Source organism: Dictyoglomus sp., from assembly GCF_049968615.1.
In the GTDB taxonomy this organism is placed as follows: domain Bacteria; phylum Dictyoglomota; class Dictyoglomia; order Dictyoglomales; family Dictyoglomaceae; genus Dictyoglomus; species Dictyoglomus turgidum.
The window spans coordinates 57,672-173,014 of the sequence record NZ_JBMFQK010000002.1 but is presented as its reverse complement, the minus strand read 5'-3'; the positions used below and the strand labels follow the sequence as shown (position 1 = coordinate 173,014).

The 115,343-nt window shown below is 34.2% G+C and carries 114 protein-coding genes and 13 tRNA genes (2 of these 127 cut by a window edge); 115 read left to right on the top strand and 12 right to left on the bottom strand.

The features are described from left to right. Positions 1-599: the 5' portion of an Hsp33 family molecular chaperone HslO gene (gene hslO, locus ACP5QL_RS03050; protein WP_272994934.1), read on the bottom strand. Its footprint begins 289 nt before the window's first position; only the first 599 of its 888 coding nucleotides appear in the window; the start codon lies at positions 597-599; its stop codon lies off the left edge, out of view. 88 nt (positions 600-687) lie between these two features. On the opposite strand from hslO, the gene ACP5QL_RS03045 reads away from it, so the two are divergent. The 10 genes from ACP5QL_RS03045 (at position 688) to ACP5QL_RS03000 (ending at position 9,515) form a co-directional block, all read left to right on the top strand. Then, the gene (locus ACP5QL_RS03045) at positions 688-1,461 is read left to right on the top strand and encodes a basic amino acid ABC transporter substrate-binding protein (protein ID WP_428125326.1); all 774 of its coding nucleotides are present in this window, start codon (positions 688-690) and stop codon (positions 1,459-1,461) included. Positions 1,462-1,475: 14 nt separating this feature from the next. Then, positions 1,476-2,132, top strand: coding sequence for an amino acid ABC transporter permease (locus ACP5QL_RS03040; RefSeq protein WP_012583415.1), 657 nt, complete (start codon positions 1,476-1,478; stop codon positions 2,130-2,132). Next, positions 2,125-2,853, top strand: coding sequence for an amino acid ABC transporter ATP-binding protein (locus ACP5QL_RS03035; RefSeq protein ID WP_012583416.1), 729 nt, complete (start codon positions 2,125-2,127; stop codon positions 2,851-2,853). Before ACP5QL_RS03040 ends, ACP5QL_RS03035 begins: the two co-directional genes overlap by 8 nt. An 84-nt stretch (positions 2,854-2,937) precedes the next feature. Beyond that, on the top strand, positions 2,938-3,765 hold the full coding sequence (aroE, locus tag ACP5QL_RS03030) for a shikimate dehydrogenase (protein ID WP_273333458.1): 828 nt from the start codon (positions 2,938-2,940) through the stop codon (positions 3,763-3,765). After that, positions 3,762-4,928: a chorismate synthase gene (gene aroC / locus ACP5QL_RS03025; RefSeq protein ID WP_012583418.1), complete on the top strand. Its 1,167-nt coding sequence runs from the start codon at positions 3,762-3,764 to the stop codon at positions 4,926-4,928. The genes aroE and aroC overlap by 4 nt, the downstream gene beginning before the upstream one ends. After that, positions 4,916-5,983, top strand: coding sequence for a 3-dehydroquinate synthase (gene aroB, locus ACP5QL_RS03020; protein WP_272994940.1), 1,068 nt, complete (start codon positions 4,916-4,918; stop codon positions 5,981-5,983). The genes aroC and aroB overlap by 13 nt, the downstream gene beginning before the upstream one ends. A gap of 72 nt (positions 5,984-6,055) precedes the next feature. After that, a complete protein-coding gene (aroF, locus tag ACP5QL_RS03015) occupies positions 6,056-7,081 on the top strand; it encodes a 3-deoxy-7-phosphoheptulonate synthase (protein ID WP_272994941.1) in 1,026 nt (341 codons plus the stop codon). Beyond that, positions 7,078-7,923 (top strand): prephenate dehydrogenase, encoded by an 846-nt coding sequence (locus tag ACP5QL_RS03010; RefSeq protein ID WP_012583421.1) that lies wholly within the window; start codon positions 7,078-7,080, stop codon positions 7,921-7,923. Before aroF ends, ACP5QL_RS03010 begins: the two co-directional genes overlap by 4 nt. Before the next feature lies 1 nt (position 7,924). Continuing rightward, the gene (aroA, locus tag ACP5QL_RS03005) at positions 7,925-9,232 is read left to right on the top strand and encodes a 3-phosphoshikimate 1-carboxyvinyltransferase (RefSeq protein ID WP_272994943.1); all 1,308 of its coding nucleotides are present in this window, start codon (positions 7,925-7,927) and stop codon (positions 9,230-9,232) included. Then, positions 9,216-9,515, top strand: coding sequence for a YerC/YecD family TrpR-related protein (locus ACP5QL_RS03000; RefSeq protein WP_012583423.1), 300 nt, complete (start codon positions 9,216-9,218; stop codon positions 9,513-9,515). The genes aroA and ACP5QL_RS03000 overlap by 17 nt, the downstream gene beginning before the upstream one ends. A 10-nt stretch (positions 9,516-9,525) precedes the next feature. Here the strand turns inward: ACP5QL_RS03000 and ACP5QL_RS02995 are convergent, their stop codons facing one another. From ACP5QL_RS02995 to ACP5QL_RS02975, 5 genes are all read right to left on the bottom strand, one after another. Beyond that, the gene (locus ACP5QL_RS02995) at positions 9,526-10,515 is read right to left on the bottom strand and encodes an ABC transporter ATP-binding protein (RefSeq protein ID WP_012583424.1); all 990 of its coding nucleotides are present in this window, start codon (positions 10,513-10,515) and stop codon (positions 9,526-9,528) included. Then, the gene (locus ACP5QL_RS02990) at positions 10,508-11,476 is read right to left on the bottom strand and encodes an ABC transporter ATP-binding protein (protein WP_012583425.1); all 969 of its coding nucleotides are present in this window, start codon (positions 11,474-11,476) and stop codon (positions 10,508-10,510) included. The genes ACP5QL_RS02995 and ACP5QL_RS02990 overlap by 8 nt, the downstream gene beginning before the upstream one ends. 10 nt (positions 11,477-11,486) lie before the next feature. After that, positions 11,487-12,869 (bottom strand): ABC transporter permease, encoded by a 1,383-nt coding sequence (locus ACP5QL_RS02985; RefSeq protein WP_272994946.1) that lies wholly within the window; start codon positions 12,867-12,869, stop codon positions 11,487-11,489. A gap of 10 nt (positions 12,870-12,879) precedes the next feature. Next, positions 12,880-13,944, bottom strand: a complete 1,065-nt coding sequence (locus ACP5QL_RS02980) for an ABC transporter permease (protein ID WP_272994947.1) — start codon at positions 13,942-13,944, stop codon at positions 12,880-12,882. Positions 13,945-14,015: 71 nt separating this feature from the next. Next, entirely contained in the window at positions 14,016-16,121 is a 2,106-nt protein-coding gene (locus tag ACP5QL_RS02975; protein ID WP_428125316.1) for an ABC transporter substrate-binding protein, read from the bottom strand. Positions 16,122-16,267: 146 nt separating this feature from the next. On the opposite strand from ACP5QL_RS02975, the gene ACP5QL_RS02970 reads away from it, so the two are divergent. From ACP5QL_RS02970 to ACP5QL_RS02925, 10 genes are all read left to right on the top strand, one after another. Next, a tRNA-Gly gene (locus ACP5QL_RS02970) sits at positions 16,268-16,342 on the top strand. A 12-nt stretch (positions 16,343-16,354) separates the two neighbouring features. After that, a tRNA-Cys gene (locus ACP5QL_RS02965) sits at positions 16,355-16,430 on the top strand. Positions 16,431-16,449: 19 nt separating this feature from the next. Next, positions 16,450-16,524: transfer RNA gene (locus tag ACP5QL_RS02960), tRNA-Ala, on the top strand. A gap of 21 nt (positions 16,525-16,545) precedes the next feature. Then, positions 16,546-17,244 (top strand): hypothetical protein, encoded by a 699-nt coding sequence (locus tag ACP5QL_RS02955; protein WP_428125314.1) that lies wholly within the window; start codon positions 16,546-16,548, stop codon positions 17,242-17,244. Positions 17,245-17,308: 64 nt separating this feature from the next. Next, positions 17,309-18,160 (top strand): sulfide/dihydroorotate dehydrogenase-like FAD/NAD-binding protein, encoded by an 852-nt coding sequence (locus tag ACP5QL_RS02950; protein ID WP_012583429.1) that lies wholly within the window; start codon positions 17,309-17,311, stop codon positions 18,158-18,160. Beyond that, entirely contained in the window at positions 18,141-19,526 is a 1,386-nt protein-coding gene (gene gltA / locus ACP5QL_RS02945; protein WP_012583430.1) for an NADPH-dependent glutamate synthase, read from the top strand. The genes ACP5QL_RS02950 and gltA overlap by 20 nt, the downstream gene beginning before the upstream one ends. Before the next feature lie 6 nt (positions 19,527-19,532). Beyond that, complete coding sequence (locus ACP5QL_RS02940; protein WP_012583431.1) at positions 19,533-19,778, top strand: metal-sensitive transcriptional regulator; 246 nt, start codon at positions 19,533-19,535, stop codon at positions 19,776-19,778. A 64-nt stretch (positions 19,779-19,842) separates the two neighbouring features. Beyond that, positions 19,843-19,919, top strand: a tRNA-Arg gene (locus ACP5QL_RS02935). Positions 19,920-19,942: 23 nt separating this feature from the next. Further along, positions 19,943-20,767, top strand: coding sequence for a DUF4388 domain-containing protein (locus tag ACP5QL_RS02930; RefSeq protein WP_272994864.1), 825 nt, complete (start codon positions 19,943-19,945; stop codon positions 20,765-20,767). Further along, entirely contained in the window at positions 20,764-22,173 is a 1,410-nt protein-coding gene (locus ACP5QL_RS02925; protein WP_428125309.1) for an NAD(P)/FAD-dependent oxidoreductase, read from the top strand. The genes ACP5QL_RS02930 and ACP5QL_RS02925 overlap by 4 nt, the downstream gene beginning before the upstream one ends. Here the strand turns inward: ACP5QL_RS02925 and ACP5QL_RS02920 are convergent. Next, positions 22,156-23,673, bottom strand: a complete 1,518-nt coding sequence (locus ACP5QL_RS02920; RefSeq protein ID WP_272994868.1) for an amidohydrolase — start codon at positions 23,671-23,673, stop codon at positions 22,156-22,158. The genes ACP5QL_RS02925 and ACP5QL_RS02920 overlap by 18 nt on opposite strands. Positions 23,674-23,794: 121 nt before the next feature. On the opposite strand from ACP5QL_RS02920, the gene ACP5QL_RS02915 reads away from it, so the two are divergent. Genes ACP5QL_RS02915 through hflX form a run of 9 tightly spaced genes read left to right on the top strand, consistent with a single transcriptional unit; the run spans position 23,795 to position 35,037 of the window. Continuing rightward, positions 23,795-24,196 carry a Fur family transcriptional regulator gene (locus ACP5QL_RS02915; protein ID WP_012583435.1) on the top strand — a complete coding sequence of 134 codons (402 nt, stop codon included), beginning with the start codon at positions 23,795-23,797 and terminating at the stop codon, positions 24,194-24,196. After that, on the top strand, positions 24,193-24,642 hold the full coding sequence (gene argR, locus ACP5QL_RS02910) for an arginine repressor (protein WP_272994870.1): 450 nt from the start codon (positions 24,193-24,195) through the stop codon (positions 24,640-24,642). Before ACP5QL_RS02915 ends, argR begins: the two co-directional genes overlap by 4 nt. Beyond that, entirely contained in the window at positions 24,642-26,078 is a 1,437-nt protein-coding gene (locus tag ACP5QL_RS02905) for a histidine kinase N-terminal domain-containing protein (protein WP_012583437.1), read from the top strand. The genes argR and ACP5QL_RS02905 overlap by 1 nt, the downstream gene beginning before the upstream one ends. After that, positions 26,071-27,396, top strand: a complete 1,326-nt coding sequence (gene miaB, locus ACP5QL_RS02900; protein WP_272994872.1) for a tRNA (N6-isopentenyl adenosine(37)-C2)-methylthiotransferase MiaB — start codon at positions 26,071-26,073, stop codon at positions 27,394-27,396. Before ACP5QL_RS02905 ends, miaB begins: the two co-directional genes overlap by 8 nt. A gap of 1 nt (position 27,397) precedes the next feature. Further along, positions 27,398-29,959 carry a DNA mismatch repair protein MutS gene (mutS, locus tag ACP5QL_RS02895; protein ID WP_272994874.1) on the top strand — a complete coding sequence of 854 codons (2,562 nt, stop codon included), beginning with the start codon at positions 27,398-27,400 and terminating at the stop codon, positions 29,957-29,959. Between the two features lie 3 nt (positions 29,960-29,962). After that, positions 29,963-31,681 (top strand): DNA mismatch repair endonuclease MutL, encoded by a 1,719-nt coding sequence (gene mutL, locus ACP5QL_RS02890; protein WP_273333473.1) that lies wholly within the window; start codon positions 29,963-29,965, stop codon positions 31,679-31,681. Beyond that, complete coding sequence (miaA, locus tag ACP5QL_RS02885; RefSeq protein ID WP_012583441.1) at positions 31,678-32,658, top strand: tRNA (adenosine(37)-N6)-dimethylallyltransferase MiaA; 981 nt, start codon at positions 31,678-31,680, stop codon at positions 32,656-32,658. Before mutL ends, miaA begins: the two co-directional genes overlap by 4 nt. Then, positions 32,651-33,856 carry an LL-diaminopimelate aminotransferase gene (locus tag ACP5QL_RS02880; protein ID WP_272994880.1) on the top strand — a complete coding sequence of 402 codons (1,206 nt, stop codon included), beginning with the start codon at positions 32,651-32,653 and terminating at the stop codon, positions 33,854-33,856. Before miaA ends, ACP5QL_RS02880 begins: the two co-directional genes overlap by 8 nt. Next, complete coding sequence (gene hflX, locus ACP5QL_RS02875) at positions 33,820-35,037, top strand: GTPase HflX (RefSeq protein WP_272994882.1); 1,218 nt, start codon at positions 33,820-33,822, stop codon at positions 35,035-35,037. The genes ACP5QL_RS02880 and hflX overlap by 37 nt, the downstream gene beginning before the upstream one ends. On the opposite strand, the gene ACP5QL_RS02870 is transcribed toward hflX, so the two are convergent. Further along, positions 35,029-35,715, bottom strand: a complete 687-nt coding sequence (locus tag ACP5QL_RS02870; RefSeq protein WP_428125301.1) for a DUF72 domain-containing protein — start codon at positions 35,713-35,715, stop codon at positions 35,029-35,031. The genes hflX and ACP5QL_RS02870 overlap by 9 nt on opposite strands. A gap of 167 nt (positions 35,716-35,882) precedes the next feature. On the opposite strand from ACP5QL_RS02870, the gene rho reads away from it, so the two are divergent. From rho to holA, 31 genes are all read left to right on the top strand, one after another. Next, on the top strand, positions 35,883-37,307 hold the full coding sequence (gene rho, locus ACP5QL_RS02865; RefSeq protein ID WP_273333476.1) for a transcription termination factor Rho: 1,425 nt from the start codon (positions 35,883-35,885) through the stop codon (positions 37,305-37,307). A gap of 33 nt (positions 37,308-37,340) precedes the next feature. After that, on the top strand, positions 37,341-37,850 hold the full coding sequence (locus ACP5QL_RS02860) for a GerMN domain-containing protein (RefSeq protein ID WP_012583446.1): 510 nt from the start codon (positions 37,341-37,343) through the stop codon (positions 37,848-37,850). A gap of 2 nt (positions 37,851-37,852) precedes the next feature. Then, complete coding sequence (locus ACP5QL_RS02855; protein ID WP_272994885.1) at positions 37,853-38,584, top strand: metallophosphoesterase family protein; 732 nt, start codon at positions 37,853-37,855, stop codon at positions 38,582-38,584. A 4-nt stretch (positions 38,585-38,588) separates the two neighbouring features. After that, positions 38,589-39,131, top strand: a complete 543-nt coding sequence (yfcE, locus tag ACP5QL_RS02850) for a phosphodiesterase (protein WP_012583448.1) — start codon at positions 38,589-38,591, stop codon at positions 39,129-39,131. 59 nt (positions 39,132-39,190) lie between these two features. Beyond that, positions 39,191-39,268: transfer RNA gene (locus ACP5QL_RS02845), tRNA-Pro, on the top strand. A 15-nt stretch (positions 39,269-39,283) separates the two neighbouring features. Beyond that, positions 39,284-39,358, top strand: a tRNA-Gly gene (locus tag ACP5QL_RS02840). Between the two features lie 33 nt (positions 39,359-39,391). Further along, positions 39,392-39,468 (top strand) — tRNA-Arg (locus tag ACP5QL_RS02835). A 25-nt stretch (positions 39,469-39,493) separates the two neighbouring features. Continuing rightward, positions 39,494-39,570: transfer RNA gene (locus ACP5QL_RS02830), tRNA-His, on the top strand. Positions 39,571-39,583: 13 nt separating this feature from the next. Further along, a tRNA-Arg gene (locus ACP5QL_RS02825) sits at positions 39,584-39,660 on the top strand. A gap of 5 nt (positions 39,661-39,665) precedes the next feature. Next, positions 39,666-39,741, top strand: a tRNA-Lys gene (locus ACP5QL_RS02820). A gap of 5 nt (positions 39,742-39,746) precedes the next feature. After that, positions 39,747-39,830 (top strand) — tRNA-Leu (locus ACP5QL_RS02815). 21 nt (positions 39,831-39,851) lie between these two features. Next, positions 39,852-39,926 (top strand) — tRNA-Gly (locus ACP5QL_RS02810). 73 nt (positions 39,927-39,999) lie between these two features. Next, positions 40,000-41,295 carry a trigger factor gene (tig, locus tag ACP5QL_RS02805; RefSeq protein ID WP_012583449.1) on the top strand — a complete coding sequence of 432 codons (1,296 nt, stop codon included), beginning with the start codon at positions 40,000-40,002 and terminating at the stop codon, positions 41,293-41,295. Positions 41,296-41,299: 4 nt separating this feature from the next. After that, a complete protein-coding gene (gene clpP / locus ACP5QL_RS02800) occupies positions 41,300-41,884 on the top strand; it encodes an ATP-dependent Clp endopeptidase proteolytic subunit ClpP (protein WP_012583450.1) in 585 nt (194 codons plus the stop codon). Between the two features lie 10 nt (positions 41,885-41,894). Beyond that, positions 41,895-43,130 carry an ATP-dependent Clp protease ATP-binding subunit ClpX gene (gene clpX / locus ACP5QL_RS02795; protein WP_272995217.1) on the top strand — a complete coding sequence of 412 codons (1,236 nt, stop codon included), beginning with the start codon at positions 41,895-41,897 and terminating at the stop codon, positions 43,128-43,130. A 14-nt stretch (positions 43,131-43,144) separates the two neighbouring features. Next, complete coding sequence (locus ACP5QL_RS02790) at positions 43,145-45,790, top strand: valine--tRNA ligase (protein WP_428125294.1); 2,646 nt, start codon at positions 43,145-43,147, stop codon at positions 45,788-45,790. A 19-nt stretch (positions 45,791-45,809) separates the two neighbouring features. Beyond that, on the top strand, positions 45,810-47,123 hold the full coding sequence (gene rsxC / locus ACP5QL_RS02785; RefSeq protein ID WP_428125291.1) for an electron transport complex subunit RsxC: 1,314 nt from the start codon (positions 45,810-45,812) through the stop codon (positions 47,121-47,123). Positions 47,124-47,140: 17 nt separating this feature from the next. Beyond that, a complete protein-coding gene (locus ACP5QL_RS02780) occupies positions 47,141-48,097 on the top strand; it encodes an RnfABCDGE type electron transport complex subunit D (protein WP_272995222.1) in 957 nt (318 codons plus the stop codon). After that, positions 48,094-48,630, top strand: a complete 537-nt coding sequence (locus tag ACP5QL_RS02775) for an RnfABCDGE type electron transport complex subunit G (protein WP_012583455.1) — start codon at positions 48,094-48,096, stop codon at positions 48,628-48,630. The genes ACP5QL_RS02780 and ACP5QL_RS02775 overlap by 4 nt, the downstream gene beginning before the upstream one ends. Before the next feature lie 12 nt (positions 48,631-48,642). Then, positions 48,643-49,242 carry an electron transport complex subunit RsxE gene (rsxE, locus tag ACP5QL_RS02770; RefSeq protein ID WP_012583456.1) on the top strand — a complete coding sequence of 200 codons (600 nt, stop codon included), beginning with the start codon at positions 48,643-48,645 and terminating at the stop codon, positions 49,240-49,242. Positions 49,243-49,250: 8 nt separating this feature from the next. Continuing rightward, entirely contained in the window at positions 49,251-49,838 is a 588-nt protein-coding gene (locus tag ACP5QL_RS02765) for an electron transport complex protein RnfA (protein ID WP_012583457.1), read from the top strand. A gap of 14 nt (positions 49,839-49,852) precedes the next feature. Continuing rightward, a complete protein-coding gene (locus ACP5QL_RS02760) occupies positions 49,853-50,653 on the top strand; it encodes an RnfABCDGE type electron transport complex subunit B (protein WP_012583458.1) in 801 nt (266 codons plus the stop codon). Continuing rightward, positions 50,617-51,636, top strand: coding sequence for an FAD:protein FMN transferase (locus ACP5QL_RS02755; RefSeq protein WP_012583459.1), 1,020 nt, complete (start codon positions 50,617-50,619; stop codon positions 51,634-51,636). Before ACP5QL_RS02760 ends, ACP5QL_RS02755 begins: the two co-directional genes overlap by 37 nt. Beyond that, the gene (locus tag ACP5QL_RS02750; RefSeq protein ID WP_012583460.1) at positions 51,617-52,150 is read left to right on the top strand and encodes a Gx transporter family protein; all 534 of its coding nucleotides are present in this window, start codon (positions 51,617-51,619) and stop codon (positions 52,148-52,150) included. The genes ACP5QL_RS02755 and ACP5QL_RS02750 overlap by 20 nt, the downstream gene beginning before the upstream one ends. Continuing rightward, a complete protein-coding gene (locus tag ACP5QL_RS02745) occupies positions 52,147-52,392 on the top strand; it encodes a DUF4321 domain-containing protein (protein WP_012583461.1) in 246 nt (81 codons plus the stop codon). The genes ACP5QL_RS02750 and ACP5QL_RS02745 overlap by 4 nt, the downstream gene beginning before the upstream one ends. A 15-nt stretch (positions 52,393-52,407) precedes the next feature. Next, on the top strand, positions 52,408-53,220 hold the full coding sequence (locus ACP5QL_RS02740) for a cell division protein FtsX (RefSeq protein ID WP_428125282.1): 813 nt from the start codon (positions 52,408-52,410) through the stop codon (positions 53,218-53,220). Continuing rightward, positions 53,217-54,344: a murein hydrolase activator EnvC family protein gene (locus ACP5QL_RS02735; protein ID WP_273333486.1), complete on the top strand. Its 1,128-nt coding sequence runs from the start codon at positions 53,217-53,219 to the stop codon at positions 54,342-54,344. Before ACP5QL_RS02740 ends, ACP5QL_RS02735 begins: the two co-directional genes overlap by 4 nt. A 12-nt stretch (positions 54,345-54,356) precedes the next feature. After that, entirely contained in the window at positions 54,357-55,613 is a 1,257-nt protein-coding gene (locus tag ACP5QL_RS02730) for a S41 family peptidase (RefSeq protein WP_428125279.1), read from the top strand. A gap of 69 nt (positions 55,614-55,682) precedes the next feature. Beyond that, positions 55,683-56,177 carry a helix-hairpin-helix domain-containing protein gene (locus ACP5QL_RS02725; protein ID WP_242603682.1) on the top strand — a complete coding sequence of 165 codons (495 nt, stop codon included), beginning with the start codon at positions 55,683-55,685 and terminating at the stop codon, positions 56,175-56,177. A gap of 4 nt (positions 56,178-56,181) precedes the next feature. Next, positions 56,182-57,528: a ComEC/Rec2 family competence protein gene (locus ACP5QL_RS02720; protein WP_428125274.1), complete on the top strand. Its 1,347-nt coding sequence runs from the start codon at positions 56,182-56,184 to the stop codon at positions 57,526-57,528. Beyond that, positions 57,509-58,495 carry a DNA polymerase III subunit delta gene (gene holA / locus ACP5QL_RS02715; protein ID WP_428125270.1) on the top strand — a complete coding sequence of 329 codons (987 nt, stop codon included), beginning with the start codon at positions 57,509-57,511 and terminating at the stop codon, positions 58,493-58,495. The genes ACP5QL_RS02720 and holA overlap by 20 nt, the downstream gene beginning before the upstream one ends. Here the strand turns inward: holA and rpsT are convergent. Then, positions 58,475-58,756, bottom strand: coding sequence for a 30S ribosomal protein S20 (gene rpsT, locus ACP5QL_RS02710; RefSeq protein WP_012583468.1), 282 nt, complete (start codon positions 58,754-58,756; stop codon positions 58,475-58,477). The two genes, holA and rpsT, sit on opposite strands and share 21 nt — an antisense overlap. Positions 58,757-58,901: 145 nt before the next feature. On the opposite strand from rpsT, the gene lepA reads away from it, so the two are divergent. From lepA to ACP5QL_RS02675, 7 genes are read left to right on the top strand one after another with little or no spacing between them, the layout of a single operon-like run. Beyond that, positions 58,902-60,704 (top strand): translation elongation factor 4, encoded by a 1,803-nt coding sequence (gene lepA, locus ACP5QL_RS02705; protein WP_012583469.1) that lies wholly within the window; start codon positions 58,902-58,904, stop codon positions 60,702-60,704. A gap of 4 nt (positions 60,705-60,708) precedes the next feature. After that, positions 60,709-61,467 carry a 5'/3'-nucleotidase SurE gene (gene surE / locus ACP5QL_RS02700; protein WP_012583470.1) on the top strand — a complete coding sequence of 253 codons (759 nt, stop codon included), beginning with the start codon at positions 60,709-60,711 and terminating at the stop codon, positions 61,465-61,467. Beyond that, positions 61,454-62,587 carry a radical SAM family heme chaperone HemW gene (gene hemW / locus ACP5QL_RS02695; RefSeq protein WP_012583471.1) on the top strand — a complete coding sequence of 378 codons (1,134 nt, stop codon included), beginning with the start codon at positions 61,454-61,456 and terminating at the stop codon, positions 62,585-62,587. Before surE ends, hemW begins: the two co-directional genes overlap by 14 nt. A 15-nt stretch (positions 62,588-62,602) precedes the next feature. Continuing rightward, entirely contained in the window at positions 62,603-63,196 is a 594-nt protein-coding gene (locus tag ACP5QL_RS02690) for an ANTAR domain-containing response regulator (RefSeq protein ID WP_272995699.1), read from the top strand. Next, on the top strand, positions 63,193-64,215 hold the full coding sequence (locus ACP5QL_RS02685) for an MraY family glycosyltransferase (RefSeq protein WP_012583473.1): 1,023 nt from the start codon (positions 63,193-63,195) through the stop codon (positions 64,213-64,215). Before ACP5QL_RS02690 ends, ACP5QL_RS02685 begins: the two co-directional genes overlap by 4 nt. Then, complete coding sequence (gene mnmG, locus ACP5QL_RS02680) at positions 64,202-66,061, top strand: tRNA uridine-5-carboxymethylaminomethyl(34) synthesis enzyme MnmG (RefSeq protein ID WP_428125260.1); 1,860 nt, start codon at positions 64,202-64,204, stop codon at positions 66,059-66,061. Before ACP5QL_RS02685 ends, mnmG begins: the two co-directional genes overlap by 14 nt. Beyond that, complete coding sequence (locus ACP5QL_RS02675) at positions 66,048-66,806, top strand: class I SAM-dependent methyltransferase (RefSeq protein WP_012583475.1); 759 nt, start codon at positions 66,048-66,050, stop codon at positions 66,804-66,806. Before mnmG ends, ACP5QL_RS02675 begins: the two co-directional genes overlap by 14 nt. A 9-nt stretch (positions 66,807-66,815) precedes the next feature. Here ACP5QL_RS02675 and ACP5QL_RS02670 read toward each other — a convergent pair whose 3' ends face one another. Further along, positions 66,816-67,040, bottom strand: a complete 225-nt coding sequence (locus tag ACP5QL_RS02670) for an FmdB family zinc ribbon protein (RefSeq protein ID WP_012583476.1) — start codon at positions 67,038-67,040, stop codon at positions 66,816-66,818. Positions 67,041-67,168: 128 nt separating this feature from the next. Here ACP5QL_RS02670 and ACP5QL_RS02665 point away from each other — a divergent pair, with 128 nt between their 5' ends. The 3 genes from ACP5QL_RS02665 to ACP5QL_RS02655 are packed head-to-tail and all read left to right on the top strand — an operon-like array spanning position 67,169 to position 69,261. Continuing rightward, on the top strand, positions 67,169-67,762 hold the full coding sequence (locus ACP5QL_RS02665) for a hypothetical protein (protein WP_428125257.1): 594 nt from the start codon (positions 67,169-67,171) through the stop codon (positions 67,760-67,762). Positions 67,763-67,772: 10 nt separating this feature from the next. After that, positions 67,773-68,735, top strand: a complete 963-nt coding sequence (locus tag ACP5QL_RS02660; protein WP_273333500.1) for an ROK family protein — start codon at positions 67,773-67,775, stop codon at positions 68,733-68,735. Between the two features lie 10 nt (positions 68,736-68,745). Next, complete coding sequence (locus ACP5QL_RS02655) at positions 68,746-69,261, top strand: CDP-alcohol phosphatidyltransferase family protein (RefSeq protein ID WP_428125254.1); 516 nt, start codon at positions 68,746-68,748, stop codon at positions 69,259-69,261. On the opposite strand, the gene ACP5QL_RS02650 is transcribed toward ACP5QL_RS02655, so the two are convergent. Continuing rightward, the gene (locus ACP5QL_RS02650) at positions 69,248-71,308 is read right to left on the bottom strand and encodes a phosphodiester glycosidase family protein (protein WP_428125250.1); all 2,061 of its coding nucleotides are present in this window, start codon (positions 71,306-71,308) and stop codon (positions 69,248-69,250) included. The two genes, ACP5QL_RS02655 and ACP5QL_RS02650, sit on opposite strands and share 14 nt — an antisense overlap. A 105-nt stretch (positions 71,309-71,413) precedes the next feature. Here ACP5QL_RS02650 and ACP5QL_RS02645 point away from each other — a divergent pair, with 105 nt between their 5' ends. From ACP5QL_RS02645 to hisIE, 9 genes are read left to right on the top strand one after another with little or no spacing between them, the layout of a single operon-like run. Beyond that, complete coding sequence (locus ACP5QL_RS02645) at positions 71,414-72,397, top strand: ATP phosphoribosyltransferase regulatory subunit (protein ID WP_272994984.1); 984 nt, start codon at positions 71,414-71,416, stop codon at positions 72,395-72,397. Next, positions 72,394-73,017, top strand: a complete 624-nt coding sequence (hisG, locus tag ACP5QL_RS02640) for an ATP phosphoribosyltransferase (protein ID WP_012583482.1) — start codon at positions 72,394-72,396, stop codon at positions 73,015-73,017. Before ACP5QL_RS02645 ends, hisG begins: the two co-directional genes overlap by 4 nt. Further along, positions 73,001-74,254: a histidinol dehydrogenase gene (gene hisD / locus ACP5QL_RS02635; RefSeq protein ID WP_273333505.1), complete on the top strand. Its 1,254-nt coding sequence runs from the start codon at positions 73,001-73,003 to the stop codon at positions 74,252-74,254. Before hisG ends, hisD begins: the two co-directional genes overlap by 17 nt. After that, a complete protein-coding gene (hisC, locus tag ACP5QL_RS02630; RefSeq protein WP_272994979.1) occupies positions 74,251-75,312 on the top strand; it encodes a histidinol-phosphate transaminase in 1,062 nt (353 codons plus the stop codon). Before hisD ends, hisC begins: the two co-directional genes overlap by 4 nt. Further along, entirely contained in the window at positions 75,309-75,869 is a 561-nt protein-coding gene (locus ACP5QL_RS02625; RefSeq protein WP_012583485.1) for an imidazoleglycerol-phosphate dehydratase, read from the top strand. The genes hisC and ACP5QL_RS02625 overlap by 4 nt, the downstream gene beginning before the upstream one ends. After that, on the top strand, positions 75,863-76,471 hold the full coding sequence (gene hisH, locus ACP5QL_RS02620) for an imidazole glycerol phosphate synthase subunit HisH (protein WP_012583486.1): 609 nt from the start codon (positions 75,863-75,865) through the stop codon (positions 76,469-76,471). Before ACP5QL_RS02625 ends, hisH begins: the two co-directional genes overlap by 7 nt. Next, entirely contained in the window at positions 76,465-77,193 is a 729-nt protein-coding gene (locus ACP5QL_RS02615; RefSeq protein WP_012583487.1) for a HisA/HisF-related TIM barrel protein, read from the top strand. Before hisH ends, ACP5QL_RS02615 begins: the two co-directional genes overlap by 7 nt. Next, on the top strand, positions 77,183-77,941 hold the full coding sequence (hisF, locus tag ACP5QL_RS02610) for an imidazole glycerol phosphate synthase subunit HisF (protein ID WP_012583488.1): 759 nt from the start codon (positions 77,183-77,185) through the stop codon (positions 77,939-77,941). Before ACP5QL_RS02615 ends, hisF begins: the two co-directional genes overlap by 11 nt. Next, positions 77,923-78,549 (top strand): bifunctional phosphoribosyl-AMP cyclohydrolase/phosphoribosyl-ATP diphosphatase HisIE, encoded by a 627-nt coding sequence (gene hisIE / locus ACP5QL_RS02605; protein WP_012583489.1) that lies wholly within the window; start codon positions 77,923-77,925, stop codon positions 78,547-78,549. The genes hisF and hisIE overlap by 19 nt, the downstream gene beginning before the upstream one ends. A 3-nt stretch (positions 78,550-78,552) precedes the next feature. Here the strand turns inward: hisIE and ACP5QL_RS02600 are convergent, their stop codons facing one another. Then, complete coding sequence (locus tag ACP5QL_RS02600; RefSeq protein WP_428125242.1) at positions 78,553-80,499, bottom strand: transglycosylase domain-containing protein; 1,947 nt, start codon at positions 80,497-80,499, stop codon at positions 78,553-78,555. A gap of 82 nt (positions 80,500-80,581) precedes the next feature. On the opposite strand from ACP5QL_RS02600, the gene rapZ reads away from it, so the two are divergent. The 36 genes from rapZ to ACP5QL_RS02420 all read left to right on the top strand — a co-directional run. Beyond that, positions 80,582-81,466: an RNase adapter RapZ gene (gene rapZ / locus ACP5QL_RS02595; RefSeq protein ID WP_012583491.1), complete on the top strand. Its 885-nt coding sequence runs from the start codon at positions 80,582-80,584 to the stop codon at positions 81,464-81,466. 4 nt (positions 81,467-81,470) lie between these two features. Continuing rightward, positions 81,471-82,448: a gluconeogenesis factor YvcK family protein gene (locus ACP5QL_RS02590; RefSeq protein ID WP_012583492.1), complete on the top strand. Its 978-nt coding sequence runs from the start codon at positions 81,471-81,473 to the stop codon at positions 82,446-82,448. Positions 82,449-82,511: 63 nt separating this feature from the next. Next, positions 82,512-83,702, top strand: coding sequence for a phosphoglycerate kinase (locus ACP5QL_RS02585; protein ID WP_272994972.1), 1,191 nt, complete (start codon positions 82,512-82,514; stop codon positions 83,700-83,702). A gap of 22 nt (positions 83,703-83,724) precedes the next feature. Continuing rightward, on the top strand, positions 83,725-84,081 hold the full coding sequence (locus tag ACP5QL_RS02580) for a roadblock/LC7 domain-containing protein (protein ID WP_012583494.1): 357 nt from the start codon (positions 83,725-83,727) through the stop codon (positions 84,079-84,081). Positions 84,082-84,105: 24 nt separating this feature from the next. Further along, entirely contained in the window at positions 84,106-84,855 is a 750-nt protein-coding gene (gene tpiA / locus ACP5QL_RS02575) for a triose-phosphate isomerase (protein ID WP_012583495.1), read from the top strand. Between the two features lie 21 nt (positions 84,856-84,876). Next, positions 84,877-85,098, top strand: coding sequence for a preprotein translocase subunit SecG (gene secG, locus ACP5QL_RS02570; RefSeq protein ID WP_012548001.1), 222 nt, complete (start codon positions 84,877-84,879; stop codon positions 85,096-85,098). Positions 85,099-85,126: 28 nt separating this feature from the next. Continuing rightward, positions 85,127-86,689 carry an ABC transporter substrate-binding protein gene (locus tag ACP5QL_RS02565; protein ID WP_428125236.1) on the top strand — a complete coding sequence of 521 codons (1,563 nt, stop codon included), beginning with the start codon at positions 85,127-85,129 and terminating at the stop codon, positions 86,687-86,689. Between the two features lie 66 nt (positions 86,690-86,755). Continuing rightward, positions 86,756-87,685 carry an ABC transporter permease gene (locus ACP5QL_RS02560; protein WP_012583497.1) on the top strand — a complete coding sequence of 310 codons (930 nt, stop codon included), beginning with the start codon at positions 86,756-86,758 and terminating at the stop codon, positions 87,683-87,685. Between the two features lie 17 nt (positions 87,686-87,702). Continuing rightward, entirely contained in the window at positions 87,703-88,584 is an 882-nt protein-coding gene (locus tag ACP5QL_RS02555) for an ABC transporter permease (RefSeq protein ID WP_272994970.1), read from the top strand. After that, a complete protein-coding gene (locus ACP5QL_RS02550) occupies positions 88,556-88,984 on the top strand; it encodes an Asp23/Gls24 family envelope stress response protein (RefSeq protein WP_012583499.1) in 429 nt (142 codons plus the stop codon). Before ACP5QL_RS02555 ends, ACP5QL_RS02550 begins: the two co-directional genes overlap by 29 nt. Further along, a complete protein-coding gene (locus ACP5QL_RS02545; RefSeq protein ID WP_428125231.1) occupies positions 88,981-90,615 on the top strand; it encodes a DAK2 domain-containing protein in 1,635 nt (544 codons plus the stop codon). The genes ACP5QL_RS02550 and ACP5QL_RS02545 overlap by 4 nt, the downstream gene beginning before the upstream one ends. A gap of 10 nt (positions 90,616-90,625) precedes the next feature. Next, entirely contained in the window at positions 90,626-92,965 is a 2,340-nt protein-coding gene (gene recG / locus ACP5QL_RS02540; RefSeq protein ID WP_428125228.1) for an ATP-dependent DNA helicase RecG, read from the top strand. Beyond that, entirely contained in the window at positions 92,955-93,512 is a 558-nt protein-coding gene (gene rsmD / locus ACP5QL_RS02535; RefSeq protein ID WP_012583502.1) for a 16S rRNA (guanine(966)-N(2))-methyltransferase RsmD, read from the top strand. Before recG ends, rsmD begins: the two co-directional genes overlap by 11 nt. A 12-nt stretch (positions 93,513-93,524) precedes the next feature. Further along, entirely contained in the window at positions 93,525-94,007 is a 483-nt protein-coding gene (gene coaD, locus ACP5QL_RS02530) for a pantetheine-phosphate adenylyltransferase (protein WP_012583503.1), read from the top strand. 16 nt (positions 94,008-94,023) lie between these two features. Beyond that, complete coding sequence (locus tag ACP5QL_RS02525; protein ID WP_012583504.1) at positions 94,024-94,461, top strand: ATPase; 438 nt, start codon at positions 94,024-94,026, stop codon at positions 94,459-94,461. After that, positions 94,443-95,057: a hypothetical protein gene (locus ACP5QL_RS02520; RefSeq protein WP_272994964.1), complete on the top strand. Its 615-nt coding sequence runs from the start codon at positions 94,443-94,445 to the stop codon at positions 95,055-95,057. The genes ACP5QL_RS02525 and ACP5QL_RS02520 overlap by 19 nt, the downstream gene beginning before the upstream one ends. An 82-nt stretch (positions 95,058-95,139) precedes the next feature. Then, the gene (gene rpsO / locus ACP5QL_RS02515) at positions 95,140-95,409 is read left to right on the top strand and encodes a 30S ribosomal protein S15 (RefSeq protein WP_012583506.1); all 270 of its coding nucleotides are present in this window, start codon (positions 95,140-95,142) and stop codon (positions 95,407-95,409) included. Positions 95,410-95,415: 6 nt separating this feature from the next. Next, positions 95,416-97,497: a polyribonucleotide nucleotidyltransferase gene (locus tag ACP5QL_RS02510; RefSeq protein WP_012583507.1), complete on the top strand. Its 2,082-nt coding sequence runs from the start codon at positions 95,416-95,418 to the stop codon at positions 97,495-97,497. Between the two features lie 8 nt (positions 97,498-97,505). Beyond that, entirely contained in the window at positions 97,506-98,768 is a 1,263-nt protein-coding gene (locus tag ACP5QL_RS02505; RefSeq protein WP_272994961.1) for a M16 family metallopeptidase, read from the top strand. 1 nt (position 98,769) lies between these two features. Continuing rightward, complete coding sequence (gene dapB / locus ACP5QL_RS02500) at positions 98,770-99,576, top strand: 4-hydroxy-tetrahydrodipicolinate reductase (RefSeq protein WP_012583509.1); 807 nt, start codon at positions 98,770-98,772, stop codon at positions 99,574-99,576. A gap of 3 nt (positions 99,577-99,579) precedes the next feature. Further along, the gene (dapA, locus tag ACP5QL_RS02495) at positions 99,580-100,476 is read left to right on the top strand and encodes a 4-hydroxy-tetrahydrodipicolinate synthase (protein WP_012583510.1); all 897 of its coding nucleotides are present in this window, start codon (positions 99,580-99,582) and stop codon (positions 100,474-100,476) included. Beyond that, on the top strand, positions 100,466-102,112 hold the full coding sequence (locus tag ACP5QL_RS02490) for a ribonuclease J (protein WP_012583511.1): 1,647 nt from the start codon (positions 100,466-100,468) through the stop codon (positions 102,110-102,112). Before dapA ends, ACP5QL_RS02490 begins: the two co-directional genes overlap by 11 nt. 2 nt (positions 102,113-102,114) lie before the next feature. After that, a complete protein-coding gene (locus tag ACP5QL_RS02485) occupies positions 102,115-104,055 on the top strand; it encodes a DNA translocase FtsK (RefSeq protein WP_273333522.1) in 1,941 nt (646 codons plus the stop codon). A gap of 59 nt (positions 104,056-104,114) precedes the next feature. Beyond that, complete coding sequence (locus ACP5QL_RS02480) at positions 104,115-105,128, top strand: BMP family lipoprotein (protein ID WP_012583513.1); 1,014 nt, start codon at positions 104,115-104,117, stop codon at positions 105,126-105,128. Between the two features lie 65 nt (positions 105,129-105,193). Continuing rightward, on the top strand, positions 105,194-106,726 hold the full coding sequence (locus tag ACP5QL_RS02475; RefSeq protein WP_012583514.1) for an ABC transporter ATP-binding protein: 1,533 nt from the start codon (positions 105,194-105,196) through the stop codon (positions 106,724-106,726). Then, a complete protein-coding gene (locus ACP5QL_RS02470; RefSeq protein ID WP_272995562.1) occupies positions 106,723-107,826 on the top strand; it encodes an ABC transporter permease in 1,104 nt (367 codons plus the stop codon). Before ACP5QL_RS02475 ends, ACP5QL_RS02470 begins: the two co-directional genes overlap by 4 nt. Continuing rightward, positions 107,819-108,745 (top strand): ABC transporter permease, encoded by a 927-nt coding sequence (locus tag ACP5QL_RS02465; RefSeq protein WP_012583516.1) that lies wholly within the window; start codon positions 107,819-107,821, stop codon positions 108,743-108,745. Before ACP5QL_RS02470 ends, ACP5QL_RS02465 begins: the two co-directional genes overlap by 8 nt. Next, on the top strand, positions 108,726-109,388 hold the full coding sequence (locus tag ACP5QL_RS02460) for a lysophospholipid acyltransferase family protein (RefSeq protein ID WP_272995558.1): 663 nt from the start codon (positions 108,726-108,728) through the stop codon (positions 109,386-109,388). The genes ACP5QL_RS02465 and ACP5QL_RS02460 overlap by 20 nt, the downstream gene beginning before the upstream one ends. Continuing rightward, on the top strand, positions 109,375-110,010 hold the full coding sequence (locus ACP5QL_RS02455; protein WP_012583518.1) for a lysophospholipid acyltransferase family protein: 636 nt from the start codon (positions 109,375-109,377) through the stop codon (positions 110,008-110,010). Before ACP5QL_RS02460 ends, ACP5QL_RS02455 begins: the two co-directional genes overlap by 14 nt. Further along, positions 110,007-110,858, top strand: a complete 852-nt coding sequence (gene ispH / locus ACP5QL_RS02450) for a 4-hydroxy-3-methylbut-2-enyl diphosphate reductase (RefSeq protein ID WP_272995556.1) — start codon at positions 110,007-110,009, stop codon at positions 110,856-110,858. Before ACP5QL_RS02455 ends, ispH begins: the two co-directional genes overlap by 4 nt. Beyond that, entirely contained in the window at positions 110,810-112,165 is a 1,356-nt protein-coding gene (gene der, locus ACP5QL_RS02445) for a ribosome biogenesis GTPase Der (protein ID WP_353745327.1), read from the top strand. The genes ispH and der overlap by 49 nt, the downstream gene beginning before the upstream one ends. Position 112,166: 1 nt before the next feature. Further along, a complete protein-coding gene (gene plsY, locus ACP5QL_RS02440) occupies positions 112,167-112,772 on the top strand; it encodes a glycerol-3-phosphate 1-O-acyltransferase PlsY (protein ID WP_012583521.1) in 606 nt (201 codons plus the stop codon). Next, entirely contained in the window at positions 112,754-113,794 is a 1,041-nt protein-coding gene (locus ACP5QL_RS02435) for an NAD(P)H-dependent glycerol-3-phosphate dehydrogenase (protein ID WP_012583522.1), read from the top strand. Before plsY ends, ACP5QL_RS02435 begins: the two co-directional genes overlap by 19 nt. A gap of 58 nt (positions 113,795-113,852) precedes the next feature. Further along, a complete protein-coding gene (gene recA, locus ACP5QL_RS02430; protein WP_012583523.1) occupies positions 113,853-114,923 on the top strand; it encodes a recombinase RecA in 1,071 nt (356 codons plus the stop codon). 43 nt (positions 114,924-114,966) lie between these two features. Beyond that, a tRNA-Leu gene (locus ACP5QL_RS02425) sits at positions 114,967-115,054 on the top strand. 63 nt (positions 115,055-115,117) lie between these two features. After that, positions 115,118-115,343: the beginning of an ABC transporter ATP-binding protein gene (locus tag ACP5QL_RS02420; protein ID WP_012583524.1), read on the top strand. Its footprint extends 764 nt past the window's final position; the window shows 226 of its 990 coding nt (coding positions 1-226); it begins with the start codon at positions 115,118-115,120; the stop codon falls past the right edge of the window.

Below are 115,343 nucleotides of genomic sequence, written 5' to 3'. Positions count from 1 at the left end.
TCAAGATTTTTAATATTACTTTCCAGAATATCAACCGTATCATTATCAGCATTTTCTATTATTTGAACAATATATCCTCCTGCAGAAATTACTCTGCCATCTTTGTTTACGTATACTCCAGCAGCTACTGCCGAAGGCAATTGCTCTGAATAGGTAAAATAATAAGCTAAATCCTTGGCTATACCCCCAGAAATAAGAGGTACAACTCCTCTATAAGGCTCTTTTAAACCTAAATCTCTTATTACACTAAGAGTTCCATCTTTACCAATAGCTGATGGCACATCTAATTTTCCATCAGGAGTTGGCGGTAAATCAATATATGCTCTTTTGATAAACCCTCTTACGTTTCCTTTAGGATCTGCTTCTGCAAAAATATTTCCCAAAGGACCATTTCCAGTTATCTGTAAACTTATTCTTTCCTCGTCTTTTTTAAGCATTTTTCCCATGATTGCAGCAAGGGTAAGGGTTCTGCCAAGGGCTGCAATAGCTGTAGGAGAAGCTTTATGGATTTTTCTTGCTTGTTCCACAAGATCAGTTGTTCTTGCTACATATGCTACAATTCTTTTGTCCATTGAGATTCCTCTTATTAAATAATCCATTTTTTCACCTCCATTTAGATATTATACTTGACTTTTTAAAAGTTTTGTTCTTATACTTTTAAAAATTATGCAGTCAGGAGGCAAAAATATGCGTAAAGGTATAATTATAAGTTTTTTGTTTTTTCTTTTGGTGCTATATCCTGTTTTAGGGGCTGGTGCTGTTGAGAGGATTAAAAAAGTAGGAGTATTAAAGGTAGGAAGCGATGTGGCATATGCTCCCTTTGAATTTATGGAGGGTGATAAACCTGTAGGTTTTGATATTGATATTGCTCAGGAAATTGCAAAAGCTCTTGGGGTTAAATTACAGGTTATAAATACATCTTTTGATGGTATAATTGCAGCTCTAAAGGCTAAAAAGTTTGACATCATAATTTCTGCCATGACTATAACCGAAGAAAGAAAAAAAGAAATTGATTTTTCCGTTCCTTATTATGATTCGGGACAGATTATTGTGGTGAGAAGTGAAAATAAAGATATTAAGTCGGAAAAAGATTTAAAGGATAAAGTAGTTGGGGTACAACTTGGAACAACCGGAGAACTTACTGCAAAGAAATTAAAAGATCAGGTAGGGATAAAAGAGATTAGAAGTTATGAAACTATTCCTGAAGCCTTTATGGATCTTGAGTTAGGAAGATTGGATGCGGTTATTAACGATCTGCCAGTTTCTCTTTATTATTCTAAGAATAATCCAAAACTAAAATGTGTTGGAAAGCCTTTTACTATAGAGCAATATGGGATAGCAGTGAGAAAGGAAGATAAAGATCTTTTAAAGAAAATAAATGAGATATTGATTAATCTAAAGAAAACTGGTAAATATAATCAGATATACAAAAAGTGGTTTGGTGTAGAACCACCTAAGTAATAAGAGGTGAGAAGTTGGATTTTAATATAAATATATTTATCGAAAGTATACCTTATTTACTGAAAGGCGCAGTGGTTACATTGCGCCTTTCAGTAATTTCGGTAGCTTTTGGGATAATTCTTGGCTTATTTTTAGGACTTGCTCGTATATCCAAAAACTACCTATTAAGAATTCCCTCTACCATATATGTAGAAGTAATAAGAGGCACTCCTCTCTTAATGCAACTTCTGATCATCTATTATGCTCTGCCTTCTTTTGGAATAAATTTAGGGGCTATAACTGCTGCAATTGTAGGTTTATCTTTAAATAGTGCTGCATACACTGGAGAAATATTTAGGAGTGGAATACAGTCTATTGATAAAGGGCAAATGGAAGCTGCAAGATCTCTTGGCATGACCTATTTTCAAGCTATGAGATATATAATTCTTCCTCAAGCCTTTAGAAGGATTCTTCCACCTTTAACTAACGAGTTTGTCTCTATGTTAAAGGAAAGCTCTTTAGCCTCTACTCTTGCAGTTACAGAGCTTCTTAGAGCAGGAAGGGAGATCGTGGCTTGGAAGGCAAATGTATTTAGTCCATTTTTAGGAGTAACGTTAATATATTTATTAATGACCTTACCTTTAACAAGACTTTCAGTATGGTTAGAAAAGAGGTTGAAGACAGGTGATTAAAGTAGTTAATTTACACAAGAAATTTAAACATCTTCATGTTTTAAAAGGAATAAATTTAGAGGTTAAAAAAGGTGAAGTACTTGTGATCATAGGTCCCAGTGGAGGAGGAAAAAGTACTCTTCTTCGGTGTATAAATAGACTGGAAGAGCCTACCGAAGGAGAGATTTACATTGATGGGATAAAAATAACTGATTCTTCCGTAGATATAAATAAGGTTAGGCAAAAAGTTGGTATGGTTTTTCAACTTTTTTATCTTTTCCCACATCTTACGGTACTTGACAATATAACTCTTGCTCCTATAAAGGTTAAGAAAATGGATCCTAAAATTGCTACAGAAAAAGCATATGAACTTTTAAAAAGAGTTGGTCTTGTAGACAAAGCAAAGAGTTATCCATCTCAACTTTCAGGGGGACAACAACAGAGAATTGCTATAGCAAGAGCTCTTGCCATGGAACCAGAAGTAATGCTGTTTGATGAGCCTACCTCCTCTATAGATCCCGAAATGACAAAAGAGGTTTTAGATGTTATGAGAGAACTTGCCCACGAAGGTATGACCATGATAATTGCAACTCATGAGATGGGGTTTGCTAAAGAGGTAGCAAATAGGGTGATCTTTTTGGATCAAGGGAGAATTGTTGAAGAAGGTACTCCTAAGGAGATTTTTGAACACCCAAAAGAGGAAAGAACCATTGAGTTTTTAAGTAAGATACTTTCGGTTTGACAAGATAAATCTTTTTTGATAAATTAACCTTTAAATTTACCTCAATGGGGAGAGGATTAAAAGAAAGAGAGGTGATTAATTTCTTTGATTTCTCCATCGACAAAGTTATATGGACTTATAGGTTACCCATTAGGGCATTCCATATCTTTTTACATTCACAATGCCGCTTTTAGGGCATTATCTATTGATGCTTTATACTTAAACATCCCTATTGAACCAGAATTTTTCTCCAAAGCAATTTTAGGAATTAAATACCTTCCTATTTATGGCTTAAATGTTACTATACCTCATAAAGAAAGTATAATAGAGTTTTTGGATGAAATATCAGAGATTTCTAATATTCTTGGAGCAGTAAACACAGTTTATAGGGAAAACCATAAATGGAAAGGGGACAATACTGATTTTGGCGGATTTTTAAAGACTCTTGAGAATTTAAATCTAAGTAGGGATTTTTCTTGTTTAATTTTAGGAGCAGGAGGCGCAGCAAGGGCAGTAATTTATGCTGTACTTGAATATGGATTTAAAGAGGTTTATTTAACTAACAGAACTTACGAAAGAGCAGAAAAAATTGCTGTCGAGGTAAAGAAAAACAAGAATTTTGAAATAAAAGTTATACCTTGGGAGGATAGGGAAAAAATTAGTGAAAAAGTAATTTTGATAAATACCACTTCTATTGGTCTTGATGGAAAAGAAACTCCATGGAATGGAGACTTTAAAAAATTAGTTTTTGTATATGACATCATATACAATCCCAAAGAGACTCCTTTATTAAAACTCGCAAAAGAAAATAATGTGCCTTACAAAAATGGACTTGATATGCTCATATATCAAGCATGTCTTTCTTGGGAAAAATGGTTTGGTTTTGTGGGACCCTTTGAGGTAATGAAAAGGGAGGCTGAAAAGTTATTATGAGATTTTTGACCTCTGGAGAATCCCATGGAAAGGCTCTTATGGCGATTTTAGAGGGGGTACCTGCAGGTCTTCATATAACATCGGAGTATATAAATAAAGAGTTGAGAAGAAGGCAGATAGGATATGGACGTGGTAAGAGAATGGAAATAGAAAGAGACGAAGTAGAAATAATTTCTGGAGTAAGGGGAGGATACACTCTTGGAACTCCCATTGGAATTGTTATAAAAAATAGGGATTGGGAGAATTGGAAGAATGTAATGGACCCTGAAGAAATTTTGGAAGAAAAAATGGTTACAAAGCCAAGGTCTGGTCATGCGGATTTTGCTGGAGCAATTAAGTATCACTTTGAAGACATAAGAAATGTTCTTGAGAGAGCCAGTGCAAGAGAAACAGCGGCAAGAGTTGCAGTAGGCGCTATTGCTAAGGCTTTTCTTTCCGAGTTTGGTATTGAGATTATAAGCTTCGTAGAAGCCATAGATAGTATTGAAAACAGATTTGATATTAACAATTTTGAATGGGATGTTCTAAAGAGGAAAGCAGAAAAATCAGATTTGAGGATGATTGATGAAGAAAAGGAAAGACAGGCAAAAGAATTAATAGATAAAGCTAAGGAAGAAGGAGATACCCTTGGGGGAAGGTTTGTTCTTCTTGCAAGAGGAGTACCTATTGGGCTTGGAAGTCATGTTCATTGGGACAAAAGACTTGATGCTCTTATCTCTCATGCCATTATGAGTATACCCTCGGTTAAGGGGGTGGAGATTGGAGAAGCCCTTTATGCGAGCTTAAATAAGGGTTCAAAAGTTCATGACGAGTTTTATTTTGGAGAAAATAGACTTAGAAAGACAAATTATGCTGGTGGGATTGAGGGTGGAATTTCGAACGGTGAGATTATTATGGTTAGGGCCTTTGTTAAACCTATACCTACTTTGAGAAGACCTCTTAAAACTTTTGATATCAAAGAAAAGAAGATTACTGATGGATATTATGAGAGAAGTGATGTTTGTGTAGTGCCTGCTGCTGGGGTAGTAGGAGAGTCAATGTTGGCTTTTGTTCTGGCAAAAGAGTTTTTGAATAAATTTTCAGGGGATCATATAAGTGAAATAAAAGAAAGTTTTGAAAAATACAAAAAGTATGTTTATGAGAGGTTAGGATGGAAGAGTTAACTATTGATTTGAAGGATAAAAAATACTCCATATATATTGGTTATAACATATTGAGAAGGCTTATAAGGGAATATTGGGATAAATATTCTTCATCTTTTCTTATAACTCATCCTTTTCTACGGGAGATTTATAAGGAGGATTTATCTATTCCTGAGGAAAATGTTATTTACGTTCCTGTAGGAGAAAAAAGTAAATCTTTTCAAGAGGTAATAAAAATCTCCAAAGAGCTTGCGAAGAGAATGGCTGATAGGAGAAGTGCTCTTTTTGCTTTTGGTGGTGGTGTTGTGGGAGATCTTACTGGTTTTATAGCCTCCATTTATATGAGAGGTATAAAATATATTCAAATTCCTACAACTTTACTTTCTCAGGTGGATAGTTCCATAGGTGGAAAGACAGGAATAAACATAAGGGAAGGGAAAAACTTGATAGGAACTTTTTATCATCCTGATGCAGTAATCATAGATATAAAGACTCTGGATACTCTTTCTGAGAGAGAGTATAAAAGTGGCATCGCAGAAGTTATAAAGTATGGAATGATCATGAATTATGAATTCTTTAAGTTTCTTGAAAAGAACGTTGATTCTATATTGAGCAAGGATGTTGATAAACTTCTGTATGTTATAAAGGAAAGCCTTCTTTGTAAGAAGTATGTGGTTGAGAAAGATGAAAAAGAATCGTCTTTGAGAATGATTTTAAACTTTGGTCATACTTTTGGACATGCTATAGAGGCGAAAGGAGGATATAGGAGGTTTCTACATGGTGAAGCTGTAGCAATTGGTATGCTTTTGGCTACTTATTTAGGATATAAGCTTGGATTTTGCAATTATGAGGTTTTAGAAAGATTAAAAGAATTACTAATGCTTTTTGGATTTAAAATTAAAAGTCCATATAGAATTGAGGATTTAATGGAGTATATAAAAAGGGACAAAAAAGCATATGGAGGAAAACTTAGACTTATTCTACCAAGAGAAATAGGAAGGGTAGAGATTGTAGAAGATATAGAGGAAAAGGATATAATAAAGATCTTAAAGGAAGGTGATGATTATGGAAAGTGATTTTTATGAGTTTAGGATTCATATTTTACTGGTAAATCATTTAAATTTTACGCTTAGGGAGGAAAGAAAAGTATGATTATTGTGCTTAAGTCTGGTGCTACTGAGGAGGATATACAAAAAGTAGTAGATAAATTAAAGGAATATAATTATGGGGCTCATATATCAAGAGGGGAAAATAAAGTTGTCATAGGGGCGATTGGTGAGAAAAGAATGGAAGAAAAGATTCTTATAATGGAGCAGATAAGCTCTTTTCCTTTTGTAGAGCAAGTTATTCCTATTTTAACACCTTATAAATTAGTTAAAAAGGAATTTAACCCTCAGGGGACTAGGATAAAAGTAAACCAAGTAGAAATTGGAAATGAAGAGATAGTTGTCATGGCCGGACCTTGTGCCGTAGAAAGCAGAGAACAACTTCGTGAGATTGCAGGATTTGTTAAAGAAGTAGGAGCTAAGGTTTTAAGAGGAGGGGTATTTAAGCCTCGTACATCTCCTTATAGTTTCCAAGGATTAGGAATAGAAGGGTTAAAGCTCCTTTATGAAGTAAAAAATGAGTTTGATATACCTGTAATAACAGAGGTTATGGATCCAAGAGATTTGGACATAGTTGCAGAATATGTAGACATTATCCAAATAGGGGCAAGAAATATGCAGAACTTTACTTTATTAAAGGAGGTTGGAAAATTAAGAAAACCAGTTCTTCTTAAGAGAGGGCTTTCGGCAACTTTAGAGGAATTCTTATTTGCAGCAGAGTATATTTTGCTCGGAGGAAATTCTGAAGTTATCCTTTGTGAAAGAGGAATAAGAACTTTTTCTGATTTTTCTAGAAATACTTTAGATCTTTCTATTATTCCTGCCTTAAAGGAGAAGACGCACCTTCCAGTATTTGTAGATCCGAGTCATGGTACTGGAAATTATAGGTATGTACCCAGTATGGCAAAGGCTGCTATTGCTGCAGGGGCAGATGGATTAATAATAGAAGTACACCCACATCCTGAGAGAGCTCTTTCTGATGGACCTCAATCTCTTACCTTTTCTGATTTTAGAAGGTTAATGAATGAATTGAAAGCTATAGCGAGTGCTGTAGGGAGAAGGTTATGATAATAGGTATTGTAGGACTCGGATTAATAGGTACTTCCTTAGCCCTTTCCCTTAAAAAAGGATTTGGCGATCTTTATCTTTGGGGGGTGGATAATGATTGTGAAGTTTTAGGGTATCTCTCAGAAAAAAAGATCTTTGATGTCTTAGAAAAAAGATTAGATCGTTTTAAAGATCTAATTAGGGAGACAGATTGTGTATTTATATCTGTACATCCTTCGTCAGTTATGGATGTGGTTAAGAATATTGAAAGCTATGTAAAGGAAGGAGTCATTATAACTGATACGGCAAGTACAAAATCTAAAATTATGAGTTATGTAAATAATGATGAATTTTTAAGAAAGATTTTTATAGGGGGGCATCCCCTTGCAGGAAGAGAGATATCGGGCCCTTTAGGGGCTGTGGATAATCTTTTCGACGGAAAGATTTATTTCTTATGTCCTGCTATAGAAGTTTCTAAGGAGAAAATTGGGAGTTTAGAAAAGCTACTAAAGAAAATAAATGCAACTCCTCTTATTATTGATCCTGAGGTGCATGATGAAATTCTTGCTTTTACAAGTCATCTTCCTCAAATTATTGCTTATTTGTTATCTTATGTAGCTATAAATGAAAATAACATAGACTTTTTTGGAAGTGGGTTTAAAGATATAACAAGAATAGCCAAAAGTGATTATAATTTATGGGTTGATATTGTGAAAGAGAATAATATAAAAATAAAGAAAGCTTTAGGCGAATTTGAGAAGACTTTAAGAGATCTAGTTGAAAAATTAGAAAAGGAGGATTTTGTAAGTATAGAAAAATTATTCAAAGAATCTAAAGAAAAAAGGTTAAAGTTGAGGGATTAAAATGGGAAAATTGATGATTAAGAAAAGTAGGAGTTTAATGGGAGAGATAAAGATTCCTGGAGACAAATCTATCTCTCATAGAGCTTTAATATTTTCCTCTATGGGTGAAGGGGAAAGTATTATAAAGAATTTTCTTTTCTCTCAGGATTGTATTTCTACAATGAACTGTTTAAGAGCTCTTGGAACAAGTATTGAAATCTGTGAGAATGTGATCAAAGTGAAAGGAAATGGCATAAATGGATTTAGAGAGCCTGAAAATGTTCTGGATGCTGGAAATTCAGGGACTACTATTAGACTATTTACTGGCCTTTTAAGTGGCCTTCCGGGAATATTCTCGGTAATCACGGGAGATGATTCTTTAAGAAGAAGACCAATGAAGAGGGTTGTGGAACCTCTTTTAGGGATGGGAGCAAAGATATGGGGAAGAAACGGTGGTAATAATCCTCCTCTTGCTATAAAAGGAGAAAAACTCAAAGGAAGAGATCATACATTGAGTGTAGCAAGCGCTCAAGTAAAATCTGCACTGCTTATTGCGGGTCTTCTTGCTGATGGGGAAACTTCTGTTACAGAACCATCTTTATCAAGGGATCATACCGAGCGAATATTTCAATATTTGGGATTACCTCTTATAAGAAATGGTTTGACATTAAAGACTCATGGTATAGAAGGCTTTAAAAATAAAGATTTTAACATTCCTGGAGATTTCTCTTCGGCAGCTTTTATTATTGCTGCAGGACTATTAGTAGAAGGATCTAAGATTGTTATTAAAAATGTTGGGATTAATCCGACAAGAATAGGCATGTTAAGTGTACTTAAAGAAGCTGGTGCCAAAATTCAGATTCTTAATCAGTGGGAAGAAGGGGGAGAGCCTATTGGGGATTTAATAGTAGAATTCTCAATATTAGAATCTTTTGAGGTAAGGGGAGAGATTGTACCAAAGCTTATTGACGAAGTTCCTATTTTGGCAATAATAGCAACTCAAGCAAAAGGAAAGAGTGTTTTTAAAGACGTAGGAGAATTGAAAGTGAAGGAGTCTGATAGAATTAAGGCAGTGGTTGATGGAATAAATAAAATGGGGGGAAAGGCAGAGATAATTGATGAGGGATTTGTAGTATATGGTCCTACAAAATTAAATGGAAATGAAATAGAAACCTATAATGATCATAGAATTGCTATGTCTTTTGCTATTGCAGGACTTCTTGCTGACGGAGAAACGATAGTAGAGAGTAATAGTATAAGTATATCTTTTCCAAATTTTGGTGAGACTATCAAAAAATTAGGGGGGAATATTATTGAGTTACAATCCTAAGTGGATAGATGATGATATTTACTTTCTCGTAAAGGCTTTACTTACTCTCAAAAATGAGGAAGAAGTTTTGAGGTTTCTTGAAGACATCTGTACTATCACAGAAATAAAAGAATTATCTCAGAGATTAAAGGTTGCTAAAATGCTATATGAAGGAAAATCTTATGAGGAGATTGAGAGAGAAACAGGAACAAGTTCTGCCACTATAAGCAGAGTCAAAAAGTTTTTGCTTTATGGTGCTGAAGGATATAAAACTGTTTTAGATAGATTAATAAAAAAGGGGTAAGCTTAAACGCTTACCCCTTTTTATATAACCAACATTTAACCCAGTGTTCTTTTGATACTTCAATCTCTTCTGGTTCTTTCTCTTTACATATATCCATAACATATTGACAACGAGGATGAAATCTGCACCCTGATGGTGGATTAATTAGGTTTGGTGGCTCTCCTGGTGGAACTTCCCTTAGTTTGAAGCGGTTTTGAGGATCAGGATCTGGTATTGCAGAAAGAAGGGCTTTTGTATAAGGATGCAATGGATTATTTAATAATTCTTCTGTTCTTGCTCTTTCTACTAAATTTCCTGCATACATTATGAAGATCCAGTTTGAGAAAGCTCTTACTGTAGCAAGGTCATGGGTGATATATATCATACTCATATGGTGGCTTTCTTGAAGATCTCTTAGGAGTTCAAGGATCTCTATCCTTACCGAGGCATCAAGCATGGATACTGGTTCATCTGCTATTACAAGTTTTGGTTTCATAATTAATGCTCTTGCTATGACCACCCTTTGCATTTGCCCCCCTGATATCATGTGAGGATATTTTCCAATAAAATCGGTTACTGGTGTAAGCTTAACTTCCTCTAAAGCTTTGAAGATCATTTCTCTTCTTTCTCCGGGAGTTCCAATTTTGTTTATTAAAAGAGGTTCTTCTAAAATTCTATATATGGTAAAATGGGGAACTAAAGCACCAAAAGGATCTTGCTGAACAAATCCAGTTTCCTTTCGATACCAATTTAGCTCTTTGTAATCAGCTTTTGTTATATCTTTGTCTTCAAAGACAATTTTTCCATCTGTGGGTTCATATAGTCTTAATATAGTTCTTCCTAAGGTGGTTTTTCCTGAGCCACTTTCTCCAACTAAGGATATGGATTCTCCCTTTTTAAGCTCAAAATTTACCCCATCTACAGCTTTTACATACATGGGCTTTGCTAAAATGTTTTTTCTTATTTCAAACCAAACTTTTAAGTTCTCAACCCTTAATAAAATATTATTATTGTTACTCATGGCTCTCACCTATATAACATTTTGCATAATGTTCTTCGTCTTTTTTAAACATGGGAGGTTCTTTTTCTCTACATATATCCATAACATATTGACAACGAGGATGAAATCTGCATCCTGATGGTGGATTAATTAGGCTTGGTGGAGATCCTGGAATGGATTTTAGCTTTTTTGTAGTCTTAAGAGTGGGAACGCTATTTAAAAGCATCATAGTATAGCCATGGGCTGGTGAATTGTAGAATTTTTCCGATGGACTTATTTCTACAATTTCTCCCGCATACATAACTGCAACCCTATCTGCAAGTTCACTAGCTGTAGCTATATCATGAGTAATGAAAATGTAACTTAGATTGAGTTCCTTCTTTAAAACTTTTAAAAGATTCATTATATTTGCTTGGGTGATCACATCGAGAGCTGATGTAGGTTCATCTAATATTACAATATTAGGGCGGGTTACAAGGGCCATAGCTATCACTACCCGTTGTTTCATACCTCCCGAAAGCTCAAAAGGATATCTTTCTGCGAAAGACTCGGAAATACCCACTAAATTCAGTATTTCTTTTGCTCTTTTGTAGGCAGATGTCTTTTCCATTCCAAAGTGTACTATCAATGGTTCTGCTACTTGATGGACTATCTTTAATATGGGATTTAGTGAATTCATTGCTCCTTGAAATACCATAGATATTTTGCTCCATCTTATATTCTTTCGGAAGTCTTCCTCTTTTAAAGAAAGTACCTCCGTTTCATTGATATATATTTCTCCACTTGCTTTTTCTAAATTTCTTGGGAATAGTCTTAATATTCCCCTTGCAAGGGAGCTTTTTCCACAACCTGACTCTCCTACGATGGCAAGAGTTTCTCCCTCTTTGAGCTCAAAACTTACATTTCTTACTGCCTCTAAAGGCCCCTGTTGGGTCTTATAAACTACCGTGAAATTATTTAACTTAAGAACTGTGTTTGCCATGTTACCACTCCTATACTTCTTTAAGTCTTGGATTAACTATTCTATCTATGACAAAGCCTAAAAGTGCAAAAGATATAGCTAATAATACAATGATTAATGAAGGTTCAATTACCCAGTAATAAAAGCCTTTATACAAAGCACCATTTTGAAAGGCTTCTTCAATTATCCTTCCGAGAGTTGGCTCTGTGGGGTCAAGTACGCCAAAAAGGGATAAAATTGCTTCTAAAAATATATAAGCGGGTATACTAATAATTAACCCTGGGATTACCGGGGGTAATATCTTAGGAATAATGTATAGGAAAACTATCCTCATATTGCTTGCTCCATAAGTTCTTGCAGCTTCTATATAAGGTAGTGTTTTTACTTGAAGAACCATGGCTCTTTGGGTCTTTATTCCAGAACCAAAAAGGCTTAGGATTATTAATACTACTAATAGTTGCCAAATGGTTAATTTATAGAATAAGGAAATCATAATCATGAGAGGCAGAAATGGAAGTAACATGTATATCTCAGTTAATCTTTGTATAAGATTGTCTACCCATCCCCCATACCAACCACTTACAGTAGCTAATATTAATTGTATTACAGTAATACTTAAAGAAGCTCCAAGCCCAAAGGCAAGGTCAATAGGAGTTCCGTATAAAATTCCAAGTTCTAAAGGTCTTCTTAGATGATCTGTTCCTGCGACTCCATAAACTTTTCCGTAAATTATGGGCTCTATCTCGATGGTATCACTTTTATCAGCAAATTGAACTTCTATTTCGAGTTTGTAGTTTCCTTTATTAACCTTTGGATTTTCTGTTTCTCCAAAGAGTCCACGCATGACTGTAACAGGGAAATTGGGATAAAAACCTAATTTTTCCTTATAATACTCTATGAATTTTTGTTCTATAGAAGATTCATTTCCAATATAAAAAATATCTTTCTCTGCTCTTTGAACTTTTTCAAAGAGCAATATTCTATCTCCATATGGATTTATCCAGTAGATTCTTAGATTAGGAGGATTGTTTTTAAAAGTACTATTTAGAAATATGTTAAATTCACTGGGAAAATCATCATAAGTATAGTTTATGTCATACACATATTTTACTATTTTAGGAGTTTCAGAGACGCTTTCTATCTTTGGATCTTTTAGATATATGTTCTTAGGTAGGTTTTTCCCTGTAAAAAATGCTAACCATGTGGGTATGGCATTTCTTGGGTACTTTAGCCAAGCTTGGCTATCGTTCCAAAGTTCTTTTGCCTTATCATAAGGCATGCTCAAATAAGCATAGACAGATAAAAGAATAAGTATAGCAAATATTAAAAGAGAGAAAACTCCTGTTTTATATCTTAAAACTTCTCTTAATATTCCTTTTAAACTATAGGATGACGTAAATTCCATGTTATCCATGTCTATCACCTCATACTCTCACTCGAGGATCAATAAGGGCATATATAAAATCTAAAAGCAGTACTGTTGCTCCAAGTAGATAGGCATAAATTACTGTGACTCCAACTATGACTGGTGCATCAAAGCTTCCTATAGCTCTACTTAGGACCATGCCAAGGCCAGGCCAGTTAAATACTGCTTCTGTTACGATTGCACCCATCCATGAAGAGATAAGAGCAAGGGCAAAAGAAGTAATAATAGGAGGTAGAGCAGGTCTTAGGATATATCTTCTTTCTATGATTTTATCTGGGAGTCCCTTCGCCTTTGCTACCTCCACATAGTCTTCAGTAGAATAAATTAAAAAGAAATTCCTTTCGCTATAGGTACTCAAGAAAATAGAACTTATAAACCAAGAAAGAATGGGTAAAATCATGTGTTTAGCAATACTTAATATCCTCCCTAATAAAGTTGGTGGGGGAGGAAAGTCAATAAAACCTCCTGGAGGCAATATATGAAGCCATGAATAAAAAATCATTATGAGAAATATACCATAAAACCATCCAGGAATGGTAGAAAGAGGAGAAAGATAAACTATTAATTTGTCAAGGAAGGATCCATATCTTCTGGAAAGTTTTAACCCTAAATATAATGCAGAGAAAAAGTCAATTAAAGTTATGGTGGTAAAAAGAAGTATAGAGAGGGGAATTCTCTCTAAGATGATATTTTTTACAAGCATAGAGCCACTATCACTGGTCATAGAGGAGGCAGTACCAAGATCAAGCAAAAGTGCCCTTTTTAAATGGTAAGTACTTCTTATTATGAATGGTTGATCAAGACCTCTTCTTCTCATTTCATTTTTTACTCTGTTCTCTATTATTTTTTGTTTTTGTTCATCGGTAAAACCTCTTACTGTGGGATCATTTCTTATAGCCATGGCTACATTCATTCTTATCTCATCCTCTATGATTTTATCCACGTATCCTCCAGCATTAGCTATAACAATGGTTAGATAAATTGCTATTGCAATAGTAATAAATACGGCAACAGCTCTTTTTAAAAAATAAGTGAGAATTTTTTTAATTCCTTCTATGTTCATCAACCTCCTTTGTTATTATTTCAAAAAAAAACCCAGGGGGAATTACCCCCTGGGTATATATTATACAACAATTACTTCAAAAATTTAGCATTCTTTAAGAGAATTGTATGAGCTACAGTGTCTGCCTTTTCTAAGTAGTATGGACCATTGCTTACCCAGAAGTGTTTGAACCTGTTGTACCAGTTGGAGAGGGCATTATATCTTTCCTTGATTTCTCCTTCTTTCACATATTTTCCTACAAAGTTCTTGAATGGTACATAGTTATCTTTCTGGGATTTATCAAGCATCTCTTTCAATATTCCAAGGCTTGGTCCGCCAATATAGTTCATCCATTCCACCTTTGTAGCTTCTGCTTTATCTGCAGAGAATGCAAGTTTTCCTTCTTCTTCTGCTCTAATTCCTATGGCAAGAGCATGCCATGGGAAGAGTACTGAAGTTGTAGGCCATAATGCGGTAAGTTCTGCGTCAAGCTCAGCATAGTTAGTGTAATATTCAATTATTAATGGATGTTCTTTTACAATCTTCCATGCTACAAAGGATTCTCTCCAGGAATTAAAATAATCAACATAGCTTTCATCATAGAGTTTACTGTCTTTGCTTGCTCTTTCAAAGCCGACAATGAAGTCTACAAGATAGTCAGCAAGACTTTGGACTGTCCCATCGTGATACTTCTTCTTTCCAAGAACATCTCCATAGTTGATTACTACTTTAACCTTTGCCTCTTTAACTCCTGCTTCTTTTGCTGTTACCATGGTTTGTTTCTTGGCATCCCAGCCATACCAGGCATCGTCAGGAACAGTTATGCTCTTTACTCTCTTCACTTTTAGCCAATTTTCAGATCCCTTGTTGGGGAAGGTAGGTACATCAGAGGTGACAGTTAAATCTGCACTTTCTATTCCAAAAAGAATTGGAAGTCCAGTGTAAGGATGGTAGATCCATGTTCTCCCAAAGGTTGCTTCCCAGAATATGGTATCGTATACCCAGTTAGAACCAGCTATAGGGTTCCATGGGTCTATGATTACTTCAGACATTCCAGCCTTTACACTTCCACCCTCTTTTCCAGCAATTCTTAAAGTGTAGGGCCAAGCCCTTGAAGAGTTTCCACCAGCATAATCTACTGCTATATCAATGTCCTTTCTTCTTGCCCATGCTGCTTTTTGGTCAATTAGGAATATCCTTACAGAGTCTTTTAAGCAAAGTTCCAATGCTTTTCTCATTAAGTAGTTTCTCTCTGCCATGGATTTAAAGGTTCTTTGAGCAAGCTTATTAGCTATATCCCTAAACTCTTTATCTGGTTTATAAGCTCTCCAGAGAGGTGAATAGGACATTTCTGAATCTGGAGTATAGAAGAATCTAAAATTATCAGCCATATCTCTTGCAAGAACAGTAGTTATCCATCCACCTGTATATATATCCCATTGACCATCCTCAGGATTTCCTCTCACCCAAAGAGGAGAAGCTTCTCTTGAAGTCTTATACATTCTTTCTACTGTAAATCCTAACTTTTCAAGCTGATTTGCCACATAGTCTCCAATTTGCTTTCTTCTATCTTCAGTTCTTATAATGAATTTAACTACCACTGGATTTCCTTTATAATACCATTTATTTCCTTTAAGTTCCGCACCCATTTTCTTCATTTCTGTTGTAATTATCTGTTTCCCTTTATTAAAGTCATACTTATAAAGTTTCTCTAAATTAGCTATTGTGTCTTTGTATCTTTCATACTCTGGAAAACCTTTGTTAAGGGGTAATAACTTAACTTCTGCAAGTCCTCCCATTATTTCGTCCACTATATATTGTCTATCAACAACCATGTTCATTGCTTCTCTGATCTTTTTATTGCTGAAGGGATTAAGTCTGCCATCTTTATAGGTAGGTCCTACTGGGTTAAAGGTTAATTCATAGTAAAGTCCAAAGGAGGTCCCATAGGTTAAATTTGGATCTTCTTTTACTCTTCTAAAAAGTTGTGGATCACTAATTTCATTAAAGTAGATGTCAATATCTCCTTTAGACATCATTTCTACAGCTTTTGCCATGTCTTTTTCAGGTATAAATGCTACCTGATCGAGCCATCCATTAGGGTTGACGCTTAGGGTTTGCGCTGGAGCAGAGAAGAGAGAAAATAGCATTAAGAATAGGATTATTAGAATTATTCTGTGGATACCCTTTTTAAACATATTGCACCTCCCACCTGAAAGATTTTAGTATTTATGATAAAAATAATTTTTTTTATTGTCAACTTAAATAATTTTTCTTTACTGCAATAAAAAATCTTGACAATCCATTAAAAAAATCATATTCTAAAAAAGTAGTTCTTGGGAAGGCGGGTGTAGCTCAGAGGTAGAGCATCGGCTTCCCAAGCCGAGGGTCGCGGGTTCAAATCCCGTCGCCCGCTCCATGATGATAGTGGGGCGGCATCGCCAAGCGGCTAAGGCAGGAGATTGCAAATCTCCCATTCCCCGGTTCGAGTCCGGGTGCCGCCTCCAAAAATTAAAATTAATTGGTGGGGCTGTGGCGCAGAGGGAGCGCGCTTCCATGGCACGGAAGAGGTCGGGGGTTCAAGTCCCCCCAGCTCCACCAAATTTTTTATTTTTAAAAGTAATGTTTAAGTTTTTAAAATATTTTCTTTTTATTTCATTAATAGGATTATTTATTCTTACCTTTGTTTTGGGTGGGGAAGAAGACTTATTACTAAAATTAGCAAAAGAAAACGAGGAAAAATATTTAAAAAATCCCGATAAAAGCTATATTTCTTGGAATATAGCTGTGGATTATTACACTAAACTTTATCAGGTCTACGGCTATACGGGACTAAGAGAGAAATTAATTAAGCTACACATTGATGGGGCGTTGATAAACAGCAAAAATCTTAATTTTTTTAATTTTCATTATGGCTATTCATCTAAATATCCTATTAAAATCACTGTTTTGAATTTGACAAATTATCCTAAATTTGATTATTACATATTCGATAAAGTTCTACCTCTATTTATTACAATCTATAACAATGGTGATAAAAATATTGACCTCTCAAAAGCAATAATTAATTTGGAAAACATATCTAATATTCCTGAAAAGACTCTTAACAATGAGGATATATTTAGAAGAGTACTTGGTGATGATTTAGTTTATTATCCCATAAGCAAAGTATTAAAATCTCAAGAAAATTTTTCTTTTATTCTCCTTTTTACTTATAATAGCCCGCCTAAAATCTTTAGGTTTACATACCAAGATGTAGAAGTAAATGTAATATTTTTTGAGAATATTCCCCTTATTGAATCTTCCTCTCCTAAAGCTTAATAGATTTAATTTACATATTTTTGTGTTAATGTTATAATTTTCAACCAAAAAGGAGGGATTTTTATTGTTTGAGATAATAGTTAAAAAAGAGTTGGCTCCGAATGTAAAATTGATTGAGGTAAAAGCGCCTCTTATTGCTAGAAAGGCGTTACCTGGGCAGTTTGTAATTTTAAGGGTTTACGAGAAGGGAGAAAGAATACCTTTAACTATTGCTGAGAAGAATATAGAGACAGAAAGTATTACCATAGTTTTTCAAGAGGTTGGAAAGACCACAAAATTATTGGGAAAGTTAAGGGTTGGTGATAAGATTTCTGATATCGTAGGTCCTCTTGGAAATCCCAGCGAAATAGAAAGATTTGGAGTAGTAATAGGTGTAGGAGGAGGAGTAGGAATAGCTGCATTATATCCTATTTTAAAAGGGTTAAAAGAAAAAGGAAATTATGTAATTAGCATAATTGGTGGTAGGAGCGCTAATTATGTAATATTTAGAGAAGAAATTGAAAAAATTAGTGATGAAATTTATGTAACTACCGATGACGGATCCTTAGGAAGAAAAGGATTAGTTACTGATGTTCTCAAAGAAATCTTGGAAAAAAGGAAAATTGACAGGATTTGGGCGGTAGGTCCAACTATAATGATGAAAGTAGTTTCCGATCTTACCAAGGCATATCATGTTCCAACTATTGTAAGTTTAAATCCCATCATGGTGGATGGAACAGGGATGTGTGGAGGATGCCGAGTTACTGTAGGAGGAAAGATCAGGTTTACTTGTGTAGATGGTCCTGAATTTGATGGACATCTTGTAGATTTTGATGAATTGTTGACAAGATTAAAAACCTATAAAGATGAAGAAACCTTAGCTTTGAGACTATTTGAGGAAAGCGAGGGAGAAAAAGTTGGCTATAGCAAAAGCTAAAACTCCAATTCCAGAACAGCCAGTGGAGCAGAGAGTAAGAAATTTTGATGAGGTTGCTTTAGGTTATACCGAGGAGCAGGCTTTAATGGAAGCAAGTAGATGCCTTCAGTGCAAAGATGCTCCCTGTGTGAGAGGATGTCCGGTTAATATTGATATTCCTGGTTTTATAAGATTAATTAAAGAGAAAAAATATGATGAGGCAATTAAAAAGATAAAAGAAAATAATAACCTTCCTGCTACCACAGGAAGGGTATGTCCTCAAGAGACTCAATGTGAGGCACTATGTACTTTGAAAAAGATAGGAGAGCCTGTTGCTATTGGTAGACTTGAAAGATTTGTTGCAGATTATGAGCTAAGTAAAGGTTATGATATACCTTTAATAAAGGTAAGACGTGATAAAAGGGTGGCAGTGGTAGGTTCGGGCCCTGCAGGACTTACTGTAGCTGGTGATTTAGCAAGAATGGGAATTAAGGTTTCAATCTTTGAAGCCTTTCATGAACCAGGTGGGGTCTTGATTTATGGAATTCCAGAATTTCGTCTTCCTAAGAGAATAGTTAGGGCAGAGGTAGAGTATATAAAAAGTCTTGGGGTTGAAATCTTTACTAATGTGGTTGTGGGAAGAAGCATAACTATAGATGAGCTATTAAAGGAATACGATGCAGTTTTTATTGGAACAGGAGCTGGTGCTCCTCAATTTTTGAATATTCCTGGAGAAAATTTGATCGGAATATATTCTGCTAATGAGTTTTTAACAAGGGTAAATTTGATGAAAGCTTATAAATTTCCCGAGTATGATACTCCTATAAAAATAGGAAATATAGTAGGAGTGATTGGGGGAGGAAATGTAGCTATGGATGCTGCAAGAACAGCTCTAAGACTTGGTGCAAAGGAAGTACATATACTTTATCGTAGGACTGAAGAAGAAATGCCAGCAAGATACGAAGAAATAATACATGCAAGAGAAGAAGGGATAATATTTAATTTTTTGGTTTCACCTGTAAGATTTATAGGCGATGATAAAGGACAGCTTATAGGAATAGAACTCCAGAGAATGACCTTAGGAGAACCTGATAGTAGTGGAAGGAGAAGACCCATTCCTATCGAAGGCTCTAATTTTATATTTTCCTTAGACATGGCGATAGTTGCTATAGGAACCGTTCCAAATCCTTTAATAAGTATGACTACTCCTGATCTTTCAATTAATAAAAATGGCACCATACTTATAGATAAGGAAACAGGAAAAACCTCTAAAGATAGAGTCTTTGCAGGTGGAGATGTGGCAAGCGGTTCTGCTACAGTGATCAATGCTATGGGGGCGGGAAAGATTGCTGCTAAAAGTATATTTAAGCTATTAGTAGAGGAGTGAAATTCTTTGGACAAGAAAGAGTATTTGGTTGCTTTGAGAAGGATTGAAGGACAAGTAAGAGGGCTTCAAAGAATGATAGAGGAGGAGAGGGATTGTAAAGAGATAATTTCTCAAATTGCCGCAGTAAGATCTGCCTTGAAAAGAGTTGGTATATTAATAGTTGAGGAATACGCTAAGAAGTGTATCATAGGTGGGGAAAATGCAGAAAGTGAGATAAGTGAACTTTTGAAAGATTTACAGTCTCTTTTCTAACATTACTTAATTTTCTTATAATTTGACTTAAGTCTAAAAAACAAGATATAATCTCATAAAGAGTGCGCCCATAGCTCAACAGGATAGAGCGGCGGACTACGAATCCGTAGGTTGGAGGTTCAAGTCCTCCTGGGCGCACCAAGAAATTTGAGGGGAGAGGGTTTATGCCATTAACAGGAAATTTAAAGGAGTTTGATCTCGTATCTCTGCTCCAAATACTCTCAGGTAAGTTTTCCACAGGAAGGCTTATTATCACTAAACCCTTTAAAAAGGGTATTCTTTATCTGAAAGAGGGGAAAGTAATTAATTCAGAGGTTGGAAAGTTGAAAGGGATGCCAGGCTTTTTAGAGCTTTTTACTTGGGAAGAGGGGAATTTTGAGTTTGTAGATGAAGACGTATCTAATATTTCTGTTGCGATAAGTATGTCTTCTGAGGCATTGATCCTTGAGGCTGCGAGAATTATGGACGAGTGGCATGAAAAAAGGAAAAAATTAGGATCATTAACTTGTGTGCCCTTTTTTCCAGATCCATCACGTGCTATCCCATCCTCAGTACAAGTACTACTTTTAAGAAAAGATCCTGAAAGTATGACCCCAGAAGAAAAGGAAAGATTTATTTTATCTAATATTGATGGTAGAAGAGATTTTGCAACTATAGCAAGAATAAGTGGCTTAGGGACTTTGCTTGCTATTGATGTGGTCTTAAATAGTTTAGAAGAAGGAAGAATAGCTTTAAAGGATCTTGTAAATTTACAACATGTGGTTCCCGAAAAGGTTGGAAATGTAAGTTCTAATGATCCTGCAGTGCAGAAAATGCTAAGGATTATGGATGGAAAGATGAATATGGAAAAAATTCTCTTGGAAATTGAAGAAGAAAGAGGTAAAATTATACCGGAGTTGGTCAAGCTGGTTAAAGCAGGAAGAGTAAGATTAAAAGAAGGATTTGAATATCTGCCAAGACTATCACAGGAGAATTTATATCCGTCATGAGATATGATGTAATCATAGTTGGCGGTGGTCCAGCAGGGATATTTAGTGCTATATCCTTAGTGAGGGGTAAAAAACCCCTCAAAATTTTGCTTGTAGAAAAAGGAGAGCTTACAAGCAAGAGGGTATGTCCTGCCATTGTTAATAGGCAAGGATGTGTACGTTGTCCTCGTTGTAATATTGTTTCGGGTTGGGGTGGAGCTGGAGCTTTTAGTGATGGAAAGTTAACTTTCTCTACGGAAGTAGGTGGATGGCTAAAGGATTATATTGGGGAAGAAAAGCTTTTAAAGTTGATGGAAGAAGTTAATAATATCTATACTGAGTTTGGTGCAGATCAACCTGTTATAAAGCCTGATCCTGAAAAATTTGCTTACTTTCAGAGGAAAGCTATTGCTGCTGATTTAAGATTGGTTTACTTTGCTGTGAGACATCTTGGTACGGAAAAATGTGCGCCTATTCTTCTTAACATGTATGAATACTTAAAAGATAAGATAGATATTATTTTGGGTAAGCAGGTTTCTAAAATCCTTGTAGAAAATGGAAAGGTTAAAGGTGTAGAGCTTGAGGATGGAAAGATTTATTATGCCGATTACGTAATAGTGGGACCTGGAAGAGAGGGAGCAAAGTGGTTTTCTGGAGAGGGACAAAGGATCGGTCTTTCTTGGGTAATAAATCCTGTGGATATTGGAGTGAGAGTTGAAATTCCAGCTGCAGTAATGAAGGAATTAACTGATGAGCTTTATGAGGCTAAGTTCATATACTATACAAAAACTTTTGATGACAAAGTAAGAACCTTTTGTATGAACCCTTATGGAGAGGTAGTAATGGAACAGAATGAAGGGATAATTTCAGTAAATGGGCATAGTTTTGCTGAGAAGAAGACTGAGAATACCAATTTCGCTATATTAGTATCTAAGAACTTTACTGAGCCTTTTAGAGATCCTATTGCTTATGGAAGGGCCATAGGAAGTCTTGCCAATCTTTTGAGTAATGGAGTAATACTTCAAAGACTTGGAGATCTTCTAGCTGGGAGAAGATCTACATGGGATAGATTGCAAAAAGGTATGGTTGTTCCTACGTTAAAGGATGCTGTACCTGGGGATTTAAGTTTAGTACTGCCTTATAGATATTTAGTAGACATTATTGAGATGATCCAAGCTTTGGATAAGGTAACTCCGGGAATATATTCAAGGCACACTTTGCTGTATGGTGTAGAGGTCAAATTTTATTCTGCAAGGGTAAAGCTTAATTCCTCTCTTGAAACAGAAATCAAAAACTTATTTGCTATTGGAGATGGAGCTGGAATTACAAGAGGACTTATGCAAGCTTCCGCATCGGGATTATTGGTAGGACAAGAAATTCTTAAGAGAATGGCTCTTTTATCCGATATATCAGAGGTTCGTAACTAAATTTGTATCTTTATAGACAAATCTTCCTCTTGAGATTGTGGCTACAATTTTAATATTTAATATCTCTTCTTTTTCTCGAAACTCAAAGGGATTTTTCTCTAAAATAACTAAATCTGCATCTTTATTTCTCTCAATAGACCCCTTTTCTTTTTCAATAAATCCTATATAAGCACCATTGTAAGTGAACATTTTTATCGCTTCTTCTAAGGTTATTCTCTCTTCTTCATTAGGATGATTTATGGCGGAATAAATTCCTAAAAAAGGATCCATAGGTGTTACAGAACTATCTGATCCTCCTCCTGCAGTTATCTCTTCTTTTAAGATGCTTCTTAAAGGAATGATTCTTTTTGCCCTTTCTTTTCCAAGAAGTTGTTCATAAAGTTTTCCTTCCCCTCCCCAGAAATATAAGAAGCTTGGCTGGAGAGATAGCGTTAAGTTTAATTGAGATGCAAGTTTTATATGTTCTTTATTTGGGAGTTCAAAATGTTCTATGCGATGTCTGTGATCTTCTTTTGGTATTTCCTTAAGCACTTTTTGATAGGCTCTCACAAGAAGATCAATTCCTCTATCCCCTACCGCATGAAAGGCGATCTGTAAATCCTCTTTATGGGCTGTTCTTATAAAATTGGAAAGAGTTTCCATGTCCCAAAAAAGAACTCCATAACCTTGATTAGGTAAATAGGGCTCAGAGACAGCAGCAGTTAATGTACTTATGGATCCATCTACCAAAAGACAGCCTCCTATTCTTCTTAGTCCCAATTCTTTTACCTTTTTTATAGAGGTAGTCTGATAATAAATGATCACATCTATAGGGAAATACTGACTTAAACCTAAAAGCAGTTGTGGAGAATTAGGAGGAGAAGTGTAACCTCCTTCAAGGGCATGAATAGTGGTTATTCCTTTTTCTGCTGCTTTCTTCAGAGTTTTTATTAAACCTTTTACCAAAAGAGATGGATCAATATTTTGGTATACTTTTCCTATTGCAATTTGGTGGTCTCTTTCCTTAATTAAGCCGTTTTCAGGAAAAATCTCCACATCTAAAAGTTTCATTCCTAAAGAGTTGATTATACTTGAGTGAGAATCCTTTCTTATGATTAAAACGGGATGTTTGGGAAAGTTTTTATCCAGTTCTTCTTGGGTAATATTTCTTTTCTCTTCTAAATTAACAGGATCAAATTCCTTTGCTACTATCCAATCACCTTCTGGAAGAGAGTCTCTTAAGGCTTCTAAGGCTTTTACTATCTCTTTTATTGAGGTGAAATTACTCAGATCGATCAAAATTTCGTTGATAGCGGTGGATGTTAAGTGGACATGGGAGTCTATAAAGCCGGGAAGGATGGTGTAATCAGATAGATCTATTATGGGTATATCTGTATCCTTAGGAATTAAGTTGTTTCCTAAATCAGAAATTTTATTATTCTCAATGAGTAAAGTGTCATAGATGGACTTCTGATGATCAAAGGTATAAATTTTTTTTGCTTTAATAAAATATTTTTTCATAAAAAATTTCCTTTTCCTATTGATTTTATTGCTAAAGTATTATATCACAAAAGTATAATTATTTTGACAAAAGAATAATTTTAAATTAAACTCTTATTAAATAGAAGGGAGAAAAAGAGAAATGCAAAGAGAAACAAGGCAAAGAAGATTGATAATGGAGATTCTTTTAAATAGTATGGATCATCCTGATGCTCTTACGGTTTTTAGAAGAGCACAGGATAAGAAGGCTAAAGTAAGTATTGGTACTGTATATAGAACGTTAGAGCTTCTAGTAAAAGAAGGAAAGGCTTTAAAGTTTTATGATGCTAATGCCATTGCAAGGTATGATGCAAAAACTGATTTTCATCATCACTTGATTTGTAAGATTTGTGGAAAGGTAGAAGATTTGGATGTGTCACTTTTTAAAAGTGATCAAATGATTAAAGAAATAGAGGAGAAAACTCATTTTAAAGATATAGAATATCATCTAACCATATATGGAATTTGCGAAGATTGTGCTAAAAGGGGAAATAGGGAAAGTTGAATAAAAAAGAAAGATTAGAAAAAATAAAAGAAATACTTAAAAAAAGAAATATAAGTAGCCAAAAAGAATTAATGGAAGCTTTAAGAGAGGAAGGAATTTATGTGGTACAAGCTACTCTATCAAGGGATCTTAAGGAGTTGGGAGTAATAAGGCAAAGTTCGGATCTTGGCAAAAGATATATTATTCCAGAAAATGCTATAAATGTTGCCTCTCTTAAAGATCTTTTCCATAGGGTAGTAGTAAATATAGATTTTGCAGAAAATTTAATACTGGTTAAAACTATTCCTGGAAATGCACAGGCAGTGGCATTTCTCCTGGATAATTTTTTAAACGTTTATGACTATTTTGTAGGAAGTGTTGCGGGAGACGATACCATATTAATAGTTTTGAGAAGTAAAGATAAGACTCAGGAAGCATTAGAGAAGTTAGAAGAGCTTAGAAAATAATGACCAGAATAAAGAAAGAAACCACATACCTTTTGGAAGAACTTAAGGATTATGTTCCTTATCTATCTTTGATCTCAGATTTGTTAAGTGCTGATATTTATCTTTATCAACCTATAACAGACCTTTCTGCTGTCATTTTAATTGCTGAGGCTCATCCTAAGATAGTGCCTCCTCTTTCTTTAAGACAAGAAGTAGGGAAATTGATATTTTTTGAAGATGACCCTAATCTATTTGAAGTTATAAATACAGGAAAGCAAAAATTAGTTAAAAATGGTATTGTAATTGGCGGATTTCCAGTAGAAGAAGAAATTTATCCCATTAAGAAGGATAATAATTTAATTGGAATTTTGAAGGTACAGAGGAATTTGCTTGTTCATAGTGAATTTCCCTACAATGCGCGAAGTTATAAAGAAACCTCTCAATGGTTAATTAAAAATCTCATAAAGTTTAAACTAAACTGGAAAGGATATAATGAACCATTGACTGAAGGAGAAGGAATTATGATTTTGGATAGAGATGGAATTGTTCTTTTTGCAAATATGTCTGCAGTCAGACTCTTTAGAACTTTAGGAGAGGTAGGAAATATATGGGGAAGAAAGATAAAAGATTCCTTCTTCTATAAATATATAGAAACTTACACTGAGACTGGAATAATAAGGGTGTATGGAGAAGAGACCTATGAAGAGTATAATGATGAGACAAGAAGTTTCTATAGAAGGATTTTTCCTTTAACAAAGGGTGATCAAAATTTATGGAGGGTGTTTTATGTAATAAAGGAGACTACAGAACTTAAGCAGAAAGAAAGGGAGTTAAAGTTTAAATCAGTGTTGATAAAGGAAATACATCACAGAGTAAAAAATAATCTTCAAACTATCGCAAGTCTTCTTAGAATTCAGATAAGAAGACTTGAATCTGAAAGTGCAAAATTAGCACTCCAGGAAAGTATAAACAGAATAAATAGTATTGCCTATGTGCATGAATCTCTCTCAAAATTTGAAGAAGATAGAGTAGATATAGTTGAAGTTGCTGAAAAACTTCTTAATGCTTTTAAGCAGACTTATGAGCATCTTCCATGTAAGTTTAATTTTTATAAAAATAGAAAGAGTGTCTTCTTATCCTCAAAAAAAGCCACTTCAGTAAGCTTAATCATGAATGAACTTTTACAAAATGCAACAAAGCATGGAGCTTACGAAGATGTAGAAACTGAGATTAATTTGCACCTTTACCAGGAAAATCAGGATATAATAATGATAGTAGAAAATAAAGTCTTAAAGGATAAAAATGTTTCTTTTGATATATCCTTTACTAAAGGTAGTTTAGGATTTCAACTGATACAGATGCTCACCGAAGAAATAAAAGGTAAAATTGATATAGAAAGAAAATTAGACAGTTTAAGTGTGAAAATAAGATTTCCAAAGGGAGAAGAAGATGCCTAAATATCACATTATTACTTATGGTTGTCAGATGAATAAGTCAGACTCAGAAAAAGTAGCAGGAATTCTTGAGAGTCTTGGGTATATTCCATCGGAAAAGATGGAGGAAGCGGACCTTATTTTATTAAATACATGCTCTGTAAGAGAAAGGGCGGAAGAAAAGGTATTTGGAAAGCTTGGGGAGTTGAGAAAGTTAAAGAAGAAGAATCAGAAACTTTTGATAGGTATATTTGGTTGTATGGCTCAAAGGATGAAAGAGGAACTTATTGAAAAATTTCCTCATGTAGATTTTGTGCTTGGAAGTTATAAGTTTACAGAACTTCCTAAGGTTTTGGAGAGTTTAAATGATAATAATAAAAAGATTGTACTTGCAGAAGATAATCCAAAGCCTGAAGAAGTAGATTTTAGAATTATAAGGCGGGAAAATAAATTCCAGGCATGGATACCTATAATTTATGGATGCAATAATTTTTGTACTTATTGTATTGTTCCCTATTTGCGTGGGAAAGAAAAGAGTAGAGATCCTCAAGAGATAATAAAAGAAATAGAACACTTAGCAAATCAAGGTGTAGTCGAGGTTACATTACTTGGGCAAAATGTGGATTCCTATGGTAAAGATCTTGGAAATGTGGATCTTGCTGATTTGCTTGTAGAGATTCATAAAATTCCAGGTATTAAAAGGATAAGATTTCTAACTTCTCACCCAAGGGATGTTTCAGACAAACTAATTAATGTAGTTGCAACTCATCCAAAGATATGTCCTCATTGGCATCTTCCTCTACAGGCAGGGTCTGATAGGATTTTGAGAAGAATGGGAAGAGGATATACTTACAACGAATATAAGGCTTTGATTGAGAAAATAAGAGCTAAGATTCCTAGAGCTTCTTTCTCTACGGATATTATTGTGGGATTTCCAGGTGAGGAAGAGGAGGATTTTCTTGCTACAAGGAGAGCTTTAGAGGAGATAAAATTTGATACAGTAAACCTTGCTATATATTCAAAAAGACCTGGAACTCCTGCTGCAAGTTATGATGATCCTGTCCCTTATGAAACTAAAAAGAAGTGGTTTGATGAACTTGAAAATTTGCAAAGAAAAATCATATATGAGAGAAATCTTTCTATGATAGGGAAGGAAGAATTGGTACTCGCTGAGGGGGTTAATCCTAAAAATCCTAAGGAACTTTCTGGGAGAACAGAAAATTACAGATTGGTGTTTTTTGAGGCAGATAGAAAATTAATAGGCAAGTTTTTGCTTGTTAGAATCATCGAAGCGAGACTTTGGTCATTAAAGGGAGAAGCTATAAGAGAGGTTGACCTGTAATATGGAGAATATGACTCCTTTATATAGGCAATATAAGTCCATAAAAGATCAATTTTCCGACGCTATTCTTCTTTTTAGGTTGGGAGATTTTTATGAGGCTTTTGAAGAAGATGCAAAGATAATCTCTCAAGAGCTTGATATTGTGTTAACTTCCAAAGAGATTGGTAAGGGCAAAAGAATCCCTATGGCTGGGGTTCCCTATCATTCCTTGGATAGCTATTTGTCTAAATTAGTACAAAAGAAGTATAAGGTGGCAATTTGCGAACAAGTCGAAGATCCAGCATTAGCAAAAGGTCTTGTGAGAAGAGAAGTAGTAAGAGTCATTACACCAGGGACTTTAGTAGAGGATACATTACTTGAGGATAAAAACAACAATTTCCTTTCTTCAATTTATGCTTTGAATAGAGAATATTTAGCTCTTGCTACTATTGATGTCTCTACGGGGGAGTTTTTTGCTACTGAATGGAGAGGAGAGGATGCAGAGGAAATAATTTATTCTGAATTGGTTAGGTTAAAGCCTAAGGAGATAATATTACCCTTTTCATTAAAAGATCTTCTCTCAGAGTTATTAAGTGATCTAAAAAGAGAGGTAGATCCCAAAATTACTCTTTTAGAAGATAGTTATTTTGAACCTTCAGATCATCAAATTAGTTATTCTGAACCAGAAGAGAACTATCCTCTTGCTGAGAAGTCTATAAATGGGGTTTTAAGCTACATAAAAGAAGTAATGTTTACTATTCCTACCCACATTGAGAGGGTAGAATTTTATAAACCTCAGCAATATTTGATCCTTGATAGTACTGCAATAAAACATTTAGAGCTTCTTGAGACAGTAAGAGAAGGACAAAGAAGAGGAAGTCTAATATGGGTACTTGATAAGACTTTGACTTCCATGGGAGCAAGACTTCTAAAAAAATGGCTCTTGCAACCTCTTTTAAATGTGAATGCCATAAAAAAGAGGCAAGAAGCTATAAAGGAGTTCTTAGACAAGGATCCTTGGAGAAGAGAAATGGAAGAGATACTAAAAGAGATGCCAGATCTTGAGAGGATAAACTCAAGAATAAATTATAATACTGCGACTCCAAAGGAATTAATATATCTAAGACAAGCTTTATCTTTTTTACCCTTATTGAGAAAGTCCCTTGAAAAAGCAGAGTCCAACAGATTGAAGGAGCTGAAAGAAAACTTACCTAATCTTGAACCTTTATACGAAGAGCTTGATAGAGCTCTTGTAGAAAGTCCTCCTTCTCATATCAAAGATGGAGGATATATAAAAGATGGTTATGATCCAAATCTTGATGAGCTGAGGAAACTTCTAAGAGAAAGTAAAGATTGGCTAATTAACCTTGAGAACCGAGAAAGAGAAAGAACGGGTATAAAATCTCTCAAGATTGGATATAATCAAGTTTTTGGCTATTACATAGAGGTAACAAAGGCGAATTTAAATTTGGTTCCTTCGGATTATATAAGAAAGCAGACCCTAGTCAATGCAGAAAGATTTATTACGCCAGAGTTAAAAGAGTGGGAGAATAAAATCCTTCATGCGGAGGATAATATTAAAAAAATAGAAGAAGAACTCTTTCAAAATCTAAGAAAGAAGGTTATTAAACATTCTAAGGACATTACCACTTTTGCTCAGACCATCGCGGAGATTGATGTGTATATATCTCTTGCTAAGGCAGCAAGGGAGTATAATTATGTGTGTCCTCAAATTACTAATGATTATGAGGTAATAATAAGAGAGGGAAGACATCCAGTAATTGAAAGAATGCTTCCTCCAGGAACTTTTGTACCTAACGATGCTTATCTTAACAAAGACAAGTTTATTGATCTAATAACAGGACCTAATATGGCTGGAAAGTCCACCTATATAAGACAGATTGCTTTAATCATTATCCTTGCTCAAATGGGCTCTTTTATTCCGGCCAAAGAGGCAAAAATTGGAGTAGTAGACAGGATCTTTACAAGAATAGGAGCATGGGATGATATATCCTCTGGGGAAAGCACTTTCCTTGTAGAGATGAAGGAGGTTGGAAACATACTTTCTCATGCTACAGAAAGAAGTTTAATAATTCTTGATGAAGTGGGTAGAGGAACCAGCACCTACGATGGAATAAGTATTGCATGGGCTATAGTGGAGTATATCCATAACAAAATAAAGGCTAAAACTCTTTTTGCTACTCACTATCATGAACTTACAGAGCTTGAAAAAGAGCTAAAACATCTTAAAAATCTTAGCGTAGCAGTACAGGAAAAAGGTAAAGACATAATCTTTTTACACAAAATAGCGGAAAAACCAGCTGATAAAAGCTATGGAATCTACGTAGCTCAACTTGCAGACCTACCGAAAGAGGTCATTGAGAGAGCAGAAAAGATTTTGTTTGAACTTGAAAAGGGAAGGGAAATTAAGAAGAAAGAAATTGTACAACTTCCGCTGTTCTCAGAGATTACTGATTCTAAGCTTGAAAAATTAAAAAATGAAATTCTATCTCTAAATACTAATGAGCTTACTCCAATCCAGGCTCTTTTAAAAATCCATGAATGGAAGGAACTTATAAAGTAAATCATGGGAAAAGTAATCTTATTGCCTGAAGAAATAAGAAATAAGATAGCTGCAGGAGAAGTAATAGAAAGACCTGTATCTGTGGTTAAGGAACTTGTTGAAAACTCTATTGATGCAGGAGCTAAAAGGATTACTGTGGAATTTATAAATGGTGGAGAGACCTTGATATCAGTTATAGACGATGGTGAGGGAATGACAAAAGAAGATGCTATTCTTGCCTTGAATAGGTTTGCTACAAGCAAAATTAAGACAGAAGAAGATCTATATAATATAAAAACCCTTGGTTTTAGAGGAGAAGCCCTTGCAAGTATAGCAAGTGTATCTAAAGTGGAGGTAAGATCAAAGACTGAAACAGAGGATGGAGTTTTTATAAAAGTTGAAGGAGGAGTCATTCAGGAAATAAATCTTTGGCAAGGTTCAAAAGGGACGGTAATTAAAGTTTTTGATCTTTTCTATAATGTGCCTGCAAGGAGAAAGTTTTTAAAAAGTAAAACCACTGAGACAAATTTAATTGTGGATTTCGTAAAAAGAATTGCTATGGCCTATCCTGAGATCTCTTTTCAACTTATTCAAGATGGAAAAAATAAATTTATAACATCGGGAAACGGTAAGTTAGAAGATGTAGTTTCACTACTTTTTGATATAGAGATTCATAACAATTTAATATTTTTACAAAGAAAAGAAGGAAATTACATTATAGAGGGATTTATAAGTAAGCCTGGAAAGCTTATTTCTTTAAAGTCTCAGGATTATTTTTATGTAAATAGAAGGTGGGTTAGAAATAATATTATTCTTCAAGCTATAAAAGAAGGATATAAAAATAGACTTCTTGAGGGTTATTTTCCTTTTTCTATAGTTTTCTTAACCCTTCCATACCATGAGGTTGATGTTAATGTGCATCCTACAAAAAGAGAAATAAAGTTTGAAAAAGAAAAAGAAGTATACGAATTCGTGTCGAAAGCTATAAAAGAGGCATTGGATAGTGAAGATAAAAGATTTTTTAGTGGGGTAAAAGCATTAGAGGGCAAAGAACATAAGAATCATGTTGGGATAAAAACAGAAAAAGAGCTTCTTTCTTTGCCCATGGAATTTGAGCATAAGTCAGAAAATAAACTCTCTGAGGATATAAGTGAATACATCTCTTTAAAGTCAGGATTTAGGATTGTAGGACAAATATTTGACAATTATATAATTGTGGAGACAAAGGATAGGGTTTATATAATAGACCAGCATGCAGCTCATGAGAGAATTAGATACGAAGAGTTGAAGAAAGAGTTAAGTTTAGGGTACCTTCAAAATGTAGAGATCCTTTTCCCCTTAGTTATTGAGGTTTCGGAAGAAGAAAAAGAATTATTAAATAAGCACAAAGATCTGCTGGAAAAGTTTGCTTTCTCATGGGAAGATTTTGGGCCTTATCATATAAGAATTATAAGAGTACCTTACGAGTTTTTGAAATTTGATTCTAAGTCTATAGAAAACCTCTTTCGAGAGATAATATCTGATATAAGTGAGAAAGATCTCTCTAAGTTAGAAGACAAAATAATTAAGAGTATGGCATGTCATAGTGCTATAAGGAGTGGAAATATTCTTGTAAGAGAAGAGATGGAAGTGTTAATAAACTTAATATTTGAAAGAAAGATTCCTTTAACTTGTCCTCATGGAAGACCTTACATATGGGAAATTAGTAAGGAAGAGTTAGAAAGATACTTCCATAGAAGATGAAGATACCATTAGCGGTTATTCTTGGGCCAACAGGAACTGGAAAAACTAAGCTTTCTCTTGAGCTTGCTAAATATCTTCCTGTGGAAATTGTTTCTGTAGACTCCATGCAAATTTATCAAGGAATGGATATTGGAACTGCAAAACCTTCCTTAGAAGATAGAGAAAAAGTTCCTCATCATTTAATAGATATTGTTCTTCCAGATTATTTCTTCACGGTGGCAGAATTCAGAGAGAGGGCCCTAAAAGTTATAGAAGAAATATATGCGAGAAGAAGATTTCCTCTCCTTGTGGGGGGCACACCTCTTTATTATAAAGTACTATTTGGAGAATTTTCTATTCCTCACGTTCCTCCTGATCTTGAATTTAGAAGGAAAATGAAAGAACTTGCAGAAAAAGAAGGAGAATATAAATTATATGAAGAATTAAAAAAAATAGATCCAAAAACTGCATCTAAAATTCATCCAAGGGATTTAAAAAGAATAATTAGAGCTCTTGAAGTCTATTATAAAGTAGGGAAACCAATAAGTGAGCTCGCTGGTGAGAAAAAAGAAGATAGATTTTACATTTCTAAGATAGGTCTTTATATGCCGAGAGATTTACACTATAGGATTTTAGAAGAAAGAGTTGATAAAATGATTGAGCAAGGGTTGGTTGATGAGGTTAGAAATCTTTACTTGAAAGGTATCAACGAAAATTTTGTCTCTATGCAAGGAATAGGATATAAAGAGATATTAAGGTATTTAAGAGGAGAACTTACTCTTGAGGAGAGTATAAATCTTATAAAGAAGAGAACCAAGGAGTTTGTAAAGAGGCAATATACATGGTTCAAAAAATACAAAGATATTCATTGGTTTGATGTCTCTCAATATTCTCTTTCACAACTTGCTAAATTAGTTTATAATACCATAATAAATGATTGGGAGAACCAAGGTTATAAATATCAAAATCGGGAAGGAGTGAATTATTTTAATGATTAAAAAGGCAAAAAGAATTGAAAATCTTCCTCCTTATCTATTTGCCCGTATAGATCAGCTAAAAGAAGAGGCTATAAATAGAGGTATAGATGTGATTAGTCTTGGGATTGGTGATCCTGATCAGCCTACACCGATGCCTATAGTACAAAAATTATGTGAGGAAGCCTTAAATCCTGCTAATCATAGATATCCATCCTACGAAGGCCTTTTGGAGTATCGTCAGGCGGTAGCAAACTGGTATAAATATAGATTTAACGTAGATCTTGATCCTAAAAAGGAAGTATTGTCTCTTATAGGATCCAAAGAAGGATTAGTACATATGATATGGGGCCTTGTGGATAGAGGAGATATAGTTCTGTGTCCAGATCCTGGATATCCTGTGTACAGAATTTCTACTCTTCTTGCTGAAGGAGAACCTTATTCTATTCCCCTTAAAATTGAGAATAAATTTCTTCCAAAGTGGGAAGATATTCCGACCGAGATTGCTAAAAAAGCTAAAGTTATGTTTTTGAACTATCCTAGTAATCCCACGGGTGCAGTTATAGACAAAAAAGGATTAGAAGAAGCTGTAAAATTTGCCAAAGAATACGATATTATTATTTTATATGATAATGCCTATTCAGAAATAACTTTTGACGGCTTTGTGGCTCCTTCTATTCTTGAAATTGATGGTGCTAAGGATATTGCTATAGAATTTAACTCTTTGTCAAAGACTTTTAATATGACTGGGTGGAGAATAGGCTATGCAGTGGGAAATGCAGATTTGATCTCTGTACTCTCAACAGTGAAAACCAATGTGGATTCAGGGGTTTTTCAAGCAATCCAATATGCTGCTATTGAGGCTTTAAATAATTTAAGAGATTTTTCAAAAGAAAGTGTGAAAATTTATCAAAGAAGAAGGGACATGGTACTTGATGCCTTCAAAGGTATGGGAGTTGAGATATTACCTCCCAAGGGTACTTTTTATGTATGGGTACCTGTTCCAGAAGGATTCACTTCTACAGATTTTGCAGCGTTTCTCTTGGAGGAGATTGGAGTGCTGGTGGTACCTGGAATTGGTTATGGTGATTATGGAGAAGGATATATAAGAATTTCTACAACTATAAGTGAGGATCGATTAATAGAGGCATTGAAAAGAGTTAAAGAATTTTTTGGGAGGGATGATTGGAAATCGAAAAAGCCATCCTTGTTGCTAAAATAAGCGATTTAGAAGAATTAGAGGAACTTAAACTACTCTCTAAAACTGCTGGTGTAAAAGTACAGAATGTATTACTTTTTGGAGGAGAGCCTGATCCTGCCTCCTTTTTGAGAAGTGGCAAATTAGAAGAATTGAAATATTTGGTAATGGAACAAAGAGCTGACTTAGTTATATTTAACAATGACCTGAGTCCTGTTCAACTTAGGAACATAGAAAAAGAGATACCTGCGAGGATAGTAGATAGAACTATGTTAATCCTTGATATTTTTGCTCAGCATGCAAGAACCAAAGAAGGTAAAATCCAGGTTGAGCTTGCCCAATTGGAATATTTGCTTCCTAGGCTTACGGGAAGAGGGGAGACTCTCTCAAGACTTGGAGGAGGAATAGGTACAAGAGGTCCAGGAGAGACTAAGCTTGAGATTGATAGAAGAAAAATAAGAAAAAGAATACATACTCTCAAAAAGGAACTTGAAGAGATAAAAAGAGAACGAGAGGTCCAGAGAAAACAACGATTAAATCTTCCTCAGATAGCTCTTGTAGGTTATACTAATGCAGGAAAGTCAACATTATTTAATCTATTGACAGGAGCAAATGTCAGGGCTGAAGATTTACTTTTTGCTACTTTAGATCCTACAGTAAGAAAGGTTAATTTTAAAAATAATTGGGAAGTTTTGATATCTGACACTGTGGGATTTATAAGAAACTTGCCTGAAGAGCTATTAACTGCTTTTAGAGCAACTCTTGAGGAAATATACTACGTGGATCTCATATTGCATGTAATAGATATATCAGACAAAGACTTTAGAAAACAGATTGAGGTGGTGGAGTCTATATTAGAGGATATGGGTATAGAAGATAAAACTATAATTAGAGTATACAACAAAATTGATCTCTTAAGTAAAGAAGAGGTTAGATATTTAAAGCAGGAATTAGATTATAAACCTTCAGTTTTTATCTCAGCAAAGGAAGGAATAGGGATAGAAAAACTTAAAGATCTAATTGTTAATGAACTTTTAAAGGGAGTGAGAAGATATAAAATCAACATTCCATATAATAAGTTTAATTTGTTTCAAAAATATAGGGGAAAATTGTACATTGAGGAGGAAAATTATAAAGAAAATTTTGTGGAGATTAAAGCTCGGGTTCCTAAGGAATATAAAAAACTGCTTGATGAACTAAGATGATAATAATTTATACATAACTATTCCATTTTCTAACATGTAATCGTTGTTGAAAAATATATAAACTTTATCTGCGTTTAATTTTTTTATTCTCTCAACATATTCCCTTAACTCATCCTCATTATATTTATAGGAATACCATCTATCTTTTCCATGAAATCTTATATAGGCTTTTTTTGTAGTCACAATAATTTTGTCGGGGAGTTTTGGTGCACTTACTGAGACAAAAGTTATATTATTCTCTTTCATTTTTTCTAAAATGCTCTCATAAAACCAATCAGCCCTTCTTGGTTCAAAAGCAAATTTATCTCCTAGCTGAGTGAATCTGTGAAAGTCTATTAACTTTGAGATATTTTCTGAGCTCATACTTGGAGGAATTTGAAAGAGATAAAGTTCTATAAAGGGTTCTAAGGTTTTGAAGAGATTATAAAATCTTATCCAATTTTCTTTGGCATCCTCATTAAACTTATAAAGATGAGTTATAGATCTATGTACCTTTATTACAAATCTTAACTTATTTCCATATTTGACCCATCTCAAAATGGTTTTTTCTCGAGGAAAGTGATAAAAACTGCTATTTACTTCGATAGCATTAAATGGTGTGTTTTCTATATACCACCCTAAGTCCCTTTTAGGATTCCAGCTATAGCTCCACCCAGAAGTACCTATAAAAATATCCATGATTTTATTATATACTATAATTGACTTTTTAAAATAATTGTTTTATACTATCATGAATTTTCAGCAATAACTGTATTTGTACCTTCATAACTTTTATTCTTTCCTAAATATGTTTGTTTATTAAAACTTTTAAGAAATCTTTTCCAAAAAGGAGGTTAAATAAAGGGATGTCTTATGAGGATTTAGTACTCAAAACCAGAGCAGAATTAGTAGAAATTGCCAGAGAACTAAAAATACCTGGGTATTATCGTATGACAAAGGAGGAAATGATTGAAGCAATTAGCAGGAAATTAGAGGAGGGAGAGGTGGATTTAGAATCACCTAAGAGTGAGGTTTCTTCTTTACTTACTATAGAAAAAGGTGCTGGAATAAAAGGACCAGAGATTGAAGAGAAAAAAGAAGAGAAGGAGGAGAAAGAGGAAAAGCAAGAGCAAAAGGATAAAGTTATTATTGATGGCTTTGAATGCATATATAGGGAAGGTTATTTAGAGATAACAGAAGATGGCTATGGGTTTATTAGGAAAAATTTTAAGCCAAGTGATGAAGATGTATATATATCAGCCTCTCAGATTAAGAAGTTTGGTCTAAGATATGGAGATCTGATTGGAGGAATGGTTCGTCCACCGAAGGAAAATGAGAGATGGTATGCTATTCTAAGAATTGATACTGTAAATGGAAGAGACTTAATGCATTCAAGGCAAAGACCCAAATTTGATGATTTAATTCCTTTCCATCCTACTGAAAGATTAAAGCTTGAAACCACTCCTGATGAGGTAGACACAAGATTAATAGATCTTCTTGCCCCTATAGGAAAAGGACAAAGAGGATTAATTGTTTCTCCTCCTAAAGCTGGTAAAACTACACTGCTTAAGAAAATAGCGAATGGTATATCTGCAAATCATAAAGAAGTAAAATTGTTTATTCTTCTAATAGATGAAAGACCAGAAGAAGTAACAGACTTTAGAAGATCAGTTCAGGGAGAAGTTATTGGTTCTACTTTTGATGAACCGCCTGAGAGGCATATACAGGTAGCAAAACTTGTTCTTGAAAGAGCAAAAAGACTTGTGGAATATGGAGAACATGTGGTGATTCTGCTTGATAGTATCACAAGACTCGCAAGAGCTTATAACTGGGCTGTACCATCCAGTGGTAGAACTCTTTCAGGTGGAGTTGAGCTTGCTGCATTGCACCATGCAAAAGAATTTTTTGGGGCTGCACGTAATATTGAGGGGGGCGGTAGTTTAACCATTCTTGCTACTGCTTTAATAGAGACTGGTAGTAGAATGGATGATGTGATTTTTGAGGAGTTCAAGGGAACAGGAAATATGGAACTGGTTTTAGACAGAAAACTTGCTGATAGAAGAATTTTCCCAGCGATAAGTATATCAAGATCTGGTACTAGAAAAGAAGAGTTACTGTATCCAGAGGACCAGTTGAAGAAAATTTGGTTCTTAAGAAGGACCTTGATAGGACAAGAAGAAGGTGAAGCTATTGAGGGATTAAAGAGGATGTTGAGGGAGACAAGAAATAACGAGGAGTTCTTGAGGGTTATTGATGGTATAATTAAGAAAGGTAATACTATTAGAAGATAATTTTTAGATATTTGGGTAATGAGGTAAGAAAAAGTGAAGAAGATAGTAGTTGGCATTTCGTTTAGTCTTTTGTTAATATTTGTTATTTTTTTATTGTTCTTTTTTCCTTTTAAAACCAAGGTAGTACTCTATACCTATGATTCTAATAATCAGAGTTTAAGAAGAACCGATTCTGAGATTGAAGTAAGTTTGGCGGAAAGGTTGGTTTTTAAAAATAATCTTTATAAAAAAGTTATTTTAAAACTAATTGAAGAATCAGATAGTAATAAAGATCATTTCCCAATACCTAAAGGTACAAGGCTTTTGAGTGTGAGTTTAAAAGATGAAGTAGCGTATGTTAATTTTTCGGAAGAGTTTAAGAGAAATCATCCAGGCGGAAGCTTAGGAGAGATTTTAACGATTTATAGTATTGTAGATACATTGACTGAATTTCCTGAAATCAAAAAAGTTCAAATACTTATTGGGGGAGCAGTGGTTGAAACTCTTGCTGGACATATTGATCTTACTTCTCCCCTAGAACGAGATTTGTCAATGGTTAAGTGAAGATGAAGATTGGTATAATATCAGATGTACACAGTAATCTTCCTGCTTTGGAAAAGGTATATAAAAATCTCGAAAGAGAGGTTGATGAAATATACTTTCTTGGAGATATAGTTGGATATGGGCCTTTTCCTAACGAGTGTATGGATTATTTAAAAAAATTTAGGCATAAGGTAATTGGCAATCATGATGCAGCTACAGTAGGAATGAGAGGATATGATGATTTCAACGAATATGCCAGATTTGCTATTGATTGGACTAAGGAAAACATATCTAAAGAAAATATTGAGAAATTAAAGAATTTACCTCAAATTAAAGAATTGGAAGATTCTTATCTTGTTCATGGAAGTTTGAGGGATCCTTTGGATGAGTATCTGATTAATTATTATTCTGTTTTTGCAAATTTTGAGTTGATGAACAAAAATATTGCCTTTTTTGGCCATACTCATCTTACAGGGGTTTTTATTTTTTCTGAAAAGGATAAAGAAATTTATTACGTAAGCTTTGTAAATGGAGGTGAATTAAAAATAGAGAGAGGTTATAAGTACTTGATAAATCCTGGGAGTGTTGGGCAGCCAAGAGATGGTAACTGGAAATCAAGTTATGCAGTTTATGATACAAGATTAAAGGTGATAGAATTTTATAGAGTAGAATATAATTTGGAGAACTTACAAAAGTATATGAAAATGCTGGGATTTCCTAAATATTTATGGGAAAGGTTACAGTATGGGAGGTGAATTTATGAGGATTTTAGTGATGAGCGACACTCATGGTGATACTACCTTTTGGGAATACATAAAGGAACTCCTGGAAAAGAGTGATTATGTAATTCATGCGGGAGATGTCCTTTATCATGGCCCAAGAAACCCTCTTCCTGCTGGATATAATCCTCCCAAACTTGCTGAACTGATAAATAATTCTAAACCCTTTTTTATTGCTAAAGGAAATTGTGATGCTGATGTGGATCAATTGGTTTTAAACTATCCTATAGCTTCTCCATATGTATTTCTTCATTTTGAACCATTCAAGATCTTGGTGACCCATGGGGAAGATAAAAGGGAAGAAGATTTATGGGATATGGCAGAAAAATATAATGTGGATATTTTGATCTTTGGACATATACATACTCCTATTTTAAAGAAAGAGAATAATAGAATAATATTGAATCCAGGCAGTCCCTCTCTTTCTAAGACCCCTAATAAGACTGTAGCTCTACTACAAGATAATAAGATAGCAATTATTGATATAACTGATAAGACAGAGCTCTATTCTTTAGAAGTATAGATAAATTATTGATATCTCTTGACTTTAAAAAAATTTTTTTATAATATTATCTTAGCTATCGGGGCATGGCGCAGTTGGTTTAGCGCGCCTGGTTTGGGACCAGGAGGTCGCTGGTTCAAGTCCAGCTGCCCCGACCAGGTAAAAATGAAAGAGCGGGAGTAGCTCAGGGGTAGAGCATCAGCCTTCCAAGCTGAGGGCCGCGGGTTCAAATCCCGTCTCCCGCTCCAAAATTTTAAATAGTTAGAATATTAGTGGGCCACGCGCCCATAGCTCAGGTGGACAGAGCGGCAGACTTCGAATCTGCAAGTCGGGGGTTCAAGTCCTCCTGGGCGCGCCAGAAATTGAGATATGGGATAAAGATGGTGAACGTAGCTCAGTATGGCAGAGCGCTGGGTTGTGGCCCCAGTGGTCGCGGGTTCAAATCCCGCCGTTCACCCCAAATATAGAAAAAAGCGCCCGTAGCTCAGTAGGATAGAGCAACGGACTTCTAATCCGTGGGTCGGGGGTTCGAATCCCTCCGGGCGCGCCATTCTTGGGCCGTTAGCTCAACTGGCAGAGCACCTGACTCTTAATCAGGGGGTTGCAGGTTCGACTCCTGCACGGCTCACCAGTTGTGCGAGGGTGGCGGAATGGCAGACGCGCTAGACTTAGGATCTAGTGGGATTTCCCGTGTGGGTTCAAATCCCACCCCTCGCACCAAACAACAAGAAAAATTAAGGTGCGGGAGTAGCTCAGGGGTAGAGCGTCTCCTTGCCAAGGAGAAGGCCGCGGGTTCAAATCCCGTCTCCCGCTCCAAAATTTTATATAGAGATTTAGAGACCTCAGATTCATATCTGAGGTATTATTTTGTTATAGGGAGGTTAGATTAATGCCAATTAATGAATCAAGTGTCAAATATGATATAGAAAAACTACAGGGTAGCAGAATTAAGGTAAATGTAGAAGTAGATGCAAGGGAAAGAGAAGAAAGTTTAGAAAGAGCGTATAAAAGTTTGGTAAAAAGGTATCAGGTTCCTGGTTTTAGGAAGGGTTATACCCCTCGTCCTGTTCTTGAAAGGTATTTAGGAATTGAGGCTTTTGAAGATGAGGCAATAAGAATAGTCGCAAGGGAAGTTTTAAATATGATTCTTCAAAATGAGAATTTTACACCCCTTCAGGATCCTTATTTTGACTTACTGCCTCAGGAATGGAAGGAAAATGAGAACTTAAAATTTTCTTTTGTGATTGAAGTGCCACCTGAATTTAAACTTGGAGATTATAAAGGATTTGGATTAAAAAAAGAAAAGGTTGAGGTCTCAGAGGAAGAAATTAACAGGGTTATAGAGCAGATTGAACTTCAGCTTAGTAAATTAAATACTGTGGAAGAAGGAAGTATAGAAAAAGGAGATGTGGTTTATCTTGAAAGGGAGAGGGAGGATGGTAGTCAGCTTCCTCCTTTATGGTTTACCCTTAATGGGCAGATGTTACCAGAGTTAGAAGAAAAATTAATTGGAATGAAGCCTGGAGAGGAGAAAGTTATAGAGATATCTTTTCCTGAAGATTTTTATGAAAAGGAACTTGCAGGTCAAAGTTTACCTTTGAAGTGGAAAGTAAAGAAGATCTGGAGGTATGAGAAACCAGATCAGGAAATATTTCTCCAAAAAGTAAATGCAAGTTCTATAGAAGAATTTAGAGAGAAGGTAAGAGAGAGTATTAAAGAGGAAAGAGAAAAATTAGAGGAAGATAAACTTTTTTCACAGATTTTGGATAAAATATTAGAAAACACAGAGCTGGATCCTCCGTTAAGTTATGTTCATTATCTTGCAGAAAACATCTTAAGGGAATTCTTGACCGAACTTAACAAAAAAGGAGTACAGTTAGAAGATTATCTTTCTCAAAGGGGAATTAGTAAGGATGAGTTTGTGAACAATGTAATTGAAGATGCAAGAAAAAGAATTAAAATAGAGATGATCCTTGACAAGATTGCTGAAATTGAGAATATTAATATTTCCGATGAGGAAATTAATAATGTTATAAAAGAGATTGCTGAAAATGAGGGTAAAGAGTTTAAAGAAATTAAAAGGGAATTAGAGAGGGAAGGTACAATAAACACATTAAAAAGAAATCTACTTAGAGAAAAAGTAAGAGAATTTTTAATAAAAGAAAATGTTGTAGAGGAGGAATGATAGAATGTTAGTTCCAATTGTAATTGAGCAGACACCAAGGGGCGAAAGAGCCTATGATATATATTCTCGTCTTTTAAAGAGTAGAATAGTCTTTTTAGGTACCACTATTAATGATGAAGTAGCAAATTTAATTGTTGCTCAACTTTTATTTTTAGAGTCAGAAGATCCAGAAAAGGACATATACCTTTATATAAATAGTCCTGGCGGAGAGGTTTCTGCAGGTCTTGCTATATACGACACTATAAGACATATAAAGCCTAAAGTAGCTACAGTATGTGTAGGACAAGCTGCTAGTATGGCTGCAATTTTGCTTGCTGCAGGAGATAAAGGTAAACGATATGCACTACCCCATTCAAGAGTAATGATTCATCAACCCCTTGGAGGGGCATATGGTCCTGCAGCTGACATAGAAATTCATACACGAGAAATTTTAAAAATTAAGAGAGTTTTAAATGAAATTTTAGCATACCATACTGGTCAGCCCATAGAGAAGATTGAAAAAGATACCGATAGAGATTTCTTCATGTCTGCTTATGAGGCTAAAGAGTATGGAATTGTTGACGAGGTTTTAGAGAGTAAGAAAGAATAGGAGACAAAATATGAGCGATAAAAATATTCGTTGTTCCTTTTGTGGAAGGACTCAGAAAGAGGTTAAAAAATTAATTGCAGGTCCAGGAGTATACATTTGTGATGAATGCGTGAAGTTAGCCTATGATATTATAGAAGAAGAGGATGGTGAAGAAATAGAAGAGGAAAATCAAGAATTTGTTTTACCAAAGCCTCATGAGATAAAAAATTTCCTTGATCAGTATGTTATAGGACAAGAAAGGGCGAAAAAGATCTTATCTGTTGCTGTTTATAATCATTACAAAAGGATATTTATGAGATCAAAGATAACAGAAGATGTAGAAATACAAAAAAGTAATGTTTTGCTTATTGGGCCTACCGGTGTTGGAAAGACCTTATTGGCAGAAACTCTTGCAAAATTCCTTAAAGTACCCTTTGCTATAGCTGACGCCACTACATTAACCGAGGCTGGTTATGTTGGTGAAGATGTAGAAAATATTCTTCTGAGATTAATTCAAAATGCAGATTGGGATATTAAAAGAGCCGAAAAAGGTATTGTTTATATAGATGAGATTGATAAGATCTCAAGGAAATCTGAAAATCCATCAATAACGAGAGATGTTTCAGGAGAAGGAGTTCAACAAGCTCTTTTAAGAATAGTAGAGGGTACTATTGCTAATGTTCCTCCTCAAGGAGGAAGGAAGCATCCTTATCAAGAATTTATTCAAATAAATACTAAGGACATATTATTTATAGCTGGAGGATCTTTTGAAGGAATAGAAAAAATCGTAGAAAAAAGATTAGATGTATCAAATATTGGGTTTGGGGCCCAAATAGAACCTAAAAATCGTAAGTCATTAACTCAAATATTAAATCATATTATACCTGAAGACCTCATTAAGTTTGGGATGATCCCTGAGTTTGTAGGAAGATTTCCTGTAGTTGCTGTCTTAGAGCCTTTAAGTGAGGAGGCTCTTTTAAAAATTTTAACTGAGCCTAAAAATGCCCTTGTAAAGCAATATAAAGCTTTGTTATCTATGGAGGGTGTAGAAATTAATTTTACTGATGAAGCTTTAAAAGCTATAGTAAAGGAAGCTATAGATAAGGCTACAGGAGCAAGAGGACTTAGAGCAGTTATGGAAGAACTGATGTTAGATTTAATGTATGAACTTCCCAATCTTGGTATTAAAAAATTTACAGTAACTCCAGAATTAGTTTATAATCGTAATAAAATTTCTCAAGATTTATTAAAAAAGCTTGCTGGATAGGGGGATTGTAGATAATGAAGGAAAACATTCCATCGGTTTATTCTTTTAACGAGGTGGAGGAAAAGTGGTATAAATATTGGCTTGAGAAGGATTATTTCCATGCTGAAGTAGATAGAAGTAAAAAAAACTATTCTATTGTCTTACCTCCTCCTAATATAACTGGATCTCTTCATATGGGACACGCTCTCAATGCTACTATACAGGATATTCTTATAAGATGGAGAAGAATGCAAGGATTTAATGCTTTATGGATACCTGGAACAGACCATGCTGGTATAGCAACCCAAATGGTGGTAGAGAGGGAACTTTTGAAAGAGGGCAAAACAAGGTGGGATCTTGGTAGGGAGAAATTTTTAGAGAGGGTATGGCAATGGAAGGAGAATTATGGCAATACCATTGTAGAGCAGTTGAAAAAACTTGGAGTTTCTTGTGATTGGAAGAGATTTAGATTCACTATGGATGAGGTCTATTCTAGAGCCGTTATAAAAGCTTTTGTGGAATTATATAAAAAAGGATATATTTATAAAGGGGAAAGAATTATTAATTGGTGTCCTCGTTGTAAGACTGCTCTTTCTGATCTTGAGGTAAGATATGTGGAAGAAAACTCTTTTCTTTGGTATATAAAATATCCTTTATATCAAGAGGATGGGTATATTGTTATAGCTACTGCAAGACCTGAAACTATGCTTGGAGATACGGCTGTAGCAGTGAATCCTGAAGACGAAAGATATAAGGCTTTAATAGGTAAAAAAGTGGTGTTACCTCTTGTAGGGAGAATAATTCCTATAATTGCTGATGAAACTGTGGATCCATCTTTTGGTACAGGAGCTTTAAAAGTTACACCAGCTCACGATATAGATGACTTTGAGATTGGAAAGAAACATAATTTAGAATTTATATCAGTCATAGATGAAAATGGAATAATGAGTGAAAATGCAGGAAAATATAAGGGATTAAGTGTTTTGGAGTGTAGGAAAAAGATTGAGGAAGATTTAGAAAAAGAGGGATACCTTTTGAAAAAAGAGCCTTATTTACATGATCTTGCTACTTGTGATAGATGTGGAACTCCCATTGAGCCTTTAATCTCAGAACAATGGTTTATGAGAATGGAAAATCTTGCAAAACCTGCTATTGAAGTAGTAGAAAAAGGGGAAGTTAAATTTATACCTGATCGTTGGAAAAAGGTTTATTTTGATTGGATGTATAATATAAAAGATTGGTGCTTATCAAGACAACTTTGGTGGGGACATAGAATACCAGCTTGGTACTGTGAAAACTGTGGTCATGTTAATGTAGAAGAGCAAAAACCAGAGAAGTGTGAGAGATGTGGGTCCGAAAACTTAAGGCAGGATGAGGATGTGTTAGATACATGGTTTAGCTCTGCACTCTGGCCTCTTGGAACTTTGGGATGGCCTGAAGATACGGAAGATCTAAATTATTTTTATCCCACTTCAGTCTTAAGTACTGCAAGGGATATCATTAATCTATGGGTTGCGAGAATGATTATGATGGGACTTGAGTTTAGGAAAGAGGTACCTTTTTATTATGTTTATGTGCATCCTACAGTTCTTACAAGAGAAGGCAAGAGAATGAGTAAATCTAAGGGGACAGGTGTTGATCCCTTAGAGCTTATAAATAAATATGGTGCTGATGTGACAAGGTTTGGACTTGCGATTCAATGTACTGAAATGCAAGATCTGCGTTTCCATGAGGAAAACTTTGAGAATACGAAGAACTTTACAAATAAAATATGGAATGCAGCAAGGTTTGTAATTTCAAATTTGGACTTTAATATAGACTATAATGAGGTAGACCTTACTAAACATTCTTTATCTTTGAGTGACAAATGGATATTGAGTAGACTTCAAAAGACAGTTTATGAAGTTACTGATCATCTTGAAAATTTCAGATTTAGTGAGTATGTCAAGACGATTTACACCTTTTTCTGGTCAGAATTTTGCGATTGGTACATCGAACTTTCAAAACCAAGGCTTTCTAATACTGAAGATCCAGAAAGCAGACTTATAGCTCAGGTTATCCTTTGGAAGGTATTAAAAGAGAGCATGCAACTTTTGCATCCTGTGATGCCTTTTATAACTGAGGAGATATGGCAAAAATTACCATCAACTCATGAAAGCATTATGATTTCAAAATGGCCAGAAGTAAATGAATTATTTATAGATGAAGAGGCTGAAAAAGATATGGAATTTATAATGGAATCTATAAGAAGCATAAGAGCAATAAGGTCAGAATTTAATATATTACCTAATGAAGTTATTAATGTAGAGTTTCTTACTCCCAATAAATATAAGGAAATTCTCCTTCAAGGATATTCTGGATATTTCTATACCTTAGCTAAGGCGAAACTTTCAACTATTTTGGAGAAGAGAAACCTAAAACATGTGGCTCATAAAATTGTTGAAGATGTAAATTTTTATGTCAATTTAGAGGGCTTAATTGACATAAGCAAAGAAAGAGAAAAAGTAAAAAAGGAGTTAGAGGAACTTTATCTATTAATAGATAAAGTAGAAAAGCGCTTATCTAATAAAGATTTTATAGAAAAAGCTCCACCTGAGGTTGTGGAGAAAGAAAAAGAGAAATTAGAAAGTCTTAAGAAAAAAGTTGAATTTTTGCAGGAAAGATATAGAATCTTAGAGTAAGGTAGAGTAGGAGGTTTATATGAAGATGCTTAGTTTTAAAGGTGGTGTACATCCTCCTGAGAAAAAAGAGCTTTCTAAAGATAGTCCTATTTCTAAATTGCCTCTTCCTGAAAGACTAATAATTTTTACTTGGCAACATACAGGAGCCTCTAATGATCCTTTAGTAAAGGTAAAAGATTATGTATATAAAGGTCAAAAAATAGGTGACAAACAAGCTTATGTATCAGCTCCTATTCATGCTCCTACCTCAGGCACTGTTAAGAGGATAGGACTCTATCCTCATCCAACGGGTAAGCAAATGGTAGGAATAGAGATAGAACCTGACGGAAAAGATGAAGTTTATCCTGATCTTCCTCCTTCAGTGAATTGGCAAAATCTTTCTCCTGAGGAGATTAAAAGTAGGATTAGAGAAGCTGGTATTGTCGGTCTTGGAGGAGCTGCTTTTCCTACTCATGTAAAAATTTCGCCTCCTCCTGAAAAGAAGATAGACACTGTTATTTTAAATGGTGCCGAATGTGAGCCTTATCTAACTATTGACTATAGGTTGATGTTAGAAAAGCCAGAATTAATAATCGAGGGATTACATATATTAATGTATGTGCTTGGAGTGAAAAGAGGAATTATAGGTATCGAGGATAATAAGAAAGATGCGGTGGAAGTTTTAAAGAAATATGCTGACAGTGACATTGAAATAGTTACTTTACCTACTAAATATCCTCAGGGTTCTGAAAAGCACCTTATAAAGGCAGTGTTGGGAAGAGAGGTTCCATCGGGTGGGCTTCCAATGGACGTGGGGGTTGTGGTAAACAATGTGGGAACAGCAGTGGCTATAGCTGAGCATTTTAGGACAGGTCTTCCTTTAATATCAAGGGGAGTTACGGTAACAGGTGAGGGAGTTAATTCTTCAAAAAATTTAGAAGTTTTAATAGGTACACCTGTAATAAAGCTTATAGAATATGTGGGAGGATTTAAAGGTAAGCCTGGTAAGATTTTGTTTGGGGGACCGATGATGGGAGTTGCAATATATGATTTAAACACGCCAATAGTTAAGGGTACTTCTGGGGTAGTGGTATTTCCCGAAGATAAAGTTGAATATTATGATCCAATTCCTTGTGTAAGATGTGGAAAGTGTCTTGAGGTATGTCCAATGGGACTTATGCCAACCACATTGGCAAGATATGTAAAGAAGGGTAAATTAGTTGAGGCGGAAGAGTTAGGAATCTTAGATTGTATTGAGTGTGGTTCCTGTAATTACATTTGTCCATCAAGAAGGCCTCTTCTTCAATGGATTAGGGTAGGGAAAACTGACATCTTAGCAAGGAGAAGAAAGTAAAAGGAGGAGAACTATTTATGGAGTTAGAAAATGAAAAACTGATTGTTTCCTCATCTCCTCATATTTTTACAACAGAAGATACCTCCTATGCAATGAGACAGGTTATTCTTGCTCTTCTACCTGCTACTTTAGCAGGTATATATTTTTTTGGGTTTTATGCCCTTATAGTAATACTTGTTAGTGTTGTTTCTTCAGTTCTGTGGGAGGCTCTTGCTCTGTATATTAGAAGAAAACCTTTAAGTATTCTTAAAGACTACAGTGCTGTAGTAACTGGACTTTTGTTAGCATTAATCTTACCTCCTAATGTACCTTTTTGGATTCCTATTATTGGAACGGGTGTTGCCATTTTACTTGCTAAGCAGGTCTTTGGGGGAATTGGAGAGAACTTTTTAAATCCCGCTCTTGTAGGAAGAGCTTTTCTTTTATCTTCTTATCCTCAGATTATGACTTCCTGGGTTAAACCAATAGGCGGATTAGGCTTTATGTCTAACCTTTCTACTGCAACTCCTCTGGCTATAGAAAAACTCAAACTTACAGGATACTCTTTACCAAGTTATTGGGATCTTTTTATAGGAAATAGAGCAGGATGTATTGGAGAAACATCAATTCTTCTTTTGCTTTTAGGTGGTTTATGGCTGATCTATAAAAATATTATTGATTGGAAGATTCCAGTTTCCTTTATTTTAACAGTGTTTATCATGTCTTTTTTAGTAGGAAAAGACCCGATTTTTCAAATACTTTCTGGAGGACTTTTCTTAGGAGCATTCTTTATGGCTACTGATTGGGTAACTACACCTCTTACTTCTAAGGGAAGATTGATCTTTGGTATAGGAGCAGGGTTGTTTACCATAGTTATAAGATTTTGGGGTGCTTATCCGGAAGGTGTCTCTTATGGAATTCTTGTTATGAATGCTTTAACTCCTTTGATTGATAATCTTGTAAAGCCTCATAGATTTGGAGAGGTGAAAAAATGAAAAACATTTTGAGATATGGTTTAACTTTAATGCTCATATGTGCCATAGCTGCAGGTGTTCTTGCCTATACTTATGAGAATACTCAAAAGGTCATAGAACTTAATAAAGCAAAAGAGAGAAATTTATTGCTCAAAGAGCTTCTCCCTGAAGCAATTGAGTTTGTACCTTTGTCAAATAAACCAAAGAATATTGATCCTTTGGTTAATATAAATGAAATATACATAGGGAAGAGGGATGGAAAAGAGGTAGGGAAAGTTTGGGAGGTAAGCACTAAAGGATATAGTAGTGATATAGTACTACTTGTTGCAGTGAATGACAAGGGAGTGATAGAAAAAGTAAAAGTGGTATCTCAACAGGAAACTCCAGGACTTGGTACAGAGGTTACTAAGGATAATTTTTTAGGACAATTTATAGGGAAAAAAGAACCAAATTTGGAGGCTAAAAAAAATATCACGCCTGTTTCTGGAGCAACTATCTCTTCCTCTGCGGTAGTTAGAGCAATTAATGAGGTTTTGAAACATAACAGAATTTAAGGGGGTTAAAATATGAGAAATTTCTTTAAGTATGTAGTAAATGGTATTTTCAAAGAAAATCCTGTTCTTATATTGATGATAGGTTTGTGTTCAGTGCTTGCTGTTTCTACCAGTGTGGAAAACGCTATTGGAATGGGTCTTGCTTTTTCTTTTGTGATGATCTTTTCTAATCTTTTTGTTTCTTTGCTAAGACCTATAACCCCAAACGAGATAAGAATACCTATTTTTATCATTGTAATTGGTACTTTTACTACAATCGTAGATTTAGTTATCTCTGCATATTTCCCAGAACTATATAAAGCGTTAGGTATATTCATACCTTTAATTGTGGTGAATTGCATTATTATTGGAAGAGCAGAGGCTTTTGCATATAGGCATAGTGTTTTAGAATCTGTTGCCGACGGAATTGGTATAAGTTTAGGTTATATCTGGGCTATAGTAGCCCTTGGATTGATTAGGGAATTTTTGGGAAATGGTACTATTTTAGGTAAAGTAATATTTAGTGGTTTTGATCCAGCCAAAGTATTTACAATGCCCCCTGGTGCTTTTTGGGGAATAGGCTTACTAATAGGGTTACTAAAATGGTTTGAGAAGAGAGTAAGTAGGAGGTAATTATAACTATGAATATAATTGGAAAACTCTTTATGCTTTTTATTTCTGCCTCCTTAATAAACAATATTGTTTTTATGAGATTTTTAGCCTTATGTCCCTTTGTAGGTATGAGTACTCAAATTGAGACCTCAATAGGTATGGGTGCAGCTGTTACTTTTGTTATGGTGATGGCTTCAGTGGTTACCTTTTTCATTTATTATTATATATTGGTACCTTTAAATTTATTATTCTTGAGAACTATTTCTTTTATTCTTGTTATTGCAGTGTTGGTTCAGTTAGTGGAAATGGTTATAAAAAAGTTCTTATCGAGCTTATATAAGGCTATGGGAATATACTTACCATTGATAACTACTAACTGTGCTATTCTTGGTGTTACTCTTTTGAATATAAACTATGGTCATAACTTAATAGAAGCAATTGTATATTCATTAGGAGTCTCTTTGGGATTTACAATTGCTTTAATTTTACTTGCAAGTATTAGAGACAGATTATCTTATTCGGAAATACCTGAGTTTTGGAAAGGATATCCTATAGTTTTCATTTCTGCTGGACTTCTTGCTCTTATTTTCTTAGGATTTCAAGGATTAGCCCATTAAGGAGGATTAAACTTATGGGATTAGTACTTATTTCAGTAATAGTATTAGGGGCTATAGGGCTCTTGTTTGGAATAGGACTTGCTATTGCAGGAGAAAAGTTCAAGGTAGAGGTAGATCCTCGAATTACTGAAATTTTAAATGTGCTTCCAGGGGCTAATTGTGGTGCTTGTGGTTATCCTGGCTGTGAGGGTTTTGCAAAGGCAGTTGTAGAGGGAAGAGCTCCGTATACTGGTTGTGTAGTAGGGGGAGAAAAAGTTGCTAAAAATATAGCTAAGATCTTAGGAGTAGATGAAAATATAACAATGGTTAAAAGTGTAGCTTTTCTTACTTGTCAGGGAGGAAAAGGAATAGCTCAAGAGAAATATGTTTATAAAGGTGTGGATACCTGTAAAGCTGCAAATCTGGTTCAGGGTGGATATAAGGGTTGTCCTACAGGATGTTTAGGATTTGGAGATTGTGTTAAGGCATGCCCATTTGATGCAATTCATATGGGTGAAGATGGACTTCCTAAGATAGATATGGAGAAGTGTACTGGATGCGGTTTATGTGTAAAAGCATGTCCAAGGGGGATTTTAACCCTTCTTCCTGTTGATATACCTCTTCTTTTGGGATGCAAAACGGAACTTCCAGGTCCTGAGGCAAGAAGAGTATGTTCTAAAGCATGTATAGGTTGTGGGATTTGTGAGAAAGTATGCCCTAAGGGTGCTATAAAGATGGATGGAAGATTTCCTGTGATTGATTATAATCTTTGTGATGGTTGTGGAATTTGTGTAGAGAAATGTCCAACCAAAGCTCTCATTTTGCTAAAGAAATAAAAATATTAATTTCTTTTTTATTTATAGGAGCTCTATTTTTTCTCTTTATAAGAAACTTTGATGAAAGTAGAGAATATTATAGAAATGGAATCTTAATGGATACCTTTATAGAGGTTAGGATATGGGGAAGGGATGGTGAGAGGGCTTTAAATGAGTGTTGGGAGAATTTAGAATATCTGGCTAAGCTTTTGGATAGATTTAGCAATAATAGTGATATTTATAGAATAAATTCAAAGGCGGGAAGTTGGGTAAAAGTAGCAGAAGATACTCTTGAGATTATAAATAAAGCAATATATTACGCAAAAATGACTGATGGATATTTTGATCCTACAATTGCTCCTCTCTTAAAATTATGGGGATTTTATGACAAAAGATATAGGATACCTACGGAGGATGAAGTAAAGAGAGAATTAAGAAAAGTAGATTTTCGGAGGATTCAGATAAGAGAAAAGATGGTTTTTATTCCTAAGGGTATGGAGATTGATCTTGGGGGAATAGCAAAAGGATACATTTTAGATAGGTTATTATCCTCTCTGAAAAGGTATAAGATAGAAAGAGCTTTATTAAATATAGGTGGGCAAATTGGAGTATATGGTAAACCTAAGGATGGAAATGAATGGGAGATAAGAATTAGAAATCCTCGTAAGTTAGATGATTATATAGGATTAGTTTATATTAATAAAGGTTCTGTGGCTACTTCTGGAGATTATGAGAGATATTTTATAAGAGATGGAATAAGGTATTGCCATTTAATTGATCCTAAAACAGGATATCCTGTAAGAGAGGTTATGAGTGTGAGTATAATAAGTGAAAATGCTACTAAAGCTGATGCTTTATCTACTGCCTTCTTTGTTATGGGAGCAAAAGCTATATCTTATTGGGAAAAATTTACGGATTTAGGGGTTGTTATTGTCTTTAGTGATGGGAAAATCTGGTATTCTCCTAATATACATTTTGTGAAAAATGAAGATTACAAATATTAGGAAAAATAAGATATATTATATTTCTCTATTGGGCTTATTACTGTCTCTCGCCTGTACTCTTTATTATTTAGAGAGTCTATTTATAACTCCCTTTTTTCCTCTTCCAGGGGGCAAAGTAGGCATTGCAAATATAATTTCTCTTATTGCCATATATATGTTAGGTTTGAAAGAAGCTCTTGTTATAACTATATTTAGAGTTATTATAGTAAACATTATACTAGGAGGATTTTTGAATATATCTTTCTATTTAGGGTTTTTTGGGGGAATAGCAAGTACATTGGTTATGGGGGCGTTAGCAAAATCTAACATCAGTTTAATTTCTAACAGTATAATAGGAGCTCTGACTCATAATTTTGTACAGCTTCTTATAGTTATGTTTTTTGTTTTTCATTCTGCAATTTTGTATTATGCACCTTTTTTAATAATTTTCGGAATTATTACGGGGTTTTTCAATGGAGTGGTAGGGGGGTATGTATTAAGATTTATTAAAAAATACTCTGGGGGTGAATTATGAGAAGAAACAAGACTTCTACAAGAATGTTTATTCTCTTACTAATTTTAGGATTCTTGGTAGGAGGAGTTTTGGCTGAGGCATTATCAGATAAGCTTGAAATTTTAAAAAAAGGTATAAATATTGGTTTTTCTCCTATTAATCTTGATTTTTATTTTTTTGTTTTTACCTTAGGCTTTGATTTAAGATTAAACCTGGGAAGTGTAATAGGAGTCTTAATTGTATTGCTTTTCTATAAGATATAGAGGTATAATTTATACATGTCAGGGGCTAAAGAGTTTTGGGAAGGAATAAAGAGTAAGGGGATATTTTTATATTTAGGGTTTATAATTTTATATGTTATATTTTTTGCCATTGTGATTTTTATTACTGCTATGAATGGTTCTTTAAATATGTGGATTGAGAAGATTAAGATTTATGCTTTTATAAACTCAAAAACCCCTGACTCTCAAATATTAAAGCTCATTGATGACTTAAAAAATAACTTTCATATAAAGGAAATAAACTATATTACTCAAAAAGATGCATGGGAAAAATTAAAAGAGATTATTGGAAGAGAGAATGATATATTTGCCTGGGGATCACCTGATAATTTGCCTAAGGCCTTGGAAATAACTCCTTTAATTCTCGACAATATTGAAAATATATTGAGTTTTGTTATGAACTACAACTTTGTGGAGGAAGTAAGGTATTCTGAAGATATGGTGAATCAATGGCATAAGCTTAATAATCTTATAAACTGCATCAAAAAACTATTTATATATCTAGGAAGTTTTGCCTTTTTGATAATCTCTGTAGAACTTCTTGCTCACGCTCATTTGGCCTTTCCAAACTTTTCAGTACCTTCTCAAATATGGGAGAATATCTTTGTGACCTTTACGTCGTCGGTCATAGCCTTTTTGTTAATCTTCTTAATCTCCTCCTCTATTAAAAGCTACATAATTGTATATTTACCTTATTTTGAATTTATATTTGACCTAAGACATTCTCTTGTTTGGGTTTTGTATTTTATACTTTCAAGTATTATTGTGAGTTTTACTTCTGCACTAATAAGTTTTCAGAGACTAAGATGAGAAGATTTGTAATCATAATATTAATATTATCCTTGATGTTAGTTTCAATTTACGGTGCCGATACGTCCTCTATAATTCTTCAAAAGCAAAAAGAATTACAACAAAAACAAAAACAAATCCAATCTCTTAAGCAGCAGATCAAAAATTTAGAGTCTGTAGAAGTTAATATTGTTCGTGAAATAACTAAAATTGATCAGGATCTTGATAGGGCAGAGAGAGAATTAAATGTTGCTGAGTCAAGATTAAGAGAGGCACAAGCAAAATTAACAGTGTTATCTACTCAATTGAGTATACTTCAGAGAAATTTGAAGTATAGGAGTTTAAACTTTAAAGAAAATCTTGGTGATTCTTATAAATTATTGCAAATTAATAATTCTTTCAGCTTGATATTTTTAAATGATGCTTTTTTTCAAATAGCAGTACCTTATTATTTAAAGACTCTTATGAAACTTGAAGCAGGAAGATTAAATAATTTAAATACTCAATGTAAAGATATACAACAGACAAAGAAAAGATGGGAGGAAGAGGAAAAAAGGGTTGAGGCTTTGGTTAAAAGCATAGCTGAAAAGAAAGCTTATATAGAGAAAAAGAAAAAAGAAAAATTGGCATACTTGGAGAAGGTTAGAACTCAAAAGAGATACCAACAACAAGTAGTAGCGACCCTTGAAAGGGAATCCAAAGAGATAGAGCAAATGATTAGAAGATTAGCCTCATCAAATATTCAGAAAGCCCAAAAAGGTAAACTTTCTTGGCCAGTTATCGGAAGTATTACTTCAGGATTTGGAATGAGAAGGCATCCTCTTTTAGGTGGTGCACCTCTCTTTCATACTGGGATTGACATAAGCGCATCTTATGGAACTCCTATTAGGGCTGCGGCTTCTGGGAGAGTTATTTTTGCAGGTTGGTATGGTGGATATGGAAATATGATTATAATTGATCATGGAGGAAAAATTTCAACTGTTTATGGACATCTTTCTAAAATTGTGGTAAAAGTAGGAGAAGAGATTGCAGAAGGTGATGTGATAGGCTATGTGGGATCAACGGGTCTTAGTACTGGACCTCATTTACATTTTGAAGTAAGAATAAACGGGGATCCTGTGGATCCTTTAACTTGGTTAAAATAGAAGGAGGATAAGATGAGAATAAAAAGAAGAGTTTGGCTTTTGCTTTCAGTTGTGATAATTGGAATAGGAGTATTTCTTTTACCAAAGTTTACCATTGCAAAGGATTCCTTAGAGGATATTATTTCCAGTGTAAAAGTATACATAGAGGCACTATATTATGTGAGAAATGCTTATATTGAAAAGAATTTAGATAACAAAAAATTAGAGTATGAATCCATTAGGGGAATGGTAAAGGCTCTTGATGATCCATATACAGAGTTCTTTGATCCAAAGTCTTTTAAGACTTTTACTGAGGACATGCAGGGAGTATTTGGAGGGGTAGGGATAAGATTGGAGTCAAAGGATGGTAAGATTCTTGTGGTTTCTCCTATAGAAAATACTCCGGCCCATAGAGCAGGGATAAAGCCAGGAGATCAGATTGTTGAGGTAGATGGACAGTCTGTTATCAATAAGCCTTTAGATGTGGTTGTCTCTTTGATTAGGGGAGAAATTGGAAAGGAAGTAAAAATTAAGATCTATAGGGAATCTGAAAAAAAATATTATGAATATACTTTGAAAAGGGAATTGATCGAGGTTCCTGTTGTTGAATATAAAACTTTAAAGAATAATATTGGTTATATTAAGTTTTATGAATTTACTCAAAATTCTCCCCAAAAGATTATAGACGCGTTAAAGAAATTAGAAAAAAGTTCTGGGTTAATACTTGATTTGAGAAACAATCCTGGTGGAGATTTAAGATCTGCAGTCATGATCGCCAGTATGTTTATCTCTGACAATGATCAGGTAAAAACCGTTATAAAGAATGGAGAAACAAAGACATTCACTACTAAAGGTGTAGTAGTATATAGAATGGATAGGAATCAGAACTTATATGGAGAAAAAGTTGTTAAGGAATTATATAGATGGAATAAGCCTCTTGTAGTACTTGTGAATAGGTATTCTGCGAGTGCATCTGAGATACTTTCGGGAGCGCTAAAAGATTATGGAAAAGGAATTCTTTTAGGAGAAAAAACCTTTGGAAAAGGCGTGGTTCAAACCATATTTACTCTCTCTGATGGTTCTGCCCTTAAGCTGACTACTGAAAAATATCTGCTTCCATCTGGTAAAGATATTAATAAAGAGGGGATTCAACCTGATGTAATAGTAGAAATGGCACCAGAAAATGTAGGGAAGGATAATGATATACAATTAGAGAAGGCTATTGAAGTACTTTTAAAACAACTATCGAAATTGAAGGAAAAGGAAAAATTGGTTTTAAATAAAAAATAAATGTTTGAGAAGAAAGAAAAATTTCTTTTGGTTATTTTTGTTGTAATTTTAGTAGGGGTTTTATTTTCTATGGTCTCTAATTTAAGTGGTGGTAATAATATTGATGTAGACAAAAACGAATTTATTATTGTTCACATAACAGGAGAGGTAAAAAATCCAGGAGTTTATAAATTGGAAGAGGGGGCAAGGGTGATTGATGCTATTAATTTGGCAGGTGGATCTTTGCCCTCTGCTGATTTGGATAAAGTTAATCTTGCAGATTTCTTAAGAGATGGTTCTAAAATTTATATACCTTCAAAATTAGAAAATTCAGAGAATGAGCTAAAATCTCAAGCGATTTTAAGTACAAGAAAGATAGATACTTCTAAAAGTGATAAGGTCAATATAAATACCGCCAGTAAAGAAGAGTTAGAATCTCTTCCGGGGATTGGCCCTACTTTAGCCCAAAGAATTATTGAATATAGAGAGGAGAATGGTCCTTTTGGTTCTGCGGAAGATTTGTTAAATGTAAAAGGAATTGGAGAAAAAAAGCTTGAGAGAATAAGAGATCAAATTACGTGGTGATTCTTTGAAATTTCCTTATTCTTTTTATTTTCTAATTTTCTATATATTGGGAATTATATTTGCCAAAATTAATCTGAGTTTTGTTTATTTCTTTTTATTTTTACTCCTTTTAGTTTTTGTAATTAACAGAAAATCCAAGATTTATTTTTACATAACTTTAATATTCTTGTTTTTACTTGGATTTTATTTATACAGAATCAGCTTTCCCCAATTTGAAGTTTATAGTAATGCTAAGCTTAAAAGCTTAACTGGAATAGTAGAAGACTCTTTTGAGGGGAAAGATTTCAATAGTTATGTGATTAAAATAGAGGGATTTAAAGAGGAGGGAAAACTCAATATTAAAAATAGGAAGTTTGAAATAGGAGATAAAATACTATTAGAGGGAGTAGGGTTATATCCATTGAATCAAGGGAATTTATATTCTCTGTGGGATGAAGATATCCTTTATCTTATTAAAGCTGAGAAAATTTATTTAATTAAAAGAGGCTATAAGAATTCTTTAGAAAGAATTAGGAATAATTTAAGAAATAGAATAAGTAACGTATATTCAGTTTTTGAGGATTATAAAGAACAATTTTTACTAGCAATAGTTATGGGAGAGAGAAGAGGTCTCTCAGAAGATGTAAAAAATCTTTTTGTAAATACAGGGACCTCCCATTTACTTGCTATTTCAGGACTTCATCTTTCTTTTCTCATAAATATTTTCAGTGCTTTAATTCCTCTTCGTAGAATTCTTGTCAGAATTGTTATTCTTCCTCTTTTGGTATTTTATGGATGGATAATAGGAGATAATCCTCCTGTGTGGAGAGTCATAGGACAATATGTTTTTATACTTCTTGCCTTTCTTTTAAGAAGGGAAGAGGATAATTTAAATGCTATTTTTTGGGTCGCTTTTGTTAATCTTGTTATTTCTCCTTTAAAATTGTTTAACGTAAGTTTTCAGCTTTCCTATTTAGCAATGCTAGGGCTTTTGTATAAGCCTAATTTTTCTAAATTCTTGCCGGCTTATCTCCAAGAAATTTGGGAAAGTTCTTTTTGGCTCATGATATTTTTAGCTCCTTTAAATATCTATTATTTTGGTAGCTTAAAGCCTATAAGTATTATTGCTAATTTTTTTGCCATACCTATTTTTAGCTTAGTCCTTTTCTTCTCTTTCCTCTATTTAATAGGCTTCTCTTTGCCTATGGGTTTTATTTTTGAAAAAATTCTATCTAAGTTGATTGATATTTTATTTGAGAGTTTGCAATTGATTGGAGAACATTATAAAATAAGCTTGTTAATTAGTGTATCTCTTATTTTGCTTCCTGTTATATTAAGGAAAAGAGAAGAAAATGAACTACTGGGAGTTTAAACATTCAATTAAAGAAAAAAAGTTTTCTCCTGTATACCTATTTACAGGAGAGGAAAAGTTTCTCATGGAAGAAGCTCTTGAGGAACTTAAGAAAGCAAGATTTAAGAATGCAAATTACGTGGCTTTTTTTGCCGATGAGATTAGTTGGGATAATCTTGTTCCTTATTTTGAATCACCCTCTCTTTTAGGGGATCAATTAATAGTAATAAGGCACGCTCAAGAGTTGAAAGATCAAAATATGCCTAAAAAACTTGATTTGCTATTTAAGAGATTAACTAATACTTGTATTGTTTTTATGGCTAATGCTGAGGAAGAAAAGGCTAAGAGAATGAGCTATGCTAAATATATTCCTCCTGAGGGATTAGTGGAATTTACAAAATTTAGAGCTGATGCTTTAAGAAGATGGATTAAAGAAAAGTTTCAGGAAAAGGGTAAGTCTATAGATGAAGAAAGTATATATTTCCTTTCTATTAACTATGCCGATAAAATAGGTATTTTAATGCAGGAGATAGAGAAAATTTGTGCCTTTGTAGGAGAAAGGAATGAGGTTACTATAGAGGATCTGAAAAAAGTCTTAGCCACACAGGAAGTTGCCTTTTATACCTTCTTGGATGCTCTACTTAGGAGAGATTTTCTTATTGCCTTCTCAGGAATAGATGCTTTGTGGAGTGAAGGAGTTTATCCTCAAGTTATACTTGAAATAGTTATAAAACAGATAAGACAACTTCTTAGGATAAATGCTCTTCTTAAGGATGGGTACTCATCTGATGAAATAAAGGAAAAGTTGGGTTTACATCCTTTTGTAGTTAAAAAATCTATAGAAGCGTTAACAAAGTACACTGCCGCAGAACTTATGGAGATTTATTTCCTTCTGCGGCAGGTTGATATGGACTATAAAACTACAAGTAAGGATCAAAGAATACTAATAGAAAAAGTTATACTTAAATTAGGAAGAAAGGTTAGCTGAAAGTTTTTGATTAAGTAATTTCATGAGTTTTGATTTTTTCCTTGCTGCTGTGTTTTTGTGCAAAGTACCCTTTTGTGCTGCTTTATCAATAGCACTTATTACTTCGGGAAGTATTTTCTTTGCTTCTTCAATATTGTTTTCGTTTAAGAACTTTAGAAACTGTTTAGTGTAGAACTTGATTTTACCTAATCTAACCCTGTTTCTGATTCTATTTCTTTCGCTAATTTTAATTCTTTTAATTGCTGATTTTGTATTTGCCATCTTTTATTTCCCTCTCCTTTATTTTAAAATTTTTTATGGTTTTATTTTTGACAGACTGAATTATAGCATAAAATTTCGTAAAACAAAAGATTAGGTAAAATGTTATATAATTTAAGATATAGAAAAAGGGAGGAAGGAAATACCGATGAAAGACACATCTAAAATAAGGAATTTCAGTATTATTGCTCATGTAGACCACGGAAAATCTACTTTAGCAGACAGGCTTTTGGAATACACTGGAACAGTAGAAAAAAGAAAAATGAAAGATCAAATTCTTGATACCCTTGATGTGGAGAGAGAAAGAGGAATAACCGTGAAAGCCCAAGCAGTTAGGCTTTTATATAACTCAAAGTCTGGAGAAACTTATGAACTAAATTTGATTGATACTCCTGGACATGTGGATTTTACCTATGAGGTTTCAAGAAGTCTTGCTGCTTGTGAGGGTGCCATATTAGTAGTAGATGCCTCACAAGGTATTGAAGCACAAACTATAAACAATTTACTTCTTGCCCTTGAAAATAATTTGGTCATTATACCTGTAATAAATAAAATTGATCTTCCTAATGCAGAACCCGATAGAGTTGCTAAGGAGATTGAAGAATTATTAGGAAAGGATTATATAGGTGAGACTTTTTTTGTGAGTGCAAAGGAAGGGTGGGGTATAGAGGAACTTTTAGAGGGTATAGTTAAATATATTCCATCTCCTAAAGGTCATCCCTCAGATCCTCTTCAAGCTTTAATCTTTGATGCAAAATACGACTCTTATAGAGGAGTAATAGTTTATGTAAGGATATTTGAGGGAGAAGTAAAAATCGGAGATAAGATTAAACTTATGTCTACGGGAAGTGAATATGAGGTTCAGGAATTGGGAATTTTTTCTCCTGAGATGAAACCTGTAGAAAGTTTAGTAGCTGGAGAGGTGGGATATATAGTAGCAAACATTAAAGAAATTTCGGAGGCAAGGGTAGGGGACACTATAACTTTATCAGAAAGACCAGCTAAGGAGCCTCTTCCAGGTTATAGAAAGCTGCAACCTATGGTTTTTTGTGGAATTTATCCCATTGAAAACGAGGATTATGATAAATTAAGAGATGCTCTTCAAAAGCTAAGCTTAAATGATGCATCTTTATATTATGAGCCTGAAACTTCTCCTGCTTTAGGGTTTGGTTTTCGTTGTGGCTTTTTAGGCTTGTTACACCTTGAAATTGTGCAAGAAAGATTGGAGAAAGAATTTGATTTAAATATAATTACTACAGTACCTTCAGTAGCATATGAGGTCATAACCAAGAAAGGAGAAAGAAAAATGATTCAAAATCCTTTAGAATTGCCACCACCTTATGAAATTGAGGAGTTTAGAGAGCCTTTTGTTCTTGCGAGTATTGTAACTCCTAATGAATATGTAGGAGGAATAATGGAACTTATTGATAGGAGACGGGGAATTTTTAAAAATATGGAGTACTTAACTCCTACCCGAGTACTTATTACGGCAGAGCTCCCTCTTTCAGAGATAATTACTGACTTTTTTGATATGTTAAAGTCTATAACCAGAGGTTACGGATCTATGAATTATGAATTTATTGGTTATAGACCAGAAAATCTTGTAAAGCTTGATGTCTTTATAAATGGAAAACCAGTAGATGCTCTTTCTATTATTGTACACAGGAATAAAGCTTATGAAGAAGCAAGAAAGTTAGTTCAAAAACTTAAGAATGTTATTCCAAGACAACTTTTTGAGGTTGTGATTCAAGCTGGTATAGGAAGTAAGATTATAGCAAGAGAAGAGATAAAGCCTTTGAAGAAAAATGTTCTTCAAAAATGTTATGGTGGAGATGTTACAAGAAAGAAAAAACTTCTTGAGAAGCAGAAAGAAGGGAAAAAAAGGATGAAGAAGATAGGACATGTGGAAATCCCACAAGAAGCTTTTTGGACTGTACTAAAGAGGGATTAGGTCAATGAGAAAGTACCGAATTTTGATCACTAACGATGATGGAATAAACTCTCCTGCTCTGAAAATAATGGGGAATAAACTTAGTATATTTGGGGAGATTTACATTATTGTGCCTGAAAGAGAAAGAAGTGGAGGAAGTCATGCTATAACCCTTCACAAACCTTTAAGAATAAACGAAATTAATTGGTCTCTTGAAAAAGTTAAAGTATGGAGTACTAATGGAAATCCTGCTGACTGTGTACTTTTAGGACTTTATGCTATATTAGCTCAAAAACCAGATTTAGTTATTTCAGGCATAAATAGGGGATATAACTTAGGAAACGATATAATCTATTCAGGTACTGTTTCTGGAGCGAGAGAGGCTTCTTTAAATGGCATTCCCGCTATAGCTATATCGGTGTATCAGGATGGAAAGGAAGAAGATTTTGAAAAAGCCACCGATTTATTAATCAGCTTATTTGATAAATTTTTGAAAATTATTCCCGAAGGAACCTTTTTGAATATAAATATACCCCCTAATGCTAAAATAACAGACATTTGTCTTACTTACCAAGGAAAGTTTCACTACAGGAATATAGTTGAAAAAAGGCTTGATCCAAGAAATAAAGAATATTTTTGGTTGCATGGATATGTTGAGGAAAACGGAGAGGAAGGATCTGATATATGGGCTATCAAAAATGGAAAGATTTCCATAACTCCTCTTCAATCAGATATGACCAATTATTCTCTTCTTAACGCTTTAAAATCTTATGATCTCCTCTAATCCTATTGGCATATATATTCATATACCCTTCTGTGTGAGAAAATGTCCATATTGTGATTTTGTGTCCTTTAGATATTCTAAAGAGGAGGAGGAGAGGTATATAAGTCATCTTTTAAGAGAGATAGATATGAAATCAAAAGGAGAGACAATTGATACCATATATTTGGGGGGAGGTACACCTTCTATTCTTTCTTTGAAAGGTTTAGAAAAGATTTTTGAGTTTATACAAGAAAAGTTTAAGTTAAGTAAAGGCGTTGAAATTTCTATGGAGGTTAATCCTGGAACAGTAGATAGAGAAAAAATAAAAGTATGGAAAGAACTTGGTATTAATAGGATAAGTATAGGGGCCCAATCTTTTATTGAAAAAGAGCTTAAAATTCTTGGTAGGATACATGATACGGATGATATCTATAAAACATTCCATATGCTTAGAGAGGCTGATTTTAAAAATATAAATATAGACCTAATTTATTCTCTTCCCTTTCAAGAACAAGAAGATTTTTATTTTTCCTTAAAGGAGGCTGTAAAATTAAATCCAGAACATATCTCTATCTATAATCTTATGATCGAGGAAGGAACACTATTTTATAAGATGTATTTAGAGTCCAAAATAAAACTTCCTGATAGTGATATGGAAGCAGAAATGTTTTCCTTTGCTATGAATTATCTTAAAGATAATGGCTTTATTCATTATGAGATATCAAATTTCTCTAAGAATGAAAATTATAAGTGCAAGCATAACCTTAAATACTGGAATCAGGAGAAATATTATGGCTTTGGGGTTTCTGCTTATTCTTATGATCCACCGGTTAGATATGGAAATTGTAGAAATCTTTATGTATACTATGGAAAAATAAAAAAAGGAATTCTTCCTATTGAAGAAAGAGAATTTTTGACTGGCGACAAACTTGCGAAGGATTTTCTTTTTTTAAGATTAAGGCTTATGGAAGGGATTTCAAAAAAGGAGTTTGAAAATAGATTTGATAAAAGGATAGAATATTTTATGAAAAATTATTCTGTTTTTTTAGAAAATGGGTTAATTAAAGAAGAAGGTGATAGGGTAGCTTTGACAGAAAAGGGAATTCTTCTTGCTAATGAGATTTTTCAAGATATCCTTTAAGGAGGATGAGAGTATATGAAGACTGTAAGAGTATTAATAGCAGAGGATGAACCCATAGTTAGAATGGATTTGAAAGAACTTTTAGAAAGTCAAGGATATGAGGTAGTTGGGGAAGCCTCGGATGGAAAAATAGCAATAGAGCTTGCAAGAAAGTTAAAACCCGATGTGATTATAATGGATATAAGAATGCCAAATTTGGATGGCATTGAGGCAGCAAAGATTTTGACCCAAGAAGAAATAGCACCAATTATTTTCTTAACCGCTTATTCTGATAGGGAGCTTGTAGAAAAGGCAAAAGAGGTAGGGGTAGTTGCCTATATTGTGAAACCTTTTAAGGAATCTGATTTATTTCCTGCTATAGAGATTGCTATTGCAAGATTTAAAGAATTTCAGCTTTTAAGAAAAGAAGTAGAAGATCTTAAAGATGCTTTAGAAACAAGAAAATTAGTAGATAGAGCTAAAGGTATTCTTATGGATAGGGAAGGTTTAAAAGAGCATGAAGCATTCAGATTAATTCAAAAAGCAAGTATGGATAAACGTAAGCCTATGAAAGAGATTGCTCAAGCTATTATATTAGCATACGAATTGAAGGATAAGAAAGAAAAATGAATGTTTTTTTTGCATTTCTTTTATCCTTAGTAATATCTGTTTTACTTACTCCTTGGGTTAAAAAGATTGCTTATCAAGTAGGAGCGGTAGATATTCCTAATGATAGAAAAGTACACTTAAAGCCTATACCCAGAATTGGTGGGGTGGCATTTTTCTTGAGCATTTTAGTAGTAAATGTAATATTTAATAAATCCCCTGTAGTAGAAAAAATAATATTTGGCGGACTTTTAGTTTTTCTTGTAGGACTTCTGGATGATTTTGTAGAGTTAAAGCCTAAACCTAAATTTTGGTTAACCTTTTTAGCAGTCTTAATAGCTGTGATATTGGGAGTAAGAGTAGAAATTTGGAGAGTACCTTATACTAAGATAATAATTAAAGGTTTTTGGGCTGATGTAATAACTTTTGTATGGCTTTTAGGAATCACCAACGCTATGAATTTTATAGATGGTCTTGATGGGCTTGCTGGTGGTGTTTCTGTTATTTCTTCCTTTTCTCTTCTTATAATATCACTTATTTTAGGAAGAATTGAAATGGCTCTACTTCTTTCCAGTATCTTAGGGGCTGTGTTAGGTTTTCTGTTTTATAATTTTCCTCCGGCTTCCATTTTTATGGGAGATTCGGGAGCAATGTTTTTAGGATTTATTTTAGGGGCTATTTCTGTAATTGGGGTACTAAAAATTAGTACAGTTATTAACTTATTTTTCCCAATTATTGTTCTTGGTTTTCCAGTCCTTGATACTGCCTTTTCTATTATAAGAAGAATACTCGAAGGAAGAGCTCCATGGAGATATGATAAAGATCATATTCATCATAGGTTTTTGAGACTTGGTATGTCTACAGAACAAAGTATAGCATTTATTTACTTAATCACTATTTGTATGGCTCTTCTTGCAGTTATAATTTCCTTATTGCAAGATCCATATATTTCTGCTATTTTACTTTTTGGTACTCTGTTCTTAATCATATTTATTCTTAAAAAACTTGGAGTATTAGAGGTTAGGAAAAATGGAAAAGTATGATGTAATTGTGGTTGGCGGAGGACATGCTGGATGTGAGGCTGCCTATGCAGCCTCTCGTCTTGGTGTAAGAGTATTGTTGATTACCATGAATTATGATACCGTAGGTTGGCTTCCTTGTAATCCTGCTATGGGAGGACCAGGAAAAGGGCATCTCATTATGGAAATCGATGCTCTTGGAGGACTTACAGGAAGAATCACCAATAGGAGCATGATTCAAGTTAAGATGCTAAACACATCTAAAGGGCCTGCTGTGAGGGCTCTAAGAGCTCAAGTTGATAAATGGATTTATCCTGCCAAGATGAGGGAATTTCTTGAATCTATTAAAAATTTAGAGATCTATCAAGGAGAGGTAGTAGATCTAATTGTAGAGGACAACGAGGTAAAGGGAGTAATTTTATCCACAAAAAAAGAGTTTTATGCAGAAAGAGTAGTTATAACTCCTGGTACTTTTATGAACGGTGTTATCCACATAAGTACCTGGTCAAAACCTGCTGGTAGAATGAACGAATTTCCCTCGGTGGGGCTTTCTGATGCCTTGAGAAGATTGGGGCTCGAGGTAGGAAGATTTAATACAGGAACAACCCCGAGGGTTGATAAGCGAACTATAGATTTTAGTAAAACTATAATCCAGCCTGGTGATGAGGAACTTCACTCCTTCTCTTTTTGGGAGGAACCAGAACCAAGAGAACAAGTGCCTTCATATCTTACGAGAACTACTCAAAAAACTAAGGAAATTGTTCTCGCTAATATTCATCTAACAGCTTCCAGAATTGGTGGAATGGTGAAAAAAGGGCCAAGATATTGTCCTTCGATAGAAGAGAAATATATATGGTTTCCTGATCATGAAACTCATCAAGTATTCCTTGAACCTGAAGGAAGAAATTCTGTGGAAATATATGTGCAAGGTATATATACAAGCCTTCCTGAGGAAATTCAGATACAGATTTTAAGGAGTATTCCAGGTCTTGAAGAGGTGGAGTTGATAAGACCTGGGTATGCTATTGCTTATGATATGGTTTATCCTCATCAACTGAAATTCACTCTTGAAACTAAGAAAATTAAAGGTTTGTATCTTGCTGGTCAAATAAATGGAACTACAGGATATGAAGAAGCTGCTGCTCAAGGACTTGTTGCAGGTGCAAACGCAGCTTTAAGTCTTATCGGTAAAGAGCCTTTAATAATAAGGAGGGATGAAGGATATATTGGAGTCTTGATAGATGATCTTGTTACAAAAGGGGTAGATGAACCTTATAGGATTTTAACTTCAAGAGCAGAATACAGGATATTACTAAGAGCTGATAATGCAGACCAAAGACTTACTCCTAAGGCGTATAAATTAGAGCTTATATCGGAGGATATGTGGAAGATGTTCCAAGAGAAAATGGAGAGAATAAAATATGAAAAAAAACGCCTTGAAAGAGTTTCAGTACAACCCGAAGAGATAAATGGAATCCTTTTAGAAAAAGGAACTAGTCCTATTGTCCAACCTATTCCTTTAGTACAAATCATAAAAAGACCGGAAATAACATATGATGATTTGGAAAGAATAGGTTTGGCAGGGGATCTTCCTAAAAAGTGGAGGGATACCGTGGAAACGGATATTAAGTATGAAGGATATATTAAAAAGGAATTAGATAAGGTTAAAGAATTTCAGGAGTACGAAAGTTTAGAAATCCCTCACGATATAGATTATGGAAAGATACCTCACTTGTCTCGTGAGGGAAGAGAGAAACTTGAGAAAGTTAGACCTTATACCTTTGGACAAGCTATGAGAATTACAGGTGTTAATGCAGGTGATTTGACAGTATTACTCTATTACCTTAGGGAGAAATATGGAAGAAAATAAAGATTGGCGGGACATATATTTTAGTAGAGATTATTACTTGTACCTTGCAAAGCATCTAACTCCCGAGAGAACTCGTAAAGAAGTTGACTTTCTCGAGTCTACTCTTGCTATTAAGCGAGGTTATCTTATTTTGGATCTTGGCTGCGGCTTTGGTAGGCATACTCTTGAACTTGGAAAGAGAGGATATAGAGCTATAGGAATAGATAGATCCGAAGACTTAATTGAAATTGCAAAAGAGGAAGCAAAAAAAGAGAAGGTATTTAATGTAGAGTTTTATATAATGGAATATAAAGATATAGAGAAATTAGGATATAAGTTTGATGTGGTTTTTTCTCTATATACTAGTTTTGGTCTTTCCACCTATGAGGAAGATAAAGAAGCTATAGAGAAAGTTTATAATATCCTTAAAAAGGGAGGTAAATTTCTGATAGATATTGAAAACAGAGATGCCTTGTTGAGGTACTTTATTCCATATTCATGGGATATCTTGAATGATTATATTTTACTAACAGAGCATCATTTTGAACCCGAATCTGGCTACTATATATCTAATAGACTTGTTTTTGATCTAAAGAACAACACTAAGAAGGAGTTTGTAAGAAAAATATACTTGTATACCCCGAGTGAAATAGCTCATATTTTAGAAGAAAAGGGATTTACAATAGAGAAGTTTATAGGAGATTATGACGGGAAAAGATTTCATATAGGGTCAAGACGTCTGATTGTGGTAGGAACAAAAAAATAAGGGGGAAATTTATTTTTCCCCCTCTGATTCGCTGGAGCTTTTAGATTCTGAATTTTTTCTTTTATAATCTGTAGTATAGAAGCCTGATCCTTTGAATACTATTCCCACAGGGGAGAATACTTTTCTGAGATTTCCTCCACACTTTACACAGGTTTTGGGTAATTCTTCACCAATATTAGTCATAATCTCGTATCTTTCGTGGCAGTTTTCACACTCAAATTCATATATTGGCATATTTCCCACCTCCTTCTTTGTTTTCCTTCATATTTTTTAATCTTTTATAATTTTATTGTCAAGAAGCCTTGTTTTAGGTTAAAATGTATTAGTGTGAAACTATTAATGTTTTAGAGGTGTGAATAAAGATGGAGGTAGAAACAAAAAGGTTACTTTTTTTGTCTCTTTATTTAATTTTGTTATTATACGTTGGGGGCTGTATAAGACCTATTCAGGTTTTTCCACAAAGTACAACCATAAATGGAGTTACTATAAATGTTGAAATAATAAGAGACTTTAAATGGTACAGTCTATCTCAAGATATAATGGTTTTAAATTTAGAGGTAATAAACAATTCTAACGAAGGTATTTGGATTTATCCCTTAGGTAAATCAGTGATCATATCTGCTAATGGAAGACAGTACATGCCTATAAGGGAGTTTTATTATCAATCTACAGGAGCGTCAAAAGTTTCCTTTGAAGTTTCTTTTAAGAGCAATGAACCACCAAGTTTTTCTCTCTTGCTGAGTAGCAATGATGAAGAAAAAAAGATTAATGAACTTATAAAAACATACGAACTCTTAAAATTTAAAGATGGTAAGGTATTTCCTGGTGCAAGGGTCAGTGGAATTTTAGCTTTTTATACTCCTTATGTTAAGTATCCTCTAAGATTTATAATACCTGAGGTTTTCTGGGAAAATTCACTTCAAAAATATGATTTTGAATTTATTATAGGAAGATGAGGAGGTAATTATGCGTAAGGCTGTAGGAGTGGATCTTGGAGGAACTAAAATTAATGTACTTCTTGTTAACGAGAAGGGAGAGGTTTTAGGTAGGGATAAACAGCCTACTGAGGCGGATAGGGGAAAAGATTATGTTATAAATAAGATTAAGGATATGATTCATAATGTATTACAGCAAGGTAGAGTGAGTGAAAAGGATATTGAAGGAATAGGAATTGGTTTTCCAGGTCTTATGGATAGAGAAAAGAAATCTACTTTGTATGCTCCTAATCTGGGGGATGAATGGAAGAAAGAAGTTTTTCTGGGAAGAGAATTAGAAGAATATTTTAATATTCCTACTTATTTAGAGAATGATGTTAACCTTATTGCTTGGGCAGAATGGCTCGTGGGGGCAGGGAGAGGTACAAAAACTATGATCTGTGTAGCTCTTGGAACAGGCATAGGCTCAGGTATCGTACTTAATGGGAAATTATGGATTGGAGCTCATGGGATGGCGGGTGAGTTTGGGCATATCACAGTACTCCCTGACGGACCTATTTGTGGGTGTGGAAATAGAGGGTGTATAGAAGCTATAGCCTCTGGAACAGGCATAGAAAAATATGCAAGAAGTATTCTCCCTCAACATACTGATAGTTTAATATGGGGCCTTTGCAATGGTAATCTTGAAGAGGTAACAGTTAAGACTATTTATCAGGCAGCAGAGCAGGGAGATAAATTGGCTATTGATATTTTCAATCACGCAGGGTATTATTTAGGAATTGCTCTTGCTAATTACGTGCATATTGTAGATCCAGAGAAGATTGTAATTGGTGGAGGAGTTGCTAATGTAAGGGAATATATAGGAAAGCCCATGAGAGAAGAGTTTTATAGGAGGGTTTTGCCAAGTTTTAGGGATAAAGTTACTTTTTCATGGGCAGAGCTTGGAGAAGATGCAGGTGGTATTGGAGCAGCATTATTAGCTTTGTATAGGTGATAAATCTAAGATGACTATACCTAATATAATTACTTTGATAAGATTGGTTATAATACCGTTTTATATGTATTTCTTACTTAATCAAAAACTTTTTATAGCAGCAATTCTCTATGGGATTGCTGCTATAAGTGATATTTTGGATGGTTATTTAGCAAGAAAGTTAAACCAAACGTCAGAACTTGGCAAAATTATTGATCCAATAGCAGATAAGCTTATTGTTATAATAAGCTTAGTATATTTAGGGTACAAAAATATTCTTCCCCTATGGGGAGTACTGATCCTTCTTACTAAAGAATTTTTAATGCTTTTAGTTGGTCTTTTCTTCTTAATAAAGAAGGTGGAGATTATCTCATCTAAAATATACGGTAAATTGGCAATGGTATTAATATCCATATCCATACTAATGGCTCTTTTAAGTATCCCTTTTCAAAATGTTGTATTTCTAATAGGTTTAGTAATTTCTTTGATAGCTGGAATTGATTACTTGTTTTTTTATTTGAACAACCTAAAAGCTAATAAAATCTGATACTATCAATTATCAGTTTGCCCTTTACTCCCATTTGATTTAGCCCTACAACATAAATACTTTCCAATTTTATTGGAAACACGGGTGAGACAAGCACTTTACTTGTTAAGGGTTTTAAATCTTTTAAGTCTCTTTCTACAACAGTCCATTTAGGAAAATCAAAACTTGAGGTATTTGTTATATCTATAACCCAGGGTTGATTATCGTTATCATAAAATAAAGCTCTAATCCAGCCCTCACCACTTCCTTTTAGGGAAATAGAGAATTTTGTTATATTTTGTGGTACTAAAATGTTTAGTTCCAAATATATAAAGGAATTATTTGTCTGCGAAGAATAGGTAACTGAGATGGCGCTATTTCCGGAATAAGAATCGCTGGTTAGGGTATAAGTGGTAGAACTTATATCATAATTTTTACCTTTTATAATCCAATTTTTATCAATCTCAAAGTCCTCAAAGATTATATTCTTTTTATCAAATATTTCAATGGGAACAGAAACCCATAGATTATTAAAAGTATATTCTAAGTTGGTCTTTCCAACATTTATGGCAGTAAATTTTTCTCTGTTTTTTATAAAAAATTTTGGGTCAAATTTTAAATTCTCAATAGGAAGTTCTATTTTTCTATTGAAGTTATCTACCACGTACACTTTAGGGATAAAAGTATCTCCAAGAAAGAATTGATCTCTTCCTGTATTGATTTCTAAATTTACAAAATCCCATACGAATATTTTTTTTGTAGTAGTTAACCCATTTAAGTTCAAGGTTAATAGGCTTTCTCCTAAATCTATTCCCTCTAAGGTCATATTACTTATGTCAAAATTTAATATAGGGTTTGAAAAAGTCCAAGTTAGCATAGAAGTATCAATAGGGTAAGGGTGATAATTTTCATCCTGAAGTAGCAGTTCTACTTTTATCTTATCCCCTTTTTTGATATAAATATCATCATTTTCTGTAAAAGCTAAGTATTTAGGCTGTGTATAAGGATAGACATTTCTAATCCCTAAGGCTACAGGTATTGGTCTTTCTATTTCTTGATTCATCAATTTTCCCCATATTAACTTCTGACTTGATCCTCCGCCGTCCATATTTATAGCATCAGAAATCCCCATTTCCTTAAGAATTTCACATGACTCTTTAAGGGTTACACCTATGGAGCTTTCTTTTCTTCCCTCAATAACAATAAAATAAATACTATTTTCTTTTGTCCCTATGATGGTCCTTGGGTGTCTTGAATTTACAATATTGTCATCAAAAGGTAATTCCTCAGTCTTTCCAAGTACTATTTCTTTGTTCTTGAGCAATATTGGTCCTCCGCCTATGGCTTCTTTTAAGGGTATTTGGGGAGTGCATTCACTGATGATTTCAAGTTTTTTTCCTACAGAAAATAGGGGAAGATATTTTAAAGAGGTACCTCCAAGAGATATAATACATGTATTTTCTTTTATAGGAGTTCTTTTAACCCCATAGTAGATATTTGTTATTACTCCACTTGTTTTACCTAAGGAGGGAATCTTATCTTCAAGGGCTACCTCGATATCAACTCCAGCCGAGGCATTTTCTCTAATTTGAGTCTCTTTTCCAAAATATCTTGTAAATATATTTATACCGTCTATACCCCTTGGAGAATTAATAGCGTTTATAGGAATTATATTCTCATCAACTTTTATCTTTAAATTAATGTTAAATATATCAATTATAGGTTTATTATCAAAGGTCAAACCAAAGATTCCTCTTTTTATAGGAAGGTGTATTAATTCTCCGTTTTTAATTACTAATCCTACAGGTTCAAAGGTTTTTGGATCAAAAAAATTACCATTTATTATAAGATCGTAGTTTTTATATTTGGGAATCTCAGATAATCTGTTTTGAGATATAATTGTTTCTATCTCCAAAAGGGGATCCATATCTACCTTAGTTATATGATAGACTAATTTATCCCTTACCACCTTTTCGTAAGTAGCGTTAGGGGCTATATTGAATTTCTCGACAGTAAAAGATGGAGAGATAAACAATAATAGGCATATAAAGAATACAAGTTTAAACATTATCTTCCTCATATTAGAAATTATACTTTTAAAAGTTATTCTTGACAAAAATTTTTATGTACTATATAATTTTACCACTTTAAATTATTAAATAGATAAAGGAAAATGAAAAGAGAGAGTCTAGAAAAGATTATAAGAAGAAGACTTGAGCTTTGGGGTTATAATGAAGTAAGAATACCCATCTTATATGAAGATATTTGGGGAAAGGAAAACCTTATTTATTTTGAGAAAAATGGAAAGTTTTTAGCCTTAAGACCTGAAATTACTCGAGAGATATTAAAGTCTATAAGATATGACAAGATTCCTAAGAGAATGTTTTATATGGGACCAATTTTTAAATTAAATGGGAGAGAAGTAGAAGAGAATTACCAGATTGGTTGGGAGCTGATCTATAAACCGTCGCTTTGGAGAGATGTGGAAGTCCTTCTTATTATCAAGGAGGTTTTTGAGGATATAGGAATAGATGATTACATTATTGAGCTTGGAAATACTAAAATTTGGGATTTTATTTTGAGGTTTATAAAGGATGAGGAGAAAGTAAAATCTCTAAGAGAATTTCTTGTTAAGAGAGATTATGTATCTTTTTTAGAGAAATCAGATCTATCCAATTCTGAGCTTAAAAGTGAGATTTTGAACCTCTTTTATTATGACAGTTGTGATGAAGATTGTGTTTTTTTAAACTCTTCTCTTAGAGATGAGATTAATTTTTTGAATAGTTTTAAAAAGCTTCTCGTTAAATTAGGATTTAAAGAAGATAAACTCATAGTTAACCCTGCTTTAATGAGACCTTACGAATACTATGATGGGATTATTTTTGAAGTCTATTTGAAAAACTCTAAAACATCTTTAGGTGGTGGAGGAAGTTATATTGAAAGGAATAAATATAACGAACTTCTATATGGATTTGGGTTTGCTTTTGTAGAAGAAAAACTATTGGAGTTAGTTAATGGAACTTTTTTGGAGGAAAATATAAGGTATTTTGTTTATCCTGAGGAACAATTTATAAGGATCTATGAGGATATGCGCAAGGAAAGGGAAAAAGGTATAATTTCTGTATTCATTCCTAAGGATGAGGGAGTGTTAGAATGATAAGGGTTGCAATACCTACAGGAAGAATGCTTGAACAGGCATTAGATTTTTTAAGAAATTTTGATGATAGACTTCTTGATGAAGAAAAGGGGCGTAAGTTGAGGATACATGGGGAAAGATTTGAGGTATTCCTCGCCAAACCTTGGGATCTTCCCTTGTATGTTGAGGAAAGAGTAGTAGATCTTGGAATTATTGGAAGGGATGTAATTTGGGAACAAGAAAAAAATGTGGTTAATTTGATCTCTCTTCCTTTTGGTTATTGTAAAATGGTTATAGCAGGTTATCCTTATGTTTCTCTTAAAGGAAATGGAAAAGAGATTAGAATTGCTACTAAGTATGAAAATATTACTAAGAAACTTCTTGAAAACAGATGGGGTAAAATTAAGATTATTAAACTTAACGGTTCCGTAGAACTTGGTCCTATTTTAAATATATCAGATCTTATTGTAGATATAGTGGAGACGGGGAAGACATTAAGGGATAATGGACTTGAAGTTAAAGAAGTATTGTTTGAGTCTTCTGCGTGTTTAATATCGAACGTGGTAAGTTTTGCATATCTTCGGAAAGAAATTTTGAGTTTTGTAAAAGAGGTGAGAAAATTAAATGATAAATGTAATTAAGGGACTGGATTTTAATTTAAAACTTTTGAGAATGGAGGAGTCAAAAGTTAAAGAAGTAGAAAAAGAGGTAGATTTTATTGTAGAAGAGATTAGGACCAAAGGAGATTTAGCTCTCCATAATTTCTCTTTAAAATTTGATAACTACGATTCTAAAAAATATGGGTTCAAAATAAGTGTCCCGGAAATTGATTTATCTAATGATTTTGCTACAGCAATTAAGGTAATGATTGAAAGGGTTAAAAATTATTATATCCATGAATATAAAAATTCATGGTTTTATAAAGATGGGGAAAGTATTTTAGGGCAGCTAATTGTGCCTGTGGACAGTGTGCTTCTTTATGTTCCAGGTGGAAAGGCTTCTTATCCTTCTACAGTAGTTATGGGGCTTATTCCTGCTATGATTGCTGGAGTCAAAAATTTATATGTAACGACACCCCCTTCTAAAAGAGAGGATAGAAACTTATTATATACTTTAAGACTTCTTGGCATAAAGGAGTTATATCTTCTTGGCGGAGCTCATGCTATTTCAGCTTTTGCTTATGGTACAGAGTCTATTCCTAAGGTGGATATGATTATTGGACCTGGAAACTTATATGTGGCCCTTGCTAAGAAGAGGGTTTTTGGAGATGTAAATATTGACGGGATATTTGGTCCCAGTGAGATTTTAGTGTGGATTAATTATAGAGGTAAAGATCTAAATCTGAGAAAAATAGTGTGTGATTTTTTGGCTCAGTTAGAACACTCTCCTTATGATAGGGGGTGGATGATCTTACCTGAAGAATTACTTGATAAAGTAATGGGCTTAATTAAAGAGGAAGTTGAAGGATCGGGAAGAGGTGATATTTTGAAAGAAGCAATAAAAAATTCCTTTCTGATAATTGAAGAGGATGAGGAAAGAGCTATCAATTTAATAAATCAAATTGCCCCAGAGCATCTTGAGATTATTGATTTTTCAGGGGAGAGACATATCCCATATATCAAAAATGCTGGAGCCATATTTATAAACCATTCCTCCATATTTGGAGATTTTATTGCAGGGCCGAGTCATATTTTACCTACAGGCGGATCTGCAAAGTTTTCGTCAGGGCTTTCTGTTAATTCTTTTTTAAAGAGAATAAGCTTTGTAAAGCTTAGTGCAAAAGAGCAAAAAATACTTGCGGAATACGGAAGTATCATAGCAAGAGAGGAAGGTTTCTATATGCATGAAAAGAGTTTAAGAAACTATAAGGAGGAGTGAAGAAATTGAATATAGAAAAACTCTTGAAAAGTAATTATGTAGGGTATAAGGCTAATGTTCCTGATTTGCCTATTAAGCTTTCAAGAAATGAGAATCCTTATGATATCCCTAAGGAGATAAAGGAAGAGATTCTTAATGAATTATTAAACACTCCTTGGAATAGGTATCCGGATGGGCAGTCTTTAAGATTAAGAAATAAATTAGCAGAATTTCTAAATTTATCTGCAGAAAATATTTTGGTGGGTACTGGTTCTGGAGAACTGATTCAACTGGTTTTTAATGGATTCCTTGAAGAAGGAGATAGAGTTATATTGCCTGTACCTACTTTTCCTCTTTACGAGAAACTTTTACAGCAAAGAAAAATAGAGATAATAAAGGTTTTTCTGAATAAAGAAGATTTTTCTTTAAATTTTGATTTGCTAAAAAATTATTTCCAATATAACCCTAAAATTCTTGTGATTACTAATCCTAACAATCCTACCGGAAATTTTTTGTTAAAAAAGGAAGATTTTGAGAAGATTAAAGATTTTCCAGGAATTATATTAATAGATGAAGCCTATTATGAATTTTCTGGCTTAACTTTTTTGTCTCACACAGAAACATTTCCTAATGTGATTATTTTAAGGACCTTTTCTAAGGCTTTTTCTGGCGCAGGTATAAGGTTAGGATATTTGATTTCTAATTCCAAAATTGTTGGGTATTTGAACAATTTCAAGCTACCTTATAATGTGAATGTTTTTACACAGATAGCAGGGGAAAGGTTAATTGAAAAATGGGATTTGTTAAAAAATAGAATAGAAATTATTAAAAGAGAAAGGGATAGAGTGTTTGAAGAGATGCAAAGACTTAAAGACATAAAAGTTTATCCTTCTGAAACAAATTTTATTTTGTTTAGGTCTGAAAAGATATATGAAATATTGAAAAAATGCGAAGAAGAAGGAATAGCTCTAAGAGATTTTAGTAAAGAACCCCTTCTTGAAAATTGTCTAAGAGTATCCATTGGGGATAGAAGGGAAAACGATATTTTCATAAAAGTATTAAAAGAGGTGTGTATATGAGAAAATCGGAGATTGAGAGGGAAACAAAAGAGACTTATGTGAAAATATTATTGAACCTTGATGGAAGTGGATCTTTTTTAGGAGATTTTCCTGTCCCTTATTATAAACACCTATTTTCTGCGTTTTGCTTTTATGCAGAATGGGATGTGGAGATAATGGCTAAGGGAGATGTTGAGGTAGATCCTCATCATCTCATAGAGGATACAGGTATAGTGTGGGGAAAGGCGTTTTATAGCGCAGTTTCTAATTCTAATTTTTTGCGATTTTCGAGTAAAATTGTTCCTATGGATGAAGCCCTAGTTATGGCAGTAGTAGATATAAGTGGAAGGCCTTATTTGGAGATAAGAGATGACAAGGGGATTTTAAATGGAAGACTTATAAAGGAGTTTTTGAGAGGATTTGTAAATAATTCTCAGATAACCTTACATATATGGTTGCTCTCAGGAGAAAATTTACATCATATTGAGGAGGCTATTTTTAAAGCTTTGGGTCTTGCTTTAGGGGAAGCTTCAAAAGAGGTACCTAATCTTAAGTCTACAAAGGGGAAGATATGGTGAAAGCACTTATTGTGGATTATGCTGCAGGAAATTTATTCAGTATAATTAAGGCTTTTAAATATATTGGTATTGATCCTATAGTAAGTAATAATCCTAAAGACTGGGAAAAGGCAGATCTTCTTGTGTTTCCTGGACAGGGAAATTTCTCACAGGCAATGCTAAACTTAAGAAATGAAGAAAAGGATGCAATTTTTAGGGAACTCTTGAGAAAGAAACCTTTTCTTGGAATATGTCTTGGTATGCAAATACTTTTTGAGGAAAGCGAAGAAGCACCAGGTGTTCCTGGTTTTGGATTATTTAAAGGTAAGGTTAAGAAAATTCCAGTGAATAAGATTCCTCATCTTGGTTGGAATGAGGTAGATTTAAAAAGAGAGAGTACCTTTTTCAAAAACATCCCTAATAGATCTTTCTTTTATTTTGTCCATTCTTACTATGTGGATACAAAAGAGGATATTATTTATGGATTTACCGAGTATGGGATAGCTTTTCCATCCTTTATTGTAAAGGATAACATCATTGGGGTACAATTTCATCCAGAAAAAAGTAGTGATAAGGGAGTAAAGTTTTTGAGTAATGTACTGGAGGAAATCCAAAAATGTTAATTATTCCTGCTATTGATATTTATAAATCTAAAGTAGTGAGAATGGAGACTGGTAAAAAAGAAAAGATTATTCTTGAATTTGATAATCCAATAGATCTTGCTAAATATTGGGAAAAGAAAGGAGCAAAAGCTCTGCATCTTATTGATCTTCAGAGTGCCATTGATGGAATCGATGAGAACAAAAATATAATAAGAGAGATAATAAAAAATGTTTCAATTCCTGTGGAGGTAGGTGGGGGATATAGAGATAAGGAAAAAATTGAAGAGGCTATAAATTGGGGAGTATGGAGGGTGATTGTAAGTAGTATTTTAGAAAAAGATTTAGGTTATCTTTCTGATCTTTTCTCAAAATACAAAGAGAAAATAATTCCAAGCATAGATTGGTATGATGGAAGAGTAGGGATCAAGGGATGGCAGGATTTTGTAGAATGGAGAAATATTAAAGATAAACTTGACCTTCTTAGAGTAAAGGAAGTAATTTTTACAGATATATCTCGGGATGGTACCTTAAGAGGGATAAATGTGGAAAATATTAAGACTTTTTTGAGGCTTCATGATTATGATATTTGGATAGCGGGGGGAATATCTTCTATAGAAGATATAATTAAGATTAAAAATATCTGGAAAGAAACAGAAAGGATAAAAGGGGTAATAATAGGAAGAGCTCTTTTGGAAGGGAGAATTAACTGGGAGGAGGCAGAGGATATTATAAATGCTGGCTAAAAGAATAATTCCCTGTCTTGATACTATTGGGAAGAAGGTAGTAAAGGGGACAAGTTTCATAAATGTAAGAGTGGTGGGTGATGCTAAAGAACTTGCAAGAAGATACGAAAAAGAGGGAGCAGATGAGATAGTACTTCTTGATATAACTGCTAGTGAAGAGGGAAGAAGTACTTTTGTGGATGTGGTTACCGATGTTGCATCAGAGCTTTTTGTTCCTTTGACAGTAGGTGGTGGAATAAAAAACATAGAGGATGTAAGGAGACTTCTAAAGGCAGGAGCTGATAAAGTTTCTATAAATACCTCGGCTGTAGAGAATCCCGATCTAATAAATCAGATTGCTTCAGAGTTTGGGAGTCAATGTCTTGTAGTAGCCATTGATGTAAAAAGGAGAGGGAAAAAATCTTGGGAAGTATATATAAAAGGTGGGAAAGTCCCTACTGGGATTGATTTTAAAGATTGGGTAATTGAGGTAGAGAAGAGAGGAGCTGGTGAAATTCTTTTAACTAGTATAGATGCAGATGGACATCTTTCTGGATACGATTATGAGCTTCTTGAATATGCTTTAAGTTATTCAAATCTTCCATTAATAGCTTCTGGTGGTGCGGGATCTTTGGAGGATTTATATAAAGCATTAAAAATTGGTGTCGATGCGGTTCTTGCTGCCTCAATTTTTCATTTTGGCACTTATTCTATTCCTGAAGTTAAAAGATATTTAAGGGAGAAGGGAATATGGGTGAGATTAGATTAGAAATTAATGAGTTGATTGAAGATCTAAAATTTGATGAAAAAGGACTTATTCCTGTGATTGTGCAGGATTACAAGACAGGAAAAGTACTAATGCATGCTTATATGAATGAGGAGGCTTTAAAGAAAACCATAGAAACAGGAGAAGCTTGGTATTATAGTAGAAGTAGAAGAACCTTGTGGCATAAGGGGGAAACCTCTGGTAATTATCAAAAAGTGGTAGATATAGCAGTAGATTGTGATAAAGATACTTTACTCCTTCTTGTGGAACAGATAGGCGTTGCTTGTCATACTGGAAATTTTAGCTGTTTCTATAGATCTTTGAAAGGAGGAGCAAGTTTTATCTTTCACCTTGAAAATCTTTTAAGAGAAAGGAAAAAAACTCTTCCTGAAAATTCTTATTCAGCAAAACTTTTTAGAGAGGGAAAAGAAAAAATCCTGCAAAAATTAGGGGAAGAGTCTATTGAGACTATAATTGCTGGAATGAACGGGAAAAAGGATGAATTCATATACGAAGCTTCAGATTTATTATTTCATTTTCTTGTTTCTCTTATAGAGGAAAATGTGGAATTTAGGGAGATTATTGAAGAGTTAATTAGGAGACATAAATAACTATTATTGGGTGTAGGTTAGAGTATAGGTTTCTGTTTGAGTCTCTTCTTTTTGAGTTTGTTCCTGAGGGATAGGTTGAGACTCTATGAGAAAGTCAAAATCTCTTGGTGGTATATTTTTCAAAGCATTTTGCATGAATTCCTTCCAAGTCATAGCGGGCAGTAATCCTCCAGGAACCTTGTTAGTTGGGGTATAATCGTCATTACCCATCCAAATTCCAGCGCAAAGATCAGGAGTAAAACCAATAAACCAAGCATCTCTGTAATCATCCGTAGTTCCTGTTTTACCTGCAGCAGGCCTTCCAATATTCGCTCTGGTTCCAGTACCATTAGTGATCACTCTTTTCATCATTTTAACAAGAGTTGCTATCACATCCTTCTCTATTACTGGGGTAAGTTCTGGGGCACTGTTATATAAAATATTTCCCTTTGAATCTTCAACCCTTAAAATAGCTATTGGGGTTATCCTGTTCCCACCATTTGCAAATCCAGAATAGGCTCTTACCAATTCATATAAGGTAACTCCAGAAGTGCCAAGGGCAAGAGCAAGACTTGGTTCGAGGGGACTTTCTATACCAAGTTTTCTTGCATTTCTTATTACATCTCCAACGCCTACTTCTTCCAGCAAGAGAATGGTAGCTAGATTGTATGAATTTTCTAAAGCTTCCTGGAGGGTGATTGTTCCATGTAATTTTCCATCATAATTCTTAGGCTTCCATATTTTCTTGTTAAAAGTGTAAGTTACCTCTTTTTCTTCAATAAGATCATATGGTTTAAATCCCTTTTGTATAGCGGTGAGATATACAAAAGGTTTAAAAGCAGAACCAGGTTGTCTTACAGCCATAGATACCCTATCAAATTGACTTTTCGAGTAGTCTATCCCTCCAACCCATGCCTTTATGTATCCTGTGTTAGGATCAATAGCAAGCAATGCACCTTGACTTACTTTATACTTTTTACCATATTGTTCAATGATCTTTTTAAGAGAGGCTTCTGCGTAGCTTTGGAGATTCGTATCCAAGGTAGTGTAGACCTTAAGTCCACCGCTATACACCATATCTTTTCCAAATTTGTTTATTAGCTCTTTTAGGACATAATCAAAAAAATAAGGAGCAATATTTTTTGCCTGAGGAGAATCACCATCTCTCTTAATTATTCCTAAAGGTGCTTTGATTGACTTTTCATAATCGGCCTGGTTTATATAACCCTCTTGATACAGTTTCTCAATTACTATATTTCTTAGCATTAAAGCTTTATCGGGATTTTTATAAGGAGAAAGAAGTTCTGGAGCAGGAATGATAGCTGCGAGTAATGCAGATTCTGGTATAGTTAAATCAGAAGCACTTTTTCCAAAATAGTATTGGGAGGCAGCTTCTGCCCCATAATTCCCATGTCCCCAATATATTAAGTTTAAATACATTTCAAGAATTTGCTGTTTTGTAAAATATTTCTCTAATTTTGTAGCTATATAAATTTTTTTGATCTTTTTATTTATAGTCCTTTCGGGAGACAGAAAAAGAAGCTCTGCAACTTGCTGGGTAATAGTACTTCCTCCTTGTTTTTTTTCTAAATGTAAAAGATCCACAAGGATTGCTCTTACTAATCCTCTTATGCTTACTCCTGAATGAGTATAAAATTCTTTGTCTTCTGAGACTACTACTGCTTGCTGAAGATAAGGAGATATTTTGTAGAGTGGAACATATATACGATTTTCCTTATACAGTCTTCCTAAAATCTTATTGTCTATGGAATAGATTATAGTGGTTTGGCTTGGTTTGATCTCCACCCATCTATCTATTGGAGGTATATCTCTAATTACCGTCAATACGTAAATAGAAACTCCAACCAAAAGAATCAAGATAAAACTGAAAATCCCCAGAAGAACATATATAAAATTTTTTCTTTTTTTATTTCCACTTATTTTTATCTCTTTCACATACTTGTTTTTCATAGTTTTTAGTTTTAGTTCCTCCTTCAAAAAATATGATATTATAGTATTATATAAAATCATAAGCGTATTTTACAGGTGACTTATGGATTTTCAAGTATTTATAATAACAGGATTATCTGGGGCTGGAAAATCACAATCCTTAAGAATTTTGGAGGATCTTGGTTTCTTCTGTGTAGATAATATACCTCCAAAATTAGTACCTACCCTTATTGATCTTTGTTTAGCTACAAATGGTAAAATTTCAGGCCTTGCGGTAGTAATAGATATACGCACTGAAAATTTTTTGGAAAGCTTTAAAGAGATGGTAGAGATAATCAAATCTCGAAATATTCCATATAAAATCCTCTTTTTAGAAGCCAAAGATGAGGTTATAGTTAAAAGATATAACGAGACCAGGAGAATACATCCTCTTTTAAAAGAAGGGGGAACTATTCTTGAAAGTATTAGGCTTGAGAAGGAAAAACTTTGGGAGATTAGAAATTTAGCTACCGATATTGTAAATACTTCTGATTTCTCTATAAAAGAGCTTAAAGAAGTAATATTAAAAATAGTAACCTCATTAAATACGACTGTTAAGCCTAATTTTCTAATTACAATAACTTCCTTTGGATTTAAGTATGGAGTACCTATTGATGCTCATTTGGTTTTTGATGTCAGATTTTTACCTAATCCTTTTTATGATCCAAAACTTAGACCTTTTTCTGGTAAGTCTGAAGAGGTAAGAGGCTTTGTGTTAAGTAAAAAAGAAGCACGTGATTTCATTGAACATATAAAGAAACTGCTTGACTTTTTGATACCTCTATATGAGGAAGAAGGAAGAACAGTTCTTAATATTGCAATAGGTTGTACAGGAGGAAGACACCGAGCAGTAGTAATAGCTGATGAGATATTTTTCTATTTAGCTCCAAAGTATAATACTCATCTCCTTCATAGGGATATAGAGAAAGATGTTCATATATTAAAATAATAATATGGAAGGGCGCAGAATTTTAACAGTTATAGGTGGTGGAACAGGCCTCTCTACAATATTGAGAGGACTAAAGAGGTACAATTTAGATTTGAACGCTATTGTAACTGTGAGTGATGATGGTGGAAGTTCGGGTAGATTAAGTAAGGATTTAGGAGTACTTCCTCCTGGGGATGTAAGAAATTGTCTTGTAGCTTTAGCTGATGAGGAGTCTTTAATGGCAAAGTTGTTTCAGTATAGATTTACTAATGGAGATTTAAAGGATCATTCCTTTGGAAATCTTTTTTTGGTAGCTATGTCGGCTATTTTAGGAGATTTTCTTTTAGGGGTTAAAGAAACAAGTAAAGTTCTTGCTATAAGAGGGAGAGTCTTGCCTTCAACCTTGAAAAGGGTAAAACTAAAGGCTTATTTTGAAGATGGATCTATAATTTTAGGGGAGACTTCTATTTCTTCCTATGGAAAAAGCAAAATAAGAAAGATAGAATTGGTGCCTATAGATACTGATGTGAATATATCAGCAACTTCTGAGGCGGTAGAAGCCTTAGAAAAATCTGATTTGATAATTATAGGCCCAGGAAGTCTCTACACTAGCATAATTCCTAATTTGCTCTTAGAAGAGATTAAAGATACTTTAAAAAATATAGATAACAAGAGAATTTTGTATATATGTAACGTTATGACTCAACCGGGTGAAACTTTAGGTTATAAGGCTTCAGATCACTTAAGAGCAATTGTGGAGCATATGGGATTTAATCCTATTGGATATGTTTTAGTAAATACAAAAAGACCCTCCGAAGAAGTATTAAAGAGATATAGAGAAAAAGGTGCAGATTTTGTGGAACCCGACTTGGAAAATCTTAGAAGTCTTGGGGTTGATATTTTAGCTGGGGATTTTATTAATGAAGGAGACTTAGTAAGACATGATCCTTTTAAGGTAGCGGATTTTATTATGGAGAGGTTTATAAACTCAAAGGAGTTTTAAAAATTGACAAAAGATTGTATATTTCTATAATATAAATCTATAAAGGAAGGGAGGATTTTTTTAATGGCTAAAAAGACGATTTTAGATTTAAGAGATGAAGATTTAAAAGGTAAAAGGGTTCTTGTAAGAGTTGATTTTAATGTACCTTTGAAGAACGGAGTTATTACTGATGATAGAAGAATAAGAGAGGCCTTACCAACTATAAAATATCTCATGGATAAGGGTGCAAAGGTAATTTTAGTATCTCACCTTGGAAGACCCAAAGGATTTCAGGATGATTTAAGATTAGACCCAGTAGCTAAGAGATTAAGTGAACTTCTTGGCAAACCTGTGAAAAAACTTAATGATTGTATTGGCGAAGAAGTGGAGAGAGAAATTTCAAACATGAAAGAAGGAGATGTGATACTATTAGAGAATATAAGATTTTATAAAGAGGAAGAAGCGAATGATCCAGAATTTGCTAAGAAACTTGCAAGCCTTGCAGATTTATATGTAAATGACGCTTTTGGAACCGCCCATAGAGCTCATGCCTCTACCGCAGGTGTTGCTCAATATATTCCTGGTGTAGCAGGGCTTTTAATGAAAAAAGAAATCGAAATTATGGGAAAAGCTTTAGAATCTCCAGAAAGACCATTTATATGTATTCTTGGTGGAGCAAAAGTATCGGATAAAATAGGAGTTATAAAGAATCTAATGAATAAAGTAGATGGATTTCTTATTGGTGGCGGAATGATGTTTACTTTTTTGAAGGCTTTGGGTTATGAAATTGGAAAATCCATAGTAGAAGAGGATAAGCTTGATCTTGCAAAAGAGATTATGAATATGGCAAAAGAAAGAGGAATTCAGTTTTTGCTTCCAAAGGATGCTGTAGTAGTAAAAGAAATCAAAGAAGATGCTCCTACCTCTATAAAGGATATAGATAAATTTGAAAAAGATGATATTGGGGTTGATATTGGACCGAAAACAATTGAACTTTTTAGGGAAGAAATTTTAAAGGCAAAAACTATAATTTGGAACGGTCCTATGGGAATATTTGAAATTCCTGCTTTTGCAAATGGAACTCGCAAAATAGCAGAGGCGATAGCTGAGAATAGAAATTGTGTAAGTATTGTAGGAGGAGGAGACAGTGCTGCAGCTATACAGACGTTAGGTTTAGAAGATAAATTTACTCATATTTCTACCGGTGGTGGAGCTTCTCTTGAATTCTTAGAAGGAAAAGAACTGCCAGGGGTAGCAGTTTTACAAGATAAATAACTAAATTAAAGAGGGGGAGAAATTGGCTAGTATAAGAGAAACATTAGAAGAAATATCAAAATTAGATGGGGTGCAGGTCTCTGTACTTGTAAGTGATGATGGTCTCCTTATTGAAAGTGTTGCGAAGGATAGTTCAAATACTGAGTCATTAGCAGCGGTTGCTTCAGGAAGTTTGAGAGCTTCAGAAATGATAGGAATGGAACTTGCAAAGGGTTCCACAAGGGAGATGGTCATAATTTTTGAGGATGGAGCAGTATTTATAGTACCATTAGAGGGAAAGCCTGCAATACTTGTGGTAGTTTCTAGTAAAGGAGCAAATTTGGGAAAAATCAGAGTGGGTATTAAAAAGGGTGCTTTTCAATTGGCAAGATTGATATAAATCTTTGTTGTAGGAGGGAATAAATTGAGAAGGAAAATTATTGCTGCTAACTGGAAAATGTATAAAACTTGTGCGGAAACTGAGAGTTTTATAAAAGAATTTAAAGAACTTTCAAAAGGTTATGAGGAAAAGGAGATTGTAATATGTCCACCTTTCACATCTTTATATGTAGCAAATAAGCTTCTTGAAGACACTCCCATTAAGCTTGGTGCTCAAAATATGTTTTGGGAAAAGGAAGGTGCATACACAGGGGAAATTTCTCCTATAATGCTTAAGGATTTAAATTGTAGTTATGTAATAATAGGGCATTCAGAGAGAAGACAATATTTTTCTGAGACTAATGATATGATAAACAAAAAGCTTAAATCTGCATTTGAGTATGAGCTAATACCCATATTTTGTGTGGGAGAAAAATGGGAAGAGCGAGAAAAGGGAAAGACAGAGGAAGTTATTACTGAGCAAGTAAAGAAGGGATTACAAGGTTTGGAAAAAGAAAAAGTAGAAAAAATTGTAATAGCCTATGAGCCAGTTTGGGCCATAGGAACAGGTCATTCTGCAAAAGGAGAAGATGCTAATGAAGTAGCAAAACTAATAAGAAGAATAATTTCTGAAATATATGATGAAGAAGTCTCTCAAAAGGTGAGGATACAATATGGTGGAAGTGTAAATCCCCAAAACATTAAGGAATTCTTAGCTCAGAGTGAGATTGATGGGGCTTTGGTTGGTGGAGCGAGTTTAAAACCGCAGTCTTTTTGGGATATAGTTAGAAGTTAGAAAAGAGGTGAATAAGAAATTATGACTATTGTGCTTTATATTTTACATTTTTTAGTATCCATAGGTATGATAGCGGTGATACTTTTTCAGTCAGAGGTTGGAGAAGGATTAGGTTTTATTGGGGGTGGAGAGACAACTTTTTATAAAGCAAAAAGGCAGATGGAGAAGGGATTGAAACAAGCAACAGTGGTCCTTGCTGTATTATTTATGATAACCTCTGTGCTTATCTTTGTTATTCACTAAAAATTTTAGGAATGGGAGGTTAGCAGAGATGCGTAAGATTTATTTGGTGGTTTTGTTAGTTTTTTTAATTTTCTTATTGGCAGGAATCTCTTCCGCAGAAACACCTCAGTATGGTGGTGTATTAAGAAGAAGCCTTGTTAATGATCCACCAACTTTGGATCCCGCAATGATAACAGACACTGCTTCCGATGAGGTAGCAAGGCAAATTTTTGACGGTTTAGTGGAGTATGATCCAGATGGGAAAGTAGTAGGGTCTATAGCCAAAAGATGGACTATTTCTAAAGATGGCACAGTTTACACTTTTTACTTAAATAATAATGTATACTTCCACAATGGTAGAAATGTTACAGCAGAAGATTTTGTCTACTCTATCAAGAGAATTATGGATCCTAAGACTGCCTCTCCAAGAGCGAGCTTTGCAGAACCCATTAAAGATGTAGTAGCAAAGGATAAATATACTCTTGTAATTACTCTTAAGAGACCTTTTGCTCCATTTCTTTCTACTTTAACTTATTCCTGCTTCTGGGTTGTGCCTAAGGAAGAAGTAGAAAGGCTTGGAAAAGATTTTGCAACAAAACCAGTTGGAACTGGAGCTTTTATGTTTGATGAATGGAAACATGATGTGAAAGTAAGATTGAAAGCAAACCCAAAGTATTTCCGTGGGCGTCCCTATGTGGATGCTATTGAGTGGATGATAATTCCCGATGAAAATGTTGACTTTATGAATTTTGAAAAAGGACAACTTGATATAACTGGTATACCAGATCCAGAGTGGGATAGGGTAAGCAATGATCCCAAGTATAAACCATATATTTTAGAGAAACCCATGATTGGGATATACTATTTAGGATTTAATGTACAGAAGAAGCCCTTTGATAACAAATATTTGAGACAAGCTATAACCCGCGCAATAAATAAAGAAGCAATAGTAAAGGTTATTAGAAGAAACAGAGCTCAGGTGGCTTATACCATATTGCCACCATCTATGCCAGGGTTTAGTAAAGCCAATTATAATTGGGCAAAGGAAAAATTTAGCTATAATGTTGAAGAGGCTAAGAAACTTCTTGAAAAGGCTGGTTATCCAAATGGAAAAGGACTTCCTGAAATAACTATTTACTACAATAGTAGTGTGGCACATAAAAGGATTATGGAGGCAATTCAGGCTGATCTTCAAAAGATTGGTATAAATGCTAAATTGCAGAACTATGACTGGGCAGTATATCTTGATCTCCTTGATAAAGGAGAGCTTCCTGTTTATAGGCTTGGGTGGGTAGCAGACTATATTGACCCAGATAACTTCTTATGGGTTCTCTTCAATTCTTCTAACTTTGGACCTGAGGGGAATCATAGTTTCTATAAGAATCCAAAAGTAGATGAATATACAAACAAGGCAAGAGTTGAGACCCTCTGGTCTGTAAGAGCTAAATATTATGAAATGGCTGAAAGAATAGTTCTTGAAGATTGTCCGATAGTTCCTATCTATTACTATATTTCCCAAGTTATTTATCAGCCTTGGGTGCATGGACTCTACTTAGATCCATTAACAGGAATCTCTGGAGTAAGATACAGAGTAGTGTGGCTTTCTAAGTAGTAGATAAATATTTGAGGGAGGAGAAGTTCTCCTCCCTCTTATCTTATTTAAGAAAGGAGGACAAAGTTGTTAAGGTATATAATAAGAAGATTACTACAAGCTATACCAGTATTTATAGGTGTAACTCTAATAACTTTTATTCTATTCTTTATCGCTCCAGGAGACCCAGCAAGACTTATTGCTGGACAGAGGGCAGATGCTGAAACCATAGCAAGGGTTAGAGCGATGTGGGGATTAGACAAACCTCTTCCTGTACAATACCTTCTCTTTTTAGGTAGGATAGTTAGATTAGATTTTGGTAGATCCTTTAAGACCAATATTCCAGTAATTGTATCTATTGGGGAGAGATTACAAGCAACAGCTGTACTTGCATTTTTTGCCTTCATAATAGCGGTTTTTTTAGGAGTTACTGCAGGTATTATCTCTGCAGTAAGGCAGTATTCATTATTTGATTATACCGCTATGGTTGTTGCTTTATTAGGGGTTTCAGCTCCTGTATATTGGGTAGGAATAATTTTACTTTTGATTTTTGGTTTTAATTTGGGATGGTTACCCTTAGGTGGTTATATCTCTGAGTATGGTATTAAAGCAGTAATACTTCCTGCTATAACCCTTGGAACAAGACCCGCAGCTTATTTTGCAAGATTATCAAGATCTTCCATGTTAGAAGTAATAAGACAGGAATATATTACAACAGCAAGAGCTAAGGGATTGCCAGAATCAAAAGTTATATTTAAACATGCTTTACGTAATGCTTTAATTCCTGTAGTAACATATGCGGGTATGGTAGTAGGAGATCTATTGACTGGAGCAGTTTTGACTGAAACCATATTTGCATGGCCAGGAATAGGAAGATTAGTTGTTCAGGCTATACTTGATAGAGATCTTCCTGTACTTCAAGGTGGGGTTATTGTTATAGCTCTTATCTATATTTTGGCAAATTTGATTGTGGACTTATCTTATGCTTTAATAGATCCCAGAATAAGGTATGAGTAATTTTGGAGGTTTAGAGTATGGCAGCTAAAGCTAAAGCACTAAAAGAGGATAGAAAGCCAAGAAGTTTATGGAGAATCGCCTGGAAGAGATTGTCTAAAAACAAGCTTGCTCTGTTAGGACTTGGAATAGTTATTTTCTTTGTCATAATTGCTCTTTTCGCTCAATACCTTACGCCCTATTCATGGAATGCAGTTGACCTTTCAAATGCTTTACAACCTCCAAGTTGGGAGCATCCTTTGGGAACTGATGAATTTGGAAGAGATATCTTAAGTAGGATTATATATGGGACTAAAATTTCATTGCAATTTGCTTTTTTTGCACAACTTATTTCTATCTCACTTGGAACAGTTTTAGGCCTTATTGCAGGCTTTTATGGAGGGTGGATTGATGATCTAATAATGAGAATTGTTGAAATCCTTTTTGCCTTTCCATTTTTGTTGTTCGTTATTGCTGTTGTCTCTACTTTGGGTACTGGAATCCAAAACTTATATATTGCGGTAGCAATTATTGGATGGGCAGGAGTATCAAGGATAGTGAGGGGACAAGTACTCAGTTTGAGAGAAAGAGATTTTGTCGCATCTGCTCAAGCAATTGGAGCTTCTACTTGGAGAATTCTTTTCAGACATATATTGCCCAATGCTTTATCTCCGATTATAATTGAGACAACCATTGGAATGGGTGGTATGATTATGTTGGAGGCAGGGCTTTCCTTTTTAGGATTAGGAGTTCAGGCTCCTACTCCTAGTTTAGGGTCTATGGTACAGGCAGGACTTGCCTATTTAAGGAGCTGTTGGTGGTACCCAGTAGCTCCAGGTCTTGTTATAATGATAATAGTGTTTGGTTTTAATCTTTTAGGGGATGGTCTCAGAGATGCGTTGGATCCAAGACTTTATATCTAAGAAAGAAAAGAATAAGCAAAAATACTTTACAGGGCTTGGATGGGTAGAAATATCCCCAAGTGCAATTGCAACTTTGGCGAGTATTGCTACTCTTCAAAGTTATGGCGTGGTAGGAATGGCAGCGAGTAATATTGCTGATGGAATAAGTGAGTTGTTAAAGTTAGAGGAAGTTAGCAGAGGAGTTAGAGTGGAAATAGATGAAGATGGTATAAAAATTGATCTTTATATAATTGTAGCTTACGGTGTTAGAATCCCAGAAGTAGCGCATAATGTTATGGAGAGAATTAAGTGGAGTTTAGAAAGAACCACAGGTCTTAATGTGAAAGAGATAAATGTAAATGTGTGGGGTATAAGGGTTAAAGAAGAAAAAGAACCAATAGTGTGGGAAGAAGAGGTATGATGAGTTTATATAAGATTGATACTAATCTCCTAATTAAGCTTTTTGAGTATGCCACTTATGAGTTAGGAAAACATAGAGAAGAAATAGATCTGCTAAATGTATTTCCTGTGCCTGACGGGGATACCGGAACTAATATGCTTTATACTATGCAGTCTACTTTGAATGAAATTAAAAAAGTAAAAAACTTGACTATAAAAAACATAGCCGATGCAGCAATAAGAGGATCCTTAATGGGAGCAAGAGGAAACTCTGGAGTGATCCTTTCTCAGATTATAAGGGGATTTTGCGAAGTTATTAAAAATTGTGATGAAATAGATGCCAAAATATGGGTTAAGAGTTGGCAAAATGCAACAAGAGTTGCTTATAGGGCAGTTCTTAAACCTACGGAAGGAACTATATTGACAGTATTAAGAGATGGAGTAAAAGAAGCAGTATTAGCATTAAGGGAAACTCAAGACATTTTAAAGATAATGGAAAGAACCCTTGAAAAAGCTAAAGAATCCCTTTTAAATACTCCTAATTTATTACCTATATTGAAAGAAGCAAAAGTGGTTGATGCAGGAGGACAGGGACTTGTTTGGATCTGGACTGGTTTTTATGAGGCACTTTCCGGAGTTGAATTAAAGTTGGAAGAGGAAGAGAAACCTACAGTGGAAATAAAAGAAAAACCCGAAAAAGAAGTCTTAGAAAGTTATGTGTTAACTTATCAATATTGTACTGAATTTATAATAAATTCTCATGAAAACGTTGATTTTACAAACTTTAAGAAATGGCTTGAAACTCAAGGAGATAGTATAGTAACTTCAGAGGCCCCTGGTCTTTTAAAAGTTCACATTCATACTAATCATCCTGGATTAGTACTTGAGAGAGCATTAGAACTTGGGAGTTTGTCGAGAATAAAGATTGATAATATGGCTGAGCAACATGAAGAGAGATTAAGAGAAGAAATTTCTGAAGACGAAAAAACACCATTGAAGGATGTTGGCTTTGTAGCTGTCTCTTGGGGAAAGGGAATAAACGAAATATTTAAGAGTTTAGGGGTAGATATAATCATAAATGGGGGACAAACGTTAAATCCTAGTGTAGAGGCTCTTTCTAATGCGGTTGAAAAGGTTCGAGCAAGAAAAGTTTTTATTTTACCTAATAACAAAAACGTGATTTTAGCAGCAAAGCAATTAGAGAATATTCATAAAGATAGGGTAGTTATTATTCCTACAAAACATGTCCTTGAGGGTATCAGAGCTCTGTATGATTACAATCCAAGAGATACTTGGGAAGTTGTGAAGGAAAAAATGGAGAAAGCTATGCAAAAAATTAAAATAGGGGAGATAACAAGAGCTATAAAAGATTCCTTTTTGAATGGATTAGTTATAAAAGAAGGAAATTTCATTGGCTTAGCTAATGATGAAGTAAAAGTAGCAGGAGATGACATTTTCGAGATTTCTTTAGATCTTTTAAATTTACTTATAGACGAAACTTCGGAGCTTATAAGTATATACTATGGAGAGGATATAACAAAGGAAGAAGCAGAGAATTTATTATTAAAAATAAAAGAACGATATCCAGAGTACTCTATTGACCTTATATATGGAGGTCAACCTTTTTATTATTATTATTTCGGCATAGAATAAACCTATAATAATGCCTACAGAGATAAAACTTCTTAAGGGACTCAAAAACATTTTAGAAAATGAAATCTCTTCTAATTTTTCTGATAAGAGTATTAAATATGGATTAGAAAAGGCACTTGCTGTAGCTCTTAAACAGTTTCCTCTTTGGAATGGTTTTTGGACTCAAAAGGTCTTGGACCTAATAAAGGATTATTCCAAAAGGACTTATGAGGAAAGAGCACAAGCGGTAGTAAGGATTAAGGATATTATTGAAAGAGCAATAGAATTTTATACCGATGAAAATTTCTGGGAGAAATCTGTTCAGTTTGCAAAAGGGGTTGGTCCTCACAGAGCTAAGCTCTTAAATAGACTTGAAATACATACTATTTATGATTTAATTACCTATTATCCACGGGATTATGACGATAGGTCTAAATTAAAGAAGATTTCAGAAATAAAACCTGGTGAGAGGGTGACCATAAAAGTAAAAATTATAGATTATGAAGAAACAAAAACCCTTTACAAAAAGATCCCTATAATAAAGGCAAAGATAAGCGACAATACAGGATGGGCATATGCAGTATGGTATGGACAGAAGTATATTAAGCAGGTTCTTCCACCTGGTACAGAGCTTCTTATCTCTGGAGAAGCCAAAAGGCTCCTAAAACACATAGAGTTTGAAAATCCTGAATATGAGACTTTGGATGAGGGGGAAGATAAGGAGTTTTTAAACGTAGGAAGAATAGTACCTATTTATTCGTTAACTTCTGGTCTTACTCAAAAAGTCCTGCGAAAAATCATATACGATGCATTGACAGATTATTCTATTTTTCTTGAAGATCCTTTACCTAAGTATTTGAGAGAAAAATATAATCTTATGGATAAACCTGTAAGTGTATGGGAGAAGCATTTTCCAACCTCTTTCCTAACTATGGCAAGTGCATCCAAGAGGATAACCTTTGAAGAATTATTCTTTTTACAGCTTAATCTTGCAAAAAAGAGGAGAGAGATAGAGGAATTATCTGCTCCTGTCTTTAATATTCAAAGTGAATTGGTAGAAAAATTCTTAGGCTCTTTACCCTTTAAGTTAACAAAAGCTCAGGAAAAGGTATGGGAAGAGATAAAAAAGGATTTGACTTCAGGAAGACCTATGCATAGGCTTTTGCAAGGAGATGTAGGTTCGGGTAAAACAGTAATTGCAGCTCTTGCTACAATCCTTGCTTATGATAATGGATATCAGACCGCTTTTATGGTGCCCACAGAAATCTTAGCAGAGCAACATTATAATAGGCTCAAGAATATTTTTGAACCCTTAGGCATAAAAATAGCATTACTGACTAGCAGTACCCCTAAAAAGGAAAAAACTTATATTTATCTTGATCTTGCAGAAGGGAAACTTCCAGTAGTGATAGGAACCCATGCTTTGATTCAAGAAGAGGTGACTTTTAAAAAGTTAGGTTTGGTAATCATAGATGAACAACATAGATTTGGCGTAATACAAAGGGCAAAGCTATGGAAAAAAGGTGAAGCTCCACATCTCCTTGTAATGACCGCAACTCCTATTCCTAGGTCTCTTGCCTTGGTACTTTATGGAGAATTAGATATCTCTATAATTGACGAGCTTCCTCCTGGGAGAAAGCCTGTTATAACTTATCTCTTCTCTAAAAAGGAAAGAAGAAAGGTCTATTCTTTTGTAGAAAAGGAAATTGAGAAAGGCAAGCAGGCTTTTGTAGTGTGCCCATTAATAGAGGAATCAGAGAAGTTAGAGGCAGAATCCGCAAAAAAACTATACGAAGAACTAAAAAAATTTTTTCCAAGATTTAATATAGGTCTAATTCACGGGTTAGTACCAAGAGAAGAAAGGACAAGAATAATGGAGGAGTTTCAAAAGGGAGAAATACAAATTCTTGTTGCTACAACAGTTATAGAGGTGGGTGTAGATATACCTAATGCATCTATAATGGTTATAGAAAACGCAGATAGATTTGGACTTGCCCAACTTCATCAATTGAGGGGAAGAGTGGGAAGGGGAAGCGAACAATCTTATTGTTTTCTTATTGCAGATCTGAAGGGTGAAAATGCTAAAGAGAGATTAAAAGTAATGGTAGAAACTAATGATGGATTTGTTATAGCTAACAAAGATTTGGAAATAAGAGGCCCAGGAGAATTTTTTGGAACAAAACAACATGGTACTTTAGATGCTCTTTTTGTAGATTTAACAAAAGATATGAAACTTTTTGAGATAGCGAGAAATGAAGCTTTTGAGGTCATAAAAAATCAGAATGAAAGAATGGAGGAATATGAGAAAGTTTTATTGAATAAATGGCTAAATAAATATCTAAGGGGAGAGTTAAAAGAAATTGTCCTCTGAAATAAAAGTCTCGGGAGGCTTTTTAAAAGATAAAAAAGTAAAAGTTTTGAGACAAGGAAATTATAGGATTACTATGGAACAAGTAAGAAGGTCTATGTTTAATATTATATCCGAAAAGGTTTTGGGAAGTTTTTTCCTTGATCTTTTTGCAGGTTCTGGTATTGTAGGTATTGAAGCTATAAGTTATGGGGCAGAAAAATCTGTATTCGTGGAGAATCATATCCATGCAGTAAAACTTCTAAGGGAAAACCTTAAAAATCTTGGAATACAAGAAAAAACTAAAGTAATATATAAAGATGTTTTTGAATTTCTAAATAAAACTCCAGAGGAGAAGTATGATATCATATTTGCAGATCCGCCGTATGAATTGAGCGAAAAGATTTTAAATGTGGTAGAATATGTCAATAATTATAACTGGCTAAAGATTGATGGTATATTGATCATAGAGCATCATAAAAAGACAATTTTACCAGATGATCTTTTTAATTTGTCTAAATTTTTAGAAAAAAATTATGGTGAGACCGTACTGTCCTTTTATAAATATTAAGGGAGATAAAAAATGATAAAAGCTGTTTATCCTGGAAGTTTTGATCCTGTTACTAACGGACATATTGATATCATACAAAGGGGAGCAAAAATTTACGATGAGGTCATAGTTCTTGTGGCCGAAAATATATCTAAAACTCCTCTTTTCTCTCTTGAAGAAAGACTTGACATGTTGAGGCACTCATTAAAAGACATACCAAATGTTAAAATAGACCACTTCAGTGGATTGTTAGTAGATTATCTAAAAAAAATTGATGTGAAAATTATAATAAGAGGTCTTAGGGCGGTTTCTGATTTTGAGTATGAATTTCAGCAAGCTTTAACTAATAAAAAGTTATATCCAGAGTGTGAGACCGTTTTCTTAGTAAGTGATTTGAAATATACCTTTTTAAGTTCAAGTATGGTTAAAGAGATTGCAAAATTTGGAGGCTGCATAAAGGGACTTGTTCCTGATTATGTAGCTGAAAAACTTTATGAGAAATTTAAAGTTAAGTAAAGAGGTTTAGTAAAATATGGAAGAAATTATAAAGACTTTAAAGGAGTTAAGAGATATTCTTGAAAATTCACCTGCTATTCCTGTGTGGGATAAGGTTCTTTTGGATAAAGACAGATTAATGGAACTAATTGAAAAACTTGATAAATCCATACCTGAGGAATTTTATGAGGCAAAAAAAATAGTGGAAAATAAAGAGAAGATTATAAATAAAGCCTATATAGAGGCAGAAGAAATAATAAAGCAAGCTCAAAAAGAAGCTGAAATACTTGTAAGTAGCAATAATATCACCCTTGAGGCTCAAAAAAGAGCAGAGGATATAATTAGAAATGCAAAAAAGGAAGCAGAAGAAATAAAAAAGGAAATGGACGCCTATATTGAGAGTTTATTAACTAAGGTAGAAGATCTTCTAAAAAAAGAAATAGAGCTTATAAGAAAGTGCAGATCAGAATTGTAATAGTGATTATTGGGTTTTTTTTAATTTTAGAAATTTTAGCCTCTTTCTTTGTATATTTTGACGAAGGTAAAGTTGTAAATGTTAAAGAATTGTTTTTAAATATTCCAGAAGATTTTCCGTCAAATTTTTACATATTAGTTCTAAAGGCAAAAAATCCACATTTCTATGATTTCTTCTACCATCTTATTTTGGGAGATCTCTATTCTTACTCTCAAGTTTCCAAATACAAATTAGTAAAGTTTGAAGGGTTTAATGTAAAAGATGAAGTTCAATTTTATGGTAGATCAGAAATGTTGTGTTTGATTTTAGCTTTTTGGGCTTATGAAAAGGGCCTTAAATTCTCTGATAACTTAAAAATAGGCGTAATTGGAGATGTTTCAAAGGAGGGAGAAGTCTTATCTGTGGCGGGAGCAAGTATTAAGTACTCTACAGCCTTAGAGAATGATATAAATATTTTAATAGCACCTATCCAAAATAAGAAAGAAATAAAAAATTTTGATAATAAAAGTTTATACTGTCTTTTTGTGCGCCATGTAGAGGATGCAAAAAAGAATTTATTAAAGTTTGTTTCTCCTAAGGTTGTCAATGTTAAATAATTTGTGTTAAAATATAACTAACCTATAGTGATGGGTTACCATTACTATAGGCGATTTTTTGTAATATAAAAGGAGGTAAAGTATGGCTCTAACGAAGGAAGAAAAAAGACAGATCATTGAAAAATTCAGATTAAATGAGAATGATTCTGGATCACCAGAGGTACAAATTGCATTACTTACAGAAAGAATAAAAAAGCTTACAGAACATTTAAAGGTACATAAAAAGGATTATCATTCTCGTGTAGGACTACTTAAAATGATTGGCCGTAGAAGAAAATTACTTAAATATTTACAAGAAAAAGATTTTGAAAGGTATAAGAAACTAATACAAGAGCTGGGGTTAAGAAAGTAGTAAATTATGCGACAGACATATTCATTTAAAAAGGATTTTGCAGGAAAGACATTAAAAATTGACATAGGAAAGGTTGCTTGGCAAGCTACAGGAGCTGCTCTTGTGCAGTATGGGGAAACCACTGTACTTGTTACAGTAGTTGCCTCTGAAGAGAAGAAAGAAGATGTTGATTTTTTCCCTTTAACGGTCGAGTATGTGGAGAGATTATATGCTGCTGGGAAAATTCCAGGAGGATTTTTTAAAAGAGAGGGAAAACCTACAGAGCCTGAGATTCTATTTGCTAGGTTAATTGATAGACCTCTAAGGCCATTATTCTCAAAGGACTTTAGAAACGAAGTCCAAGTAATAGTAACAGTACTCTCTTACGATCATGAAAACTCTACAGATATACCCTCTATAATTGGTGCTTCTTGTGCCATAATGCTTGCGGGATTACCCTTTAAGGGTCCCATCGGAGCAGTAAGAGTGGGTTGGGATGGTAAAGAATGGTATATAAATCCGTCGGTTGCTTTAAGTAATTCTTTACTTCTTGATTTGGTTGTAGCTGGCACAAAAGATGCTGTCTTAATGATAGAGGGTGATGGAAAAGAGGTACCAGAAGAGATCTTCTTAGAAGGAATAATAAGAGCTCACGAACAAATAGGAGAAGTTATTAATTTTCAAGAAGAAATTTTGTCCATGGTAAATCCTGTTCCTTTTAACTATGAGCCTTTTGTAGTGAATGAAAACTTAAAGAAAGATGTGTTGGAATATGTCACTGTTGATCAGATAAGAGATGCTATTTTCACTCCAAGTAAGTCTGAAAGACAAAAGGCTCTTGAAGATCTTAAAAAGAGAGTAATAGAACATTTTAAGCCTATTTATGGAGAGATAACAGCGCAGATTGATGAGATAATCAATCAAGAGGCGAAAGCAATATTAACTAAAGTGATCCTTGAAGAGAAAAGAAGAGTTGATGGTAGAAGACTTAATGAGTTGAGACCTGTAAGTTGTGAGGTCGGAGTTTTAAGTAGAGTACATGGCTCTGCTCTCTTTCAGAGGGGAGAAACTCAAGTTCTTTCTGTGGTAACTTTGGGGGCTGGAGAAGAACAGATAATAGAAAGTGTTATAGAGAGCGAGCCTAAGAGATATATTCACCATTACAATTTTCCACCCTTTTCGGTTGGAGAGGCAAAACCCCTTAGAGGTCCTAAGAGAAGAGAGATAGGCCATGGAGCTCTTGCAGAAAGAGCATTGCTTCCTCTTATTCCTAAGGAAGAAGAATTTCCTTATACAATTAGAGTTGTCTCTGAAGTATTAAGTTCCAATGGTTCTACCTCTATGGCAAGTGTTTGTGGTAGTAGTCTCTCTCTGATGGATGCAGGTGTTCCTATAAAAACTCATGTAGCTGGAGTAGCTATGGGATTAATTAAGGAAGGAGAGAAATTTGAAGTACTTACAGATATCCAAGGACTTGAAGATGCTTTAGGAGGTATGGATTTTAAAATAGCTGGAACTAAAAATGGCATTACAGCAGTGCAATTGGATATTAAAGTAGATGGACTATCTTATGAAATTATTGAAAAGACTTTGAAACAAGCAAAAGAAGCAAGATATCAAATTCTTGACATAATGGAGAAAACTATTTCTCAACCGAGACCAGAAATTTCTCCATATGCACCACGAATAATGGTTTTAGAAATTAATCCAAATAAGATTGGAGACCTAATTGGTCCCAGCGGAAAGAATATAAAAAAGATAATTGAAGAAACTCATACAACTATAAATATAAAACCTGAGGGATTAGTTTATATTTCAGCACCAGATCAAGAATCTGCAGAAAAAGCTGCTCAAATGGTACAAGAGTATACAAGAGATATTAAAGAGGGAGATATCTTCTTAGGAAAAGTTATAAGGGTTACAGATTATGGTGCTTTTGTAGAGATATTGCCAGGTAAAATAGGGCTTCTTCATATCTCAAAATATAAGACTACAGGAACAGGTAAAAATCAGACAAGGGAAGAAATTAATTTAGGAGATGAAATTCTTATAAAGGTGGATTCTATAGATCCCAGTGGGAGAATAAGCTTAAGTAGAAAAGACCTTTAATTTGGTAGATGAATATATCTGAGATTGAGTTAAAAAATGGCCTAAAAATTATTCATGACTATATACCCTCAAGAAAGACCATAAATATAATTGTAGCAATTAAGGTAGGCTCAAGACATGAGGAGAAGATAGAACATGGTCTTGCTCATTTTGTGGAACATCTTTTGTTTAAGAATAACTCTGGAAGGGGTATAGATGAGATACGAAAGGAAATTGATCGGTTAGGTGGAGAGCTTGATGCTTTCACGACTAAAGAAACCACTTACTTTACATTAAAGATTTTAAGTTATCATTTTGTCTCAGGAGTAAAGCTTCTTAGTGATATTATTTTAAGGCCAAGGTTCTCTGAAGAAGAGATAAATTTGGAAAAGTCTGTAGTTAGAGAAGAGATTAGAATGTATAAAGATTCGCCAGAAGAGTTGGTATTTGATAATTTCTTTAAGGCTTCTTGGGATAGTCATCCTTTAGTGAGAGAAATATTAGGTACTGAGAAGTCAGTGTCAAATTTTAATAAAGATCTCGTAATTTCCTTTTATAATAAACATTATAAATTAAATAACATGATTATTGGGATTAGCGGGGATGTTCCTTCAAAAAGGATAGAAGAGGTTCTTGATTTTTATTTTACCCAAAACACCTCAAGTAAATTCTTAATCTCAAGTGCTCAAAAACCACCTAAATATAGACCAAAATCAGTTTTTTTAAAGCGAAATTTTGAACAAGTACAAATTCTTTGGGGGACAGAGGGATATGTCCCTGGAGACCCTAATAGAGAATCTCTTGCTTTACTTTCGGTAAGTCTTGGAGGGGGTATTAGTTCGAGACTATTTAGGGAGTTAAGAGAAAAAAGGGGACTTGTTTATAGTGTAGAGACCCATATTTTAAGTTTTAAAGATGCTTCTTTATTTGGTATTTATACTGCTACTGCACCTCAAACAGTGGTTGAGACCTTTAAAACTTTAGCTCAGGAGAAAGAAAAATTAATTAAAGAAGGTTTATCAAAAGAAGAGCTAGATCTTGCTAAGAGGCAAACTATAAATAGTATTTTAATGGCTATTGAAAGTCCTTCTCAGCGGTTATTTTATCTTATAGACTCTTATATTACTTATGGAAAAATTGTCCCTTGGACTGAAAAAATAAAGAAAATAAGAAAAGTGACTTTAGAAGATATCAATAGTACGATAAAAGATATATTTAGTAAGCCCTTTGCTATGTCTGTGGTAGGTCCTATAAATTCTCAACATAAAGAGATTTTAAAGGGGGAAGTATAAAATGATTAAAACAGTCTTATTTGGAGCTTGCGGAAAAATGGGAAAAGTTATAGGTAAAGCACTTATTGATGCTACTGATATAGAACTCGTAGGTGCTATAGATCCTTATTTTAAGGGAGAAAAATATGAAAAGATTATTGGGATAGATAAGATTTCTCTTGAAGTTGTGGAAAGTATAGATGAACTCCAAGAAGATTTTGATGTGGCAATAGATTTTACTAATGCAGAGGCAGCCTATCAGAATATTAAAAAGGTTCTACAAAAAGGAAAAAGAATGGTGGTAGGGACCACAGGACTTACTCAAGAAATGATGGAAGAATTTAAAGATCTTGCTGTTAAGAATAAAACTGCAATTTTAATCGCTCCTAATTTTGCATTAGGAGCTGTATTAATGATCCAGCTTGCAAAACAAGTAGTAAAGTATTTCCCAGATGTTGAAATCATTGAATTACATCATAATGAAAAAGCTGATGCACCCTCCGGAACAGCTATATTAACAGCAGAAGTACTTAGAGAGGAGATGAAAAAATACAACTTAACCCATAAAGATGCAACAAAGATTGAGAAATTACCAGGTGCCCGTGGAGGAAAATTAGATTCAATCAATATACATAGTGTAAGACTTCCTGGTTTAGTAGCTCATCAAGAAGTAATATTTGGGGGGCTGGGACAGACTCTGAGTATAAGACATGATGCCTTGAGTAGGGAATGTTATATTCCAGGAGTATTGATGGCTGTTAGAGAGATAGTTAAGAGAGAAGGATTCTTTTATGGACTTGAATCTTTCTTAAATAGGGAGGAGGCTTAGATTATGGTCCATTTTGGTAGTTTGATTACAGCCATGATAACCCCTTTTGATGAATATGGGGAGATTAACTGGAGTGAAGTGGATAGGATTGTGGAAAAACTGATTGAAGATGGAAGTGATAGTATTCTTGTCTCGGGTACTACAGGAGAAGCTCCTACATTGTCTAATAAAGAGAAATTAGCTCTTTTTGAGAGGGTAAAAAAGGTAGCAGGAGATAGAGTTAAAGTAATCGCAGGGACAACAAATTATTGTACAAAGGAATCAGTAGAACTTACGAAAGAAGCTGAAAAAATTGGAGTAGACGGTATCTTAGCTACTGCCCCTTACTATAATAAGCCTCCTCAGGATGGGTTATATCTACACTTTGCCAAAATTGCATCAGAGACTTCTCTCCCTATCATAGTTTACAACATACCATCAAGAACTGCGGTAAATGTTCTTCCTGAGACCTTAAAGAGACTTGCTCAGGATTGTCCAAATATTGTAGGAGTGAAAGAGGCAAGTGGAGATATTAATCAAATTGCAATGATAAGAAAGCTTCTGCCACATCCCTTCTTACTTTATAGTGGTGACGACTCTATGACTTTACCCCTTCTTAGTGTAGGAGGAGATGGGGTTATAAGTGTGGCGTCCCACATAGTAGGAAAAGAAATAAAAGAGATGATAAATAGTTATTTTAGTGGAAAAGTGGAAAAAGCCGCAGAGTTACATTTAAAACTATTACCTATATTTAAAGGTTTATTCCTAACTACAAATCCCATTCCCCTCAAAGAGGCTTTAAATCTTCTTGGATATAATGTTGGAAAGTGTAGGTTGCCATTATCTCCTATAGACAGCAAAAATAGAGCAGAACTAATAAAAATCCTGAAGGAGTACGGTTTTCAAGTAAATGAAACATAGATTGAAAGTTATACCCATTGGTGGTTTCGGAGAGATAGGGAAAAATATGCTTCTTCTCCAGTATGGAGATAGTATTATTGTAATAGATGCCGGCTTAATGTTTCCTGATGGAGATATGCTTGGTATTGATTTTGTTATTCCTGACATTTCTTATTTGTTAGCTAATAAAGATAAAGTTAAGGCTTTAATTCTTACCCATGGACATGAGGATCATATAGGAGCACTTCAATATATATTAAAGGATTTGAATGTACCCATATATGGTACTTCATTAACTCTTGGTTTAGTGGAGAAAAAATTAGAAGAATTTAGACTCAAAGCTAATCTTAATAAAATTAAACCTAATGAGACTATAAATATAGGTCCTTTTACCATTGAGACTTTTAGACAGACTCATAGTATTCCTGATACCATTGGACTTGCTATAACTACCCCTATAGGTTTGATCGTAATAAGCGGAGACTTTAAACTTGATCAAACTCCTATAGATGGTAATCCTCCAGATTTTAATAAATTAGTAGAGCTTGGAGAAAGAGGAGTTCTTGCCCTATTTTGTGATAGTACAAATGTGGAACAACCTGGAATAACCCCCTCAGAGAGTTTAGTGAAAAGCACTTTTGAAGGTATATTTAGTTCTACAAAAAGCAGAATATTTCTTGTTACTTTTGCCTCCAATTTTCATCGTATTCAGCAAGCTATAGATATGGCATTAAAATTTGGAAGAAAGGTTGCTATAGCTGGAAAAAGCTTGATAAATAATATAGAAGTTGCCACAAAATTAGGATATTTACACATTCCCGAAAATATACTAATAAACATTAAAGACGTAAACAATCTTCCTGATGAAAAAGTTCTTGTCCTTACCACAGGAAGCCAGGGAGAGCCATACTCAGCTCTGTCTCTTCTTACTAATCATTCGTATAAACAACTTTTTCTTAAACCAGGAGATACAGTAATATTATCCACCAAGCCCATACCTGGAAATGAAATTATGGTTTATAAGATGGTGGATCAATTGTTCAGAAAAGGTGTAGAGGTTATATATGGAAAGGATGCAGGAGTCCATGTTTCAGGACATGCTGCCCAAGAAGAAATAAAGATGTTTATAAATCTCTTAAAACCTAAATATCTCATACCTTATCATGGAGAATATAGACATTTAGCTTTGCTTAAAAAAATAGGTTTAGAGTTAGGAATTTCAAAGGAACACATAATAATAATAGAGAACGGTACAGTTCTTGAATTTGATGAGGAAAAAGCCATAATAAATGGTAGGATTAACTTAAATAATATATATGTAGATGGGCTTAGTATTGGAGACATAGGAAATATCGTGTTGATGGAACGTAAGAAGCTAGCTGAAGACGGAGTGTTAATTGTAGGGGTACTTGTAGATGGTGAGACAGGCCTAATTTTGGAAGGGCCAGAGATTATTTCAAAAGGATTTATTTTTGTAAAAGAATCAGAGGAATTGATAGAAACAGCAAAAGAAAAAGTAAGAGAAGCTTTTAAGAAGAAAGTTGGAAGAAATGGGGGTATAAATAAAGAGACTCTTGTTAGAGAAGTTCTTGAGAACTTTTTCAATGAAGAGTTAAAAAGGAAACCTGTAGTAGTCCCTTTAGTATGGGAGATTTAAAAATGCATAAAGAGAAATTAATTGGGATTTTTTTGCTCTGTATAAATATATTTGGCTTATTATCTTGGGTATTTCCAGAATCAAGCGGAGTTTTAGGGAGAAGTTTTGTCAATTTTATAAAAAACTTCTTTGGTGTATATTTAATTCTTTTCATTGTTTTCGAGGGATTTATAATGTATTATCTTCTATTTAAAGAAATTGAAAAGCAAAAACTAATCTCTTTAAGTTTGTACTTCCTCTCTTTTTTAGGTGTTTTTTCTCTTCTTATAAAGGTTTTGAATCTATCAAAGTATCAAGGACAAATAGGAAGTCTTTTGTTAGAACTTTTTCCATATATTGGGTTTTCAGGATACATTATATTTTCCTTTATTACCCTTGTTATAGCTGTGTTTTTATCTCCTTCTCTTAAAGATATTTCAAAAAAAAGGGTTAGAAATTTAAATACGGAGACCCTAAGAAAGCCTGAAAGATCACCAAAAAAAGTTGTAAAAGAGGTATCGAAGGAAAATCTTTCAATGACATTTCCTAGGGAGAGAAAATTAAAGTGTGATTTTGCAATTCCTACCTCTATATTATCTTATTCCCAAGCTAAATTTGAGAATGAGGACTATGAACAAATGGCAAAGAATTTAGAGGAGACCTTAAAAAGTTTTAAGATAGAGGCAAAAGTAAAGGATTGGAATGTGGGACCTTCTGTGATCAGGTATAATATTGTTCTTTCCCCTGGTATTAGAGTGAGTAAAGTTTTGAGTCTATCAAATGATATTGCTCTTGCCCTTGCTGTTCCAAGTGTAAGGTTTGAAGCGCCTGTTCCTGGAAAATCGGTAATAGGAGTAGAAATTCCAAGAAGTAAGCCAGTGAAAGTATATCTTAGAGAAATACTGGAGAGTGATGTTTTTACTGAGTCAAAGCATCCGTTAACTTTTGCCCTCGGTAAAGATCTCATAGGTAATATAAAAGTTGCAAACTTATCTGAAGTATTACATCTTCTTATTGCAGGAACTACGGGTTCTGGCAAAAGTATGTTTATAAATTCTCTAATTATAAGCCTTCTGTATAAGAATACCCCTGAAACGTTGAGCTTATTAATGATTGATCCTAAAAGGGTAGAACTTTCCATCTATAATAAACTTGTAGGTAGGTATCTAAGACATCCAGTAGTAACGGAACCTAAAAAGGCAGTATTTGCTCTTAGATGGGCTGTTGGGGAGATGGAGAGAAGATATGAAATTTTTGAAAGAAAGGAAGTAAGAAACATAGAGGAGTATAAGAATTTAAATGATGAAGAAAACTTACCTTACATTGTGATAATTATTGATGAGTTAAATGATTTAATGATGACATCTCCAAAAGAAATAGAAGATTTAATATGCAGATTAGCTCAAAAAGCGAGAGCTGCTGGAATTCATTTAGTGGTAGCTACCCAAAGGCCCTCAGTAGATGTAATAACTGGCTTAATAAAAGCTAATATTCCATCAAGAATTGCCTTTGCAGTGTCGTCTCAGATTGATTCAAGAATAATTTTAGATGATGGTGGTGCAGAAAAACTAATTGGTAAGGGAGATATGCTTTATCATCCTATAACCAGTAGCCATCCTGTAAGGCTTCAAGCTCCTTATGTAGATGAAAAGGATATTAAAAACGTGGTTAATTATATTTTAGAAAACACCTCAGAGCTTTTAATGGAGCCCATATCTCTTGAAAGTTTAGATAAAGAAGAGGAGAAAGGAGAAATCTCTGATTTTAACGATCCCCTGCTTCCTCAAGTAATAGAGCTCTTAAAAGGAAGAAAAGTTATCTCTACTTCATATATTCAAAGAAAGTTTAGTATAGGTTATAATAGAGCAGCACGACTTTTAGATACATTAGAAGAGAAAGGATACGTGGCATCTCAGGGAGAGGGAAAACCAAGAAAAGTTTTGCGGGGAGGTGATGAGGTTTAAAAGATTAGTTTTTCAATTTAATTTTCCCAAAACTCTACTCAATGAAGGAGGTTTTAAGTATGCGTAAAATTTTTGTGCTATTTTTGATTCTTTCCTTTGTGGGCTTAATGAGTATTGGATTTTCAGCTAAGACTGTAAGAGTAGGTATTGTCTATGATGTAGGTGGAAGAGGTGATAAATCTTTTAATGATGCTGCATATGCTGGACTTCAAAGGGCTATTAAAGTTCTTAAGGTAGAGGGGAAAGATTTAGAGCCTGGTCCTGGTGGAGCCAACAGAGAGGAACTTCTTAGAACTCTCGCAGAACAAAACTATGACTTAGTAGTAGGCGTAGGTTTCTTATTTACTGATGCTATTACTGCGGTGGCAAAGGATTTTCCGAAAGTAAAGTTTGCTATTGTAGATGGAGTAATAGAAGGATTGCCAAATGTTTCTTCCTTGGTATTTAATGAGCATGAAGGATCTTTTCTTGTGGGAGTTGTCGCAGGGTTAATGACCAAAACTAACGTCATAGGATTTGTAGGTGGTATGGATATGCCATTGATCCATAAATTTGAGGTAGGATATAAAGCTGGAGCTATGTATGTAAATCCAAAAGTAAAGGTTTTAATAAACTACATAGGAGTTACTGGAGAAGCATTTAAGGATCCTGTTAAAGGAAAGGAATTGGCATTAGCTCAATATAAACAAGGAGCAGATATAATTTATCATGCTTCTGGAGCATCGGGGGAGGGAGTTTTTGAGGCAGCAAAAGAAACCAATAAATACGCTATTGGTGTGGATTCTCCCCAGTCCTGGATAATGCCTGATAGAATTATTACAAGTATGTTAAAGAGAGTAGATGTAGCAGTATATGAAACTATAAAAGACGTGAAAGAAGGAAAATTTAAGAGTGGAATAAGAGTGTTCGGTTTACAGAATAACGGTGTTGACTATGAGAGAACAAAGCTTCTTCCTCTTGGTGTAGTACAAAAAGTTGAACAAATAAAGAAGGAGATTATAGCAGGAAAAATAGTAGTGCCATACGATGATAAAACTTTTGAGGAGTTTAAAGCAAAATATTTGAAGAAATAATAAAATTCTTATTAAGATTAGCCCCCTCTTGTTTAAAGAGGGGGCTTTTATAAGGAGGTTTTTCTGTGGAAGAAATCATAAAACTTGAGGGCATTACAAAAACTTTTCCTGGAGTTTTGGCAAATGATAATATAAATCTTTCCATATATCAAGGTGAGATTCATGCTATTGTAGGAGAAAATGGGGCAGGAAAGTCCACTTTAATGAAAATTCTTTATGGACTTTATAAGCCTGACAAAGGAAATATCTATATCAAAGGGAAAAGAGTGGTTTTTGACTCTCCAAAAGATGCAATAGAGAACGGAATTGGTATGGTGCACCAACATTTTATGTTGATTCCACCATTTTCTGTAATTGAAAATATAATTTTAGGATCTGAAGTAAAAAATGGAGTCTCTCTTAATTTTAAAAAGGCCGAAAGTTTAATAAAAGAATTGATGGAAGCTACGGGTTTTAAAGTAGAGCTTTATACAAAAGTCGAAAATTTATCTGTAGGAGAAGCTCAAAGAGTAGAAATATTGAAGCTTCTTTATAGAAGAGCAGAGGTTTTAATCTTAGATGAACCTACCGCTGTTCTTGCTCCTCAAGAGGTAGAGGAACTTTTTAAGGTTTTGAGAAGATTGGCTTCTCAGGGTAAAACGATAATTTTTATATCTCATAAGTTAAATGAGGTTTTAGAGATCTCTGATAGAGTTAGTGTAATGAGAAGAGGTAAATTAGTTGAGACTCTTGAGACTAAAAATACTAATAAATATCAACTTGCTCAACTCATGGTAGGAAGAGAAGTGTTCTTAAGAGTAGAAAAAGAGAAAATAGAAAAAGGAGAAGAGATCTTTAGGGTAGAGAATCTTTGGGTAAAAGGGAGAAAAGGAATTGAGGTAGTAAAGGGGATCTCTTTTAATATTAGAGCAGGGGAGATTGTAGGTATAGCAGGTGTAGAAGGAAATGGCCAAACAGAGCTTATAGAGAGTATAGTAGGATTAATTCCCATACAGAAGGGAAGAATTTACATAAAGGGTAAAGATATAACATTGAAAAACATAAGACAAAGACGTCTGCATATAGGTCATATTCCTGAAGATAGACATAAAAGAGGGCTTATACTTGACTTTTCTGTTGCTGAAAATTCTATTCTTGGTTTACACTTCTATAAAGATTTCTCAAAGGGAGTCTTTTTAGACTATAAAAAGGTAAATTCACATGCAGAAAGAATTGTAAAAGAATTTGATGTAAAAACTCCTAATATAAAAACACCTATTAGGCATCTTTCGGGCGGTAATCAACAAAAAGTAGTAGTGGGAAGGGAGATTAGCTTTTCTCCTGAGTTTTTAATAGCTTCTCAACCTACAAGAGGTTTAGATATTGGAGCTACAGAATTTATACATCAATTATTAATTAATTTAAGAAATCAAGGTAAAGCAATCTTATTAGTATCAGCAGATCTTGATGAAATACTAAGCTTAAGCGATAGGATTATTGTGATGTACAATGGAGAGATTGTAGGATCTTTCTTGGAAGGTGAGGTAGACGAAAAAGAGCTGGGTTATTATATGATGGGTGTTAAAAAACAAAAAGAGTTAAAGGAGGCTCTAATTTGAGAAATAGGGAGTTTATAGAAAACTTGATCTTAAATATAATAAGTCCGACAATTTCCATATTTATTGCTCTGTTTTTTGGAGGTATCATCATATACCTGTTGGGGCATAATCCCATAGAAACTTATAAAGAGGTAATAAATTTTGCTCTCGGAAACCCTAATGGGTGGGGATATGTTCTATTTAACGCTACTTCTTTTATATTTGCTGGACTTGCTGTGGCTGTAGCCTTTAAAGCTGGACTTTTTAACATTGGAGCTGAGGGACAGATTCTTGTTGGAGGATTTGTATCGGCAATTGCAGGTCTCTATATTGCTCCTTTATTTCCACCTTTTTTACATTTATTTATAACTCTTCTTTTTGCAGCTATAGGAGGAGCTTTATGGGCTTTTATTCCTGCAATTTTGAAGGCAAAATTAGGGGCTCATGAAGTGATAAATACCATCATGATGAATTGGATAGGTTATGCTCTTACTAATTATCTTGTGATAAATACCTTTAGAGAGAAAGGTGTAGTATATCCTCTCCCTCAGACAGCTAAATTACCAGCTTCTGCCACTTTGCCAAAACTTTTTGCTCTCTTTCAGAAAGTTGGCATAAATATTCCTGAAAGTAATCCTTTAAATAGCTCATTAATATTCGCTGTTCTTGCCGTCTTGTTTACTTATTATCTCCTTTGGAGAACAAAATTAGGATATGAGATAAGAGCCTTAGGGTTAAACCCTCATGCCTCAGAAAATGCTGGAATAAGTTCTCAAAAGATAATCTTCGTATCTATGTTAATAAGTGGTGCTTTAGCGGGGCTTGCTAGTATTAATGATGTTTTAGGTTATAGATATCGCTTCCTTGATAACTTTACCCATGGAATGGGATTTACTGGAATAGCGGTAGCCTTGTTGGGGAAAAATCACCCTGCGGGTATAGTATTTTCTGCGTTTCTTTTTGGGGCATTAGATAGAATGGCTATAGGAATGGATGTTTTTACTCATATTCCCCGTGAGATAATATCTGTACTCCAAGCAGTCATAATATTGACTATTGTGGTTAGCAATGAGGTTCTTATCCGCTTCTTAAAGAGAAGGAGGAAAACTATATATGCTTGAGTCTATATTTGCTTGGGAAACTATAGTTTCAGCTATTCGAATGGCAACACCCCTCACCTATGCTTCCTTAGGAGGAGTTTTTTCAGAAAGAAGTGGGGTAGTTAATATCGCGTTAGAGGGGATAATGTTATTTGGAGCTTTTTTTGCTACAGTAGGGACTTACTTTTTTAAAAGCCCAATGGTGGGAATTATATTTGCTATCCTTGCTGGTATGACTATTTCTTTAATCCATGCAGTGGTTTCTATAAGATTTAAAGTAAACCAAATAATAAGTGGTACTGCATTAAATATGTTGGCAGCCGGAGGTACTACTTTTCTTTCTAGATTAATATTCAAAGCTGCAGGATCTTCTCCTCATATTGAAGGATTTAGCCCTATTAATATTCCTATGTTATCTTCTATTCCAGGGATTGGTTTATTATTTAGAGATCTATCACCTCTTATCATTTTGATGATAGTTTTAGTATTCTTCTCTAATTATGTGCTGTATAAAACGGTTTTTGGTTTGAGGCTTAGGGCTGTAGGAGAAAATCCTCAAGCTGCGGATACCTTAGGAGTAAACGTATACAAATATAGATATATAGGAGTGCTAATAAGTGGTATCTTAGGTGGACTTGGAGGAGCTTTTCTTTCCTTAGAGCACGCCAGAGTTTTTGTAGAAAATATGACAGGTGGTAGAGGATTTATTGCTCTTGCTGCTATGATTTTTGGTAATTGGAATCCTGTAGGTGCTTTTGGAGCATGTCTACTTTTCGGTATAGCTGAGGCTATAAGAATAAGGCTTGAGGGGGTTGGAATTCCCACTCAATTTATTCAAATGATACCTTATATATTAACCATGCTTGTTCTTGCTGGTGCTGTTGGAAAATCTACGCCTCCTGCTTGTGATGGAATTCCTTATGAAAAGGAGGAAATATAGTACGAAATTTCAGTTTTTCGTATATAAAAGTATAGCAGGCGTTATAAAGGTACTTCTTAAAAGAATATATAAATTAGAAATAAATGGCCTTGAGAATGTACCTTTGGAGGGACCTGTTATTATTGCCCCAAATCACAGAAGTAGCCTTGATGTCTTGGCTATTGCTGTAAGCTTACCAAGGCCTATAAAGGCACTTGGTAAAGTTGAAAGATTTAAATATCCCTTATTAGGAAGATTTGCTCAATATCTTGGTGGAATTCCTGTAGAGAGAGGACATGCAGATCTTTCTGCTGTAAAGGGTGGTATAGAAGTCTTAAAAAGAGGAGAAATTTTGTTAATTTTTCCTGAAGGAACAAGATTAAGATTGGAAAAGAAAGATATTAAGCCTAAGAGGGGAATTGGATATTTTGCAGCTAAGATGAGAGTTCCTGTTGTTCCTACTGCTATCATTGGAGCTGACTGTATATGGCCTCCTGAGAAAAAGCTACCAGCTCTTAAGGGAAGAATAAAGGTGATTTTTTTGCAGCCTGTTTATTATGAAGGAGAACCTGATAGAATTAAAGAAGAAGAATTTACAAATAAAATAATGAGTCAAATAGAGGAGGTATTAAGGAGAGAATCTTTAAATCATGAGGCAAATTAGAAAGTCTATCTCTCATTTTTTCTACAAAATCTTAATAGTTGTGGTAAGATTTTTATTGAATATCCTATGGGGATACAAGGTAGAAGGAAAGGAGAATATTCCTAATCATTCTTTTATCCTTGTAGCAAATCATGTAAGTATATTAGACCCCATAGTGATTGGTGCTGCTTTTGACAAGAGGTTATTTTATCTTGCTAAAAAAGAACTCTTTAAATCAAAAATATTTAATCCTTTTTTAAGATGGCTTGGAGCAATTGATGTAGATAGAAAGGATTTTAAATACGAAACTTGGAAAAAAATAAACAGACTAATTAAAGAGAATGAAATAATAGTAATATTTCCAGAGGGAACAAGAAATGATCATCCTGAAAAGGGACTTCTTGAACTTAAAGATGGTGCTGCTTCTCTCGCATTAACTCATGGACTTCCTATTCTTCCTGTAGCAATAAAGGGCACCGAGAAAATATGGAAAAGAAAATGGATCTTTCCTCAATTAAGGGGACGAATAAATATTAGAATAGGTAAAGTAATAAATGTATCTAAAATTAAAAAGCCTTCAAAAGAGGATATAAAAGAGGTAAATAATAAAATAAAGGCAAGTTTAATAGGGCTTTTAAGATGAAGGTGTATATTGCTACTCCTTACGGATTTTGTTCGGGAGTAAAAAAATCCATATCTCTTGCTGAAAAAATACTGTCCTTAAAAGGTGAAGTATATACTTTGGGAGCATTAGTTCATAATCCAAAGGTAATAGAGGAATTGTCGAAAAAGGGCATAAAGGTGCTTGGGAAGGATGAAATTGTAGAGGGTAAAGCTTTGATCGTTAGGGCTCACGGTTTACCTCAAAGAGATATAGATTTTTATAAAAGCTTAGGAAATGAAATCTATGATGCAACTTGTCCTCTTGTTAAAAAAGTACAGGTTCTTGCAGAGTATCTTAAGAATAACAAATATAAAGTAATAATAATAGGAGAAAAAAATCATCCTGAAGTGATAGGAATATTGAGTTATACAGATAATCAAGGTATAGTGATAGAATATGAGAGTGATATAGAGAAAGTAGAATATTATCCTAAAATTGGGGTAGTTTTTCAAACTACGCAAAGTTTTGATAATGCTATTCAAAAAGTAAATCTGATAATGAATAAGGGTAAAGAGATCAGGATATTTAATACCATATGCCCTGAAACTATTGAGCGACAAGAAAAAGCTAAAAAACTCTCAAAAATAGTAGACGTTGCTCTGGTTCTAGGCGGGAAAAATAGTGCCAACACGAGGAGGTTATATATAACATTGAGTCTAAAGGTACCAACATATCATATTGAAAATTTGGAAGAGATAGATAAAAATTGGTTTAAAGAAGACAGTAAAGTAGGCATAATTACGGGCACATCTACTCCTAATAACTTTGTAGAGGAGGTATTAGCATTATTAAAGAGTCTTTATCCCTTAGAGATTCATTTGGTATAAAGAAAGGAGTTCCAGTAGTAAGTATAGTTGGAAGACCTAATGTAGGAAAGTCTGTACTTTTTAACAGGATTGTGGGAGAAGAAAAGGCTATTGTAGCGGATGAACCAGGAGTGACAAGGGATCCCCTTGTTCACTTGTGTGAACATGAGGGAAAATATTTTTATTTAGTAGATTCCGCAGGATGGGGTTTAACTGATGATTTAAGTGAGCTTATCCAAGAAAAAATACAAGAAGTTATAAACATAAGTGATCTTATACTTTTTGTCGTAGATGGTAGATCGGAGTTAACAGCCTTGGATCATGAATTTGTAGATATTCTGAGGAAGTCTGGGAAAAGAGTTATATTAGTAGTAAATAAAATGGAAGGAAGGATTGATCGGGAAGAATATCTTGCTCCTTTTACCGCCTTAGGACTTGGAGAGCCTTTCCCGATTTCAGCACTACATAAACAAAATCTATATGAGCTTTTAGATCTAATAATATCTTTAATACCAGCTCCCGAAGAAGTTTCTTCTGAGGACAAATCTATAAAACTTGCTTTTGTAGGAAGACCTAATAGTGGTAAGTCTTCTCTTCTAAATGCCTTAATTGGCAGAGATAGAAGTATAGTAAGTGAAATTCCTGGTACCACAAGGGATGCTGTTGACCTAATTTGGGACTTTAATGGCAAAAAATACATCATTGTAGATACGCCGGGATTAAGAAGACCAGCAAAAGTAGAGGAAGGCTTAGAAGAACTTTCAGTTCAGAAGACTCTACAGACCATAAGAAGAATTGACATTGCTATTATGGTGATCGATTTATCGGTAGGAATAAGGGAGCAAGAAAAAAGAATATTGCATTATATAGAAGATAAAGGAAAATCTTGTTTAATTGTTTTTAATAAGACAGATTTAATCCCATCTCTAAAGGAAAGAAGGGAATTTGAAAAGATAGTACCTCAAATTTTGCAGCCTTTTGACTATTTTCCATTTATTTTTACTTCAGCCATTAGAAATTATAATGTAAAGAAGATATTGCCCTGGGTTGATAAGCTTTTTGAGCTTAGAAATATGAGAATACCTACTTCTCAAATAAATAGGGCTATAGGAGAAGCTCTTTCTAAGACCAACTTTTCTAAAAAAGGAAAGATTTTAAAAATTTACTATGCTACACAAGTTGATGTGGCACCACCAACTATAGTGTTTTTTGTAAATGAACCTGAAATAATGAACAAAAATGTGGTCAAATATTTTGAGAAATTCCTCAGGAATTACTTTGGCTGGGTAGGAACACCTATAAAGATTGAAGTAAGAAAGAGGGAATAGTATGTTTCTAAAAATACTACTTGTGATACTATCTTATCTTATTGGCTCTATTCCAAGTGCCTTGATTGTAGGGAAATTATGGAAGGGGATAGATGTTAGAAACTATGGAAGCGGAAATCTTGGAGCTACAAATGTATTGAGGGTATTAGGGTGGGGACCAGCGGTTATAGTTGCTGTGATGGATGTAGGTAAAGGTATCCTTGCAGTATACTTAGCTCAAAGTTTTTTACATAGTGATTATCTTTTTGTACTTTTATGTGTTATTGCGGCTGTAATTGGACACTCTTTTCCCATATTTGCAGGATTTAGAGGTGGGAGAAGTGTTGGGGTTTCCTTTGGAATACTTTTTTACCTTTTTCCTAAGTCTTCACTGATCATCTTTTTTATTGCTATAATTATAGTAGCAGTTACTCAATACAAATCTGTGGCATCTATTACCTCTGCTCTTATTTATCCTTTTTTGCTTTATCATATAGAAAAGCCTCCGATGGAATATTTTATTGGAGTAATTTTAGTATGCCTTTTTATAATTTATAGGCATATTCCTAATATAAAAAGACTCATAAAAGGGGAGGAACATAAAATAAGTTGGAAGGTAAGAAGATAAAAATTGCTGTTTTTGGCAGTGGCAGCTGGGGAACAGCACTTGCAAATGTATTATGTGAAAAGAATTATAAAGTTGTACTATGGGGTAGAGACAAAGAGAAGGTAAAGAAAATAGAAGAATTAAGAGAAAATATATATTATTTACCTGGTTATAAGCTTGCTCCATCACTTGAAATTACTTCTAATATAGATTATGCTACAAAAGATACAGATATTGCTATTTTAAGCATTCCTATTCAAGGATTGAGGGAGTTTTTAAAGGGAAATAATACCTATTTGAAGAGAGCAGGATTTTTTGTTAATACAGGAAAAGGTATAGAAATTCTTACTTTGAAAAGACCCTCTGAAATAATAAAAGAAGAACTCGATGTAGATTTTAATCAAATTGCAACTCTCTCGGGTCCAAGTTTTGCAAAAGAGGTTATGGAAAAAAAACCTTTAGCTATTGTAATTGCGTCCTCTGACTTAAATACAGCAAAATATTTACAAGACATTCTAAGTCTATCTTTTATGAGAATATATAGAAGTGATGACATAGTAGGAGTTGAAATCGGCGGAGCTTTAAAAAACGTAATAGCTATTGCAGCGGGCATTTCAGATGGTCTTGGTTTTGGATATAATGCAAAAGCAAGCCTTATTACTCGAGGGCTTGTTGAGATAAATAGAATGGCAATTTTATATGGGGCTCATCCCTTTACCATATTAGGACTTTCAGGCTTAGGAGATCTGATTTTAACCTCTACGAGTGCTCTTAGTAGAAATTGGACTGTAGGTAAATTAATAGGTGAGGGTCTAAGTTTAGAAGAGGCTATGAATAAGCTTAATGGTATGGTAGCGGAAGGGGTCTATACTGCTAAATCTGCTTATTATATATCTCAAAAAACTAATGTGTATATGCCTATTACTCAGGAAGTTTATAAGGTGCTTTATGAAAATAAACCCCCCCATGAGGCTCTATCTTCATTACTTTCAAAAGAATTAAAACATGAGATAGATGAGGATTTTCAATTCAACTTGTTATAAAATTTTTGAATTGATATAATTAACTTAAAGAAAAAATCAGAGGTGAGGTATTTAGTGTATGGAGAAAGAAAAAGCTTTAGAGTCAGCTATATTTCAGATTGAAAAACAGTTTGGTAAAGGCGCTATAATGAGATTAGGAAGTCAAGAAAGATTTCAGGTCCCTGTTATTCCCACAGGTATTCTTACTTTAGATTATGCTCTTGGAGTTGGTGGAGTACCAAGGGGAAGAATAATAGAACTTTTTGGTCCTGAAGGATCAGGTAAGACTACTGTTGCACTACAAATTATAGCTTCTGCTCAAAAAATGGGTGGAGTCGCAGCTTTTATTGATGCAGAACATGCCTTTGATCCTAACTATGCAAGGAAAATTGGGGTAAATTTAGAAAATCTTTTAATATCACAGCCAGATACAGGTGAACAAGCCCTTGAGATTGCAGAAATACTTGTGAGAAGTGGAGGGGTAGATGTAATAGTCATAGATTCAGTTGCTGCTCTTGTCCCTCGAGCTGAGCTTGAAGGAGAAATGGGAGACGCCTTTATTGGCCTCCAGGCAAGATTAATGTCTCAAGCATTAAGAAAATTGACAGGAGTAATAAGCAAATCTAAAACTGTTGCTATTTTTATTAACCAATTAAGGGAAAAGGTGGGAGTATTTTTTGGAAATCCTGAAACTACACCAGGTGGTAGAGCATTAAAGTTTTATGCATCAGTGAGAATAGATGTAAGAAAAGCTGAATCTATGAAAGAAGGAAGCGAGGTCACGGGTACAAAAGTCAAAGTTAAAGTAGTAAAGAATAAGGTTGCTCCACCCTTTAGAGAAGGGGAATTTGAACTTATTTATGGGGAAGGAATATCAAGAGAAGGCTGTATTTTAGATGCAGGAGTTGAGGCAAAGGTAATAGAAAGAAGTGGAACGTGGTATATTTACAAAGACATCCGATTGGGACAAGGAAGAGAGAATGCAAAGACATACTTGAAAGAGCATCCTGAAATTGCTGATGAGATAGAAAGAGAAGTAAGAAAGCTATGGGGATTTGAGGAGACGCAAGCGGAAGGTAATAAAGAAAGTTCTAAAGAGGAAGAGAAGGAAGTAAAAGAAGAGAAAACTATAAGAAAGTCTACAAAATAATCTTGACAGGCAAAATAAAGCTTTATATAATCTTTAAAGAAATGCCGAGGTGGTGGAATTTGGCAGACACGTAGCATTGAGGGTGCTATGGGCATAAGCCCGTCCGGGTTCAAATCCCGGCCTCGGCACCAAACCTTAAAAATAAAACTCTTCCCATCTTGGGAAGGGTTTTATTTTAAAAGGAGGAAACACTTGTGAACGATCTACTTCTTGAAGTAAAGAACTTAAAAACGTATTTTTTTACTGATGAAGGGATTGTAAAAGCGGTAGATGATGTAAGTTTTAATCTCCACAAAGGAGAGAGCTTAGGTATAGTGGGAGAATCAGGTAGTGGGAAAAGTGTAACAGCTCTCTCTATAATGAGATTGATTCAAGATCCTCCGGGAAAGATTGTTAGTGGTGAAGTTTGGTATAGGGGAG

Coding starts and splice junctions, on each gene's coding strand:
- ACP5QL_RS03045 (WP_428125326.1), top strand. CDS start 688: ATGCGTAAAGGTATAATTATAAGTTTTTTGTTTTTTCTTTTGGTGCTA.
- aroC (WP_012583418.1), top strand. CDS start 3,762: ATGAGATTTTTGACCTCTGGAGAATCCCATGGAAAGGCTCTTATGGCG.
- aroB (WP_272994940.1), top strand. CDS start 4,916: ATGGAAGAGTTAACTATTGATTTGAAGGATAAAAAATACTCCATATAT.
- aroF (WP_272994941.1), top strand. CDS start 6,056: ATGATTATTGTGCTTAAGTCTGGTGCTACTGAGGAGGATATACAAAAA.
- ACP5QL_RS03010 (WP_012583421.1), top strand. CDS start 7,078: ATGATAATAGGTATTGTAGGACTCGGATTAATAGGTACTTCCTTAGCC.
- aroA (WP_272994943.1), top strand. CDS start 7,925: ATGGGAAAATTGATGATTAAGAAAAGTAGGAGTTTAATGGGAGAGATA.
- ACP5QL_RS02995 (WP_012583424.1), bottom strand. CDS start 10,515: ATGAGTAACAATAATAATATTTTATTAAGGGTTGAGAACTTAAAAGTT.
- ACP5QL_RS02990 (WP_012583425.1), bottom strand. CDS start 11,476: ATGGCAAACACAGTTCTTAAGTTAAATAATTTCACGGTAGTTTATAAG.
- ACP5QL_RS02985 (WP_272994946.1), bottom strand. CDS start 12,869: ATGGATAACATGGAATTTACGTCATCCTATAGTTTAAAAGGAATATTA.
- ACP5QL_RS02980 (WP_272994947.1), bottom strand. CDS start 13,944: ATGAACATAGAAGGAATTAAAAAAATTCTCACTTATTTTTTAAAAAGA.
- ACP5QL_RS02975 (WP_428125316.1), bottom strand. CDS start 16,121: ATGTTTAAAAAGGGTATCCACAGAATAATTCTAATAATCCTATTCTTA.
- ACP5QL_RS02955 (WP_428125314.1), top strand. CDS start 16,546: ATGTTTAAGTTTTTAAAATATTTTCTTTTTATTTCATTAATAGGATTA.
- ACP5QL_RS02930 (WP_272994864.1), top strand. CDS start 19,943: ATGCCATTAACAGGAAATTTAAAGGAGTTTGATCTCGTATCTCTGCTC.
- ACP5QL_RS02925 (WP_428125309.1), top strand. CDS start 20,764: ATGAGATATGATGTAATCATAGTTGGCGGTGGTCCAGCAGGGATATTT.
- ACP5QL_RS02920 (WP_272994868.1), bottom strand. CDS start 23,673: ATGAAAAAATATTTTATTAAAGCAAAAAAAATTTATACCTTTGATCAT.
- ACP5QL_RS02915 (WP_012583435.1), top strand. CDS start 23,795: ATGCAAAGAGAAACAAGGCAAAGAAGATTGATAATGGAGATTCTTTTA.
- ACP5QL_RS02905 (WP_012583437.1), top strand. CDS start 24,642: ATGACCAGAATAAAGAAAGAAACCACATACCTTTTGGAAGAACTTAAG.
- miaB (WP_272994872.1), top strand. CDS start 26,071: ATGCCTAAATATCACATTATTACTTATGGTTGTCAGATGAATAAGTCA.
- mutS (WP_272994874.1), top strand. CDS start 27,398: ATGGAGAATATGACTCCTTTATATAGGCAATATAAGTCCATAAAAGAT.
- mutL (WP_273333473.1), top strand. CDS start 29,963: ATGGGAAAAGTAATCTTATTGCCTGAAGAAATAAGAAATAAGATAGCT.
- miaA (WP_012583441.1), top strand. CDS start 31,678: ATGAAGATACCATTAGCGGTTATTCTTGGGCCAACAGGAACTGGAAAA.
- ACP5QL_RS02880 (WP_272994880.1), top strand. CDS start 32,651: ATGATTAAAAAGGCAAAAAGAATTGAAAATCTTCCTCCTTATCTATTT.
- ACP5QL_RS02870 (WP_428125301.1), bottom strand. CDS start 35,715: ATGGATATTTTTATAGGTACTTCTGGGTGGAGCTATAGCTGGAATCCT.
- rho (WP_273333476.1), top strand. CDS start 35,883: ATGTCTTATGAGGATTTAGTACTCAAAACCAGAGCAGAATTAGTAGAA.
- ACP5QL_RS02855 (WP_272994885.1), top strand. CDS start 37,853: ATGAAGATTGGTATAATATCAGATGTACACAGTAATCTTCCTGCTTTG.
- yfcE (WP_012583448.1), top strand. CDS start 38,589: ATGAGGATTTTAGTGATGAGCGACACTCATGGTGATACTACCTTTTGG.
- tig (WP_012583449.1), top strand. CDS start 40,000: ATGCCAATTAATGAATCAAGTGTCAAATATGATATAGAAAAACTACAG.
- clpP (WP_012583450.1), top strand. CDS start 41,300: ATGTTAGTTCCAATTGTAATTGAGCAGACACCAAGGGGCGAAAGAGCC.
- clpX (WP_272995217.1), top strand. CDS start 41,895: ATGAGCGATAAAAATATTCGTTGTTCCTTTTGTGGAAGGACTCAGAAA.
- ACP5QL_RS02790 (WP_428125294.1), top strand. CDS start 43,145: ATGAAGGAAAACATTCCATCGGTTTATTCTTTTAACGAGGTGGAGGAA.
- rsxC (WP_428125291.1), top strand. CDS start 45,810: ATGAAGATGCTTAGTTTTAAAGGTGGTGTACATCCTCCTGAGAAAAAA.
- ACP5QL_RS02780 (WP_272995222.1), top strand. CDS start 47,141: ATGGAGTTAGAAAATGAAAAACTGATTGTTTCCTCATCTCCTCATATT.
- ACP5QL_RS02775 (WP_012583455.1), top strand. CDS start 48,094: ATGAAAAACATTTTGAGATATGGTTTAACTTTAATGCTCATATGTGCC.
- rsxE (WP_012583456.1), top strand. CDS start 48,643: ATGAGAAATTTCTTTAAGTATGTAGTAAATGGTATTTTCAAAGAAAAT.
- ACP5QL_RS02765 (WP_012583457.1), top strand. CDS start 49,251: ATGAATATAATTGGAAAACTCTTTATGCTTTTTATTTCTGCCTCCTTA.
- ACP5QL_RS02760 (WP_012583458.1), top strand. CDS start 49,853: ATGGGATTAGTACTTATTTCAGTAATAGTATTAGGGGCTATAGGGCTC.
- ACP5QL_RS02755 (WP_012583459.1), top strand. CDS start 50,617: ATGTCCAACCAAAGCTCTCATTTTGCTAAAGAAATAAAAATATTAATT.
- ACP5QL_RS02750 (WP_012583460.1), top strand. CDS start 51,617: ATGAAGATTACAAATATTAGGAAAAATAAGATATATTATATTTCTCTA.
- ACP5QL_RS02745 (WP_012583461.1), top strand. CDS start 52,147: ATGAGAAGAAACAAGACTTCTACAAGAATGTTTATTCTCTTACTAATT.
- ACP5QL_RS02740 (WP_428125282.1), top strand. CDS start 52,408: ATGTCAGGGGCTAAAGAGTTTTGGGAAGGAATAAAGAGTAAGGGGATA.
- ACP5QL_RS02735 (WP_273333486.1), top strand. CDS start 53,217: ATGAGAAGATTTGTAATCATAATATTAATATTATCCTTGATGTTAGTT.
- ACP5QL_RS02730 (WP_428125279.1), top strand. CDS start 54,357: ATGAGAATAAAAAGAAGAGTTTGGCTTTTGCTTTCAGTTGTGATAATT.
- ACP5QL_RS02725 (WP_242603682.1), top strand. CDS start 55,683: ATGGTCTCTAATTTAAGTGGTGGTAATAATATTGATGTAGACAAAAAC.
- holA (WP_428125270.1), top strand. CDS start 57,509: ATGAACTACTGGGAGTTTAAACATTCAATTAAAGAAAAAAAGTTTTCT.
- rpsT (WP_012583468.1), bottom strand. CDS start 58,756: ATGGCAAATACAAAATCAGCAATTAAAAGAATTAAAATTAGCGAAAGA.
- lepA (WP_012583469.1), top strand. CDS start 58,902: ATGAAAGACACATCTAAAATAAGGAATTTCAGTATTATTGCTCATGTA.
- surE (WP_012583470.1), top strand. CDS start 60,709: ATGAGAAAGTACCGAATTTTGATCACTAACGATGATGGAATAAACTCT.
- hemW (WP_012583471.1), top strand. CDS start 61,454: ATGATCTCCTCTAATCCTATTGGCATATATATTCATATACCCTTCTGT.
- ACP5QL_RS02690 (WP_272995699.1), top strand. CDS start 62,603: ATGAAGACTGTAAGAGTATTAATAGCAGAGGATGAACCCATAGTTAGA.
- ACP5QL_RS02685 (WP_012583473.1), top strand. CDS start 63,193: ATGAATGTTTTTTTTGCATTTCTTTTATCCTTAGTAATATCTGTTTTA.
- mnmG (WP_428125260.1), top strand. CDS start 64,202: ATGGAAAAGTATGATGTAATTGTGGTTGGCGGAGGACATGCTGGATGT.
- ACP5QL_RS02675 (WP_012583475.1), top strand. CDS start 66,048: ATGGAAGAAAATAAAGATTGGCGGGACATATATTTTAGTAGAGATTAT.
- ACP5QL_RS02670 (WP_012583476.1), bottom strand. CDS start 67,040: ATGCCAATATATGAATTTGAGTGTGAAAACTGCCACGAAAGATACGAG.
- ACP5QL_RS02665 (WP_428125257.1), top strand. CDS start 67,169: ATGGAGGTAGAAACAAAAAGGTTACTTTTTTTGTCTCTTTATTTAATT.
- ACP5QL_RS02660 (WP_273333500.1), top strand. CDS start 67,773: ATGCGTAAGGCTGTAGGAGTGGATCTTGGAGGAACTAAAATTAATGTA.
- ACP5QL_RS02655 (WP_428125254.1), top strand. CDS start 68,746: ATGACTATACCTAATATAATTACTTTGATAAGATTGGTTATAATACCG.
- ACP5QL_RS02650 (WP_428125250.1), bottom strand. CDS start 71,308: ATGTTTAAACTTGTATTCTTTATATGCCTATTATTGTTTATCTCTCCA.
- ACP5QL_RS02645 (WP_272994984.1), top strand. CDS start 71,414: ATGAAAAGAGAGAGTCTAGAAAAGATTATAAGAAGAAGACTTGAGCTT.
- hisG (WP_012583482.1), top strand. CDS start 72,394: ATGATAAGGGTTGCAATACCTACAGGAAGAATGCTTGAACAGGCATTA.
- hisD (WP_273333505.1), top strand. CDS start 73,001: ATGATAAATGTAATTAAGGGACTGGATTTTAATTTAAAACTTTTGAGA.
- ACP5QL_RS02625 (WP_012583485.1), top strand. CDS start 75,309: ATGAGAAAATCGGAGATTGAGAGGGAAACAAAAGAGACTTATGTGAAA.
- hisH (WP_012583486.1), top strand. CDS start 75,863: ATGGTGAAAGCACTTATTGTGGATTATGCTGCAGGAAATTTATTCAGT.
- ACP5QL_RS02615 (WP_012583487.1), top strand. CDS start 76,465: ATGTTAATTATTCCTGCTATTGATATTTATAAATCTAAAGTAGTGAGA.
- hisF (WP_012583488.1), top strand. CDS start 77,183: ATGCTGGCTAAAAGAATAATTCCCTGTCTTGATACTATTGGGAAGAAG.
- hisIE (WP_012583489.1), top strand. CDS start 77,923: ATGGGTGAGATTAGATTAGAAATTAATGAGTTGATTGAAGATCTAAAA.
- ACP5QL_RS02600 (WP_428125242.1), bottom strand. CDS start 80,499: ATGAAAAACAAGTATGTGAAAGAGATAAAAATAAGTGGAAATAAAAAA.
- rapZ (WP_012583491.1), top strand. CDS start 80,582: ATGGATTTTCAAGTATTTATAATAACAGGATTATCTGGGGCTGGAAAA.
- ACP5QL_RS02590 (WP_012583492.1), top strand. CDS start 81,471: ATGGAAGGGCGCAGAATTTTAACAGTTATAGGTGGTGGAACAGGCCTC.
- ACP5QL_RS02585 (WP_272994972.1), top strand. CDS start 82,512: ATGGCTAAAAAGACGATTTTAGATTTAAGAGATGAAGATTTAAAAGGT.
- secG (WP_012548001.1), top strand. CDS start 84,877: ATGACTATTGTGCTTTATATTTTACATTTTTTAGTATCCATAGGTATG.
- ACP5QL_RS02565 (WP_428125236.1), top strand. CDS start 85,127: ATGCGTAAGATTTATTTGGTGGTTTTGTTAGTTTTTTTAATTTTCTTA.
- ACP5QL_RS02555 (WP_272994970.1), top strand. CDS start 87,703: ATGGCAGCTAAAGCTAAAGCACTAAAAGAGGATAGAAAGCCAAGAAGT.
- ACP5QL_RS02550 (WP_012583499.1), top strand. CDS start 88,556: ATGCGTTGGATCCAAGACTTTATATCTAAGAAAGAAAAGAATAAGCAA.
- ACP5QL_RS02545 (WP_428125231.1), top strand. CDS start 88,981: ATGATGAGTTTATATAAGATTGATACTAATCTCCTAATTAAGCTTTTT.
- recG (WP_428125228.1), top strand. CDS start 90,626: ATGCCTACAGAGATAAAACTTCTTAAGGGACTCAAAAACATTTTAGAA.
- coaD (WP_012583503.1), top strand. CDS start 93,525: ATGATAAAAGCTGTTTATCCTGGAAGTTTTGATCCTGTTACTAACGGA.
- ACP5QL_RS02525 (WP_012583504.1), top strand. CDS start 94,024: ATGGAAGAAATTATAAAGACTTTAAAGGAGTTAAGAGATATTCTTGAA.
- rpsO (WP_012583506.1), top strand. CDS start 95,140: ATGGCTCTAACGAAGGAAGAAAAAAGACAGATCATTGAAAAATTCAGA.
- ACP5QL_RS02510 (WP_012583507.1), top strand. CDS start 95,416: ATGCGACAGACATATTCATTTAAAAAGGATTTTGCAGGAAAGACATTA.
- ACP5QL_RS02505 (WP_272994961.1), top strand. CDS start 97,506: ATGAATATATCTGAGATTGAGTTAAAAAATGGCCTAAAAATTATTCAT.
- dapB (WP_012583509.1), top strand. CDS start 98,770: ATGATTAAAACAGTCTTATTTGGAGCTTGCGGAAAAATGGGAAAAGTT.
- dapA (WP_012583510.1), top strand. CDS start 99,580: ATGGTCCATTTTGGTAGTTTGATTACAGCCATGATAACCCCTTTTGAT.
- ACP5QL_RS02490 (WP_012583511.1), top strand. CDS start 100,466: ATGAAACATAGATTGAAAGTTATACCCATTGGTGGTTTCGGAGAGATA.
- ACP5QL_RS02485 (WP_273333522.1), top strand. CDS start 102,115: ATGCATAAAGAGAAATTAATTGGGATTTTTTTGCTCTGTATAAATATA.
- ACP5QL_RS02480 (WP_012583513.1), top strand. CDS start 104,115: ATGCGTAAAATTTTTGTGCTATTTTTGATTCTTTCCTTTGTGGGCTTA.
- ACP5QL_RS02465 (WP_012583516.1), top strand. CDS start 107,819: ATGCTTGAGTCTATATTTGCTTGGGAAACTATAGTTTCAGCTATTCGA.
- ACP5QL_RS02460 (WP_272995558.1), top strand. CDS start 108,726: ATGAAAAGGAGGAAATATAGTACGAAATTTCAGTTTTTCGTATATAAA.
- ACP5QL_RS02455 (WP_012583518.1), top strand. CDS start 109,375: ATGAGGCAAATTAGAAAGTCTATCTCTCATTTTTTCTACAAAATCTTA.
- ispH (WP_272995556.1), top strand. CDS start 110,007: ATGAAGGTGTATATTGCTACTCCTTACGGATTTTGTTCGGGAGTAAAA.
- plsY (WP_012583521.1), top strand. CDS start 112,167: ATGTTTCTAAAAATACTACTTGTGATACTATCTTATCTTATTGGCTCT.
- recA (WP_012583523.1), top strand. CDS start 113,853: ATGGAGAAAGAAAAAGCTTTAGAGTCAGCTATATTTCAGATTGAAAAA.